The organism is Bordetella sp. BOR01, assembly GCF_019218885.1.
Taxonomy (GTDB): domain Bacteria; phylum Pseudomonadota; class Gammaproteobacteria; order Burkholderiales; family Burkholderiaceae_B; genus Bordetella_A.
The window spans coordinates 280064-390991 of the sequence record NZ_JAHUWT010000004.1 but is presented as its reverse complement, the minus strand read 5'-3'; the positions used below and the strand labels follow the sequence as shown (position 1 = coordinate 390991).

113 protein-coding genes (1 of these 113 running past the window's edge) are annotated in these 110928 nt (G+C 66.2%); 45 read left to right on the top strand and 68 right to left on the bottom strand.

Annotated elements, in window-relative coordinates:
- Positions 1 to 758, top strand: the 3' portion of a protein-coding gene (locus KW845_RS23610; protein ID WP_218371801.1) for a folate-binding protein YgfZ. Its footprint begins 253 nt before the window's first position; only the last 758 of its 1011 coding nucleotides appear in the window; the start codon falls outside the window, past its left edge; the stop codon is at positions 756 to 758.
- Between the two features lie 12 nt (positions 759 to 770).
- Here the strand turns inward: KW845_RS23610 and KW845_RS23605 are convergent, their stop codons facing one another.
- From KW845_RS23605 to KW845_RS23575, 7 genes are all read right to left on the bottom strand, one after another.
- Positions 771 to 1460, bottom strand: a complete 690-nt coding sequence (locus KW845_RS23605) for a VIT family protein (protein ID WP_218371800.1) — start codon at positions 1458 to 1460, stop codon at positions 771 to 773.
- 27 nt (positions 1461 to 1487) lie between these two features.
- Positions 1488 to 1934 (bottom strand): PaaI family thioesterase, encoded by a 447-nt coding sequence (locus KW845_RS23600; RefSeq protein WP_218371799.1) that lies wholly within the window; start codon positions 1932 to 1934, stop codon positions 1488 to 1490.
- Positions 1931 to 2821 (bottom strand): 3-hydroxyisobutyrate dehydrogenase, encoded by an 891-nt coding sequence (gene mmsB / locus KW845_RS23595; protein ID WP_218371798.1) that lies wholly within the window; start codon positions 2819 to 2821, stop codon positions 1931 to 1933. Before mmsB ends, KW845_RS23600 begins: the two co-directional genes overlap by 4 nt.
- A 52-nt stretch (positions 2822 to 2873) precedes the next feature.
- Entirely contained in the window at positions 2874 to 4049 is a 1176-nt protein-coding gene (locus KW845_RS23590) for an enoyl-CoA hydratase/isomerase family protein (RefSeq protein ID WP_218371797.1), read from the bottom strand.
- On the bottom strand, positions 4046 to 5200 hold the full coding sequence (locus tag KW845_RS23585) for an acyl-CoA dehydrogenase family protein (protein WP_218371796.1): 1155 nt from the start codon (positions 5198 to 5200) through the stop codon (positions 4046 to 4048). The genes KW845_RS23590 and KW845_RS23585 overlap by 4 nt, the downstream gene beginning before the upstream one ends.
- Positions 5201 to 5391: 191 nt before the next feature.
- Positions 5392 to 5733, bottom strand: coding sequence for an RnfH family protein (locus KW845_RS23580; protein WP_218371795.1), 342 nt, complete (start codon positions 5731 to 5733; stop codon positions 5392 to 5394).
- Positions 5723 to 6157 (bottom strand): type II toxin-antitoxin system RatA family toxin, encoded by a 435-nt coding sequence (locus tag KW845_RS23575; RefSeq protein ID WP_218371794.1) that lies wholly within the window; start codon positions 6155 to 6157, stop codon positions 5723 to 5725. Before KW845_RS23575 ends, KW845_RS23580 begins: the two co-directional genes overlap by 11 nt.
- 68 nt (positions 6158 to 6225) lie before the next feature.
- Between KW845_RS23575 and smpB the strand changes: the two genes are divergently transcribed.
- Positions 6226 to 6693 (top strand): SsrA-binding protein SmpB, encoded by a 468-nt coding sequence (smpB, locus tag KW845_RS23570; protein ID WP_218371793.1) that lies wholly within the window; start codon positions 6226 to 6228, stop codon positions 6691 to 6693.
- A gap of 98 nt (positions 6694 to 6791) precedes the next feature.
- Here the strand turns inward: smpB and KW845_RS23565 are convergent, their stop codons facing one another.
- Together KW845_RS23565 and KW845_RS23560 are read right to left on the bottom strand one after the other, a co-directional pair.
- The gene (locus KW845_RS23565) at positions 6792 to 7712 is read right to left on the bottom strand and encodes an SPFH domain-containing protein (RefSeq protein ID WP_218372151.1); all 921 of its coding nucleotides are present in this window, start codon (positions 7710 to 7712) and stop codon (positions 6792 to 6794) included.
- Between the two features lie 39 nt (positions 7713 to 7751).
- Positions 7752 to 8186 (bottom strand): NfeD family protein, encoded by a 435-nt coding sequence (locus KW845_RS23560; RefSeq protein ID WP_218372150.1) that lies wholly within the window; start codon positions 8184 to 8186, stop codon positions 7752 to 7754.
- Positions 8187 to 8282: 96 nt separating this feature from the next.
- On the opposite strand from KW845_RS23560, the gene KW845_RS23555 reads away from it, so the two are divergent.
- Complete coding sequence (locus tag KW845_RS23555) at positions 8283 to 9035, top strand: glutamine amidotransferase (protein WP_218371792.1); 753 nt, start codon at positions 8283 to 8285, stop codon at positions 9033 to 9035.
- Between the two features lie 162 nt (positions 9036 to 9197).
- Here the strand turns inward: KW845_RS23555 and ppsA are convergent, their stop codons facing one another.
- Positions 9198 to 11561, bottom strand: coding sequence for a phosphoenolpyruvate synthase (ppsA, locus tag KW845_RS23550; RefSeq protein ID WP_218371791.1), 2364 nt, complete (start codon positions 11559 to 11561; stop codon positions 9198 to 9200).
- Between the two features lie 160 nt (positions 11562 to 11721).
- Here ppsA and KW845_RS23545 point away from each other — a divergent pair, with 160 nt between their 5' ends.
- Positions 11722 to 12552: a pyruvate, water dikinase regulatory protein gene (locus tag KW845_RS23545; protein WP_218371790.1), complete on the top strand. Its 831-nt coding sequence runs from the start codon at positions 11722 to 11724 to the stop codon at positions 12550 to 12552.
- 67 nt (positions 12553 to 12619) lie between these two features.
- On the opposite strand, the gene KW845_RS23540 is transcribed toward KW845_RS23545, so the two are convergent.
- The 16 genes from KW845_RS23540 to rpsB form a co-directional block, all read right to left on the bottom strand.
- The gene (locus KW845_RS23540) at positions 12620 to 13402 is read right to left on the bottom strand and encodes an RNA methyltransferase (RefSeq protein ID WP_218371789.1); all 783 of its coding nucleotides are present in this window, start codon (positions 13400 to 13402) and stop codon (positions 12620 to 12622) included.
- On the bottom strand, positions 13399 to 14013 hold the full coding sequence (gene rnhB / locus KW845_RS23535; protein WP_218371788.1) for a ribonuclease HII: 615 nt from the start codon (positions 14011 to 14013) through the stop codon (positions 13399 to 13401). Before rnhB ends, KW845_RS23540 begins: the two co-directional genes overlap by 4 nt.
- The gene (gene lpxB / locus KW845_RS23530; protein WP_218371787.1) at positions 14000 to 15190 is read right to left on the bottom strand and encodes a lipid-A-disaccharide synthase; all 1191 of its coding nucleotides are present in this window, start codon (positions 15188 to 15190) and stop codon (positions 14000 to 14002) included. Before lpxB ends, rnhB begins: the two co-directional genes overlap by 14 nt.
- Positions 15187 to 15981: an acyl-ACP--UDP-N-acetylglucosamine O-acyltransferase gene (lpxA, locus tag KW845_RS23525; protein ID WP_218371786.1), complete on the bottom strand. Its 795-nt coding sequence runs from the start codon at positions 15979 to 15981 to the stop codon at positions 15187 to 15189. Before lpxA ends, lpxB begins: the two co-directional genes overlap by 4 nt.
- Positions 15982 to 16437, bottom strand: a complete 456-nt coding sequence (fabZ, locus tag KW845_RS23520) for a 3-hydroxyacyl-ACP dehydratase FabZ (RefSeq protein WP_218371785.1) — start codon at positions 16435 to 16437, stop codon at positions 15982 to 15984.
- Positions 16438 to 16497: 60 nt separating this feature from the next.
- The gene (gene lpxD, locus KW845_RS23515; protein ID WP_218371784.1) at positions 16498 to 17592 is read right to left on the bottom strand and encodes a UDP-3-O-(3-hydroxymyristoyl)glucosamine N-acyltransferase; all 1095 of its coding nucleotides are present in this window, start codon (positions 17590 to 17592) and stop codon (positions 16498 to 16500) included.
- A gap of 17 nt (positions 17593 to 17609) precedes the next feature.
- On the bottom strand, positions 17610 to 18170 hold the full coding sequence (locus KW845_RS23510; RefSeq protein WP_218371783.1) for an OmpH family outer membrane protein: 561 nt from the start codon (positions 18168 to 18170) through the stop codon (positions 17610 to 17612).
- A gap of 112 nt (positions 18171 to 18282) precedes the next feature.
- Positions 18283 to 20613, bottom strand: coding sequence for an outer membrane protein assembly factor BamA (gene bamA, locus KW845_RS23505; protein WP_218371782.1), 2331 nt, complete (start codon positions 20611 to 20613; stop codon positions 18283 to 18285).
- A gap of 54 nt (positions 20614 to 20667) precedes the next feature.
- Complete coding sequence (rseP, locus tag KW845_RS23500) at positions 20668 to 21999, bottom strand: RIP metalloprotease RseP (RefSeq protein ID WP_218371781.1); 1332 nt, start codon at positions 21997 to 21999, stop codon at positions 20668 to 20670.
- 27 nt (positions 22000 to 22026) lie between these two features.
- Entirely contained in the window at positions 22027 to 23226 is a 1200-nt protein-coding gene (locus KW845_RS23495) for a 1-deoxy-D-xylulose-5-phosphate reductoisomerase (protein ID WP_218371780.1), read from the bottom strand.
- Positions 23223 to 24080 (bottom strand): phosphatidate cytidylyltransferase, encoded by an 858-nt coding sequence (locus KW845_RS23490; protein WP_218371779.1) that lies wholly within the window; start codon positions 24078 to 24080, stop codon positions 23223 to 23225. Before KW845_RS23490 ends, KW845_RS23495 begins: the two co-directional genes overlap by 4 nt.
- 36 nt (positions 24081 to 24116) lie before the next feature.
- Positions 24117 to 24881, bottom strand: coding sequence for a polyprenyl diphosphate synthase (gene uppS / locus KW845_RS23485; RefSeq protein WP_218371778.1), 765 nt, complete (start codon positions 24879 to 24881; stop codon positions 24117 to 24119).
- A 136-nt stretch (positions 24882 to 25017) separates the two neighbouring features.
- Positions 25018 to 25578: a ribosome recycling factor gene (gene frr, locus KW845_RS23480; protein WP_218371777.1), complete on the bottom strand. Its 561-nt coding sequence runs from the start codon at positions 25576 to 25578 to the stop codon at positions 25018 to 25020.
- 15 nt (positions 25579 to 25593) lie between these two features.
- Positions 25594 to 26310, bottom strand: a complete 717-nt coding sequence (pyrH, locus tag KW845_RS23475) for a UMP kinase (RefSeq protein WP_218371776.1) — start codon at positions 26308 to 26310, stop codon at positions 25594 to 25596.
- A 94-nt stretch (positions 26311 to 26404) separates the two neighbouring features.
- Positions 26405 to 27283 carry a translation elongation factor Ts gene (gene tsf, locus KW845_RS23470; protein ID WP_218371775.1) on the bottom strand — a complete coding sequence of 293 codons (879 nt, stop codon included), beginning with the start codon at positions 27281 to 27283 and terminating at the stop codon, positions 26405 to 26407.
- A gap of 170 nt (positions 27284 to 27453) precedes the next feature.
- Positions 27454 to 28203: a 30S ribosomal protein S2 gene (gene rpsB / locus KW845_RS23465; RefSeq protein ID WP_218371774.1), complete on the bottom strand. Its 750-nt coding sequence runs from the start codon at positions 28201 to 28203 to the stop codon at positions 27454 to 27456.
- A gap of 412 nt (positions 28204 to 28615) precedes the next feature.
- On the opposite strand from rpsB, the gene map reads away from it, so the two are divergent.
- Complete coding sequence (gene map / locus KW845_RS23460) at positions 28616 to 29437, top strand: type I methionyl aminopeptidase (protein ID WP_218371773.1); 822 nt, start codon at positions 28616 to 28618, stop codon at positions 29435 to 29437.
- 12 nt (positions 29438 to 29449) lie between these two features.
- Complete coding sequence (locus KW845_RS23455; protein ID WP_218371772.1) at positions 29450 to 32062, top strand: [protein-PII] uridylyltransferase; 2613 nt, start codon at positions 29450 to 29452, stop codon at positions 32060 to 32062.
- A 22-nt stretch (positions 32063 to 32084) separates the two neighbouring features.
- On the opposite strand, the gene KW845_RS23450 is transcribed toward KW845_RS23455, so the two are convergent.
- The 3 genes from KW845_RS23450 to KW845_RS23440 form a co-directional block, all read right to left on the bottom strand.
- Positions 32085 to 33506, bottom strand: coding sequence for a dihydrolipoyl dehydrogenase (locus tag KW845_RS23450; RefSeq protein WP_218371771.1), 1422 nt, complete (start codon positions 33504 to 33506; stop codon positions 32085 to 32087).
- Between the two features lie 110 nt (positions 33507 to 33616).
- Positions 33617 to 34342, bottom strand: coding sequence for a glutathione peroxidase (locus KW845_RS23445; protein WP_218371770.1), 726 nt, complete (start codon positions 34340 to 34342; stop codon positions 33617 to 33619).
- Positions 34343 to 34481: 139 nt separating this feature from the next.
- A complete protein-coding gene (locus KW845_RS23440) occupies positions 34482 to 34685 on the bottom strand; it encodes a heavy-metal-associated domain-containing protein (RefSeq protein ID WP_218371769.1) in 204 nt (67 codons plus the stop codon).
- A gap of 151 nt (positions 34686 to 34836) precedes the next feature.
- On the opposite strand from KW845_RS23440, the gene KW845_RS23435 reads away from it, so the two are divergent.
- Positions 34837 to 37113, top strand: a complete 2277-nt coding sequence (locus KW845_RS23435) for a heavy metal translocating P-type ATPase (RefSeq protein ID WP_218371768.1) — start codon at positions 34837 to 34839, stop codon at positions 37111 to 37113.
- Entirely contained in the window at positions 37110 to 37505 is a 396-nt protein-coding gene (cueR, locus tag KW845_RS23430) for a Cu(I)-responsive transcriptional regulator (protein WP_218371767.1), read from the top strand. Before KW845_RS23435 ends, cueR begins: the two co-directional genes overlap by 4 nt.
- 19 nt (positions 37506 to 37524) lie before the next feature.
- Here cueR and KW845_RS23425 read toward each other — a convergent pair whose 3' ends face one another.
- Positions 37525 to 38187, bottom strand: coding sequence for a GntR family transcriptional regulator (locus KW845_RS23425; protein ID WP_218371766.1), 663 nt, complete (start codon positions 38185 to 38187; stop codon positions 37525 to 37527).
- Positions 38188 to 38290: 103 nt separating this feature from the next.
- Here KW845_RS23425 and KW845_RS23420 point away from each other — a divergent pair, with 103 nt between their 5' ends.
- The 9 genes from KW845_RS23420 to KW845_RS23380 all read left to right on the top strand — a co-directional run bounded on the left by KW845_RS23420 (position 38291) and on the right by KW845_RS23380 (position 46432).
- Positions 38291 to 38464, top strand: coding sequence for a hypothetical protein (locus tag KW845_RS23420; RefSeq protein ID WP_218371765.1), 174 nt, complete (start codon positions 38291 to 38293; stop codon positions 38462 to 38464).
- Positions 38461 to 39819, top strand: a complete 1359-nt coding sequence (locus KW845_RS23415) for an amidase (protein WP_218371764.1) — start codon at positions 38461 to 38463, stop codon at positions 39817 to 39819. Before KW845_RS23420 ends, KW845_RS23415 begins: the two co-directional genes overlap by 4 nt.
- Positions 39820 to 39827: 8 nt before the next feature.
- Positions 39828 to 41024, top strand: coding sequence for a CaiB/BaiF CoA-transferase family protein (locus tag KW845_RS23410; RefSeq protein ID WP_218371763.1), 1197 nt, complete (start codon positions 39828 to 39830; stop codon positions 41022 to 41024).
- Between the two features lie 23 nt (positions 41025 to 41047).
- A complete protein-coding gene (locus KW845_RS23405; RefSeq protein WP_218371762.1) occupies positions 41048 to 41851 on the top strand; it encodes an enoyl-CoA hydratase in 804 nt (267 codons plus the stop codon).
- A gap of 83 nt (positions 41852 to 41934) precedes the next feature.
- Positions 41935 to 42912: an ABC transporter substrate-binding protein gene (locus tag KW845_RS23400; RefSeq protein ID WP_218371761.1), complete on the top strand. Its 978-nt coding sequence runs from the start codon at positions 41935 to 41937 to the stop codon at positions 42910 to 42912.
- A gap of 61 nt (positions 42913 to 42973) precedes the next feature.
- On the top strand, positions 42974 to 43831 hold the full coding sequence (locus tag KW845_RS23395; RefSeq protein ID WP_370628281.1) for an ABC transporter permease: 858 nt from the start codon (positions 42974 to 42976) through the stop codon (positions 43829 to 43831).
- 7 nt (positions 43832 to 43838) lie between these two features.
- Complete coding sequence (locus KW845_RS23390; RefSeq protein ID WP_218371759.1) at positions 43839 to 44588, top strand: ABC transporter ATP-binding protein; 750 nt, start codon at positions 43839 to 43841, stop codon at positions 44586 to 44588.
- Between the two features lie 24 nt (positions 44589 to 44612).
- Positions 44613 to 45491, top strand: coding sequence for a polysaccharide deacetylase family protein (locus KW845_RS23385; protein WP_218371758.1), 879 nt, complete (start codon positions 44613 to 44615; stop codon positions 45489 to 45491).
- 62 nt (positions 45492 to 45553) lie between these two features.
- Positions 45554 to 46432 carry an alpha/beta fold hydrolase gene (locus KW845_RS23380; RefSeq protein WP_218371757.1) on the top strand — a complete coding sequence of 293 codons (879 nt, stop codon included), beginning with the start codon at positions 45554 to 45556 and terminating at the stop codon, positions 46430 to 46432.
- Between the two features lie 6 nt (positions 46433 to 46438).
- Here the strand turns inward: KW845_RS23380 and rlmD are convergent, their stop codons facing one another.
- From rlmD to surE, 7 genes are all read right to left on the bottom strand, one after another.
- Complete coding sequence (gene rlmD / locus KW845_RS23375; RefSeq protein WP_218371756.1) at positions 46439 to 47812, bottom strand: 23S rRNA (uracil(1939)-C(5))-methyltransferase RlmD; 1374 nt, start codon at positions 47810 to 47812, stop codon at positions 46439 to 46441.
- 88 nt (positions 47813 to 47900) lie between these two features.
- A complete protein-coding gene (locus KW845_RS23370; RefSeq protein WP_218371755.1) occupies positions 47901 to 48659 on the bottom strand; it encodes a TorF family putative porin in 759 nt (252 codons plus the stop codon).
- Positions 48660 to 48974: 315 nt separating this feature from the next.
- A complete protein-coding gene (locus tag KW845_RS23365) occupies positions 48975 to 49586 on the bottom strand; it encodes a hypothetical protein (RefSeq protein ID WP_218371754.1) in 612 nt (203 codons plus the stop codon).
- Between the two features lie 117 nt (positions 49587 to 49703).
- The gene (locus KW845_RS23360; protein ID WP_218371753.1) at positions 49704 to 50486 is read right to left on the bottom strand and encodes a 3'-5' exonuclease; all 783 of its coding nucleotides are present in this window, start codon (positions 50484 to 50486) and stop codon (positions 49704 to 49706) included.
- Positions 50483 to 51331 carry a peptidoglycan DD-metalloendopeptidase family protein gene (locus tag KW845_RS23355; protein WP_218372149.1) on the bottom strand — a complete coding sequence of 283 codons (849 nt, stop codon included), beginning with the start codon at positions 51329 to 51331 and terminating at the stop codon, positions 50483 to 50485. Before KW845_RS23355 ends, KW845_RS23360 begins: the two co-directional genes overlap by 4 nt.
- 17 nt (positions 51332 to 51348) lie before the next feature.
- The gene (locus tag KW845_RS23350; RefSeq protein ID WP_255592883.1) at positions 51349 to 52164 is read right to left on the bottom strand and encodes a protein-L-isoaspartate(D-aspartate) O-methyltransferase; all 816 of its coding nucleotides are present in this window, start codon (positions 52162 to 52164) and stop codon (positions 51349 to 51351) included.
- Positions 52149 to 52907: a 5'/3'-nucleotidase SurE gene (surE, locus tag KW845_RS23345; RefSeq protein WP_218371752.1), complete on the bottom strand. Its 759-nt coding sequence runs from the start codon at positions 52905 to 52907 to the stop codon at positions 52149 to 52151. The genes KW845_RS23350 and surE overlap by 16 nt, the downstream gene beginning before the upstream one ends.
- A 182-nt stretch (positions 52908 to 53089) precedes the next feature.
- Between surE and plsY the strand changes: the two genes are divergently transcribed.
- The gene (gene plsY, locus KW845_RS23340) at positions 53090 to 53728 is read left to right on the top strand and encodes a glycerol-3-phosphate 1-O-acyltransferase PlsY (protein WP_218371751.1); all 639 of its coding nucleotides are present in this window, start codon (positions 53090 to 53092) and stop codon (positions 53726 to 53728) included.
- A 79-nt stretch (positions 53729 to 53807) separates the two neighbouring features.
- On the opposite strand, the gene tsaD is transcribed toward plsY, so the two are convergent.
- A complete protein-coding gene (gene tsaD / locus KW845_RS23335) occupies positions 53808 to 54854 on the bottom strand; it encodes a tRNA (adenosine(37)-N6)-threonylcarbamoyltransferase complex transferase subunit TsaD (RefSeq protein WP_218371750.1) in 1047 nt (348 codons plus the stop codon).
- Positions 54855 to 54929: 75 nt separating this feature from the next.
- Here tsaD and KW845_RS23330 point away from each other — a divergent pair, with 75 nt between their 5' ends.
- The 3 genes from KW845_RS23330 to trxA all read left to right on the top strand — a co-directional run bounded on the left by KW845_RS23330 (position 54930) and on the right by trxA (position 57923).
- Positions 54930 to 56222: an NCS2 family permease gene (locus KW845_RS23330; protein ID WP_218371749.1), complete on the top strand. Its 1293-nt coding sequence runs from the start codon at positions 54930 to 54932 to the stop codon at positions 56220 to 56222.
- A 184-nt stretch (positions 56223 to 56406) separates the two neighbouring features.
- A complete protein-coding gene (locus tag KW845_RS23325; protein ID WP_218372147.1) occupies positions 56407 to 57429 on the top strand; it encodes an LLM class flavin-dependent oxidoreductase in 1023 nt (340 codons plus the stop codon).
- Positions 57430 to 57533: 104 nt separating this feature from the next.
- Complete coding sequence (gene trxA, locus KW845_RS23320; RefSeq protein ID WP_218371748.1) at positions 57534 to 57923, top strand: thioredoxin; 390 nt, start codon at positions 57534 to 57536, stop codon at positions 57921 to 57923.
- Between the two features lie 12 nt (positions 57924 to 57935).
- Here trxA and KW845_RS23315 read toward each other — a convergent pair whose 3' ends face one another.
- From KW845_RS23315 to KW845_RS23290, 6 genes are all read right to left on the bottom strand, one after another.
- Positions 57936 to 58535 carry a YigZ family protein gene (locus tag KW845_RS23315; RefSeq protein ID WP_218371747.1) on the bottom strand — a complete coding sequence of 200 codons (600 nt, stop codon included), beginning with the start codon at positions 58533 to 58535 and terminating at the stop codon, positions 57936 to 57938.
- Positions 58536 to 58577: 42 nt separating this feature from the next.
- Positions 58578 to 59450, bottom strand: coding sequence for a transporter substrate-binding domain-containing protein (locus KW845_RS23310; RefSeq protein WP_218371746.1), 873 nt, complete (start codon positions 59448 to 59450; stop codon positions 58578 to 58580).
- Between the two features lie 34 nt (positions 59451 to 59484).
- On the bottom strand, positions 59485 to 60258 hold the full coding sequence (locus tag KW845_RS23305; RefSeq protein WP_218371745.1) for an ABC transporter permease: 774 nt from the start codon (positions 60256 to 60258) through the stop codon (positions 59485 to 59487).
- Positions 60255 to 61253, bottom strand: coding sequence for an ABC transporter substrate-binding protein (locus tag KW845_RS23300; RefSeq protein WP_218371744.1), 999 nt, complete (start codon positions 61251 to 61253; stop codon positions 60255 to 60257). Before KW845_RS23300 ends, KW845_RS23305 begins: the two co-directional genes overlap by 4 nt.
- 88 nt (positions 61254 to 61341) lie before the next feature.
- Positions 61342 to 62100, bottom strand: a complete 759-nt coding sequence (locus tag KW845_RS23295; RefSeq protein WP_218371743.1) for an ABC transporter ATP-binding protein — start codon at positions 62098 to 62100, stop codon at positions 61342 to 61344.
- 150 nt (positions 62101 to 62250) lie between these two features.
- Complete coding sequence (locus KW845_RS23290) at positions 62251 to 63855, bottom strand: ABC-F family ATPase (protein ID WP_218371742.1); 1605 nt, start codon at positions 63853 to 63855, stop codon at positions 62251 to 62253.
- 387 nt (positions 63856 to 64242) lie between these two features.
- Here KW845_RS23290 and KW845_RS23285 point away from each other — a divergent pair, with 387 nt between their 5' ends.
- From KW845_RS23285 to KW845_RS23270, 4 genes are all read left to right on the top strand, one after another.
- Positions 64243 to 65367 carry a TRAP transporter substrate-binding protein gene (locus KW845_RS23285; RefSeq protein ID WP_218371741.1) on the top strand — a complete coding sequence of 375 codons (1125 nt, stop codon included), beginning with the start codon at positions 64243 to 64245 and terminating at the stop codon, positions 65365 to 65367.
- A 124-nt stretch (positions 65368 to 65491) separates the two neighbouring features.
- Entirely contained in the window at positions 65492 to 66115 is a 624-nt protein-coding gene (locus KW845_RS23280) for a TRAP transporter small permease subunit (RefSeq protein WP_218371740.1), read from the top strand.
- On the top strand, positions 66112 to 68028 hold the full coding sequence (locus KW845_RS23275) for a TRAP transporter large permease subunit (protein ID WP_218371739.1): 1917 nt from the start codon (positions 66112 to 66114) through the stop codon (positions 68026 to 68028). The genes KW845_RS23280 and KW845_RS23275 overlap by 4 nt, the downstream gene beginning before the upstream one ends.
- A gap of 30 nt (positions 68029 to 68058) precedes the next feature.
- The gene (locus KW845_RS23270; RefSeq protein WP_218371738.1) at positions 68059 to 68853 is read left to right on the top strand and encodes an enoyl-CoA hydratase/isomerase family protein; all 795 of its coding nucleotides are present in this window, start codon (positions 68059 to 68061) and stop codon (positions 68851 to 68853) included.
- Positions 68854 to 68911: 58 nt separating this feature from the next.
- Here the strand turns inward: KW845_RS23270 and KW845_RS23265 are convergent, their stop codons facing one another.
- From KW845_RS23265 to KW845_RS23205, 13 genes are all read right to left on the bottom strand, one after another.
- Entirely contained in the window at positions 68912 to 69889 is a 978-nt protein-coding gene (locus KW845_RS23265; RefSeq protein ID WP_218371737.1) for an LD-carboxypeptidase, read from the bottom strand.
- Positions 69886 to 70335 (bottom strand): tRNA adenosine(34) deaminase TadA, encoded by a 450-nt coding sequence (tadA, locus tag KW845_RS23260; RefSeq protein WP_218372146.1) that lies wholly within the window; start codon positions 70333 to 70335, stop codon positions 69886 to 69888. Before tadA ends, KW845_RS23265 begins: the two co-directional genes overlap by 4 nt.
- 52 nt (positions 70336 to 70387) lie before the next feature.
- Positions 70388 to 71236, bottom strand: coding sequence for an HAD family hydrolase (locus KW845_RS23255; protein ID WP_218371736.1), 849 nt, complete (start codon positions 71234 to 71236; stop codon positions 70388 to 70390).
- Positions 71237 to 71323: 87 nt separating this feature from the next.
- A complete protein-coding gene (locus tag KW845_RS23250) occupies positions 71324 to 71887 on the bottom strand; it encodes a hypothetical protein (RefSeq protein WP_218371735.1) in 564 nt (187 codons plus the stop codon).
- Between the two features lie 85 nt (positions 71888 to 71972).
- Positions 71973 to 72344 (bottom strand): monovalent cation/H(+) antiporter subunit G, encoded by a 372-nt coding sequence (mnhG, locus tag KW845_RS23245; RefSeq protein ID WP_218371734.1) that lies wholly within the window; start codon positions 72342 to 72344, stop codon positions 71973 to 71975.
- Entirely contained in the window at positions 72341 to 72622 is a 282-nt protein-coding gene (locus KW845_RS23240; protein WP_218371733.1) for a K+/H+ antiporter subunit F, read from the bottom strand. Before KW845_RS23240 ends, mnhG begins: the two co-directional genes overlap by 4 nt.
- A complete protein-coding gene (locus tag KW845_RS23235; protein WP_218371732.1) occupies positions 72619 to 73095 on the bottom strand; it encodes a Na+/H+ antiporter subunit E in 477 nt (158 codons plus the stop codon). Before KW845_RS23235 ends, KW845_RS23240 begins: the two co-directional genes overlap by 4 nt.
- Positions 73095 to 74720 (bottom strand): monovalent cation/H+ antiporter subunit D, encoded by a 1626-nt coding sequence (locus KW845_RS23230; RefSeq protein ID WP_218371731.1) that lies wholly within the window; start codon positions 74718 to 74720, stop codon positions 73095 to 73097. The genes KW845_RS23235 and KW845_RS23230 overlap by 1 nt, the downstream gene beginning before the upstream one ends.
- Complete coding sequence (locus KW845_RS23225) at positions 74717 to 75061, bottom strand: Na+/H+ antiporter subunit C (RefSeq protein ID WP_218371730.1); 345 nt, start codon at positions 75059 to 75061, stop codon at positions 74717 to 74719. Before KW845_RS23225 ends, KW845_RS23230 begins: the two co-directional genes overlap by 4 nt.
- Entirely contained in the window at positions 75061 to 77973 is a 2913-nt protein-coding gene (locus KW845_RS23220; RefSeq protein WP_218371729.1) for a monovalent cation/H+ antiporter subunit A, read from the bottom strand. The genes KW845_RS23225 and KW845_RS23220 overlap by 1 nt, the downstream gene beginning before the upstream one ends.
- 263 nt (positions 77974 to 78236) lie before the next feature.
- A complete protein-coding gene (locus KW845_RS23215) occupies positions 78237 to 80864 on the bottom strand; it encodes an AAA family ATPase (RefSeq protein WP_218371728.1) in 2628 nt (875 codons plus the stop codon).
- Positions 80861 to 81979: a metallophosphoesterase gene (locus KW845_RS23210; protein ID WP_218371727.1), complete on the bottom strand. Its 1119-nt coding sequence runs from the start codon at positions 81977 to 81979 to the stop codon at positions 80861 to 80863. The genes KW845_RS23215 and KW845_RS23210 overlap by 4 nt, the downstream gene beginning before the upstream one ends.
- Positions 81980 to 82094: 115 nt before the next feature.
- Complete coding sequence (locus KW845_RS23205; protein ID WP_218371726.1) at positions 82095 to 83399, bottom strand: D-amino acid dehydrogenase; 1305 nt, start codon at positions 83397 to 83399, stop codon at positions 82095 to 82097.
- A 139-nt stretch (positions 83400 to 83538) separates the two neighbouring features.
- On the opposite strand from KW845_RS23205, the gene KW845_RS23200 reads away from it, so the two are divergent.
- The 4 genes from KW845_RS23200 (at position 83539) to KW845_RS23185 (ending at position 86530) form a co-directional block, all read left to right on the top strand.
- The gene (locus tag KW845_RS23200) at positions 83539 to 84009 is read left to right on the top strand and encodes a winged helix-turn-helix transcriptional regulator (RefSeq protein ID WP_218371725.1); all 471 of its coding nucleotides are present in this window, start codon (positions 83539 to 83541) and stop codon (positions 84007 to 84009) included.
- A gap of 25 nt (positions 84010 to 84034) precedes the next feature.
- Positions 84035 to 84688 (top strand): DUF502 domain-containing protein, encoded by a 654-nt coding sequence (locus KW845_RS23195; protein WP_218371724.1) that lies wholly within the window; start codon positions 84035 to 84037, stop codon positions 84686 to 84688.
- 30 nt (positions 84689 to 84718) lie between these two features.
- Positions 84719 to 85312, top strand: a complete 594-nt coding sequence (locus tag KW845_RS23190; RefSeq protein ID WP_218371723.1) for a restriction endonuclease — start codon at positions 84719 to 84721, stop codon at positions 85310 to 85312.
- A gap of 69 nt (positions 85313 to 85381) precedes the next feature.
- Entirely contained in the window at positions 85382 to 86530 is a 1149-nt protein-coding gene (locus tag KW845_RS23185; RefSeq protein WP_255592880.1) for a hypothetical protein, read from the top strand.
- A gap of 153 nt (positions 86531 to 86683) precedes the next feature.
- Here KW845_RS23185 and KW845_RS23180 read toward each other — a convergent pair whose 3' ends face one another.
- The 6 genes from KW845_RS23180 to KW845_RS23155 form a co-directional block, all read right to left on the bottom strand.
- Positions 86684 to 88414, bottom strand: a complete 1731-nt coding sequence (locus KW845_RS23180) for an ABC transporter substrate-binding protein (protein WP_218371722.1) — start codon at positions 88412 to 88414, stop codon at positions 86684 to 86686.
- Between the two features lie 106 nt (positions 88415 to 88520).
- Positions 88521 to 88829 carry a DUF2160 domain-containing protein gene (locus KW845_RS23175; RefSeq protein WP_218371721.1) on the bottom strand — a complete coding sequence of 103 codons (309 nt, stop codon included), beginning with the start codon at positions 88827 to 88829 and terminating at the stop codon, positions 88521 to 88523.
- Between the two features lie 18 nt (positions 88830 to 88847).
- Entirely contained in the window at positions 88848 to 89660 is an 813-nt protein-coding gene (locus KW845_RS23170) for a carbohydrate ABC transporter permease (RefSeq protein ID WP_218371720.1), read from the bottom strand.
- Positions 89653 to 90534: a carbohydrate ABC transporter permease gene (locus KW845_RS23165; protein WP_218371719.1), complete on the bottom strand. Its 882-nt coding sequence runs from the start codon at positions 90532 to 90534 to the stop codon at positions 89653 to 89655. The genes KW845_RS23170 and KW845_RS23165 overlap by 8 nt, the downstream gene beginning before the upstream one ends.
- Positions 90531 to 91616 (bottom strand): ABC transporter ATP-binding protein, encoded by a 1086-nt coding sequence (locus tag KW845_RS23160; RefSeq protein ID WP_218371718.1) that lies wholly within the window; start codon positions 91614 to 91616, stop codon positions 90531 to 90533. Before KW845_RS23160 ends, KW845_RS23165 begins: the two co-directional genes overlap by 4 nt.
- Complete coding sequence (locus tag KW845_RS23155) at positions 91616 to 92689, bottom strand: ABC transporter ATP-binding protein (RefSeq protein ID WP_218371717.1); 1074 nt, start codon at positions 92687 to 92689, stop codon at positions 91616 to 91618. The genes KW845_RS23160 and KW845_RS23155 overlap by 1 nt, the downstream gene beginning before the upstream one ends.
- Positions 92690 to 92824: 135 nt before the next feature.
- On the opposite strand from KW845_RS23155, the gene KW845_RS23150 reads away from it, so the two are divergent.
- From KW845_RS23150 to KW845_RS23095, 12 genes are all read left to right on the top strand, one after another.
- Positions 92825 to 93643: a DeoR/GlpR family DNA-binding transcription regulator gene (locus tag KW845_RS23150; RefSeq protein ID WP_218371716.1), complete on the top strand. Its 819-nt coding sequence runs from the start codon at positions 92825 to 92827 to the stop codon at positions 93641 to 93643.
- 37 nt (positions 93644 to 93680) lie between these two features.
- Entirely contained in the window at positions 93681 to 95288 is a 1608-nt protein-coding gene (locus KW845_RS23145) for a glycerol-3-phosphate dehydrogenase/oxidase (protein ID WP_218371715.1), read from the top strand.
- Between the two features lie 131 nt (positions 95289 to 95419).
- Positions 95420 to 96193: an SDR family oxidoreductase gene (locus tag KW845_RS23140; RefSeq protein WP_218371714.1), complete on the top strand. Its 774-nt coding sequence runs from the start codon at positions 95420 to 95422 to the stop codon at positions 96191 to 96193.
- A 51-nt stretch (positions 96194 to 96244) separates the two neighbouring features.
- Positions 96245 to 97153 carry a LysR family transcriptional regulator gene (locus KW845_RS23135; protein ID WP_218371713.1) on the top strand — a complete coding sequence of 303 codons (909 nt, stop codon included), beginning with the start codon at positions 96245 to 96247 and terminating at the stop codon, positions 97151 to 97153.
- Positions 97154 to 97268: 115 nt separating this feature from the next.
- Entirely contained in the window at positions 97269 to 98006 is a 738-nt protein-coding gene (locus KW845_RS23130) for a TetR/AcrR family transcriptional regulator (RefSeq protein ID WP_218371712.1), read from the top strand.
- Positions 98007 to 98010: 4 nt separating this feature from the next.
- Entirely contained in the window at positions 98011 to 99003 is a 993-nt protein-coding gene (locus tag KW845_RS23125) for an HlyD family secretion protein (RefSeq protein WP_218371711.1), read from the top strand.
- Positions 99000 to 99947: an ABC transporter ATP-binding protein gene (locus KW845_RS23120; RefSeq protein WP_218371710.1), complete on the top strand. Its 948-nt coding sequence runs from the start codon at positions 99000 to 99002 to the stop codon at positions 99945 to 99947. Before KW845_RS23125 ends, KW845_RS23120 begins: the two co-directional genes overlap by 4 nt.
- The gene (locus tag KW845_RS23115) at positions 99944 to 101089 is read left to right on the top strand and encodes an ABC transporter permease (protein ID WP_218371709.1); all 1146 of its coding nucleotides are present in this window, start codon (positions 99944 to 99946) and stop codon (positions 101087 to 101089) included. The genes KW845_RS23120 and KW845_RS23115 overlap by 4 nt, the downstream gene beginning before the upstream one ends.
- Before the next feature lie 7 nt (positions 101090 to 101096).
- Positions 101097 to 102677 carry an efflux transporter outer membrane subunit gene (locus KW845_RS23110; protein ID WP_218372145.1) on the top strand — a complete coding sequence of 527 codons (1581 nt, stop codon included), beginning with the start codon at positions 101097 to 101099 and terminating at the stop codon, positions 102675 to 102677.
- Positions 102640 to 103122 carry a YbaK/prolyl-tRNA synthetase associated domain-containing protein gene (locus KW845_RS23105; protein WP_218371708.1) on the top strand — a complete coding sequence of 161 codons (483 nt, stop codon included), beginning with the start codon at positions 102640 to 102642 and terminating at the stop codon, positions 103120 to 103122. The genes KW845_RS23110 and KW845_RS23105 overlap by 38 nt, the downstream gene beginning before the upstream one ends.
- A 12-nt stretch (positions 103123 to 103134) precedes the next feature.
- Positions 103135 to 103905, top strand: a complete 771-nt coding sequence (locus KW845_RS23100; RefSeq protein WP_218371707.1) for an NRDE family protein — start codon at positions 103135 to 103137, stop codon at positions 103903 to 103905.
- 169 nt (positions 103906 to 104074) lie between these two features.
- The gene (locus KW845_RS23095; RefSeq protein WP_218371706.1) at positions 104075 to 104512 is read left to right on the top strand and encodes a carboxypeptidase-like regulatory domain-containing protein; all 438 of its coding nucleotides are present in this window, start codon (positions 104075 to 104077) and stop codon (positions 104510 to 104512) included.
- Positions 104513 to 104534: 22 nt separating this feature from the next.
- On the opposite strand, the gene KW845_RS23090 is transcribed toward KW845_RS23095, so the two are convergent.
- Complete coding sequence (locus KW845_RS23090; RefSeq protein ID WP_218371705.1) at positions 104535 to 104909, bottom strand: MAPEG family protein; 375 nt, start codon at positions 104907 to 104909, stop codon at positions 104535 to 104537.
- Between the two features lie 108 nt (positions 104910 to 105017).
- Here KW845_RS23090 and KW845_RS23085 point away from each other — a divergent pair, with 108 nt between their 5' ends.
- Positions 105018 to 105881 carry a CPBP family intramembrane glutamic endopeptidase gene (locus tag KW845_RS23085; RefSeq protein WP_218372144.1) on the top strand — a complete coding sequence of 288 codons (864 nt, stop codon included), beginning with the start codon at positions 105018 to 105020 and terminating at the stop codon, positions 105879 to 105881.
- Here KW845_RS23085 and KW845_RS23080 read toward each other — a convergent pair.
- Positions 105878 to 106564 (bottom strand): DUF2238 domain-containing protein, encoded by a 687-nt coding sequence (locus tag KW845_RS23080; protein ID WP_218371704.1) that lies wholly within the window; start codon positions 106562 to 106564, stop codon positions 105878 to 105880. The two genes, KW845_RS23085 and KW845_RS23080, sit on opposite strands and share 4 nt — an antisense overlap.
- Before the next feature lie 3 nt (positions 106565 to 106567).
- Entirely contained in the window at positions 106568 to 106984 is a 417-nt protein-coding gene (gene arfB / locus KW845_RS23075; RefSeq protein ID WP_218371703.1) for an alternative ribosome rescue aminoacyl-tRNA hydrolase ArfB, read from the bottom strand.
- Between the two features lie 99 nt (positions 106985 to 107083).
- Between arfB and queE the strand changes: the two genes are divergently transcribed.
- Entirely contained in the window at positions 107084 to 107716 is a 633-nt protein-coding gene (gene queE / locus KW845_RS23070) for a 7-carboxy-7-deazaguanine synthase (RefSeq protein ID WP_218371702.1), read from the top strand.
- A gap of 28 nt (positions 107717 to 107744) precedes the next feature.
- A complete protein-coding gene (gene queD / locus KW845_RS23065) occupies positions 107745 to 108188 on the top strand; it encodes a 6-carboxytetrahydropterin synthase QueD (RefSeq protein ID WP_218371701.1) in 444 nt (147 codons plus the stop codon).
- Positions 108189 to 108209: 21 nt separating this feature from the next.
- On the opposite strand, the gene KW845_RS23060 is transcribed toward queD, so the two are convergent.
- Positions 108210 to 109295, bottom strand: coding sequence for a TRAP transporter substrate-binding protein (locus KW845_RS23060; protein ID WP_218371700.1), 1086 nt, complete (start codon positions 109293 to 109295; stop codon positions 108210 to 108212).
- Between the two features lie 11 nt (positions 109296 to 109306).
- A complete protein-coding gene (locus KW845_RS23055) occupies positions 109307 to 110095 on the bottom strand; it encodes an aldolase (RefSeq protein WP_218371699.1) in 789 nt (262 codons plus the stop codon).
- Positions 110096 to 110277: 182 nt separating this feature from the next.
- Here KW845_RS23055 and KW845_RS23050 point away from each other — a divergent pair, with 182 nt between their 5' ends.
- On the top strand, positions 110278 to 110868 hold the full coding sequence (locus tag KW845_RS23050; protein ID WP_255592874.1) for a helix-turn-helix domain-containing protein: 591 nt from the start codon (positions 110278 to 110280) through the stop codon (positions 110866 to 110868).
- The last annotated feature ends 60 nt before the right edge of the window (positions 110869 to 110928 follow it).

The following is a 110928-nucleotide window of genomic DNA, read 5'->3' as shown; positions in this document are numbered from 1 at the left end:
CAGATGCCCCGCAACTGTATGCGCTGGCGCGGCGCGACCTGACCGACACGCTGGTAAAGCGCCTGTCGATGTTCGTGCTGCGCGCCAAGGCCAAGCTGGCGACCGCCCCCCTGCACGTGGCCGGGGTCTGGTGCGAACCCGAAGCCCTGGCCGCATTGCAGGACGCCGTGGGCGGTACCCTGCCGGCCACGCCGTGGCAACGCGCCGAACTGGCCTGCGGCACCTGGATCGGAGCCCCTGCGGCCGGTACCGCACTGCGTTGGTGGTGGATCGCCAGCGACGCCCAACTACAGCAGGCCGGCTCGCTGGCGACGCGCCTGGTCCGCGGCAGCCCCGACCTATGGCGCAGCGCCGACCTGGCGGCCGGACTGCCGTGGGTGGGCGCGACCACGCAAGACCTGTTCATTCCGCAGACCTTGAATCTGGACCTCCTGGGCGGCGTCAGTTTCACCAAGGGTTGCTATCCGGGCCAAGAGGTCGTGGCGCGCAGCCATTACCGCGGAACCGTCAAGCGTCGAACGGCGTATGGGCGCCTGGACGGCACTACCGAACCGCCAGCGCCCGGCACCGACATCTACGATGCCACCCAGCCGCAAGAGCCCTGTGGCCGCGTCATAGAGGCCTCGCGCGACAGCGTATTGTTCGAAATCGCCCTGGCCGCGCTGGCGGCGGGTGAGCTGCGTGTCGGCGCGCCCGATGGCCAGCACATTGCGGTGGCGCCGTTGCCCTACGCGCTGGCCGAAGGCGCCGTCACCTGACTGTGGGCGGCGCTATACCGCCACGCCGAACAGCGCACCCACGCCCGCCGTCAACAGCATGGCCAGGCCACCCAGCACCGTGACTCGCAAGGCGGCCGGCAAGACCGGGGCCCCGCCGGCTTGCGCCGCAATGGCGCCCAGCACGGCCAGCCACACCATCGATGACGCCGTGACCATCGCGACGATGCTGTCAACCGGGATCAACGCCGCCGTCAGCAGGGGCAAGGCGGCCCCCGTGGCGAAAGACACGGCCGAGGCGATCGCCGCCTGTACCGGACGCGCCCGGTTATGAACCGAAATACCAAGTTCGTCGCGGGCATGGGCGTCCAGCGCATCGTGGCGGGTCAGTTGCTGGGCCACCTGGCTGGCCAGTTCAGGTGCCACGCCACGTCCCACGTAGATCTCGGTAAGTTCTTGCAGTTCCTGCGCCGAATTGCCTGTCAAGGCGCGTTGTTCCAGCCGCAGGTCGGCCGCTTCGGTATCGGCCTGCGAACGCACGGAAACATATTCGCCTGCGGCCATCGACAGCGAACCGGCCACCAGCCCCGCCAGCCCGGACGTCAGCACGGCTTCGTGCGAGGCACTGGCCGCGGCTACGCCCGCAATGAGACTGGCCGTCGAAACGATACCGTCATTGGCGCCCAATACGGCAGCTCGCAGCCAGCCGGCGCGGAAAATGCGATGGTGTTCTTTGGCGGGCATGCTTCGTGGTGATTTGAGCGGTAGGGCCTAGCGCGGCGTTACCCGCACGGCGGTCATCAGGCCCACCAGGCACAAGGTGGATTGTGCGCCCCGGCAGGCCTGGACCTCGACCTGGCATATCGACAGGCGCCGGCCTGGCTTGATGACCCGTCCGGTGGCGACAAAGCGTTCGCCGTCGGCCGGTGCCAGGAAATTCATCTTGAACTCGGATGTCAGCACATCGTCGCCCGGATCGAACAATGAGAACGCGGCATAGCCGCCCGCGCTGTCCGCAATGGCCGCGGAAATGCCGGCATGCAAATAGCCGTTCTGCTGGCATAGGTCGGCCCGGAACGGCAGTTCGATATCGACCTGCCCCGGCTCGACCCGCGCCAGCCTTGCGCCGAATGCAGCCATGACGGTTTGCCGGGCAAAGCTGTCGTGAACCCGCTGCCGCGACAACTGCGCGGCATGCGGGTCGGTGCTGGCGTTCATGCTGATTTATGCGTGTAGAGGTTGACGATGCTGGAGAAATCGAGCTTGCCGCTGCCCCCGCTGCTATGCAGCGAATACAGATTGCGCGCCAGTTCGCCCAGCGGGATCGACGAGCGAGAGGCCAGCGCCGATTCGGCGGCCAGGCCCAGGTCCTTGAGCATCAGGTCGACCCCGAAGCCGCCCGTGTAGCCTTTCGAGGCGGGGGCGTGATCCATGACGCCCGGCCAGGGGTTGTAGAGTTCGGTGGCCCAGTTGCGGCCCGAGCTCTTGGCAATGATGTCGGACAGCACGTTCGGGTCGAGGCCGTTGGCCACGCCCAGCGCCAAGGCCTCGGACGTGCCCGCCATCAGGATGCCGAGCAGCATGTTGTTGCAGATCTTGGCCACCTGGCCAGCGCCGGCGGTGCCGGCGTGGAATATGTTCTTGCCCATGTTCTGTAGCACCGGCATGGCCCGCTGCAGCGCGGCCGGTTCGCCCCCCACGATGAAGGTCAGCGTGCCGGCCGCGGCCCCGCCAGTACCGCCCGAGACCGGTGCGTCGATCATGGCCAGGCCGAGCGCTTGCGCGGCGGCGGCAACCTTGCGGGCCGAATCGGGCGCGATGGTGCTGCATTCGATCACCAGTGCGCTGGGATCGATGGCGCCCAGCAGGTCGTCGCCCAGATACAGCGCTTCAACGTGCTTGCTGGCGGGAAGCATGGACACCACGATCTCGGCGCCACGCACCGCGTCGGCAGCCGAGCTGGCCGCCTGGGCGCCGACGTCGGTCAGGCCTTTTACCGCCGCGGGCACCAGGTCGAATACGGTCAGTTGATGGCCCGCCTTGACCAGGTTGTGCGCCATGGGCGCGCCCATGTTGCCCAGGCCGATAAACGCAATACTGCTCATGATGGGAGTCTCCTGTTGGTGTTGTACGCAGGCACCTTGCGGGCAAGGCGGTTCAGTTTTCGGCGGGGCCCAGGTCGGCCAGCGGATGCGGTTGGCCTTCGGGCCAGGGGGCTTTGAAGTAGCGCCGCACCCAGGCATCGGAGGCCTGCTCCAGCGTAGCCGGGTTCCATTTGGGCTGCTTGTCCTTGTCGATGAGCAGCGCCCGTATGCCCTCGGCAAAATCGCCTTGCACCGTGCAGGCCAGCGCGGCCACGTATTCGGTGCGAAAGACATCGGCCAGCGAGCGCAGCCGCGTATGCTGCTGCAGGGCAAATGCCAGCCGCGCCGATCCCGGCGCCCCGGCCAGCATGGTGGCGGCCGCACGTGCCAGCCAGGGGTCGGCGTGGTCTTTCAAGGCGGCGACACCTTGGTAGATTTCGGCCAGGTCGTTGCCGCTGCACAGGTTGTTGATCTGGAAAGCGTGCTGGCGCAACGGCCCGGGCAGCAGCGGCGTATCGGGCTCGTGGGCCAGCAGCGCGCGGCGCAACAGGCCGTCGTTGATGGCGCGCGGTGGCGGCGCACCGTCGCCCGGGCCCCCCGCGTGCCCGACCCAGGGGGTATCGAGCAAGGCTTCGGCAAAGCGCGGCCAGTCGGCCGAATCGACGCGGAAATCGGCAATGCCGGTATAGAAGGCATCGGATGCGTTGACTTGCGCGCCAGTCAGGGCCAGGAACAACCCGGTGCGCCCCGGCATGCGGTTCAGCAGCCAGCTTCCGCCGACGTCGGGAAACAGGCCGATGGAGATCTCGGGCATGGCGATGCGGGTGGTTTCGCTGACCACGCGATGGCTGGCGCCCATCATCAGGCCCACGCCGCCGCCCATGACGATGCCGTGCCCCCAGCACAGCACAGGCTTGGGGTACGTATGGATAAGGTAATCCAGCCGGTATTCGCGCTCGAAGAACGCACGCGCATGCGTATTCGCCCAGGCGCCCTGGCCCTGGTGCTGCTGCATGCTGTGATACAGGCCATGCAGGTCGCCGCCGGCACTGAAGGCCTTGCCGCCGGCGCCTTGCAGCACCACCAGCGCCAGGCCGGCATCGTGCGCCCAGGCATGCAGGCGTTCGGCCAGCAGGTCGACCATTTCCAGGGACAGCCCATTTAGCGTCTGGGGCGCGTTGAGCGTGGCAAAGCCCAGCCGCATGCCATTGGCAGCGGTTTTTTCTTCGAACAGCACCGGGGAATTCATCGGATATCGGCTCCTTTGTCGAGCAGTTGGCGGGCCACGATCACGCGCATGATCTCATTGGTGCCTTCCAGTATCTGGTGAACGCGAGTATCGCGCACCAGGCGCTCCAGCGGATAGTCGCGCAAGTACCCATAACCACCGTGAATCTGCTGCGCATCAAGGCAGACCTGGAATCCCATGTCGGTGGCAAAACGCTTGGCCATGGCGCAATAGGTGCCCGCGTCGGGCGAGCCCGAATCGAGCTTGCAGGCGGCCAACCGCACCATCTGGCGCGCCGCCACCAGGTGCGTGGCCATGTCGGCCAGCTTGAACTGCAACGCCTGGAACTCGGCCAGGCGGCGCCCGAACTGGCGCCGCTCGTCCATGTAGCGCCGCGCCGCGTCCAGCGCGCCCTGTCCGGCACCCACCGAGCAGGTGCCGATATTGATGCGCCCGCCATCCAGGCCCTTCATGGCGATCCTGAAACCCTCGCCCTCGTTGCCCAGCATGTTGCCCGCCGGCACCCGCACGTTCTCGAACGTGATCGGACGGGTGGACTGGCTGTTCCAGCCCATTTTCTCTTCTTTGCGGCCATAGGTGATGCCAGCGCCGTCGGCCGGCACCGCGAAAGCGCTGATGCCGCCCGGGCCTTCGCTGCCGGTGCGCGCCATCACCACCAGCAGGTCTGTGTCGCCGCCGCCGGAAATGAACGCCTTGGCGCCGTTCAGGATGTAATCGTCGCCTTCGCGCTGGGCGCGCGTCGCCAGCGCGCCCGCATCGGAGCCGGCGCCGGGTTCGGTCAGGCAGTAGGACGCCAGCTTCTGGCCGCTGGCCAGCAATGGCCCCCAGGCCTCGCGCAGGGCCGGCTGGCCCCATTGGCCCACCATCCAGGTGGCCATGTTGTGTATGGTAAGAAATGCCGTGGTAGACGGGTCGACCGCCGCCATTTCCTCGAACACCAGCGTGGCGTCCAGCCGCGGCAGCCCCAGGCCGCCGATGTCTTCGGCTGCATAGATGGCGCAGAAGCCAAGTTCGCCTGCGCGCGCGAACGTTTCGCGCGGAAAGATGCCTTCGGCATCCCAGCGCGCGGCGTGCGGGGCCAGCTCACCCTGGGCAAAATCGCGCGCAGCCTGGGCGAAGGCGCGCTGCTCGTCGGTCAGTTCCAGATCCACGGCTTGTCTCCTGTTGGTCGGTCTGGGGGCGCGGCGGTCTTGCGGATGCGCGCCTCACCAGCGCCGATTTTGCATGACGTTAACGTAAACGTAAACCTATGCCCACCATCTTACGACGGAATCATGGCCCGATTTTGTCCGGCCCGCGACAATGCGGCGCCCAGTAGCGCCCTGACCCGCCGGATGCCCCCCTACAGCAGCCCTGCCGGCCGCTCGCGGCCCATGCGGGCAGCCTTGGCCCGGCGGTGCTCGGCGCGGCGCCGGCGCGATACTTTGGGGTCGAACGCCAGCGGCCGGTAGATTTCCACGCGGTCGCCATCGGCCAGGGGGGTGTCGGCCTGGCAGCTTTTGCCAAACACCCCTACCCCCAGTGCCCAGGCGTCGCGGCCGGGAAATTGCGCCTCGAAGCCACTGGCGCGCACGGCATCGCCCACCGTGGCTCGCGGCGGCAAGGCCAGCGTGCACTGCCATACCGCCGCAGCGGATTCGGCGTGACATACGCATACCCGCAGCAGGCCAGGTTCATTCGCCATACACCGCCTGCGCCCGCTTGGTGAACGAATCGATGAAACTGCTGGCGATGCGGTTGAATACCGGCCCCACCACCATCTCGAGCGCCCGGTTGGAAAAGGCGTATTCCAGGGTGAACAATACCTTGCAGGCATCGTCGGCCAGCGCCTGGAATTGCCAGTGTCCCACCAGCATCGAAAACGGCCCGTCGACCAATTCCAGCTCGATACGGTCGGGGTAGTCGTGCGTGTTGCGGGTGGTAAAACGCTGCTTCATGCCGGCGAAACTGATCAGTATCGAGGCCTGCATGCCGTTTTCGGTGCGCGACTGCACCTCGGTGCCGCCACACCAGGGCATGAATTCGGGATACTTCTCTACGTCGGCCACCAGGTCGAACATCTGCGCGGCGCTGTAGGGAACCAGGACGGATCGCTGTACTTTGTGCATCGGCTATCGCAAATGGCTAGAATGGTCAGATTTTACCGGTAGCGCCGCTACCCCGGATTTCCAGCCTCATGAGCATCATCGACAACCGCAAGGCCACGCACGACTATTTCATCGAAGACCGCTATGAAGCCGGCCTGGTTCTGCAAGGCTGGGAGGTCAAGGCGATCCGCGACAACCGCGTGCAGTTAAAGGAAAGCTACGTCATCGTGCGCGATGGCGAACTGTTCCTGCTGGGCATGCACGTCAGCCCGCTGCCCACGGCATCCACCCACATCCACCCCGATGCCATGCGCACCCGCAAGCTGCTGCTCAAGGCCGAGGAAATCAGCAAGCTGATCGGCAAGGTCGAGCAACGCGGCTACACCCTGGTGCCCCTGAACCTGCACTACAAGAACGGCCGCATCAAGCTCGATTTCGCGCTGGGCCGAGGCAAGAAGCTGTACGACAAGCGCGATACGGCGCGCGACAAAGACTGGCAGCGTGAAAAAGAACGCATGATGAAGCACGACACGCGCACCTCACGCAAAGACGACTGAAGACACGCCGCGACGCGCATCGCAAGAAACAGATGCGGCCCAATCGGGGACGCCGCGGAGCCGGCTCTGCCGGTCCGCCAGCGCTTCGGGGGCGGGTCTCACTTGCTGGTCTTTACTATGGCCATTGCCGAGGCAATCAGGCCGCCCACGTCCGACAGGTTCGACGGCAGGATCAGCGTATTGCCTTCCTTGGCCACGTTGCCGAAAGCCTCTACGTAGCGTTCTGCCACTTTCAGGTTCACCGCTTCCATGCCGCCCGGCTGGCGCACGGCCTCGCCGACTTGGGCAATGGCCTTGGCCGTGGCCTCGGCGATGGCCAGCACTGCCGCGGCCTCGCCCTGCGCCTGGTTGATCTGCGCCTGCTTCTCGCCTTCCGAGCGGGCAATGGCGGCTTCCCGTTCGCCGGTGGCGATATTGATCTGTTCCTGGCGGCGGCCTTCCGACGCGGCAATCAAGGCCCGCTTTTCGCGTTCGGCGGTAATCTGCGCCTGCATGGAGCGCAGGATCTCGTTGGGCGGCGTCAGGTCTTTGATTTCATAGCGCAGCACCTTCACGCCCCAGTTCAGCGCGGCCTCGTCCAACGAAGCCACGACGGTGCTGTTGATGATTTCGCGCTCTTCGAAGGTGCGGTCGAGTTCCATCTTGCCGATCACCGAGCGCAGAGTGGTCTGCGACAACTGCGTGATGGCCGAGATGTAGTTCGACGAGCCGTACGAGGCCCGCATCGCGTCAGTGACTTGGAAATACAGCACCCCGTCGACCTGCAACTGCGTGTTGTCGCGCGTGATGCAAACCTGGCTGGGTACGTCCAGGGGAATTTCCTTCAGCGAATGCTTGTACGAAATCCGCTCGATGAACGGTATGACGAATCCCGCGCCCGGCGACAGCACGCGATCGAATTTGCCCAGCCGCTCGACAACCCAGGCATGCTGCTGGGGCACGATGGCAATGGCCCTGATAATGATCAGCAACGCCAGGACGACCAGTACGATCAGGGCGATGGTGGAGGTATCGAGCATCATGGAAGATATCCTGCGTGGAAGAGAGAGTGAACCGGCTCAGGGACGGCCGGCGGTTTGCCTGGGGGCCAGCACCAGGCGCGTGCCGCGGACTTCGGCAATGACGTGCAAGCCCGGCGCGCTGGGCTGTCCGGCGGCCAGTTCGGCCTGCCAATGGGCGCCCCGGTACCAGACTCGTGCCAGCCCGGCCTCGGACCAGGCCTCGACTTCGACCGTCTGGCCGATGTCCATGTTGACATCGGCATTGCGGCCAGCGTCGATTTCACGTTTTTTCAGTACGCCCGTGCGGCGCAGCACCAGCAGCCCGGCCAGCGCCACGACGGCGCAAACCACCAACTGCCACTCGAAGCCGGCGGCCAGCCAGGCGGCAATGCCGCCAGCCACCAGGCCCAGCGCCACCAGCAGCAAATAGAACGTGCCGCTGGCGACTTCGCCGATCAGTGCGGCCGCGGCCAACCCGAACCAGATCCACATCATCATTGCCTCGTTCAAGTTGAATACCGCGTCGATTGTACGGATTTCCGCCCTGTCCCGGTGCGAAATCGTGCCATGGCGACTATCATCACACTCATGAACGCTCCTGCCGCCTCTACACTGCCGGTCCTTATCCTGCACACCGGCGACCCCGACGACGCCCTGCGACTATGCCATGGCGACTACGCGCAAATGCTGCGTCACGCCGCCGGCCTGGAACCCGAGGCGGCACACATCGTACGCGTCCACGCGGGCGAGCAGCCCCTGGCACCGTCGGCCTACCGGGCGGCGCTGATCACCGGTTCGCCCGCCATGGTCACCGACCACGAACCCTGGAGCGAACAAGCCGCGGCCTGGCTGCAGCAAGCCGCGCTGGCAGGCACGCCCATATTCGGCGTGTGCTACGGCCACCAGTTGCTGGCCCATGCCCTGGGCGGCGCCGTCGATTACAACCCACAGGGACGCGAGCTGGGCACGCAGGCCATCGAATGCCTGCCGGCAGCCGCAGGCGACCCCCTGATGTCCGGCCTGCCGGTCACCTTCCCGGCGCAGTTGCTGCACGCCCAGACCGTCACGCGGCTACCCGCCGGAGCCGTCGCCCTGGCGCGTTCCGCGCTCGATGCGCACCAATTGGTTCGGTGGTCGCCGCGCGTCTATTCGGCTCAATTTCATCCTGAATTCGGCCCGGAGTTCATGCACGATCACTTGCAGCGCTACCAGGCCGACTATGCACGCGAAGGACTCGATGCGGCCCGCTTGGCCAGCACCTTGCGCCCTACTCCCACCGCGGCCGGCCTGCTGCGCCGATTCCTGGGGCTGCGCCAATCGGCCACTGCAGCACGCCCCTAGCATTGCCAGCCTGGCCCGGGTTCAGAACTCCGCCGATACGGACAGCGACGCGGTGATCGGCGTCCCCACGGTCAATGCCCGCTTGCCGGGGCGGTGGCGGCCGCAGGCCAAAAAAAAACCCTGCGCCGCAGCGCAGGGTTCGAAGCTTGGGGGGCCGCCCGCTTATTTGGCCAGCCGCTGCCAGGTATCGACCACCGTATCCGGATTCAGCGACATGGACAGGATGCCCTCGTCCTTGAGCCACTGGGCGAAATCGGGATGGTCGCTGGGGCCCTGGCCGCAGATGCCCACGTACTTGTTGGCCGCCAGGCACGCCTTGATCGCGCGGCGCAGCATGAACTTGACCGCCTCGTCGCGCTCGTCGAAGTCGGCCGCCAGCAGTTCCATGCCCGAATCGCGATCCAGGCCCAGCGTAAGCTGGGTCATGTCGTTCGAGCCTATCGAGAACCCGTCGAAGTACTGCAGGAACTCATCGGCCAGAATCGCGTTGGACGGCACTTCGCACATCATGATCAGCTTCAAGCCGTTCTCGCCGCGCGCCAGGCCCCGTGCGGCCAGCAGCTCGACCACGCGCTCGGCCTGGCTCAAGGTGCGCACGAACGGCACCATGATCTCGACGTTGGTCAGGCCCATTTCGTCGCGCACTTTCTTCAGGGCCTCGCATTCCATGCGGAAGCACTCGGCGAAGTCCGCGGCGATATAGCGCGATGCGCCACGGAAACCCAGCATGGGATTCTCTTCCTCGGGCTCATAGCGCGAACCGCCCACCAACTTGCGGTATTCATTCGACTTGAAATCCGACATGCGCACGATGACCGACTTGGGCCAGAATGCGGCCGCGATGGTGGCAATGCCCTCAGCCAGTTTCTCGACAAAGAAGGCGCGTGGGCTGGCATAGCCGCGCGCGGCCGATTCGACGGCCTTCTTCAGTTCGCCGTCGACGTTGGGGTAGTCGAGCACCGCCTTCGGGTGGATGCCGATGTTGTTGTTGATGATGAATTCCAGCCGGGCCAGGCCCACGCCCGAATTGGGAATCTGCGCGAAATCGAACGCCAGTTGCGGGTTGCCCACGTTCATCATGATCTTGATGTCGATGGGCGGCATTTCGCCGCGGCGCACTTCCTCGACCTCGGTCTCGATCAGGCCATCGTAGATGCGGCCCTCGTCGCCCTCGGCGCACGATACGGTGACGGCCTGCCCTTCTTTCAGCACGTCGGTGGCTTCGCCGCAACCCACCACGGCGGGGATGCCCAGTTCGCGCGCAATGATGGCTGCGTGGCAGGTACGGCCGCCACGGTTGGTCACGATGGCCGAGGCACGCTTCATGACCGGTTCCCAGTTGGGATCGGTCATGTCGGTGACCAGGACATCGCCAGGCTGGACCTTGTCCATTTCGGAAATGTCGCCCACCACCCGCACCGGGCCCGCCCCGATCTTCTGGCCGATGGCGCGGCCCGTGATCAGCACCTGGCCGGTGGCCTTCAGGCGGTAGCGCTGCTGCACGTCATTGCCGCCTTGCTGCGACTTCACGGTTTCGGGACGCGCCTGCAGGATGTAGATCTTGCCGTCGATGCCGTCGCGGCCCCATTCGATATCCATGGGGCGGCCATAGTGCTTCTCGATGATGACGGCGTAGCGCGCCAGTTCGGACACTTCGTCGTCGGTAAGCGAATAGCGATTGCGTTCGGAGACCGGAACGTCCACGGTGCGCACGGCACGGCCCTCGGGACGTTCGGGGTCGAACTCCATCTTGATCAGCTTGGAACCGATGCGGCGGCTGACAATGGGATAGTGGCCCTGCTCGAGCGTGGGCTTGAAGACGTAGAATTCGTCGGGATTGACTGCCCCTTGCACCACGGTTTCACCCAGGCCGTACGACGAGGTGATGAACACCACTTCCTGGAAGCCGGACTCGGTATCGATGGTGAACATCACGCCGGCGCTGCCCTTGTCGGAGCGCACCATGCGCTGCACGCCCGCCGACAGCGCCACTTCGGCATGCGCGTAGCCTTTGTGCACGCGGTAGGAAATGGCGCGGTCGTTGTACAGCGAGGCGAATACGTGGCGAATCTTGTCCAGCACATCGTCGATGCCCACCACGTTCAGGAAGGTTTCCTGCTGGCCGGCAAACGAGGCATCGGGCAAGTCTTCGGCGGTAGCCGACGAGCGCACGGCAAACGAACCCTTGCCGTCGGCATCGAGCCCGGCAAAGGCGGTGCGGATCTGTTGTTCGAACTCGGGCGAGAACGGAGCCTCGATGATCCATTGCCGGATCTCGGCGCCGGCCGTGGCCAGTTCGCGAACGTCTTCGGGGTTGAGGGTACTGAGGCGGGTGGCGATGCGCTGATCGAGGCCCGATGCCTTGAGGAAATCGCGGAATGCTTCGGCGGTCGTAGCGAAGCCGCCCGGCACGCGAACCCCCGCGCCGGACAGCTGGCTGATCATTTCACCTAGCGATGCGTTTTTGCCTCCTACCGAGTCCACATCCGTCATCCGGAGCTGCTCGAACGAAACGACATACGACATTGAAGTCACCTTTTACAATGGAGAGAAAGCGAGTTTGGTCAATGCATCAGGATGCGCTGACCAAACTGGCCTTGGACCGCTCTTGGGGTGACTTATATCGGGGTCAGATTGTACCCGGTCGGGCACCATGGCTTTCCTCTTTGGTTGGAATATTTTACATATGGCTTCGACCCCTATCGAACGGACTGTCTACATCGTTTCAGACAGTACCGGCATCACCGCCGAGACCTTTAGCCACTCGGTGCTTTCGCAGTTTGAACAGGTCCGTTTCAGGCCGATTCGCCTGCCCTTCATCGACACGCTGGATAAGGCCCGGGAAGTGGCCGCCCGCATCGACCGCAATGCCCTCGAAACAGGGGTGCCGCCGATTGTGTTCAGCACCCTGGTCGACCCGCTCAGCATGGAATGCGTGCGCGGCGCCGATGGCATCTTCCTGGACCTGTTCGGCACTTTCGTGGGCCATATCGAGCAAGCCCTGGGCCTGAAATCCAGCCACTCGATCGGCCGTTCCCACATGGCGGCGAATTCCGAGCAATACCGCAACCGAATCGACGCCATCAATTTCAGCCTGGCCCACGATGACGGGCAGTTCATTACCCAGCTGGACCAGGCCGACGTCATCCTGGTGGGCGTATCGCGCTGCGGCAAGACACCCACCAGCCTGTACCTGGCCATGCAGTACGCCATCAAGGCGGCCAATTTCCCCCTGACCCCCGACGATTTCGAGCGCGGCACCCTGCCCTCGACGGTGGTGCCGCACCGGGCCAAGCTGTTCGGTCTGTCGATCCAGCCCGAACGCCTGGCCGAAGTCCGCAACGAACGCCGTCCCAACAGCAAATACGCCAAGCTGGAACAATGCCGCTACGAAGTGGCCGAGGCCGAACGCATGATGCGGCGGGAAGGCATTTCGTGGCTGTCCAGCACCACCAAGTCGATCGAGGAGATCGCCACCACCGTCATGCAGGAAGTCGGGCTGGGGCGCTCGAATTGAAAGGCCCCTTCCGAAGCGCTGCGCGCATCCCGCCTCGCGGCGTCCCCGGTCTGGCCGCACCTGTTGATCATGCGCGGGGTGCGTGGATCTGCCGGCGTTGCTCGAAGAGGCATAGCGCGACTGCCACCGCCACGTTCAGCGACTCGATGGCCGGCGCGTGATCGATACGCACGCGTAGCGCGGCGGCCTGCTGCAGGGCGGGCTCCACGCCCTGCCCTTCGTGGCCGAACACCCAGGCGCAGGCCGGCGGCAGGCGGGTCGCGTACAGGTCCTGGGCGCCCTCCAGGGTCGTGGCGGCCAGCGGCACTTCCAGCCGTGCGGTACAGGCCTGCAGATCGGCGCGTTCGTGCAGGGCCAGCACGAAATGGGCGCCCTGGCCGCCGCGCAGCACCTTGGGCGACCAGGCCGCTGCGCAGCCCGCTGACAGCAGTACCCGCTGGATGCCCGCCGCCGCGCATACGCGCAAAATAGTGCCGACATTGCCGGGGTCTTGCACCCGGTCGAGCCACACCATGGGTTCATCCAGCCGGGCTGGCAATTCGGGGGCCGGCGGGTCTACCAGGAACAGTACGCCCTGGCCGGTTTCGACGGTCTCGAGCTGGCGCAACAGCCGGGGTTCGAGCAACAGCACCTGGCGCGGCGGTACCGCAGCCAGCAACTCGGCCAGTTCGGGCCGCTGCACCCGTTCGGCGTCGAACACGGCCAGCGCCGGCGCGCCGCTCTGGGCCAGCCAGGCCTGGCACAGATGCACACCTTCCAGGATGGCCTGCTCGCCGCGGCGCCCGGCATGCTGTGCCAGGCGCTGCAATTGCTTGAATCCGGGATTATCGCGCGACGCGATCTGCTTCATGGCACGATGACCAGGCGCTCGCGCACCGGCGCGAAGCTGCGCCGATGCTCGGGGCACGGGCCATGTTCGCGCAGCCGTTCCATGTGCTGCGGCGTGCCGTAGCCCTTGTGCTGATCGAAGCCGTACTGCGGATACAAGGCATGCAGGCGCAGCAAGTCGGCGTCGCGGGCGGTCTTGGCCAGGATCGAGGCTGCCGATATGGCCGGCACCAAGGCATCGCCCTTGATCACGGTTTGTACTGTGCAGCGCAGCCGGGGGGCCTGATTGCCGTCGACCATGGCCACCTGGGGCACATGGCCCAGGCCTTCGACTGCACGCTGCATGGCCAGCAAGGTCGCGCGCAGGATATTCAGCGTATCGATCTCGAGTACCGTGGCGCTGGCGACGCACCAGGCCATGGCGTGTTCCTGGATTTGTGCGGCGAGCTCTACGCGCCGCTCGGCGGCCAGTACCTTGGAATCGGCCAGGCCGTCGATGGGCCGGCCCGGATCGAGGATCACGGCGGCGGCATAAACCCCGCCGGCCAGGGGCCCGCGCCCGGCCTCGTCCACGCCTGCCATCAGTATGCCGGCGAAATCGGGGGCCTCGGCGAACAGGCTATGCTGGGCCATGGGCCACCTCGAGGATGGCGCGCGCGGCCAGGCTGGCCGTATCGCGCGTCAGGTCGCGATGCATTGCGGTAAAGCGCGTTTCGACCCGTGCGGCCTGCGCATCGTCGGTCAGGGCGGTCCAGGTGGCTTCGGCCAGCTTGTCGGGCGTGGCATCGTCCTGCAACAGCTCGGGCACCACGAAATCGCGCAGCAGCACATTGGGCAGCCCCACCCATGGCAGGTACGGCCGCTGCTGGCCCGACTTCCAGGACATGATGCGGCGCATCCAGGGCGACAGGTAATACGAGATGACCATGGGCCGCTTGAACAGCGCGGTCTCGAGCGTGGCCGTGCCACTGGCCACCAGCACGGCGTCGCTGGCTTCCAGGGCCGTCCAGGCCACCGGCCAACCATCCTTGCCGGAGGGCTGGTCATCGGCGGTCAGGCAGCGCAACCCGCGCACCGGATATTGCGCCAGCACGGTATCGAATTCGCGGCGCCGCTGCGCATTGACCATGGGCACGATGCATATCAGGCCAGGATCGCGCCGCTGCAATCGTTGCGCCGCCTGCAGGAAACGCGGCGCCAGGATGCGGATTTCCGAAGAGCGGCTGCCCGGCAAAATGGCCAGCACGCGGGCGTTTTCATCCAGGCCCAGCCGCCGGCGGGCCGCCTGGCGGTCCGGCTGCACCGGGATGGCGTCGGCCAGCGGGTGTCCCACGTAGGTGACCGGTATGCCTTCCTTGCGGTACAGGTCCTCCTCGAACGGAAACAGCACCAGCATATGCGACACGGCTTCGCGGATCTTGTGGATGCGTTCGTAGCGCCAGGCCCAGATCGAAGGCCCGACGAAATGCACCGTGGGGGTGCCGGCCTGGCGCAACTGATGCTCGAGCTTCAGGTTGAAATCGGGCGCGTCCACACCCACGAACACCGATGGCGGCTGGTTCAGCCAGCGCCGCTTGACGTCGCCATAGGTACGCAACAGGCCGGGCAGGCGCTTGATCGCATCCACGTAGCCGAAGACGGTCAGCGCGTGCATGGGATGCCAGGCCTCGAAGCCGGCGGCATCCATGGCGGGGCCGCCTATACCCTGGCATCGCAGGCCGGCATCGCGCTGGCGCAAGCCCGCGATGACGCGGCTGGCCAGCAGGTCGCCCGAGGGCTCGCCGGCGACCATGCCAATGGAGAGGCTCATGGCCGGATGAGGCCCCGGTTCGAGGCATCGACAAAGTCCAGCAGCACCTGCAGCGCCTGGTCGGCATCGGGATGCGACTGCTGCCGGGCGCGCAGCTCGGCACGCGCTTCATCGAGCGACAGGCCGCGCCGGAACATGATCTTGTAGGCTTCGCGCAGGCTGGCGATGACCGATGCGCTGAAGCCGCGCCGGCGCAGGCCCTCGACGTTGACACCCACGGGCCGGCATGGGTTGCCGGCGCCCAGTACATAGGGAGGCATGTCTTGCATCAGCGAACTGTTGCCGCCGGTCATGCTATGGGCACCGACCTTGCTGAACTGGTGCACGCCGGTCAATCCGCCCACGATGGCCCAGTCGCCCACGTGAACGTGCCCGCCCAGTTGCACCGAGTTGGCCAGAATCGTATTGCTGCCGATATGGCAATCGTGCGCAATGTGCACGTACGCCATGATCCAGTTGTCGTCGCCCAGGGTGGTGGCGCCGCCGTCTTGCACGGTACCGGTGTTGAACGTGGTGAACTCGCGCACGGTATTGCGGTCACCGATCACCAGCCGGGTGGGTTCACCGGCGTATTTCTTGTCTTGCGGCATGCCGCCGATCGAGCAGAACCGGTAGAAGCGGTTATCGCGGCCGATCGTGGTGATGCCATCCAGCACGCAGTGCGGGCCGATCTCCGTCCCGGCACCGATCGTGACGCCGGGGCCCACGACGCAATACGGCCCGATACGCACGCTGCCGTCGATTTGCGCGGCCGGGTCGATCAGGGCGGTGGGATGGATGCTTCCGGACATTTAGGCTTCCAGGCTGCGGATCGCGCACATCAGCTTGGCTTCGGCCACGACCTGGCCATCGACCAGGGCCCGGCCCTGGTACTTGCAAATGGCACGGCTCAGGCGTTCTGCATGCACTTCCAGGCGCAATTGATCACCCGGCACGACAGGGCGGCGGAACCGGGCCTCGTCGATACCGACCAGGTAGTAAGCCGTCTTGGCGCTGTCGCATTTCAGCCCGCCGTCATCGTCGGTGAACGAGAACAGCGCAGCCGCCTGGGCCATGGCTTCGGTGATCAGCACGCCGGGCATGACGGGATGGTGCGGGAAATGGCCTTCGAAGAACGGCTCGTTGATCGTTACGTTCTTGATGGCGACAATGGATTTGCCGGGCACGATATCCAGCACGCGATCGATGAGCAACATCGGATACCGATGCGGCAAGCGCTCCATGATCGCCTTGATGTCGAGTTCCATTTCGTAAAATTTCCTACCGTTTTGAATTATGTTGACGCACCGCCGCTTGCCGGCGGCGGGTCAGGCCTTTTCCAGCGTCCGCAGGCGGCGGCGCAGGTGCGACAGTTGTTGTATCACGGCGGCGTTGCGCTGCCATTGCCCGTGCTCGGCGTAAGGATACACGCCCGTATAGCGCCCCGGCTGCGAAATGCTGGAGGTTACGGCGGTACCGCCCGAGATATGGACATCGTCGGCCAGGGTCAGGTGGCCCGACAGCATGGCCGCCCCGCCTATCGTGCAGCGGGCGCCGATGACCGTGGAACCCGCCACGCCCACGCACGCCGCCATGGCGGTGTGCGCGCCGATGCGCACGTTGTGGCCCAGCATGATCTGGTTGTCGAGCTTGACGCCGTCGCCGATATCGGTGTCTTCGAGGGCGCCGCGGTCGATGGTGGTATTGGCACCGACCTCGACATCGTCGCCGATGCGTACACCGCCAAGCTGGGCGATCTTGCCCCAGGCGCCCTGCCCCAGCGTCGGGTCGGGTGCGAAGCCGAAGCCATCGGCACCCAGCACCACGCCGCTATGCAAGATGGCGCGCGCACCGATGCGCACATTGCCATACAAGGTGACGCGGGCATGCAGCAGGCAGTCGGGGCCCAGGCTGGAGCCGGGGCCGATAACGCATCCCGGGCCCAGCGTGCTGCCACGACCGACGCGCGCACCGGACTCCACCACGCAATGCGGGCCGATGCGGACGTCTTCTTCGATCATGGCGTCGGGCGCCACGACAGCCAGCGGATGGACGCTGGCCGGCAGCCTGGGCTGGCGCGCGGCGTCGAACCATTGCGCAAGCCGCGCATACAGCAGATAAGGATGGGGGCAGACCACCCGCGCGCAGGCGGGGGCCTTGGGGTCGTCGGCCAGCGCCTGGGCGGCGTCGGGCGTGACGATGACGGCAGCCGCCCGCGTACCCGCCAATTGGCTCTGGTAGCGCGGGTTGGTCAGGAAGCTGATTTCTTCGGCCCCGGCCGATGCCAGGGTGCCTATGCCGCGGATCCGGGGCAGCACGGCGCCCGGAACCGCTTCGATACGCCAGTCCAGGCCCTGCGTATTGGCGGCAGCCAGCAAGTCATCCAGGGCCGGCGCGCGGGCGAGATCCAGCAGGATCGGCATGCGTACGGCGCCTGCGCTTACTTACCGAGAGCCTGGATCACCTTGTCGGTGATGTCGACGCGCGGATTGACGGTAACCGCATCCTGGACGATCAGGTCGTAGTTTTCCTGCTCGGCAATGCGCTTGATGGCCTGGTTGGCCTTGGTCACGATGGAAGAAAACTCTTCGTTGCGACGGCGATTGAAGTCTTCCTGGAACTCGCGGCGCTTGCGCTGCAGTTCGGTGTCCATGCGCGACAGATCGCGTTGGCGATTGACGCGGTCGGATTCCGACAGCACCGGCGCGTCTTTGTCGAACTTCTCAGCCTGGGCACGCAGGCCGTTGCTCAGGCGCTGGAGCTCGTCGTCGCGCTTCTTGAATTCGGATTCGATCTTGCTTTGCGCAGCCTTGGCCGGCCCCGATTCACGCAGGATGCGCTCGGTGTTCACGAAGCCGATCTTGGTGCCTTGTGCGTGCGCCGGCAGCGCTACGACGGAACCCAGGAGCAGCGCACCCGCCAAGGCCAGCGTACCGCGCAGTTTGCCGACGCGTTTGACGCGCGTAGGACTCGAGGTGTTGAGTGCGAAATCAGACATCATGAAAATCTCACCTTCCAATGAGGTAAAGCAAAACCGATATTGTGCCACTAAACGGGCAAAATCCCGGCGCGCGGCGCCTTGCCCGTGTGATCAGGCGTAACCGTCACGGCGGCTAGAAGCCCGTGCCGATCTGGAACTGGAAACTCTGGCGGTCGTCGCCCGACTTGGCATTGAGCGGCCGCGCGTACGACAGCTGCAGCGGACCCAGGGGCGACTGCCACGACAGGCCGATACCGGCCGAGTAGCGCCAGCCGCAGGGGTCTTCGACCTCGTTGCCCGGCTCGCCGGCGGTACATTTCATGCCGCTGCCGGCAGCCACCTGGCCAGCGTCGGCGAACACGAACCAGCGCAGGGTACGGTCTTTCGAAGCCCCCGGGAACGGCAGGTAGAGCTGCGCGTTGGCCACGATACGCCGCGAGCCGCCCAGGTAGTCGCCGGTAAGCGAATCGCGCGGACCCAGCGAGGCGCCGTCGTAACCGCGCACCGTACCGATGCCGCCGGCATACACGTTCTTGATGACCGGGTAGTCCAGGCTGCCATAGCTGCGGCCGTAATCGATCATGCCGTTGAGCGCCAGCGTATAGCTGCGGCCCAGCGGGATGTAGTACTGCTGCTGGGCGGTCAGCAGATAGTACTTCAGGTCCATGGTCGAGAAATCGCCCTTCAGGCGGGTGTACGAACCCTTGGTGGGCGCCAGGCCGCTGTCGCGCGTGTCTTTCGACCAACCGGCGTTAAAGATGAACGCATTGGTGCTGTCGCCGTACTGGTCGACGAATTCGCGATAGGCCAGCGGCGAGTTGTTGTACAGGTCGATCTGGTTGCGCTCGAACGTGCCGCCCAGGAAGATGCGGTCGTACTCGGAAATCGGTACGCCGAAGTTCATGCCCAGGCCCATGGCCTTGACGCGGTAGTCGCCGTCGTTGTTGTCCCAGGGCTCGGTAACGCGGTAGTACGCCGACGTCGTGCGGCTGATGCCGTCTTTGGTGAAGTACGGGTCGGTGTGGGACAGCACGGCCGCGCGGTTGGTCTTGCTGGTGTTGAACTGCAGCGTCAGGTTGGTGCCGCTGCCGAACACGTTGTCTTCGCTGATACCGGCCGACAGGATGGCCTTCTCGGACGAGCCGTAGCCCACGCCCAGGTTGATCATGCCGGTGGGTTTTTCTTTCACGTCGACGTTGACGTCGACCTGGTCGGGCGAGCCCGGCACCGGGTCGGTGGCGACGTTGACTTCACTGAAGTACCCCAGGCGGTCGATACGGTCGCGCGAGACTTTCAGGTCGCCCGAGTCGTACCACGCGGACTCTTCCTGGCGCATTTCACGGCGCACGACTTCATCGCGGGTGCGCGTGTTGCCGCCGATCTGGATGCGGCGCACGTAGACACGGCGGCTGGGATCGACGTAGAACGTGACGTCGGCCTCGTGCTTGGCGCGGTCGAGCGTGGGGTTCGGGTTGACGTTGGCAAACGCGTAGCCCAGTTCGCCCAGATAGTCGGTAATGGCCTTGGCGGAATCGTTGGCCTGCGCGGCCGAGAACGTTTCGCCTTCCTTGACCTGCACCCGGTTGTTGATTTCCTTGTCCAGGCCCAGCAGGTTGCCGGCCAGCTTGACGCTGCGTACCTTGTAGGGCTCGCCCTCGTGCAGCGTGACCGTGATGTAGATGTCTTTGCGATCGGGCGAGATGGTGACTTGCGGAGGCTCGACCGAGAATTCCAGGTAGCCTTGGTCCAGGTAGAACGAACGCAGGCGCTCCATGTCGCCCTCGAGCTTTTCGCGCGAGTACTTGTCGGTGTTGGTATACCAGGTCAGCCAGCCGGGCGTGGTCAGGTCGAACAAGTCGAGCAGTTCGCTTTCCGAGAACGCCTTGTTGCCCACGACGCTGATCTGGCGAATTTTGGCGACCTCGCCTTCGAACACGTCGAAGCTCACGCCGACGCGATTGCGCGGCAGCGGCGTGACGGTGGAGGTGACCTCGACGCCGTACTTGCCCTTGCCCAGATACTGCTCTTTGAGTTCGAACTCGGCCCGTTCGAGCATGGACTGATCGAAGATGCGCCCTTCGCCAAAGCCCACCTGCATCAGCGACTTGGTGATGGCCTTGGAATCGAACTCGCGCATGCCGCTGAACGTGACGGACGCGATGGTCGGGCGTTCTTGCACCACCACCACCACGACGTCGTTGTCGGTTTCGATCCTGACGTCGCTGAAGAAGCCCGTGCCGTACAGCCGGCGCACGGCCTCGGTAGCCTCGGCATCGGTGAATTGCTCGCCGACCTTGACCGGGATGTACCCGAAGACGGTGCCGGCGTCAGTGCGCTGAATGCCTTCTACGCGGATATCCCGCACGACAAAAGGGTCGAACGCATGAGCCAGGGCCGGCAAGAGCAGCGCGGCGAGCAGGCTCGGCATGACGCCCTTTTTGTGATGAAACATCCGAAAAGACATGTCCTTGGCTATCCTAGGTCGAGCAAATGGCGGAGGATTTTATTCGATCGCCGGTCAAGTGAACAGACGGGCGAAATCGTTGAACAGCGCCAGTCCCATCAGCCCCGCAAGCAAGCCGATGCCGGCACGCTGCCCGATATCGATCCATCGGTCGGGCGGCGGACTGCCGCGCACAATTTCGACGAGATAGTACAGCAGATGCCCACCGTCCAGCATGGGAATCGGCAACAGGTTCAGAACGCCCAGGCTGATGCTGATCAGGGCCAGATAGGCCACGTAGGCCGCAATGCCTATGCGTGCGGTTTGGCCTGCATAGTCGGCGATAGTGACGGGACCGCTGATGTTGCGCCAGGAAACCTCGCCGGTCACCATGCGCCCCATCATGCGCAGCGACAGCCAGGCGGTGTCCCAGGTGCGCACCGTTGCGCGCCCAATACTCTCGAACAGACCGTAACGGACCGTCACCATGGGCAGGTCGCCGCCCAGTTGCACGCCAATGCGGCCGATGGTCTGCCCCTGCACGGTTTCCGCCCGCGGCACCACCGTCAGCGACACGGGGGTGCCGTCGCGCAGCAGCGTCAGTGCCAGCGGCTGGCCGGCATGCTGCTGGATGATATTTACCAGTTGGCCGGTGTCCGGCTCGGGGGTATCGCCCACGCGGACGATGCGGTCGCCCTGGAGCAGACCGGCGTGTTCGCCCTCGCCGCCGGCCACTACCTCGCGTACGACGGGCTTGGGCTGGGCCAGGCGCAGCCCGGTATCGGCCAGCGGGTCGCCCTGTGCGGGGTCCATGCGGTTGCCAGGCACCTGCAGCGAGCGCTGCTGCGTTGCGCCATCGGCGGCGCGCACGTCGACCTGCGCCTGGCCGCCGGTGGACAGTACGTCCAGCAAGCGCCAGCGTGCGTCGTTCCAGGAGGCTACCTGGCGGCCATCGATGGCCAGGATGCGGTCGCCGCCCTGGAAGCCGGCCTGCTCGGCCGGCGTGCCGGCCGCCGGCGGGCTGAGCACCGCGGCGGGTTCCTGGGTACCGGCCAGGTTCAGGCCGGCATACAGCATGATGGCCAGCGCCAAGTTGAATAGCGGCCCCGCCGCCACGATGGCGATGCGCCGCCCCACCGGCTGGGTATTGAACGACTGCGCGGCCTCGGCACGCGAGGCGCCGGCTGGCGGGTCGTCTTGCATCTTGACGTAGCCGCCCAGGGGAATGGCCGAAACCGCCCACTCGGTGCCATGGCGATCGATGCGGCGCAGCAGCACCTTGCCGAATCCTACGGAAAAACGCAGGACGCGCACGCCGCACAGGCGGGCCACCCAGTAATGGCCCAACTCATGGAACGTAATGAGTATGCCCAGGGCGACGATAAAGGCAAGCAGGGTGAAAAGCATGGATCGATGTCAGAGGGCGTGGCCGGTTCAGGCCAGGCCGAGATTGCCCGCATAGGCGCGCGCTGCGGCATCCAGTGCCAGAACGTCGGCCAGGTTGTCGAGCGTAACAGAAGACTGACGCTGCTGCCATTCGAGCGCGGCCGTGATTACCCGCGGGATCCAGGTGTAACGCAGCCGGCCGGACAGGAACGCTTCAACCGCCACCTCGTTGGCGGCGTTCAGCGTCACGCAGGCGGCCTGCCCCGCCCGCAGGGCGTCGAACGCCAGCTGCAGGCACGGGAAACGCTGCATATCGGGGGTTTCGAATTCCAGCTTGCCCCAGCGGGCCAGGTCCAGCGGCCCTACCCCGCTGTCCAGGCGTTCGGGAAACCCGAGGCCGTACGAGATGGGGGTACGCATGTCGGGCTGGCCCAGTTGCGCCAGCACCGAACCGTCTTCGTACTCGACCATCGAATGCACCACGCTCTGAGGATGGATCAGTACCTCGATGCGGTCGGCCGGCATGGCAAACAGCCAATGCGCCTCGATGACCTCGAGCCCCTTGTTCAGCATGGTGGCCGAGTCGACCGAGATCTTGCGCCCCATGCTCCAGTTGGGATGGGCACAGGCCTGGTCGGGCGTGACATCGTGCAGGTCTTGCGGCGCCTGGCGCCGGAACGGGCCGCCCGAGGCCGTCAACAGCAGGCGGCGCACGCCGCGCGCCGGTTCGCGGGGCGCGGCGGCGCGCTCGCCGTGCGGCATGCACTGGAAAATGGCATTGTGCTCGCTGTCGATAGGCAGCAATTCGGCACCGTGCTCACGCACGGCACGCATGAACAAGCCGCCGGCGGCCACCAGGGCTTCTTTGTTGGCCAGCAGCACACGCTTGCCGGATTGCGCCGCGGCCAAGGCAGCCGGCAGGCCGGCAGCCCCCACGATGGCGGCCATGACCGTGTCGCAACCGGTGTCGGCGGCCGTGTCGGCCAACGCCTGGGCCCCGACGCGTACTTCGGGCAGCGTACGCCCTGCGGGCCAGGCAGCCAAAAAGCGGCCGCGCGCGGCCTGGTCAGGCACGACCACCACCGCGGCCGCGCTGGCGGCAGCCTGTTCGGCCAGCCGTTCCATCCGGCTGTGGGCGGACAAGGCAAACACCGCCAGGCGCTCGGGGTGGCGGGCGATGACGTCCAAGGTGCTTTCCCCGATGGAACCGGTGGAGCCCAGGACAGCAACGCGTTGGAAACGACTCAAGACAAGACTCCAGACAGCAGCAAGGCAAACGGCGCGACAGGCAGGATGGCGTCGATGCGGTCGTAGACCCCGCCATGGCCCGGCAGGAGCGCGCTGGAATCCTTGCGGCCGGCCCGGCGCTTGAGCAAGGACTCGAACAGATCGCCCACGATGGATATGGCGCCCAGGAGCGCCGCCGCCGGCAGCGCCAGCCAAAGGGAACCGCGCTCGACCAGGGCATGGCCGAAGCTGCCCGTCCACAGGCTGGACAGCCAGACCCAGGCCACCGCGGCCAGAATGCCGGCCACGGCGCCGGCGATGGTCTTGCCCGGGCTGACCCTGGGGGCCAGTTTACGCTTGCCGAACGCCCGGCCCGCAAAATAGGCCGAGATATCGGCTACCCACACCAACGCCAGCAGCGACACCACGAACCAGCCGCCCCGTGCCATGAACATCAGCGCCAGTACCGACCAGGCTGCCAGGACGGCCGGCACGCTGAACAGCGACCAGGCCAGGCTGGCCGGCGCGGCATCGGCACGACCCCGGACGACGGCGGTCGGGACGGCCAGCAGCCATACCAGCGCCACCGCCGGCACCAGCCAGCGCACCACGGCAGCCTGCAAGGCGGCCGCGGCGGGGTGGGACGACAACCAGGCCCAGGTCAGCCAGAGCATGACAGCCAGCAGCACGGCAGCAAGGCCTACGCATAGCGCGCGCGATGGCGGCTGAGGCACGGTAAGGCGCAGCCATTCCCAGCAGGCGCAAGCCGCGCCCGCGGCCAGCAAGGCCACGAACCACCAGGGATTGCTCGATGCCAGGGCGGCTGCCAACACGGCCAGCAAGACGACAGCGGTAAGGACGCGTTGGCCGAGCATGGGGAGTCTCCGGTGATTCAGGGCCTGTGGAAGGGCCTAGCGTGCGGTATCGCCGCGCAGTTGTGCGCTGGTGCGCCCGAAGCGACGCTCGCGGGTGCGATACCACTCGAATGCGGCATCGAGTTCGGCCGCGCCAAAGTCGGGCCAGTAATGGTCGGTGAAATACAGCTCGGCGTAGGCCAACTGCCAGATCAGGAAATTGGAAATGCGCTGTTCACCCCCGGTGCGGATGAACAGGTCGGGCTCGGGCGCCCAGGCCATCGACAGATGTTCTGCCAGGTGCGCCTCGTTGATGCCCTGGGGATCGCGCGCGAGTTCCGGGTGTTGGTTGAGCATGGCGCGCGCGGCCTGCAGGATGTCCCAGCGCCCGCCGTAGTTGGCCGCCACCGACAAGTGCAGGCGGTCGTTGTGCGCGGTACGCGCCTGGGCGTCGGCGATCAGTGCCTGCAGGCGCGGCTCGAAGCGCGACATATCGCCCACCACGTGCAGCCGCACACCTTGTTCGTTGAGCTTGTCGACCTCGCGCTCGAGCGCCTGCACGAACAGGCGCATCAGCAACGAGACTTCTTCGGGGGGGCGGCGCCAATTCTCGGAGCTGAACGCGAACAGCGTCAGGTAGCGCACGCCGCGCCGCCCGCAGGCCTCGACCACGCGCCGTACGGCCTGCACACCCTTGGCGTGGCCCGCTGTGCGCGGCAAGTGCCGGCGCGTTGCCCAGCGGCCGTTGCCGTCCATGATGATGGCGACGTGCTGGGGAACGGCCTGGGTGGCGGGGATCGCCTGGGTAGAACTGATAGCCATGAGCAAGAAGCGTCGTGCCGGGAAAGCCCGTGCGGGCCGGGGGACCCAAAGAACTGCGCCGCCTTGCCGCCACCGCGCTGGTCAGGCTAGCAGCGGTACGGCACGGGCGGCGCGCGGAATCGGTACCTGGCCCCGATTATACGGTCATGATTTCCGCTTCTTTCTGGGTAATGAGCTTGTCGATCTCGGTCACGTTGCGGTCGGTGAGCTTCTGGATGTCGTCTTGCGCGCGGCGCTCGTCGTCTTCCGAGATGTCTTTGTCCTTGACCAGCTTCTTGAGCGATTCGTTGGCTTCGCGGCGCAAGTTGCGTACCGCGATCTTGGCGTCTTCGCCCTCGCCCTTGACCACTTTGGTCAGGTCGCGGCGGCGCTCTTCGGTCAAGGCAGGCATCGGCACGCGGATCGTTTCGCCCATGTTCATGGGGTTCAGGCCCAGGTCGGATTCGCGTATGGCTTTCTCGATGGCCGCGGCCATGGGCTTTTCGTAGGGCTGGACGCTGATGGTGCGCGCGTCGACCAGGTTCACGTTGGCAACCTGGCTCACGGGCACCGGCGAACCGTAGTATTCGACCTGGACGTGGTCCAGGATGCCCGTGTGGGCGCGGCCGGTACGGATCTTGGACAAGTTGAGCTTCAACGTGTCAAGCGACTTGGCCATCCTGGTTTCGGCGGATTTACGGATTTCTGCGACGCTCATGAGGATTTCCTTTGCTTAAACGTGTACCAGAGTGCCTTCGTCTTCGCCGCTGACTGCGCGCTTGAGCGCGCCGGACTTGTTGATCGAAAACACCTTGATGGGCAATTTCTGGTCGCGGCACAACGCAAACGCGGTGGCGTCCATGACTTCGAGCCGGCGCACGATGGCTTCATCGAAGCTGATGCGCGCATAGCGCGTGGCCGTGGGGTCTTTGTTGGGGTCGGCGCTGTAGATGCCATCGACCTTGGTGGCCTTGAGCACGATCTCGGCACCGATCTCGGCCCCGCGCAGCGCGGCCGCCGTATCGGTGGTGAAGAACGGGTTGCCCGTGCCCGCCGCGAAAATGACGACCTTGCCTTCTTCCAGGTAGCGCAGCGCCTTGGGGCGGATGTAAGGCTCGACCACCTGGTCGATATTCAGCGCGGACTGCACGCGGGTATCGACACCTTTGTGTTTCAGGGCATCTTGCAAGGCCAGGGCGTTCATGATGGTAGCCATCATACCCATGTAGTCGGCCGTGGCGCGGTCCATGCCCTGCGCGCCGGGAGCGACGCCGCGGAAGATATTGCCGCCACCGATGACGATGGCCAGTTGCACGCCCAGCGCGACCACTTCGGCAATTTCATCGGTCATGCGCACGATGGTGCTGCGATTGATGCCAAAGGCATCTTCACCCATCAGCGCCTCGCCGGAAAGTTTGAGAAGAACCCGTTTGTATGATCTGCTGCTCATAGGTGATGCCCCAGGGAACGATCCGACGAAAGTGTAAGACAAGAAATAGGGCCGGACTAGTGTTTATCTAGCCGGCCCCGGGTACCACGACCGCTCAGGCGCGACCGGCGGCAGCAGCGGCGACTTCGGCGGCGAAGTCGCTGGTTTTCTTCTCGATGCCCTCGCCCACGACGAACAGCACGAATTTGCTGATCGACGCGTTCTTTTCCTTGAGCATCTGTTCGACCGTTTGCTTGTCGTTCTTGACGAAGGGCTGCGACAGCAGCGTGACTTCCTTCAGGAACTTCTGCACCGAACCTTCGACCATCTTGGCGACGATCTCGGCGGGCTTGCCCGATTCGGCGGCCTTTTGCTCGGCGACCGAGCGTTCGGCGGCGATATCGGCGGCCGGCACGCCGTCGGCATTCAACGCCTTGGGCTTGGTGGCCGCGATGTGCATGGCCAGGTCCTTGCCGATTTCTTCGGCGCCAGCGTATTCGACCAGCACGCCGATCTTGCCGCCGTGCACGTAGCTGGCCAGGGCGTTGGCGGTTTCGATGCGCTCGAAGCGGCGTACCGAGATGTTCTCGCCGATCTTGCCGACCAGCGCGGTACGGGTGGTTTCTACCGTGCCCTCGCCCAGCGGCAGCGCCGACAGCGCAGCCACGTCGGCGGGCTTCTGCGTGGCGACCAGTTCGGCCAGCTTGTTGATGAAGGCGACGAAATCGTCGTTCTTGGCCACGAAGTCGGTTTCGCAGTTGACCTCGATCACGGCGCCTTGCTTGGCGTCGGGCGAGATATACAGGCCGATCAGGCCTTCGGCGGTGACGCGCGCGGCAGCCTTGCTGGCCTTGTTGCCCAGCTTGACGCGCAGGATTTCCTCGGCGCGGGCCAGGTCGCCTTCGGCTTCGGTCAGGGCTTTCTTGCACTCCATCATGGGCGCGTCGGTCTTTTCGCGCAGTTCCTTGACGAGGGCGGCGGTAATTTCAGCCATGATTGCTCCAGTTTCGCTAAGACATGCCCCGGCAGCAGCCGGGACACATGGATTGATTCGACAAGACGCCCGCACGGGCGGGCCATGAGACGGGAGCCCGTCTCGAGACTTCCGGCCGGCATGGCCGCGGGGCGCTATCGCCCGCCGCGGCCTGCCTGCCGGATCGGGCTTCAGCCCTGGTTGTCCTGCACTTCGACGAACTCTTCCGAACCTTCGGCGACCTCTTCGACCGGGCCGTTCCGGTTTTGCTCGCGGCCTTCCAGCACGGCGTCGGCGATACCCTTGACGTACAGGGCGATGGCCTTGGCCGAGTCGTCGTTACCGGGGATGACGTAGTCGATGCCGTCGGGCGAGTGGTTGGTATCGACCACGGCCACGACCGGGATGCCCAGCGTGCGGGCTTCGGCGATGGCGATCTTGTGGTAGCCGACGTCGATCACGAACAGCGCGTCGGGCAGGCCGTTCATGTCTTTGATGCCGCCGATGGACTTGTTCAGCTTGTCGAGTTCGCGCTCGAACAGCAGGCCTTCTTTCTTGATCATGCGTTCGGCACCGCCTTCGGCGACGACCGCTTCCATGTCTTTGAGGCGCTTGACCGAGGTCTTGACCGTCTTGAAGTTGGTCAGCATGCCGCCGAGCCAGCGGGCGTCGACAAAGGGCATGCCGCAACGGGCGGCTTCGATGGCAACCAGTTCACGGGCGGCGCGCTTGGTGCCGACGAACAGGATGTTGCCGCCGCGGGCGGTCAGCTGCTTCACGAACTTGGTGGCTTCCTGGTACTTGGCCACCGTCTGTTCGAGGTTGATGATGTGGATCTTGTTGCGATGGCCGAAAATATACGGGGCCATCTTGGGATTCCAGTAGCGGGTCTGGTGACCGAAGTGGACGCCAGCTTCCAGCATTTCGCGCATAAGGGACATGAAGTTCTCCGAGGGTTGGTTCTTGCGCTACACCTGTACCGGCCCATGCATGGCATGGCCGACACCCTGGGTGGCGTAGCACGCGATTTCCTGATATCAGGATGAAACAAGCCCGAAACCCGGTCGGCCGATCGCAAAGCAGTGGCGAACCCCTGCGGCGAACAAACCCAGACGGCCGTGGCGGCCGAGGCTCTACAATGCAATGACGCCAGTAGTAGCCCCGTGCCGCGGGCGTAAGCCTGAAAACACATCTCTTGCACCAGCAATTTCACCAGATCATTCGCCAAATATTCAGCATATTCAACGATATTCGGATGAAACCGCCCGCAAGGAATGCACTTGGGCTTTGCCCCCGGTTTTTAGGCAAGCCTATAATTCTACTATTTTTCCACCCAGTTACTCAAGCCAATACATGGGCATAGTCACCAACCCCGCCGATCTCGACAAGATGCGCGCCGCCTGCCAGGACGCCGCGAAGATCCTTGATTTCATTACTCCCTACGTCAAGCCTGGCGTCACCACCGGTGAACTCGACCGCTTGTGCCTGGAATACCTGACCGACGAACTCAAGGTGAAATCGGCCACGGTGGGCTATGCGCCGCCGGGCTACCCCCCCTTTCCCGGCGCCATCTGTACCTCGGTGAATCACCAGGTCTGCCACGGCATTCCGGGCGACAAGGTGCTGAAAAACGGGGACGCGCTCAATATCGACGTCACCATCATCAAGGATGGCTGGTTCGGCGATACCAGCCGCATGTACCACGCGGGCGAACCGTCGATCCAGTCGCGCCGCCTGGCCGAGATCACATTCGAATGCATGTGGAAAGGCATCCAGCAGGTGCGTAATGGCGCCACCCTGGGCGATGTGGGCAATGCCATCCAGAAGCATGCCGAATCCAGTGGCTATTCGGTGGTGCGCGAGTTCTGTGGCCATGGCATCGGCCAGCGCTTTCACGAAGACCCCCAGGTCCTGCACTATGGCAAGCCAGGCAGCGGCGTGCCCCTGACCACGGGCATGATTTTCACCATCGAGCCCATGATCAACGCCGGCCGCCGCGAAATCCGCCAACTGGCCGACGGCTGGACGGTAGTCACGCGCGACCATAGCCTGTCGGCGCAATGGGAACACACCATCTGCGTGACCGATACCGGCTATGAAGTATTGACCTTGTCGCCGGGCGTGCGCCAGCCGCCGGCATTCGTGACCGAGCCCCTGGTCCTGCCCGCGGCCTGAACCGCCCAGCTTATGAGCCCCGCCGCCCCGCCCTCGCTGCCCGACCTGCGCCGGCGGCTGCAGCTTGCCCGCGGCGAGGCCATCGCCCAGTTCCGCCAGCATCGGCGCCCCGACACCCTGCTGTCGGAATTGCGGCGGATTGTCGACCAGGCCTTGCGCGACCTGCTCAAGCTGCATCCCCTGCCCGCTGGTGCCACCCTGGCCGCAGTGGGCGGATACGGGCGCGGCGAGCTCTACCCGCATTCCGACGTCGATCTGCTGATCTTGCTGCCGCACGCGCCGGTATCCCGGGATGCCGAGGCCATCGAGACGCTGGTGGCCGCCTTGTGGGACCTGGGCCTGGAGCCCGGCCATAGTGTGCGCACACTGGCCGATTGCGAACAAGAAGCCCAGGCCGATATCACCGTCGAAACCGCCCTGCTGGAATCGCGCTGGCTGGCGGGCAGCCGCCCCCTGATGAAGCAGTTCGAGGCCGTCATCCAGGCCCAACTGGATGTCCCGGCCTTCTTCCAGGCCAAGCGCGTCGAAATGCAGCAGCGCCACGCCCGCTACCAGGACACGCCCTACGCGCTGGAGCCCAATTGCAAAGAATCGCCCGGCGGGCTGCGCGACCTGCAGGTCATCCTGTGGATGGCGCGCGCCGCCGGCTTCGGCTGCAACTGGCGCGAAGTGGCCCAGGCCGGCCTGCTGACGCCGTCCGAGGCGCGCGACCTGCGCCGCGCCGAACAGGCATTCAAGCGGCTGCGCATCGAGCTGCACTTGCTGACGGGCCGCCGCGAAGACCGCGTCCTGTTCGACCTGCAGCCGGGCCTTGCCGAGGTCTACGGCATCCAGGCCACGGCCACCCGGCGCAGCAGCGAATTGCTGATGCAGCGCTATTACTGGGCGGCGCGCCTGGTGACGCAATTGAACGCCATATTGGTGCCGAGCATCGAAGAACGGCTGTACCCGCGGCCCGACACCGACGCGCGCGACATCGACGACGAACTACGCAACCTGCGCGGGCGGCTGGATATCGTGCGCGACGATGCCTTCGAACGCAATCCCACCCTGCTGCTGCGTGCCTTCCTGGTGATGCAGCAGCATGCCGAACTGACCGGCATGTCGCCGCGCACCTTGCGCGCCATCTGGCACTCGCGCCATCGCATCGACGCGCAGTTCCGGCGCAATCCGGTCAATCGCCGACTGTTCCTGCAGATCCTGCAGCAGCCGCGCGGCATCGTGCACGAGCTGCGCCGCATGACCATGCTGAACATCCTGCCCCGCTACCTGCCGGTGTTTCGCCGCATTGTCGGGCAGATGCAGCACGACCTGTTCCATGTGTACACGGTCGACCAGCACACGCTGGCCGTGGTGCGCAATATCAGGCGCTTCACCATGCCCGAGCATGCGCAGGAATATCCGCTGGCCAGCCAACTGGTCGCCAACCTGGAGCGTCACTGGCTGCTGTACGTGGCGGCGTTGTTCCACGACATTGCCAAGGGGCGCGGTGGCGACCATTCCGAACTGGGCGCGCGTGAAGTCCGCCGCTTCGCCCACGAGCACGGCCTGGACCCCGAAGACGCTGAGCTGGTCGAATTCCTGGTGCGCCAGCACTTGCTGATGTCGGCCGTCGCGCAAAAGCGCGACTTGTCCGACCCGGGCGTCATCAAGGAATTCGCGGCCACGGTGCGCGACGAGCGTCGCCTGACGGCGCTGTACCTGCTGACCGTGGCCGATATCCGTGGCACCAGCCCCAAGGTCTGGAACGCCTGGAAAGGCAAGCTGCTGGAAGACCTGTACCGCCTGACGCTGGCCGCGCTGGGCGGCTCGCCCGCCGATACGCATACGGTGCTGACCGAGCGCAAGGAAGAAGCCGCGCGCCTGACCCGCCTGGTGGGCCTGCGCGACGACGCGCGCGCAGCCTTCTGGAACGAGCTGGACGTTGCCTATTTCCTGCGCCACGATGCGTCGGATATTGCCTGGCATACCCGCCACCTGTATTACCAGGTGGCCCCGGACGGCCCGGTGGTGCGTGCACGCCCCACCGAACAAGGCGAAGGCCTGCAGATCATGGTGTACACGCGCGATGTACCCGAACTGGTGGTGGCCATCTGCGCCTATTTCGATGCCAAGTCGCTGGGCATCCAGGATGCCCGCGTCCACACTACGCGGCACGGCTGGGCACTGGACAGTTTCATCGTGCTGCTGCCCGAAGGCAGCACCGACCTGCGGGCCCAGGCCACCCTGGTCGAACACGAGCTGGCGCAACGCCTGCGCGACCCCCAGGGCACGGCCACGGCCCGTGGGACGTACGGCGCCCCCGCGCGGCGGCGACAGTCGCGCATCTCCAGGGCCTTTCCGGTCATGCCGCAAGCCGAACTGCAGCCCGACGAACGCAGCCAATCATGGCGGCTGTCGGTGACCGCCACCGACCGCCCCGGCTTGCTGCATGCCTTGACCCGTGTCTTTGCCGAGCATGGCGTCAGTGTCAGCATGGCCAAGATCATGACACTGGGCGATCGGGTCGAAGACGTGTTCATCCTGACCGGATCGGCGCTGGAACGGCCACGCAGCCAGATGCAGTTCGAACGCGCCGTGCTCGGCGCGCTGGCCGGCGACGAATCGCGGCAACAGGCGGCCTGATCCGGGCCGCGCGGCGCCTGGGCTACGCCGCGGCCCGAAGCCGCGGACTGCCGGCCTGCTGCAGGCGGGCGGCCGCATCGCGCAGCGCGGTGCGCAGGCCCTCTTCCACGACCGGATGGTAGAACGGCATGTCGAGCATCTGCGCGATCGTCAGCTCTTGCTGCACGGCCCAGGCCAGCAGGTGGCCGATGTGCTCGGCCGACGGGCCGACCATTTCCGCGCCCAGGAACCGGCCCGTTGCGATATCGGCATACACATGCAGCATGCCCTTATTCTTCAACATCACGCGCGAGCGGCCCTGATCGCCGAAATCGACTTCCCCGATCACGACGCCATCTTGCGGCAGCCGCGCATAAGGCGTGCCCACCAGCGCAATCTGCGGATCGGAAAACACGACCGCCAGCGCCGCGCGCCGCAATCCAGCCCGCACATCCGGGAAACGCGCGGCATTCATGCCGGCAATACGGCCTTCGTCGGCAGCCTCGTGCAAGAGCGGTGCATCGGCGTTGGCATCGCCGGCGACGAAAATCGGCGCATCGCCGGCCTGCAGGGTGCTGCGGTCGAACTCAGGCACGCCGCGGGCATCGCGTGCCAGGCTGGTGTGGTGCAGGTCCAGCCGGTCGACGTTGGGGCGCCGCCCGGTGGCCACCAGCGCGTAATCGAAACGTTCGGTGCGCTCGGTATTGTCCAGCGCCACGTAGCGCACCTCGACCTGGTCGCCGATGCGGGCGGTGGACAGTACGCGCGCATCCGGATCCAGGTAGAACTCGTCCTGGAAGCTGCGGCGCGCGCGCTGGCGCACTGCCGGATCGCTCAGGCCGCCCAGGCTGCCGCTGACCCCGAATACCCGCACCCGTACGCCCAGCCGCGCCAGCGCCTGGCCCAGTTCAAGGCCGATGACGCCCGGGCCGAACACGGCCACGCTGCGCGGCAGGTCTTGCCAATTGAATACATCGTCGTTGACCACCAGGCGATCGCCCAGCGCCTCGAACGACGGCGGCACCGACGGCCGCGAACCGGTGGCAATGACGACGCTGCCGGCACGCACCTCGATGCGGTCGTCCACGCGCAGCACCGTATCCGATACGAAGCGCGCGTAGCCGGCCAGCTTGTCTGCGGCGGGAATGTTCTCGACGCCCTCGAGCACAAATCCCACGAATCGGTCACGCTCGCTGCGCACGCGCGCCATGACTTCGCGGCCGTCCACGCGTATGGCGCCCTCGACGTGCACGCCGAACGGGGCCGCGTGCGCAACGCCATGCGCGGCCTCGGCGGCAGCGATCAGCAACTTGGAAGGCATGCAGCCCACGCGGGCGCAAGTGGTGCCGTACGGGCCGCCCTCGATCAGCAAGGCACGCTTGCCGGCGGCGCGCGCCGCACGATAGGCCGCCAGGCCGGCCGTGCCGGCGCCGATAATGGCAATGTCGGTGTGCAGAATATCCATGACTGTCCCATGCAATGCTGGCGCCGCGCATCATGCGGCCGCGTGACTCGATCGGGGACGCCGCGGAACCGGCTTTGCCGGTCCGCCACGCCGCGCTTCGGGGGTGGGCCTCACAAGTAGGATTTCAGGTCTTCCAGGCCGCCGATCAGGGCGCCGTTGATGAACACCTGCGGGGCCGTGCCCTTGCCCGAGACCGCGCCGATGACTCGGCCACGCACCTTGTGTTCCAGCGGGATCTCGATCGGGTCGTAGCCCTTGTCGGCCAGCAAGGCCTTGGCTTCGACGCAGAACGGGCAGCCGGGCTTGGAGAACACCACCACCTGGTCGGGCTTTTTGGCCTGCGGGGCGATGTGGGCCAGCATGGTGTCGGCATCCGACACTTCGAACGGGTCGCCTTCCTTTTGCGGCTCGATGAACATCTTCTGGATCACGCCGTCTTTCACCAGCATCGAATAGCGCCAGCTGCGCTTGCCAAAGCCGAGATCGCGCTTGTCGACCAGCATGCCCATGCCTTCGGTGAACTCGCCATTGCCATCGGGCAACAACGTGATGTTGGCCGATTCCTGGTCTTTCGCCCACTCGTTCATGACGAACGTGTCATTGACCGACACGCACACGATGGCATCCACGCCCTCGGCACGGAATGCCTGCGCCAGTTCGTTGTAGCGCGGCAGGTGGGTGGACGAGCAGGTGGGCGTGAAAGCACCGGGCAGCGAGAAAACCACCACAGTCTTGTTCTTGAACAGGTCATCGGTAGTGACCTGTTTCCAGTCATTGTCCTGGCGGACGGGGAAGGTCACGTTGGGGACCCGTTGGCCTTCGCGATTCTGCAGCATTCGATCATCTCCTGAAGTGGTTGCCTGGCCTTGCGACCATGTAGAGATGATAAATAATTACTATCAATATATCAAATATAATTATTTAAATTAATTGATAGCCTGGGTCAATCAGGAACGCGCCGCCTCGCGCCAGCGATCAGGCCACCGGTTGTGCATCGTAGCCCGCCTGGACGATGGCGGCACGCACGACATCGGCCTCGGAAGCGTTCTCGACCGTGACGCGGCGGGCGGACAGGTCGGCCGTGACGCGGGCGCCTGGCACTGCCTGCTGCACGGCCTGGGTGATCGTGCTGACGCAATGGCCGCAAGACATATCGGGAACGCTGAACTGAATGGACATGAGGACTCCTGAAGGTAAATGACTGCGCGGATTGCACATTGGAATTTAGCTTAAACCTTCCCATGATGGGAAAGTCAAGCCTACAATAGGCCTTGACCTTCCCATCATGTCAAGGATGAAACTCGCCATATATTCCTTGCCGGAGCGCAGCATGAACGCCGCCTTTCCTACCCAGACCGAACTTGCCATTGAAGGCATGACTTGCGCCTCGTGCGTCAAGCGCGTCGAAAAAGCCCTGGCCGCCGTACCGGGCGTCAGCACGGCCAGTGTCAACCTGGCCACCGAAAGCGCCCGGGTAGACCACGACGGCGGCACCGACGCGCAGGCACTGGCGGCCGCCGTGGCGCGTATCGGGTATGCGGCCCATCCCATCGCCGCCCAGGACGGCCACGAAGCGCGCCAGGAACAGGCGCGCGCCGACGAAGCCCGCGGCCTGCGCCGCGCGTTCGTCATCGCCCTGGTATTGACCCTGCCCGTGTTTGCGCTGGAAATGGGCGCGCACGCTTTTCCTGCCGTGCACCACTGGGTGGACTCCCGGCTGGGCCTGCGCAATAGCTGGCTGCTGCAATGCGTGCTGACCACCGCTGTGCTGGCCTGGCCCGGCCGGGCGTTTTTCCGCAAGGGCCTGGTGGCGCTGTGGCGGCGCGCGCCCGAGATGAATTCGCTGGTCGCGGTAGGGGCCGGCGCGGCCTGGGCGTACTCGGTGGCTGCCACGTTCGCCCCGCAATGGCTGCCCGAGAATGCGCGGCACGTCTATTACGAAGCGGCCGCGGTCATTGTGACGCTGATCTTGCTGGGCCGCATGCTGGAAGCCCGCGCCAAGGGGCGCACCAGCGCCGCCATCAAGCGGCTGATCGGCCTGCAGCCCCGCACCGCACGCGTGATGCGCGACGGCCATGCCCAGGACGTGCCCATCGAAGCAGTGCGGCTGGGCGAACACGTGATGGTGCGCCCCGGCGAAAAGATACCCGTCGACGGCGACATCATCGAAGGCAGTTCGTATGTCGACGAATCGATGCTGACAGGCGAACCCATGCCCGTGGACAAACGCGTCGGCATGCGCGCCACCGGCGGCACGCTGAATACCTCGGGCAGCTTCACCCTGCGTGTCACGCATACCGGCGCCGACACCATGCTGGCCCGCATCATCCGGATGGTGCAGGCGGCCCAGGGCGCCAAGCTGCCCATCCAGGCACTGGTGGACCAGGTCACGGCATGGTTCGTACCTGCCGTCATGGCCATCGCGCTGCTGACGTTCGCCGCCTGGCTGGCCTGGGGGCCCGCGCCCGCCCTGCCCCACGCGCTCGTCAATGCCGTGGCCGTGCTCATCATCGCGTGCCCGTGCGCCATGGGCCTGGCCACGCCGACCTCGATCATGGTGGGCACCGGGCGCGCCGCCGACCTGGGCGTCCTGTTTCGCCAGGGGGATGCGCTGCAAGCGCTGCGCCATGTCGATATCGTGGCATTCGACAAGACCGGTACGCTGACCCTGGGCAAGCCCGCGCTGACCGACCTGGAGGCCGCACCCGGCTTCGAAGGCGACCAGGTGCTGGGCTGGTTGGCCGCGGTGCAGCAAAGGTCCGAGCACCCCATCGCCCATGCCATCGTGGCGGCGGCACGAGAACGGAACTTGCCCATACCGCCCGCCGAAGCCTTCCAGGCCATCACCGGCGCAGGCGTGCAAGCCGTGGTGGCGGGCCACCGCATCATGGCCGGAGCAGCCCGCCTGATGGCCCGCCATGGCGTCGACCTGACGGGCTTCGGCGATCGCGCCGCGGCCTGGGGCACAGCCGGCAAGACCCCGGTATACGTCGCCGTGGACGGCCGTGCCGCCGCCATGGTGGCGGTCAGCGATCCGCTCAAGCCTTCGGCCGCCGGCGCCATCGAGGCCCTGCATGGGCTCGGCATCAAGACAGCCATGATCACGGGCGACAACGAACACACGGCACGCGGCGTGGCGCGGCAACTGGGCATCGACGAAGTGCGCGCCGAAGTGCTGCCCGACGGCAAAGTGGCGGCCATCGACGCATTGCGCAGCGGCGGACGCCGGCTGGCCTTCGTGGGCGACGGCATCAACGACGCGCCCGCGCTGGCGGCGGCCGATGTGGGCATCGCCATCGGCACTGGCACCGACGTGGCCATCGAGACAGCGTCGGTCGTACTGATGGCCGACGACTTGTCCGGCGTGCCCAATGCCATCGGCGTAAGCCGCGCCACCTTGGCCAATATCCGCCAGAACCTGTTCTGGGCATTCGCCTACAACGTTGCCCTGATCCCGGTAGCCGCCGGCGCGCTGTATCCGGCCTTCGGCGTGCTGCTGTCGCCGATGTTCGCGGCGGCGGCCATGGCGCTGTCCAGCGTGTTCGTGCTGGGCAACGCGCTGCGGCTGCGCACGTACCGCCCCGCTGGCAAGGAGGCCTGGCGATGAACATTGGACAAGCTGCCCGGACGTCGGGCATATCGGCCAAGATGATCCGCTATTACGAAAGCATAGGCCTGATCGGGCCGGCCACGCGCACCGAGGCCGGCTACCGCGTGTACAGCGAAAGCGACCTGCACACCTTGCGCTTCGTGCGCCGCGCGCGCGACCTGGGGTTCTCGGTGGAACAGATGCACGAGTTGCTGGCGCTGTGGCGCGACCGCGGCCGCGCCAGCGCCGACGTCAAGCGCATTGCGCTCGGCCATGTGGAAGGCCTGGAGCGCAAGGCCGCCGAGCTGCAGCAGATGGCCGACAGCCTGAGGCACCTGGCGCGCCATTGCCACGGCGATAACCGCCCCGATTGCCCCATTATCGAAGAGCTGGGCGGCGGCACGGGCTGAACGCACCGGTGCCGGCCGTTCAGGACTTGACCATCGACTTCGGCAGATTGATCAGGAAATCGGCCAGGCCCCGGGCCCCTTGCGCCAGGCTGATATGCCGCATCATCATTTGATGCGCACGTTCGGGGTCATTGGCCAGGATGGCCTCGACCAATTCACCATGCTGCTCATATGAGGCACGCACCCGGCCCACTGCAATGAAGGCATGGCGCAGATAGGCCCCCGTGCGTGCGCGCAGGGCCAGCAACTGCTCGCGCAAGTACGGGTTGCGGCAGCCGTGATAAAGCACTTCGTGAAAGGCGTGGTTGGCTTCCCGCCAGGCCTGCGCGTCATCGGCCCTGGCAATGGACGCCGCTTCGCGATGCACACGAGCCAGCTCTTGCCGTTCTTCGGTGGTCATGCGCTGGCAGGCCATGCGCGTGCATACGCCCTCCATCTCGGCCATCAGTTCCCAGATGGCCAGCAGCTCTTGCACATCCATGCGCGCCACCACCATGCCATTGCGCGGCTGGCTGTCCAGCATGCCCTGCACCTTGAGCTGCAGCAGCGCCTCGCGCACGGGAGTGCGCGACACCTGGTAGCGTGCCGCCAACTCCTGCTCGTCGATCGCGTCTCCTGGCAGCAGCACCCCGTTGCGGATGTCGTGCTCCAGCGTAAGGCGTATCCGTTCGCTGACCTTCATGCGTCCCACACAAGAAAATAAAAAAGGGTTTGCATAAAATTATCCGTTCTTTTATAAATATATTTATAGCAGCACAAAATAATACACCAAGGGGTATTTGAGTATGCAAAAGCCGCCGTCTGGCCAGACAGGCCGCAGCAGCATGGAAGCGTCGCCCGACACCGCGGCCATCCAGGCGCTGTTGCAGCGCGCCGGTATCGCCGCCACCGAAGCCGAGGTCCGGACGGTGGCGAAGATGCTGGCACGACTGGCCCCGCCCGCCGAGACCCGGGCATGACGCCGGCCGGGCTGCCTGACACGATCGATGGCCTGCGGCGCCTGCTTGCGGGCGCCGAATTGAGCGTGGACGAGGCGATCGACCGGCAGCAGCGCGCCTTTGCCGCCGACACCAGCCATTGCACCGTCAGCCTGCTGGGCGGCGCGCCCGCCGCGGACCGGTCGCTGCCGCTGGCTGGCGTGGGCCTGGCGCACAAAGACATCTACACCCTGCCCGGGCGCGTGCCGGAGTGCGGCGCCGGCCGCCCATGGCCGGATTCGCCGCCGGTGGCCGCGACGGTGATCAGGCGACTGCAAACCGCCGGCAGCACCCCGCTGGCCGCGCTGGCCATGGCCGAGCATGCCTGCGGGGCTACCGGCGAGAATCCCCGCTACCCGCTGCCGATCAACCCGATCGATCCGGCAGCCGCAGTCGGCGGCTCGTCCAGCGGCTCGGCAGTTGCCGTGGCCCGCGGGCTTTGCTACGGCTCGCTGGGCACCGATACGGCAGGCTCGGTGCGCATCCCGGCGGCGACTTGCGGTGTGCTGGGCCTGAAGCCCACGCGGGACCTGCTGCCCCGCGACGGGGTCGCTCCCCTGGCGCCGTCGCTGGATACCGTAGGCATCATGGCCCGCACCGCCACCGACGCGCTGGCGCTGCTGCGGGCGGTAAACCCCGCCGCCGGCCCCATCGGTTCAGCGCCGGCGCCGCGAAGCTGGCGCATCGCCACCTGCTGGAACCACCCCGACCCCGCGGTGCAGGCCGACACCGCCATCCTGGATGCACTGGACGGTTACGCGGGCGAATGCACCGCGCGCGGGCAGCGCCGCGAGCACCGCCTGGGCCGGCTGCCCGAATGGACGCGGCTGGCGCAAACCTTGCTGTATGCCGAAGCGGCCACCAGCCACGCAGCGGCGCTGCGCGGCAAGGCGGCTGCGCTATCGCCTTTGCCGCGCACGCTGGCACTGGCCGGCGCCGCCCTGCCCGCGGCCTGGCACGCCCAGGCCATGCGCCTGCGCGCGGGTCATACGGACGCTTTCCTGGCCGATGTACTGGAAGACTGCGACGTGCTGCTGACTCCGGCGCTACCGCGCGGCCTACCCGATTGGACCGAGGTCATCACAACGTCACCGCACTTTGCGCCGCGCCGCCTGCTCGACCTGTTCTGCTGGCTGTCGTTTGTGAATTACCTGGGCCTGCCGGCCATTGTGTTCCCGGTTGCCCAGGGGGCCGACGGGCGTCCAGTCAGCGTACAGGCCATTGCGCGCCCCGGCGCGGAAGACTTGCTGCTGGCGCTGGCCCGCCAGGCTGAACACAGCCGTTTCGGCGCATCGGGCTACACCGGAATGCGTCCTGCTTTTCCATCAGGAGGTTGAACCGCATCATGCCATCGCTCTCTGCCTCGCCCGCGCTGCGCCGTTTCCGTGTGCTGGACTTGTCCCGCGTGCGCGCGGGCCCCACCTGCGTGCGCATGCTGGCCGATTTCGGCGCGGACGTCATCCGCATCGAGCCGCCCCCCGGCATCGACCCGAACGAAGCCATGTTCGCGGCAGACCGCTGGAGCGGCGACTTCCAGAACCTGAACCGCAACAAGCGGTCGCTGACGCTGAACCTGAAAAAGCCCGAAGGCCTGGCGGTGCTCAAGCGCCTGGTTGCCGGCGCCGATGTGGTGGTCGAGAACTGGCGGCCCGATGTCAAGGCCCGGCTGGGCGTCGACTACGAGGCGCTGCGCGCCTTGAACCCGCGCATCATCCTGGCCAGCATCTCGGGGTTCGGCCAGTCGGGCCCCTACGCCAGCCGTCCGGGTTTCGACCAGATCGTGCAGGGCATGGGCGGGCTGATGTCGGTAACCGGCCTGCCAGGCCAGGGGCCGGTGCGGGCCGGCCTGGCCGTGGCGGATTCGAGCACCGGACTGTATGCCGCGATCGGCATCCTGACCGCCCTGCTCGAGCGCGAAGTATCCGGCCAGGGCCAGTGGGTGCACGCATCGCTGTTGCATGCCCAGGTGGCCATGATGGATTTCCAGGCCGCACGCTACTTGAACGACGGCGATATCCCCAGGCAGGAAGGCAACGATCATCCCACCAGCAGCCCGATGGGATTGTTCCAGGCCAGCGACGGCCCATTCAACCTGGGCGCATCCGGCGAGGGCAACTGGAAGCGATTCTGCGAGGCGCTGGGCCGGCCCGGCTGGCTGGCCGATCCGGACTATGCCACCGAGAAGCTGCGTGTCAGCCACCGCCAGCGACTGAACCAGGAGATCCAGGATGTCTTCATGACTGCAACGGTGGCGCATTGGGTCGAACTGCTCAATGCGGCCGGCGTGCCGGCCGGGCCGGTGTACACGGTGCCGCAAATGTTCGAAGACGCCCAGATACGCCACCTGGGCGCCGCGCGACGCTGCGATGCCTGGCAAGGAGGCGAGCGCACCATGGTCACGCAGCCCGTCACACTCGAGCGCACCCCGGCCGACATTGCCCGCACGGCGCCCGGATGGGGCGAACACACCGACGAGGTATTGCGCGAAGCGGGCTATGGCGAGAACGACATACGCCGCCTGCGCGACGCGGGCGCGATCTGAACAACGACCACGAGCACTGACCCATGCCTACCGATACCGTTTCCCCTGGCCGCCTGTTCATCGAAACCGATGCCGGCCTGCTGCGCATCCGCATCGTCAACCCGGCACGCTACAACGCCATGTCGCTCGGCATGTGGGAAGCACTGGGCGCAGCCGTTGCCGATGCACAGACGCGCCCGGACGTGCGTGCCATCGTGCTTGAAGGCGACGGCGAACGCGCCTTTGTGTCGGGCGCCGATATTTCAGAATTCGGCGCGCAGCGCCGCGACCCCGCTCAAGTGGCGCGCTACGATCGGGCCGTGGCCGGCGCGCAGCAGGCGTTGACGGCCAGCGCGGTACCGACGATTGCACTAATACGCGGCATCTGCATGGGTGGCGGAATGGGCCTGGCGCTGGCCTGCGACCTGCGTTACTGCAACCAGGGCGCGCGCTTCCGGATGCCGGCCGCCCGCCTTGGACTGGGCTATGCCCTGAGCGGCGTCAAGCGCATGCGCGATGTGCTGGGCAGCGCCCGCGCGGCAGACCTTTTCCTGACGGCCCGCACCTTCGACGGCCTGGAAGCCGCCCGTATCGGCCTGGTGCAGGAAGTGTTTGCCGATGCGGACTTCAACGCCCTGGCCGCCGAGCGCTTGGCAACCGTGGCCGCCAACGCCCCGCTGACGCTGCGCGCCGCGCGGTTGGCATTACATCATCTGCAGGGCGGCAGCCAGGCGCCTGCGTCCGAGGCGGTGGACCAGGCCGTGCAAGCCTGCTTCTGCAGCGAAGACTACCAGGAAGGACAGGCCGCTTTCCGCGACAAGCGAGCACCGGTTTTCAAGGGCCGCTGACGTGCCTTGCGCACGCCGGCGGCCGTCATCGATCGGCCACGCAGTTTCATCGGCCACAGTGTAGCCAGCACAAGGGGAAACGTATGAAAACGCTCTACCGGACAGCCACGGCCGTCCTGATTTCCGGATATATGGCAAGCGCCGCCGCGGTCGGGCCGCAGCCTGCCGCCGCGCCGCAAAAGCAAGTCCTGACCATCGGCTATGTGAAGGTCGGCCACCTGTCGCCCATGATCTTCATTTCCGAGCCGCTCAAGGCCTGCAACGTCGAAGTGCGCCCGGTCGAGTTTGTGCGTTATGCCGACGCGCGGACGGCCCTGTTGTCGGGGTCGATCGACGTGTCGGGTATCGGACCGGCCGACCTGGCGATCGCCCTGGCCCAGGGCAGCGACAAGCTGGTGGGCCTGACGGGCGTGGCCTCGTCGCCCAAGTACCTGGTCACGCGCAAGGGCGTGAAAATGGACGACTGGAAAGACCTGGCCGGCAAGCGCGTGGGCATCGCCCCTGGTTCAGCCGTATGGTTCCAGTGGGCGGCCACGCTGGCCGAAAAAGGCATCCCGTACAACACGTTCACGGCCGTGAACATCCAGGGCGGCGGCACCGCCTTCGTCCAGGCCCTGCAGCGCGGCGATGTGGACGCGGTCGCCCTGTGGGAACCGTTCGAATCCCAGTTGGTTGCCGATGGCACGGCATTCTTTGCCAAGAACCTGGAATACAGCGGTTCGAAAGCCGTGGGCGCCGAACTGGGCCTGCTGGCCGCCACCCGCGATGCGCTGCAGAACAAGCGCGAAGCGGTCAAGTGCTTCTTGTGGGCCTACAAGCAGGCCGAAGAGCGCCTGGAGAAAGACCCCGAGGCATTTGCCGAAGCCTACGCAAAGTACACCAACCTGCCCCTGCCGGTGACACGGGAATCGGTCAAGCTGATCAAGCTGGGCGGCGTTCTGGACCTGGACCAGTTGCGCCGGCAAGCCAAGACCTTCAACGAGCTGGGCGTCATTCCGAAGGACGTCAGCGGCGAGATCGACAAGGTATGGGACCCGACCCTGGTGCAGGAAGTCATGTAAGACGGCCGCGCGAGGCAGCGCCATTCCGGGGGAAGCGCGCTGTCCGCCCAAGGAGATGCAGGTGAATTCATCCACATTGAAGCAGCCGGCCACGATGCGCGGACGCCAACCTGGCCCGGCGCGGGGCACGCGGGCATTGCGGCGGGCCGGCCTGGGACTGGTCGTGCCCGCATTGATCCTGATCGTGTGGCAACTGGTCGGGCAGTCCGATGCCATGGCGGGCGTGGTGCCCACGCCCATGCAAGTCGCCCGCGCCTGGTATGCCTGGATATTCGGCAACCCGGGCATGGGCCTCAATCCCTACCAGGGCACCTGGCTGGCCAATGTGCAATATTCGTCGCTGCGCGTGGCACAGGGATTTGCCCTGGCGATGGCGCTGGGCATTCCCCTGGGGCTGGCCATCGGCTGGAGCCGGCTGACCTCGCAACTGATGGATCCGCTTATCCAGGGGCTGCGCCCGATTCCCATCACCGCCTGGCTGCCCTTTTCGATCGCCTTGTTCGGGATCCGCGACATGGGTTCGATTTTCCTGATCTTTCTTGGCGGTTTCTACGCCATCGTGGTCAACACCACGCAAGGTGCGCGCGACGTAGACCGCAACCTGGTGCGCGCAGCCAGCATGATGGGCGCCTCGTCGCCACAGCTGCTGCGCCGCGTCGTGCTGCCTGCGGCGATGCCATCGATATTCACCGGCCTGCGCATCGGGCTGGGCATTTCCTGGACAGCGGTGATCGTGTCCGAGATGGTTGCCGTGAAATCCGGCCTGGGATACGTACTGTGGGATGCCTACTACGTGGGCCGCATGGATATCGTGCTGGCCGACATGGTGTCCATCGGCCTGATGGGTTTCCTGAGCGACCGCCTGATCGTCGCCATCGAATATCGCGTCCTGGCATGGCGCATCCTGCAGAATCATTGAGGTCGGCATGTCGCACATTTCTATTTCGCAACTCAGCAAGACCTATCCAGGCGCCGCGCCTGTCCATGCGCTGGATGGCATCGACCTGCAGGTCGCCCAGGGAGAGTTCATCGCCTTGCTCGGACCTTCGGGCTGCGGCAAATCGACGCTGCTGAACCTGGTTGCGGGCTTCGAGGCGCCCTCTGCCGGCCAACTGCAGGTCGGTGGCAGCGACATCGAGCGGCCGGGCCCTGAACGCGGGGTGGTCTTCCAGGAAGCCGCGCTGTTTCCCTGGCTGAATGTCTGGGAAAACGTGGTGTTCGGGCCCAAGATCGCCGGCCAGTCGAAAAGCGAATACAGCGCGCGCGCCGACGAAATGCTGGAAATCACCGGCCTGTCGGCATTCAAGCAGCACTTGCCGGTGCAGCTTTCCGGCGGCATGCGCCAGCGCGTGGGCATCGCACGGGTGCTGACGCTGGGTTCGAAGGTGCTGCTGATGGACGAGCCTTTCGGCGCGCTGGATGCGCAGACGCGCCTGACCATGCAGGAACTGCTGCTGTCGGTATGGCAGAACCTGCGCACGACCGTCATATTCGTTACGCACGACATCGACGAGGCCATCCTGCTCGCCGATACCATCTACGTGATGTCGGCGCGCCCGGGGCGCATCGCCACCCGCATCCCGGTACCGATAGAACGGCCTCGCTCGCTGGACCTGATCACCGGCGAAGTATTCAACACGCTCAAACGCGACATTCTCAAACAGATGCGGCACTGACCCGCCCCCACTCCGGAGCCAGCCATGTCCAACCCCCGCATTCCGCATGCGTTTCCCGACGATCGCGGCCCGTGTGCTGCGCCCGACGGCGGCCGCATCATGGTGCACCTGGTGGTAAATGTCGAGAACTGGCGATTCGACCAGCCCATGCCACGCGCCATCATCACGCCGCCGCACGGCAAGGAAACCGTGCCCGACGTGCCCAACTTCAGCTGGGCCGACTACGGCATGCGCGCCGGGCTGGCGCGCATGCTGCAGGCCATCTCGGCGCGCGGGCTGCCCGCCTCGACCAGCTGCAACGCCAGCGTCATCGATGCCTACCCTCGCGCCGCCGAAGCCATGCTCAAGGCAAGCTGGGAATTCATCGGGCATGGCATGCACCAGCAATCGCTGGACGCGGGATCGGGCGAACGCGAGCTGATCATGCAGTGCCTGGAAAAACTGCGTGCCTTCACCGGCACCTTGCCACGCGGGTGGCTCAGCCCCGGCCTGCGCGAAACCGCCGATACGCCGGACCTGCTGGCTGCCGCCGGCGTCGAATACGTGTGCGACTGGGTAGTCGACGACCTGCCCAACTGGATGCGCGTCAAGCAGGGCAGCTTGATCCAGATGCCGTACAACCTGGAGCTGAACGATTCGGTGATCTATGCCGTGGAGAAGCACTCGTCGGCGGAATTCCTGCTGCGCCTGCAGCGCACCCTGGAACTGTTCGAGCGCGAAGCGCGCCGCTGGCCGCGGGTGCTGGCACTGGGCCTGCACCCGCACCTGATGGGCGTGCCCCATCGTTTCGGCTACTTCGAGCAGATGCTGGACCTTCTGGCCGGGCATCCCGACGTCGTGTTCATGACTGGCGGCCAGATCGCCGACTGGTTCAAGTCCCAGTATCCCGCGCCCTCCCCCTGAACCTGCCCGGCCCTGCCCGGTCCCGTCCGGCACGAGGCCGGGCCATGCAAGGAGAAACTGCCATGCCTTTCGCGTCCACCGACGACGGCGTCAAGCTGCATTATGAAAGCGTGGGCGCCGGTATTCCGGTGGTGTTCGTCCACGAATTTGCCGGCGACCACCGCAGTTGGGAACCGCAACTGCGCGCCTGCGCGCGGCGCCACCGCTGCGTTGCCTTCGCGGCGCGCGGCTATCCTCCATCGGACGTGCCGGCCGACCCTGCCGCGTATTCCCAAGATCGGGCCGTACGCGACCTGGCCACGGTCATGGATGCCGCGGGCATCGACAGCGCGCATATCGTGGGCTTGTCGATGGGGGGCTTCAATGCCCTGCACTTCGGGCTGGCGTACCCTGCCCGCGCGCGCTCATTGACGATAGCCGGAGCCGGCTACGGCGCAATGGCCGCCGACCGCCCCGCATTCCAGCAAGTGTCGCGGGACGCCGCCGACCAGTTCGAGCAACTGGGCAGTGCCGCCTACGGCCCGGTCTACGCTGAAAGCGCCGCCCGTGTGCAGTACCAGAACAAGGATCCGCGCGGCTGGCACGAATTCGCCACCGCCCTGGCGGCGCACGATGCCCTGGGCTCGGCGCTGACCCTGCGCGGCGTACAGGCACGGCGGCCAGCCCTGGACACCATGGCCGACACCCTGCGCACCCTGCAGGTGCCCGCCCTGATCGTCGCGGGAGACGAAGACGACCATAGCCTGATGGCCTCGCTGTTCCTGAAGCGCGCATTGCCGGCCAGCGGCCTGCTGGTGTTGCCCAAGACTGGGCATACCATCAACCTGGAAGAGCCCGGCGCATTCAATCGCGCGGTGCTGGATTTCATCGCCCAGGTCGAGGCCGGCCGATGGCCAGCCCGGGATGCCCGCGCAACAGGCGAGGCATTGAAGGTCAGGTAGCCGCCGTTACGCAGCCACCTCTTCCGCCTGCCGGGCTTGCTCCTGGGCGACCAGGACTTCCTCGGCGGGCAGGGACTCGAACACCGCGATCGACTCCACGTGGCCAGTATGCGGGAACATGTTGATCACCCCCGCGCTCTTGAGGACGTAGCCCCCCTCGTGCGCCATGATGGCGGCATCGCGCGCCAGCGTGGCGGGGTTACAGGACACGTAGACGATGCGTCGCGGCCGCTCATGCGGGGCCAGCAGGGCCAGCGCCCGCGCGACCGCATGCGCGCCCTCGCGCGGCGGGTCGATCAGCATGCGGTCGAAATGGCCCAGGCCGCGCAGCCAGTCGACATCGATGTCGAACAGGTTCAGCGTGGCGAAACTGGTGCGCGCGGCCAGGCCGTGGCGCTCGGCCGCGACCAGGGCACGATCGGTCAGCGCCTTGCTGCCCTCGACGCCGACCGCCTCGCGCCCGCGCGTGGCCAACGGCAAGGTGAAGTTCCCAAGTCCGCAGAACAGATCGGCCACGCGATCTTCGGGCTGCACGTCCAGCAGCATCAGCGCGCGCGACACCATGGCCCGGTTGATGGCATGGTTGACCTGGGTGAAGTCGGTGGGTCGGTAAGGCATGCGCAGGCCGAACTCGGGCATGGTGTAGGACAGCGTGTCCGCGTGCTCGGGCTCGAGCGGATGCACGGTATCGGGCCCTTTGGACTGCAGCCACCATTGCACGCCATGCTCGCTGGCGAACTGCCGCAGCAGCGCCAGGTCGCCATCGGCCAGGGGCTCGAGATGGCGCAGCACCAGCACGGTGGTGTTGTCGCCCAGCGCGACCTCGATCTGCGGCATGCGGCTGGGCGCCGACATCGACGCGATCAGGGCACGCAACGGCATCAGCATGCGGCTGACATGCGGGGGCAGCACGTGGCATTCGCGCATGTCGGCCACGTAGCTGCTCTTGCGTTCGTGAAAACCCACCAGCACCCCGCCCTTCTTGGGCACCACGCGCACCGACAGGCGCGCCCGGTAGCGATACCCCCACGTGGGGCCGTGCAACGGCGGCAGGATGCGCTGGGGCCGGATCTTGCCGACATGCCAGAACGTATCTTCGAGCGCCCGCTGCTTGATCGCCACCTGGGCGCTGGGTTCCAGGTGCTGCATGGCACAGCCGCCGCACACGCCGAAATGCGGGCAGCGCGGCGTCACCCGCAAGACCGACGGACGCAAGACTTCTTCGACGCGGGCGATTTCATACGAGGGCTTGCGCCGCACGGTATGCGCCGTGACGCGCTCGGTGGGCAGCGCGCCCTCGACGAACACGACCTTGCCGTCTCGGCGGGCGATTCCCCGGGCTTCGAGGTCCAGGGATTCGATATTGAGTACTTCGGCCATCTCTTGTGCAATCCAGGCTGATACAGGCAACCGGGCATTGTAAAAGAGGAAGCCGAAACATGCCGCGCCCTGGCCGGCGGCGGCCGGCCTAGAACGACCGGGCCACCGAGAATACAGCGCCCAGCCGGCCCGACGGATGGCCATTCTTGGTGGGCAACCAGTTGTCTTCGGTGGCGCCCACGGCAGCCAGGCCCAGTACCCAGCCGTTCAGGTCCTTGGTGACGCCCAATTTGTAATCCACGTAATGGCCGATGGAATCGCCGTCCATGTCGACCTGCTTCTTGAGCTTCTGATAGCCCAGGTGGGCCACCAGCCCCCAGCCGTCGCCCAGGTCGAAATTGGCGGTGCCGTCCAGGTACCAGGTGCCCTTGCTGTCCGGAGTGCTGAAGAAGTCGCTGGGCGTATACGAGTACTTCAACGAATAGTTCTCGTAGCTCAGGCCCACGTACAGATCGGTGTTGTTGTAATTGCCGCCCTTGGGCGAAGACGAGCCGGGATAGTAGTAGTACAGCGCGCCGACATCCAGGCCCAGGCCATGGCCCAGGTCGCCTTTCCAGCCGCCGTAGAAATCCATTTCCAGGTTGCCTTCGGGAAAGACGTAGTCCGATACGTTCGAATTCCAGTTGCCCAGGTAGAAGCCCGAACTGTGGGCCAGATCGAAACCCACTTGCACGGCGGGGCGAAAATTCGTCTGGGAATAGCCGCGGAACCGGTAGTCGCTGACTATGGCGGCGTTGCCGCTGAGCGAAAAACCTGCACCCAGGTCGGTGGGCTCGGCATGAGCGGGGGCTACGGCGGCGAAACCAGCGCAAAGCGCCAGAGGCAGGGCAAGCAGCGTGCTTTTCATGGTGCAGATCCTGTACGGAAAGAGCGGGTACCGGCGGGACTGCCGACCCGGGGGGCCGGTTTCTTTTCAAGAAAATGACACCGGCTCGCTACTCTTTAAGCACCTTTCGTGCCAACTCTGCTTGCGCGGGCCACGCCGTGGCATCGGGCCGCCGCGCGCACCACTGCGGTGCGTGCAAGTGCGCAGCGGCACAGTTTCGGCGCAGCGCACCAACGCCATGCGCCAAACTGGCGAAAAAAAACCGCGCGGCATGCGGCTGCGCGGCGTGGAGCGTGTGACGTACGGCACCTTTGCCGTACGTGGATTGGACCGGGATCAGTTGGCGGGTACCGCCTGCTTGGCCTCGGGGGCCGCTTTACCGGCACGGCGGTCCTGCCGCTTGGCGTGGCGCTCTTGCATCTTGGCCTGACGCGCCTTGACCAGTTCGGTCACTTGCTGGCGCTGGCCATCATTCAGGCTGTCCCATGCCGCCAGCCACTTGCCGCGCACTTGCTCGGATTGCTGGCGAAACTGATCGCGGCCTTCGTCCTGGCGGGCGGTCAGGGCGTGCGGATCGAGCTTGCCGTTGGTCAGTTGGCTGTTCAGCAGTTCATGCCGCTTGGCGCCAGCCTCGCGCATCGACTTGTGCAAGGCGCCCTGGGCCTGCTTGGCCTCGTCGAAGGCTGCCTGTTGCTTGGCATCGAGCTTCAAGGATTCGATCTGCTGCTTGGACAGCGGGCCGACCCCAGGAACCCAGAAGCCGTCGTGCATTTTCATGCGGGCGTGATGGCGGCCATGCTTGCCGTCATGATGCTTGCCCTGCACCTGCCGCACGGTATCGGTATCGGTATCGGTGTCGGGTGCCGCAATTGCGGTGCCAGACAGGCCGGCGGCGGCCACGATGAAACCCAGGGCAGCCAGGGAAGAACGGATTGCGTAACGGGACATGGTGGTCTCCTGAAAGAGTGGAACGCGAGACCATTGTGGGCTGGGGCCCGTTACAGGTGGGTTTCTTGCGCCCGCCCCATATTTCAGTCGGTTGCGGGTCTGGACCGGACGGGCAATTCAGCCTGCCGCATCCCAGGTAGCCAGGTATTCGCGCCAGTGCGCCGCCTCGCTGGCCGACAAGGTATCGCGCACCAGGTCGACCTCGGCCTGGTAGGCCGCGGCATCGAGCTCGCCGCGCAGAAAACGAAAGCGGCAATACACCAGCCAGGTATTGACCACGTCGGTTTCGCAATAAGCGCGGACTTCGTCAGCCTTGCCCTGCTGCCATGCGGGCCATACCTGGCTGCCGTCCATGCCCAGCTTGCCGGGAAAGCCGCAGAGCTTGGCCAGTTCGTCCAGCGGCGCATTGGCCCGGCCGTTGTACTTGGCCAGCAGGTCCATCAGGTCGATGTGGCGGGTGTGATAGCGGCCGATATAGTTATTGAACTTGAATTCGCGGTCGTCGTCGCCCGTGTCCCAGTAGCGCGGTGCCGGCACGCCATGTATCAGGCTGCGATAGTGCAATACGGGCAGGTCGAAACCGGAGCCGTTCCAGCTGACCAGGCGCGGCGTATAGCGCTCGATGGTCTTGAAGAAACCGCTGATCAGCACGCCCTCGGGGTCGTCGGGTTGGCCCAGCGTCTTGACCCGGAAGCCCTGGTCGTCGCGGAATACGCAACCGATCACGGCCACGCGCTGCAGGTGCAGGGGCAGGAAGTCGTGCCCCACCGCCTCGCGGCGCGCCTGGAAGGCGCGTTCGGCGACCTCGGCATCGGGCACGTCGGCCCCCCAGCCGTTGAGCTTGCGCAGCCCGTCTATGTCGGGCAGCGTTTCCAGGTCGAAAACCAGCGTCGGCGTCATCGCGACGGCAGATACTGCAGCGGGTCGACCGGCGTGCCCTGGCGGCGGATCTCGAAGTGCAGGCGCGGCGACGTGGTGTCGGTCTGGCCTACTTCGGCGATCTTGGTGCCGCGCTTGACCGTCTGGCCGGTCTTGACCAGCAAGGTCTGGTTGTGCGCGTAGGCGGTAATGAAGCCGTTCTGGTGGTTGATGATGATCAGGTTGCCCAGGCCGCGCACCCCGTTGCCGCTGTACATGACCTTGCCGTCGGCGGCGGCCGTGACCGGATCGCCCAGGGAGCCGCCGATGTCGATGCCCTTGGTGCTGCTGTTGAAGGTTTGCGTGACTGGCCCGCTGGACGGCCAGCCCCAATTGATCAGGCTGGCATCGGAGGCGCGTGGCGGCGTGGGAACTGGTGCGGGCGTCTCGGCAGGCGGCGTGGCGGCCGGCGTTTCGGGTTCGCCCAGCGGAATCGGCTTGGTCTCGGTGGCGGGCGCCGGCGCCGGCGTGGTGGGGGCCGTTGCGGTACTGGTGGCAGTGCCCGACAGCTTCAGCACCTGGCCTACGGCAAGCTGGTTGGGGTCACTGATATTGTTCAAGCGCTTCAGGTTGTCGATATCGACATTGTTGGCGCGGGCAATCTGGTATAGGGTGTCGCCGGGCTTGACCACATAGGTACCGCCCGGTTGCGCGGTTGCCGCAGGCTGGTTCGACAAGTCGACGACAGGGGCGCGGTTCTTCGTGACCGAGCACCCGGCCAGCAGTGCCAGGCTGAACATCCCTGCCAGCCAGACAGCGCGCGGCAGGCGCGCGGCACACGCCGCGGGGAAAGTAAGATCGGTCAGTGGCAACTGCCCGTTGAGCATGTGCTTCTCCTTGTTGCTCAAGATTGTATTCCTGCCCTTAGCGGTACAAAACGCACGGCTTCAAGCTCGGTGCGCTTCCACGTCGAAGTGCCGGTGCGTTCGATCAGCACCAGCCTCTGGTTGGAGGCACCTTCGGGGGCGATCAGGCGTCCGCCGGGAGCCAGCTGAGCCAGCAGCGCTTGCGGGATGGCCAGACCGGCCGCAGCCACAACAATAGCATCGAACGGCGCCACGCCGGGCAGGCCCAGCATGCCGTCGCCGTGGATCAGGCGCACGCGCGTGGCCAGGCGCAGCGCGCGCAGATGGCTGCGGGCCAATTCGAACAGACCGCGGATGCGTTCAATGGCGTGCACTTCGCGCACGAACTGGGCCAGCACCGCGGCCTGGTAGCCGCATCCGGCACCGACCTCGAGCACGCGCGTGGGCGTACGGTCTTCGCAGGCCGCCGCGATCATGCGCGCCACCACCCAGGGTTGCGAAATGGTTTGTGAATGACCGATGGGCAGCGCGGCGTCTTCATATGCCCGGCTGGCCAGCGCTTCGTCTACGAAGAGGTGGCGCGGTACGGCGGCCATGGCGTTGAGCACGCGTTCGTCGGTAATGCCCTGGGCGCGCAGCCGCTGCACCATGGCTTCGCGCAGGCGATCTGAATTCAGCCCCAGGTTGCCGCCCTGCCCGGCTGCGTCGCCCGCAGGCTGGGGCCGCGCCAGCGTGGGGGGCGAGATGCGCGTGTTGCTGTTGGTGGCCGTGACGCCCGGTGCCAGGCCTGTGGGTCCGTAGTTCGAGGTGCGCGTACGCGGGGCGCCGCCCGGGGGGGTCACTGGCTTGCGCATAGGGGCTCCGCCCAGTGCCGGACTTCGTCCAGCTGGCTGTGCTGTGTCAGGTCCAGGCGCAACGGCGTCACGGATACGGCGCCCTGGGCCACGGCGTGGAAGTCGGTGCCCGGCGCGGCATCGGCCGCCAGGCCCACCGGACCTATCCAGTAGACCGTGTCGCCGTAGGGCGTGGTGGTGCGCACAACGGGTTCGGAGGGGTGGCGCTTGCCCAGCCGGGTCACCTGGAAACCGTCCAGCGTATCGAACGGCCGGCTGGGAATATTGACGTTGAGCAGTACCGGCGCCGCCAATTGCCTGGCGATCTGGCGCTCGACCACCAGGCGCGCCACCCGCGCGGCCGACTCGATGTGCGCCCAGCCTTTTTCGGCCAACGAAAACGCGATCGCGGGGATACCGAACAGATAGCCTTCGGCGGCGGCTGCCACGGTGCCTGAATACAGGGTGTCGTCGCCCATGTTGGCGCCGTTATTGATGCCGGAGACCACCAGGTCGGGGCGCGTGTCCATCAGGCCGGTCAGGGCCACGTGCACGCAGTCGGACGGGGTGCCGTTGACGCACACGAACCCGTTGGCGGCGGTGCGCACAGTAAGCGGCCGGTTCAGGGTCAGTGAGTTCGAGGCGCCGCTGTGATTGGTTTCGGGTGCCACGACGGTAAGTTCGCCCAGGCCTTGCAAGGCCTGGACCAGCGCCTCCAGGCCGGGAGCGGTGTAGCCGTCATCGTTAGAAACCAGAATTCGCATTGTGCATCCAGAAGAAAACGCGCTCGATGAAACGCGACCGATTGTACCGCCGGAACGTTGCCGGCTTGTGCGACGGCGCGACGACCTTGTCCCGGGCTGCCCTATGGATAACCCGCAGACGCCGCCCCGGACTGCGCGGTAGAATCCCGCAGCCACGATCCTCTACGTTACGGACGCTACTCATGGTGCAGACCGCTCCCTCGTTCTTCTTCAGCGCCGCGCTCGTCGCGCTGTCCTATCTGATCGGATCGATTCCCTTCGCGGTCGTGGTCAGCAAGCTGATGGGCCTGCAAGACCCGCGCAGCTACGGATCGAAGAACCCCGGCGCCACCAATGTGCTGCGCACGGGCAACAAGGCCGCCGCGGCGCTGACGCTGCTGGGCGATGCCGCCAAGGGCTGGTTTGCCTTGTGGCTGGCCCAGGCACTGGCGCCCGGCCTGTCGTGGATGGTATTTGCCTTGGCGGCGCTGGCGGTCTTCCTGGGACACCTGTACCCGGTGTTCCTGCGTTTCAAGGGCGGCAAGGGAGTTGCCACGGCCCTGGGCATCCTGCTGGCGATCCATCCTGGCCTGGCGCTGGCCACGGTGGCCACCTGGATCATCATCGCCATATTTTCGCGTTACTCGTCGCTGGCCGCCCTGGTGGCCGCGTTCTTCGCGCCGGTGTATTACCTGTTCGGTTCGGGCGTGGCCTGGTACGCGCAGGCGCCGGTCGCCGCGGCGCTGGCCATCATTGCCGCGCTGCTGTTCTACCGCCATCGCGCCAATATCTCGCGCTTGCTGGCCGGCACGGAAAGCCGTATCGGCGCCAAGAAGAAATAATGCCGCGCCAGGGCCTGCGCGCCTGGCATGCCGCCCGATTCCCGGCCAGTGCGCGGCCCCTTCCAGCGGTAAACAGGCCCTAGGCAGGCGCACTGACGCAGATATCGGCCAGGTCCCAGCGGGGCTTGACCGTGAAGGCATGCTGGCCAGGCTGCAGCGACACCAGGCCTGCCTTGACCCGTTCGGCGGCCGCGAAGGCAATCATCGCCCCGTTGTCGGTGCACAATGCCAAGGGCGGGAAATACGCCCGGGCGCCCAACGGCCCCAAGGCCCGCCCCAGCAGTTCGCGCAGCGACTGGTTGGCCCCCACGCCACCCGCCACCACCAACCGTTTCAGGTCGGTTTGCTTGAGCGCACGCACGGCCTTGGCCACCAGCACCTCGACAATGGCCGCCTGGGTTGCCGCAGCCAGGTCGGCGCGGGCCGTGTCGTCCAGGCCGCCCGACCGCTCGGCTTCTTTCACGCGCGTCAGCACCGCTGTTTTCAGGCCGCTGAAGCTGAAATCGAGGTCGCCGCTGTGCAGCATGGGGCGCGGCAGCACGAATCGCTTCGCATCGCCGCTGACGGCCAGCCGCGACAGCGCCGGTCCGCCGGGGTAGCCCAGGCCCATCAGCTTGGCGGATTTATCAAAGGCCTCGCCGGCCGCATCGTCGAGGGTTTCGCCCAGCAAGGCATAGCGCCCCACCCCGTCGACCTGCATCAATTGCGTATGGCCGCCCGACACCAGCAACGCCACGAACGGAAACTCGGGTCGCGGATCGTCCAGCAGCGGGGACAGCAGGTGGCCTTCCAGGTGGTGGATGGGAATGGCGGGCAGCCCGCGCGACCAGGCAAACGCCTGCGCCACGCTGGCGCCCACCAGCAGGGCCCCGGCCAGGCCCGGGCCGGCCGTATAAGCCACCGCATCGACATCCTGCAAGCCCAGGCCCGCCTCTGCCAGCACCTGGCGGGCCAACGGCACGGCGCGGCGGATATGGTCGCGCGAAGCGAGCTCGGGCACCACGCCACCGTATTCCTGGTGCATGGCGATCTGGGTATGCAGGGCGTGCGACAGCAGTCCGCGTTCGGTGCTGACGGCGGCTACGCCGGTCTCGTCGCACGAACTTTCGAAGCCAAGGATGATCATGGCCGGAAGTTTACATCTGGTGCGAAAATGGCGGCTTCATAGCCAACCACCGATCAACCACCGGGGACCTGAAAAATGCTGGAGAAGCTATTCCAATTGCGCGAGCACGGTACGAATGCCCGTATCGAACTCGTGGCCGGCTTGACGACATTCCTGACGATGTCCTACATCATCTTCGTCAACCCGGACATCCTGTCGTCGACCGGCATGGATCGCGATGCGGTCTTCGTCGCCACTTGCCTGGCGGCCGCGCTGGGCTCGCTGATCATGGCGCTGGTGGCCAATTGGCCGATCGGTATGGCGCCCGGCATGGGGTTGAATGCCTTCTTCGCCTTCACGGTCGTCAAGACCATGGGCTACACCTGGGAACAAGCGCTGGGCGCGGTGTTCATTTCCGGGATCATTTTCCTGCTGCTGACCGTTACCGGCGCGCGGGCCTGGCTGATCAAGGGCATCCCGCATTCCCTGCGCAGCGCCATCGCGGCCGGTATCGGATTGTTCCTGGCCATTATTGCGCTGTCCAACGCGGGCATCGTGGTGCCGCACCCGGCCACCAAGGTCACGCTGGGCGACCTGCGCGGGCACGGGCCGCTATTTGCCATCCTGGGCTTTTTCATCATTGCCTCGCTCGACGCGCTGCGCGTGCGCGGCGCCATCCTGATCGGCATCCTGGTGGTGACGCTGCTGTCGATGGCCCTGGGCTACAACGAATTCCACGGCGTGTTCTCGGCCCCGCCGAGCCTGGCGCCCACCTTCATGAAGCTGGACATCCTGGGGGCCCTGCACACCGGCTTCGTGCACGTCATCCTGGTGTTCGTGCTGGTCGAGGTGTTCGATGCCACCGGTACGCTGATGGGCATCGCCAAGCGTGCGGGCCTGGTGCCCGAAAACCGCCCCAACCGCCTGGGCCGCGCGCTTTTCGCCGACAGCACCGCCATCGTGGCCGGCTCGATGCTGGGTACCAGCAGCACCACGGCCTACGTCGAAAGCGCCTCGGGCGTGCAGGCTGGCGGCCGCACCGGCCTGACGGCCCTGGTGGTCGGGCTGCTGTTCCTGGCCGCGCTGTTCATCTCGCCGCTGGCGGGCTCGGTGCCCGCCTACGCCACCGCGCCCGCCCTGCTGTACGTGGCCGGCCTGATGATGCGCGAACTGACCGAGATCGACTGGAACGATGTCTCCGAGGCGACGCCGGCGGCACTGACGGCGCTGGTCATGCCCTTCACGTACTCCATCGCCAACGGGCTGGCTTTCGGGTTCATCAGCTATGTCGTGCTGAAAACCTGCACGGGCCGCGCACGCGAAGTGCATGCCGCGACTTGGCTGGTGGCCGTGCTGTTCGTGATCCGCTACGCCTTCTTTCCCGAGTAGCGGACAGCCGCTAGCACCCGGCATGCCGCTTGCGTGGGTCGTCATTGACTCAGGCTATCGACCCGATCGACCGCAAGGTTGATCGGGCCCGGGATTGATTTCGCCGATACACTCTCCATGTAGAGAGCAGGCGCCCACCATGGTTCGGGCGCCTTTGCGCAATGATTTCCAGGAGACCACCACCATGACCGAACTGGCCCGCGTGCCGTTTTCCGTACTAGACCTTGCACCCATCGTGCAGGGCGGCGATGCCGCGGGTGCCTTCCGCAACACGGTCGACCTGGCCCGGCATGTCGAGCGCTGGGGCTACCAGCGGTTCTGGCTGGCCGAACATCACAACATCACGGGTGTGGCAAGCAGTGCCACCGCGGTCATCATCGGGCAGGTAGCGGCGCACACCCAGACCTTGCGCGTGGGCTCGGGCGGCATCATGCTGCCCAACCACGCGCCGCTGATCATCGCCGAACAGTTCGGCACGCTGGAAAGCCTGTTTCCCGGCCGCATCGACCTGGGCCTGGGCCGCGCGCCCGGTAGCGACGGCGCCACGCAGCAGGCCTTGCGGCGCGGCCCGCGCAGCGGCCTGGAGTTTCCCGCCCTGCTCGACGAGCTTCGTGCGCTGCTGGCACCGGCGCAGCCGGGCCAGGCCGTGCGCGCCATTCCCGGTGCCGGGCTGGACATTCCCATCTGGCTGCTGGGCTCCAGCGACTTCAGCGCCCGCCTGGCCGCCGAACTGGGCCTGCCCTTCTCGTTCGCCGGCCATTTCTCGCCCGAGGGCATGGCGGCCATGCGGCTGTACCGCCACCTGTTCAAGCCATCGCCCGGGCTGGCGCGCCCCTACGCCATGATAGGCGTACCGGTGATAGCCGCCGACACCGACGAGCAGGCGCAGTACCTGGCCACTACGCAGCAACAGAAATTCCTGTCGCTGATTCGTGGCAACCGCCTGGCGTTGCAACCACCTGTCGACAGCATGGACGGGCTGTGGAATGAATGGGAACGCCAGGCTGTGCAGCAGAAGCTGGCCGCATCCATCGTGGGCGGCCCCGATACGGTCAAGCAGGGCTTGCAGGACTTGGTTGCACGAACCGAGGCCGATGAAGTCATGATCGTTTCCGACTTCCATCACCACGCCGATCGCCTGCGTTCGTACGAAATAATTGCCGCGCTGAAAGATGGCGCCGGCACCGCCACCCAGGCCGCGGCATAGGCCTGTACGGCCCGCCCCAGGCGGGAACCCGCGTGGGCCAACGGCCCGCCCAATCGGCCGATCCGGCCATGGACACCGCCCATCCGGCGGTAAGGACGCCAAGCATGAGCAGTATCGTTGAACTGACCAAAGATTCCTTCCAGGAAGCCATCACGCCCGACAACACCCTGATCGTCGATTTCTGGGCCCCCTGGTGTGGCCCTTGCCGCGGCTTCGCCCCGGTGTTCGAGAAGGCCGCCGAGCAGAATCCCGACGTGACTTTCGCCAAGGTGAACACCGATGTCGAACAAGAATTGGCCGGCGCGCTGGGCATCCGTTCGATCCCCACGCTGATGGTGTTCCGCGAGCAAGTATTGCTGTTCTCGCAGCCGGGCGCCTTGTCGGGCGGCCAGCTCGACGAGCTGCTCGAGAAGATCAAGGCGGTGGACATGGAAAAAGTGCACCAGGAAATCGCCGCTGCACAAGACGGCAGCGACGCCGGCAACGACAAATAAACCCGGGGCGCATCATCCCGCTGGCGGACCCTGCACCTGCCAGCGGGCCCGCCCGCGCGTGATGTCGGCCACGGTGCGCGCCAGGCCGTCCAGCACGTGTCGCGGCACGACCAGCTCCAGCGCGACGCCGTCGCCATCGAACGATTCGTGCTGTACCACGGCGCCGGCCTGCGCGACGCGCGCTTTCAAGAGTGGCAATTCGGCATAGTCGCAGCGGCAGCTTACTGCCACGGTATCGACGATCGCCACGCGCGGCCCCAGGCGCAGGCATTGCGCCGCGCAACCGCCGTAGGCGCGCACCAACCCGCCGCCCCCCAGCTTGATGCCGCCAAACCAGCGCACCACCAGCACGGCCACCTGATCCAACCCCTGCCCGTCGATGGCTTGCAAGATGGGCCGCCCGGCGGTGCCCGCGGGTTCGCCGTCGTCGTTGAACCGGTAGGCTTGCCCGATACGATAGGCCCAGCAGTTGTGCGTGGCCGCCGGGTCGCTGTGCGCCGCAAAGAATGCCATGGCCTGGTCGACGCTGGCCACGGGGGCCGCATGGACCGCAAAGCGGCTTTTCTTGATGTCTTCGTGGTAGGCGCAGGATGCGCTCAGTGTGTCGCTCATACGCCGCGATTGTAGGCGCGCCAGGCTCGCCCCTGGGTCGATTCAGCCGCCGTGGCAGTCGGGGACTTCCTGGTCCAGGTAGACATCGAAGGCCACGTCGCGTGCCCATTTGCCTGTCATGGCACGCCAGGCGCCCTGGCCCTGCCATTCCCGCATGGCGGCGGCCAGCCACCGGCCCGCCGCCGTATCGTCGGCGCGCACCAGCCAGACACGCTCGGCCTCGGGCCCATCGAGCGGCAGCGTGGCCGAGAATTTCTTCCATTCGGGAAACTGCATCAGCGCGGCCCAGGTCGTGTCATCGACCAGGCCGATGTCGCAAGCACCCTCGCGTACGGCGACCAAGGCATCGGACGGCACCCGGTATGTGCGCACGATGGCGCCCCAGTGCGCCGCCAGGGCTTGCGCCTGGACCGCGGCGGTCGACATGCACACGCTGCGGCCTTTTACCTGCCGCCAATTGCGCAATGCGGTATCGCTGCGAATGACGGCCTTGGGGCGGGCCCGGTACCCGGCCGGCACCACGGCCACATCAGCCGCATCCAGGCCCGGTGCCGACTGCCCGGCCACGCGATCGGCCAGCAGCAGATCGACCGTGCCGTCGGCCAGGACCGACGCGCGCAGGGTCGGCTCGACCTGCACGAGCTCGACCGGCAGGCCCAGGTGTTCGCCCAGCTTGGTCGCCATGACGCCATCCAGGCGCTCGGGCGTGCGGATCTTGGCGCCTGCCACGGCCGGCGGCGCCAGGTAAGGCACCCCCACCACCAACACCCCGCGCTGGCGTGCCTGCGCAAAGGGTAGGCCGGCCGGCTCGGCAGCCGCCATCGCGGATGCGCACAACAGCCACGCCAGGCCGGCGGCGGCCAAGGCCGCCACCGGGCGGGATCGGCGAACGAAGAAGCGCAACCTGGGGATCATGGCATGCGGCGGGCTTGCGCCCGCCTTCCCTTTTCTACACGTACTGGTACCGCAGCAAGCGGTGCTTGAGGTTCTCGAGCACGAACTGGTCGATCAGCGCGGCCAGGATGGCAATGACCAGGATATTGGCCATGACGCCTGTCATGTCGGCGATCTCGCCCGAATAGGCCAGCGAACGGCCCAGGCCCTTGCCGAAGCCGATCAGCATCTCGGCCGAGATCAGGGCCCGCCACGCATTGCCGAACGCCAGCTGGGCGCCGGTGATCAGTTCGGGCATGACCGCGGGCAAATACACGCGCTTGATCAAGCCCCAGGGCGTGGCCCCCATGACGCGGGCCGCCGACACATGCACGCGCTGCACCGACTCGGTGGCGTTCATGACGCTGAGCGCGGCCGGGAAGAACGCCGCCAGCGCCACCACCACGATGATCGGCGTGTTGCCGAACCCCATCACGATCAGGAACAGCGGCACCCACGCGATCGACGGAATCGATTGCAGGATGACGATGGCGCTGCGCAGCACTTCGCGAAAGAAGTACAGCACGGCGGCCACCAGCCCGAAGCCGATGCCCGCCAATAGCGCCAGGCCATAGCCGGCGCCCAGGCGGCCCAGCGTACCCAGCAGGCTTTGGTGGAAAGCCGATTCGCCCAGGTCCTGCACCAGGCGCGCCACCACGGCAGGCACGCCCGGCATCAGGAAATCGGGCAAGGCCCAGGCGGCCGCCTGCCACAGCAAGAAAATGAAGGCCACGCCAAGCACCCCGGCCAGGTGCTTGCGCAGGCCGGTGACACGGGTCGAGGAGCTCAAAGCTTGCGCGCCTCTTGCCAGGACAGGTCGACGATGCCGGACACGTCGTACGGCTTGCCGTCACGCGTCTTCAGCGAACCCTGGTCTTGCAGGATGCCGGCGATTTCCTGCATGCGGGCGGTATCCTTGTCGGTCAGCTTGGCGGTAAAGACCTGCGTCTTGATCGCTTCGGCAATGACCGTCTCGCGCGGCAGCTCGCCACGCTCGCGCGTCTTCAGGGTCGGTTCGGCGATGAAATACGAGGCGATCAGCTTCGAGGCCTGGGCGGGATCCTGCTGCAGCAGGTCGATGGCGGCCTTCTGGGCGTCGAGCGCCTTCCAGACGTCATCCTTGCGCTTGGCCAGCACATCGCCCGAGGTGATCACGACCATGCACGGGAACGGCCACGCCTGGCCCACTTCGTAGATCTGCTTGACCGGCGCCACCAGTTGGGCGATGCGGTCGTAGGGCTCGAACAGGAACGCCGCGTCGACGCGCTGGCCCACCAGCGACTGCACGGCCACGGCGGGGCTGACGCCCATGATATTGACGTCCGACGGCTGCAGGTTGCCTTCTTTCAGTACCACGCCCTTGAGCACGACGTCGGCCGTGCTGCCCTCTTTCTGCGAGGCCAGGCTCTTGCCCTTGAGGTCGGCGATGCTGTTGATGCCGGAATCATCGCGCACCACCAGCGAGTGGTAGCCCTGCTGCGCGCCACCCACCACTTTCAGGTCGGCGCCCTTCGAGGCCCAGGCCACCGCATTGGTGAAACCCAGCACGCCGATATCGGCCTGGCCGCCCACGATGGCCTTGATCAGGTCGGTACCCGACTTGAATTCGATCAGCTCGGTATCCAGGCCGGCGTTCTTGTAGAAGTCGCCCTCTTGCGCCACGATGGCTTGCGCATCGTCCATGACGCGCAGGTAGCCGATGCGGAATTTCTCGGCGGCCATGGCCGGGGCTGCCGCCACCAATGCCGCAGCCAGCGGCAGTGACAGCCATTGCTTCAATTTCATAGTGTGCTCCAGTGCGTGGATATATAGGTATGGGTATGGATTCGGCCGCTACACCTGGGCCTGGCCCCGGCGCCTATGCCGCCAGCGATCAGGCGGCCAGCGCCACGTCGCCGTCGGCGACCTGGATGCCCAGCAGACTGAGAATTTCGCGTTTTTCGCCGGCTAGATCGGCCAGGTCATGGGTCTTGCGGCGATGCATGAGATTGAATTCGCGCAGCACGCGTGCCGGGCGCGGGCTGAAGACCACGATGCGGTCAGCCAGAAACAGGGCCTCGTCGACATCGTGGGTCACCAACAGCACCGACGGTTTTTCCTGCTGGATCAACTGGCGCAGCACGTCTTGCAGGCTAAGGCGGGTCAGTGCGTCCAGCGCGCCGAAGGGTTCGTCCATCAGCATGGTCTTGGGCTGGGCGATGAAGGCCCGGGCCAGCGCGGCGCGCTGGCGCATGCCGCCCGATACTTGCTGCGGGAAATAGTGCTCGAAGCCGACCAGGCCCACGCGGTCCAGCCACGCCATGGCTTTCTGGCGTGCTTCGGCCTTGGGCACGTTCTGGAATTCCAGTGCCAGCGACACGTTGTCGCGCAGCGTCAGCCATGGGTACAGGGCGTGTTCCTGGAATACCAGCGTGCGGCTGGGATGCGGTCCGGCCACCGGCGTGCCGTCGGCCAGCACCTGGCCCTGGCTGGGCGACTCCAGGCCTGCCGCCATGTGCAACAGCGTCGACTTGCCGCAGCCCGACGGGCCCACCAGGGCGACCAGCTCGCCGGTCTTGAATTCACTGGAGAACCCGTCCACGACCTGCAGCGCACCGAAGTTCTTGTGGACGTGATCGAAAGTAAGGTTCATAAGGCGGGCTCGCGCGCGGGTAGCGTGGAAATAGACAAGCCCTAATCTAACAACCTGTTATATGAACCCAAACGATATTTTTATAATTCATTAAGAAGTTTTGGTTATATAGAAATGCCGGCCAGGTGCGCCCCCTGGCCCTGCCCGCCGTCAGGCCTCGATACCCCGCGAGGCCAGGTAATCTTCGTAGCCGCCGCGGTAGTCGATGATTTGCCCGTCGGCCAGGATCTCGATCACGCGCGTTGCCAGGCCGGACACGAATTCGCGGTCGTGCGACACGAAGATCAGCGTGCCCTGGTACTTTTCCAGCGCGAACTGCAGCGATTCGATCGATTCCATGTCCAGGTGGTTGGTGGGCTCGTCGAGCAACATGACGTTGTGCCGGCCCAACATCAACCGCCCGAAGGTCATGCGGTTCTTTTCGCCGCCGGACAACACCTTGGGCGCCTTGGGCAGGTCGTCGGCCGAGAACAGCAGGCGGCCCAGCACCGAACGGATGGACTGGTCGTCATCGCCGGGCTGGCGGTATTCGCCCATCCAGTCGAACAAATTGATATCCGTATGCTGGAATTGTTCGGACACATCCTGGGCCATGTAGCCCAGATCGGCGTTGTCGGACCACCTGATCGCGCCGGAATCGGCCGCCAGGTCGCCCGCCAGCATCCGCAGCAGCGTGGTCTTGCCCACGCCGTTGGCGCCGATGATGGCGATTTTCTCGCCTGCGTCGATCATGGCCGAGAAATCGCGGATGACCGGCGCATCGTACGACTTGGACAGCCCTTCGATCGTGGCCGCCAGGCGGTGCATGACCTTGTTCTGTTCGAAGCGGATATACGGATTCTGCCGCGACGAGGGCTTGACCACCACCTGCTCGGCCTTGATGCGGTCGATCTGCTTCAGCCGCGAGGTGGCCTGGCGCGACTTGGACTTGTTGGCAGAGAAGCGGCGCACGAAGTCCTGCAGTTCGGCCACGCGTTCCTTGGCCTTGGCATTGTTGGACACCAGGCGTTCGCGCGCCTGGGTCGAGGCCAGCATGTAGTCGTCGTAGTTGCCGGGATAAATACGGATCTCGCCGTAGTCCAGGTCGGCCATGTGGGAGCAGACCTGGTTCAGGAAATGGCGATCGTGGCTGATGATGATCATGGTGCTCTGGTAGCCATTGAGCACCGTCTCGAGCCAGCGGATGGTATTGATGTCGAGGTTGTTGGTGGGTTCGTCCAGCAGCAGCACGTCGGGGTTCGAGAACAGCGCCTGGGCCAGCAGCACGCGCAGTTTCCAGCCCGGCGCGATTTCGCGCATGGGCAACTGGTGCTGGTCGACACCGAATTCCAGGCCCAGCAGCAGTTCGCCGGCGCGGGCTTCGGCGGTGTAGCCGTCGTATTCGGCGAACTTCGCCTCGAGCTCGGCCGCGCGCATGTAGTCGTCTTCGGTGGCCTCGGCGCTGGCGTAGATGGCATCGCGCTCGGTCATGGCGGCCCACATTTCGGTGTGGCCCATCATCACGACATCAAGCACGCGCAGGTCTTCGAAGGCGAACTGGTCCTGGCGCAGCTTGCCCAGCCGCACCCCGGGCTCGAGCGAGACATTGCCGGCGGACGATTCGAGGTCGCCGCCGATGATCTTCATGAAAGTCGACTTGCCCGAGCCGTTGGCCCCGATCAGACCATATCGGTTGCCCTCCCCGAACTTGACGCTGACGTTCTCGAAAAGGGGTTTGGGGCCGAACTGGATAGTGAGATTGGCGGTAGAAATCACGGATTTTGTATGAAAGGCAAGGCGCCCGCAGACGCGAGGGCTAAACCGGGTAGTGTAGCAAGGATGCGCTTCGGAGGTGGCGCGCCGGGCGAAGGCGGGCAATCGCGCCAATGGCCAAGCGTGGTGGCGTGGGGCCGGATGAGTACGCAAACAGCCTTGCAGCCTGCACACCAATAGGGGTTATTCCCGAGCGTCAGACAATTGTCAGGACCCGTTCAGCACGGTTTAATCCTGATGCGGCCTTTCATTTGGTATACCACGCCCTTTCAACGGGCCGGCCGCCTCGCTTCATGCATTGCGCTTTGTTCTTGCTGCACTCTCAAGCTGTCCATAACAAGCTGTTCAAAACAAGCTGGTTCATGCAGTCCACTCCGGAGACAACAAGCCATGCAACACGCTACATCCTCCCGTCGCCGCTTCATCGCCGGTGCCACTTCCGTCGCAGGCACCGCGGCGTTGGGGTTCCCCGCCATTACCCGTGCCCAGGGCTCGCCCATTTCCCTGCGTTTCCAGAGCACCTGGCCCGCCAACGATATCTTCCACGAGTTCGCGCAGGACTACGCCCGCAAGGTCAATGACATGGCCGAGGGCCAATTGAAGATCGAAGTGCTGCCCGCCGGCGCAGTGGTCAAGGCCTTCGACCTGCTCGACGCCGTTTCCGCCGGCACCCTGGACGGCGGCCATGGCGTGGTGGCGTACTGGTACGGCAAGAACACCGCCGTGGCCCTGTGGGGGTCGGGCCCCTCGTTCGGCATGGATGCCAACATGCTGCTGGCCTGGCACGAATATGGCGGCGGCAAGGATCTGCTGACCGAGATCCAGAAGGCAATGGGGGTCAACGTCGTATCGATGATGTATGGCCCCATGCCGACCCAGCCGTTCGGCTGGTTCAAGAAGCCGGTCACCAAGGCCGAAGACGTCAAGGGCCTGAAGTTCCGCACCGTGGGCCTGGCCATCGATATGTATTCGGCAATGGGCGCCGCAGTCAACGCCCTGCCCGGCGGTGAGATCGTGCCGGCCCTGGACCGCGGCCTGCTCGACGGCGCCGAATTCAACAACGCCTCGTCCGACCTGTCCCTGGGTTTCCAGGATGTATCGAAGATCTGCATGTTGCAGAGCTTTCACCAGAGCGCCGAGCAATTCGAGATCCTGTTCAACAAGAACAAGTACGAAGCCCTGCCCAAGCACTTGAAACACGTGCTGGCCTATGCCGCGCAGGCTGCCAGCGCCGACATGTCGTGGAAAGCGGCCGACCGCTATTCGGCCGACTACATCAAGCTGCAGAAGGATCACAACGTCAAGTTCTACAAGACGCCCGATGCCGTCTTGCAGCAGCAGCTCAAGATCTGGGACGAAATGATCGAGAAGCGCTCGGCCGAAAACCCGCTGTTCAAGAAGGTGCTGGACTCGCAACGTGCCTTCGCCCAGCGGGCAGGACGCTGGCATAACGACACGTCCGTCAACTTCCGGATGGCGTTCAACCACTACTTCGCGCGTAAGCCTGCGGCCTGACCGGCCGTCGGCTGATGTACTGCCGCGGCACCGCACCCGCCTGCCCGGCGCCGGATTCCACTCCCGGCGCCGCGGGCGGGTGTGTCTTTGCCGCCGCCCCGCTCCCTGACCTGGATCGCGCCCGATGCTCAAGCTGATACGCATGGTGGACCGCCTGTCCACCTTCGTGGGCCAGGCTTTCGCCTGGCTCATCGTAGTACTGACCGTGCACATATGTTGGGAAGTCACGGCCCGGTATTTGTTCAATACGCCCAGCGCCTGGGCCTTCGACCTGCAACTGATGTATTACGGCATTCTGTTCATGATGGCTGGCGCATACACGCTGGCCAAGAACGGCCACGTGCGCGGCGACATCCTGTACGGCTTCCTGCCGCCGCGGGTGCAGGCGGGACTGGACATCGTTCTGTACATTGCCTTCTTCATTCCCGGTGTCGTGGCCATGGTATGGGCCGGCTGGTATTACGCGGGCGAATCGATCGCCATCCGCGAGCATTCGTCGCTGATGGCCGACGGCCCCCCTATCTATCCATTCAAGTCCTTCATTCCCATCGCCGGCGCGTTCTTGCTGTTGCAGGGCCTGGCCGAGATCGCACGCTGCGCGCTATGCCTGCGCAACGGTGCCTGGCCCTCGCGCGCCGAGGACGTCGAGGAAGTCGACGTCGACAAGCTCAAGGAGATGGTGCACGTCAAAGACGAAGACATCGCCAAACTCGACCGTTATGTCATCGATGAGGAGAAGGCCAAATGAAGATCCACAAGGCACTGTGGTTTGGCCTGAGCTGCATCGGCATCGTAGTGGCGATGATAGGCTTCCTGACGCCCTGGCACGACATCACCACCGGCCACCTGGGGCTGCTGATGCTGGCGCTGATCGTGGTGGCCATCATGCTGGGCTTTCCCACCGCGTTCACGCTGATGGGCATGGGAGTGATATTCACTTTCCTGGCCTATTACCTGCAGGTACCCGACATACAGCATTCGGTCAGGCAGACACTGGACCTGATGGTGCAGCGTACCTACGCCACCATGACCAACGATGCGCTGATCTCCGTACCGCTGTTCGTATTCATGGGCTACCTGGTCGAGCGCGCCAACCTGATCGAGAAACTGTTCCGCTCGATGCACCTGGCGCTGGCGCGGTTGCCGGGCGCATTGGCCGTGGCCACGCTGGCGACTTGCGCCATCTTCGCCACGGCCACCGGTATCGTCGGCGCGGTGGTCACGCTGATGGGGTTGCTGGCCATGCCGGCCATGCTGAAGGCCGGCTACAGCGTGCGCCTGACGGCGGGCTCCATTACCGCGGGCGGCTGCCTGGGCATCTTGCTGCCGCCTTCGGTCATGCTGATCGTGTACGGCGCTACCACGGGCGTATCGGTGGTGCAGCTCTATGCCGGCGCATTCTTTCCCGGCCTGATGCTGGCGGGCCTGTACGTGCTGTATGTGATGCTGGTGGCCAAGCTGCGGCCGGACATGGCACCGCCACTGACGGCCGAGGAACGGCGCATCGCCCTGCCGGCCGGCGCCGACGCCCTGTCCAGACAGGGCTATACCCATGCCATGACCGGCATGCTGGCCGCCATGTTCAAGGGGCGCCGCAACAGTGCGATATCGATGAGTTTCCTGTCGCGCAATATGTTGCTGGCCTTGGCGCCGCTGATGGCCTTTGCGCTGCTGACCGGATCGGTCTACCACCTGGTGACCCAGCCGCCGGTGGTGTATGAAATTCCAGATGAACTGCGCCTGGGCGGCGGCAACGACTACAGCGGCGGGTTGGCCGAACCACCCATGGAAGACGGTCTGGCCGAGCCGCCGGCCGATGGCGGCCTGGCTGAGCCGCCTGGTGCACCGGCCGAGTCCGCCGCCGCACCGCCGGCCGCGCCTGCATCCGAACCGGGGCTCACGCACGTGCCCGCGCCCGCTGGCTACTGGATCTTCTTCGGCATCTGCCTGGCCATACTGGCGGTCTTCTACGCCATGCTGACCTGGGCCCGCCTGGAAATCTTCAAGATGCTGATGGGCTCGTTCTTTCCATTGGCGATGATGATCGCTGCCGTGCTGGGCTCGATCACGTTCGGGCTGGCCACGCCCAGCGAGGCGGCGGCCATGGGCGCCATGGGCGGCGCACTGCTGGCGCTGGCGTACCGGCGCCTGAACATGCCCGTGCTGAAAGAATCGGTCTTCCTCACGGCCAAGACCAGCGCCATGGTGTGCTGGCTGTTTGTCGGGTCGTCGATTTTCTCGGCTGCGTTCGCGCTGCTGGGCGGCCAGCGCATCATTGAAGAGTGGGTGCTGTCGATGGGGTTGACGCAGATCCAGTTCATGCTGCTGGCGCAGGCCATCATCTTCCTGCTGGGCTGGCCGCTGGAATGGACCGAGATCATCGTGATTTTCATGCCGATCTTCGTGCCGCTGCTGATCACCTTCGATATCGACCCCTTGTTCTTCGGCCTGCTGGTGGCCCTGAACCTGCAGACGGCCTTCCTGTCGCCACCGGTGGCCATGTCGGCCTTCTATCTAAAGGGAATTTCACCGCCGCACGTGACGCTGAACCAGATTTTCCTGGGCATGATGCCCTTCATGGGCATCCAGGTGCTGGCCATTTTCCTGCTGTACATGTTTCCGGGAATCGGCCTGTGGCTGCCCACCGCCTTGTACCGTTGACACTCATCCGCTATTGAAGGAAACCCGCATATGCTGCAAACGCTGGAAGTTGCGTACGGGCCCCAGACCGCCGTGGTCTGGCTGGCCAGGCCCGACGTGCGCAACGCACTGGATGCGCGCCTGATCGCCGAGCTGACCGAGACATTCATGACGCTGGGCGATGACAACGAGGTGCGCGCCATTGTGCTGGCCGGACGTGGCAAGGCCTTCTGCGCCGGTGCCGACCTCAACGCCATGCGCCGCAGCGCGACGGCCAGCGAGGCCGACAACCGCGCCGACGCCCTTGCCATGACCACGCTGCTGCACACTATCCATACCTGCCCCAAACCCACCATTGCGCGGGTGCATGGCCCCTGCATGGCGGGCGGCATGGGCCTGGTCACGGCCTGCGACATTGCAGTGGCTGCCCGCGAGGCGCGCTTTGCCTTGACGGAAACCCGGCTGGGGCTGATACCGGCGATGATCTCGCCCTACGTCTTGCGCGCCATCGGTGCACGCGCGGCCAGCCGCTGGTTCCTGAGCGCCGAAGTATTCGATGCGGCAGAGGCCTGGCGCATGGGGCTGGTGCACGAGCTGTGCGAAGCCGACGAGCTGGACACCCATATCAATGCGCTGCTGGGCAGTTTCATGCTGGCGTCGCCGCACGCGCTGGCCGAATCGAAGCGCCTGATCCGCGACCTGTCGGGCCGCCCGATCGATGCCGCGGTACTGGAAGACACCGCGGCACGGCTGGCGGCCCAACGGGCCACCGATGACGGCCAGGAAGGTGTCGCGGCCTTCCTGGAAAAGCGCGCGCCGCGCTGGGTGCCGCCAGCGCAGGAATAAGGCGGGTCGAGCCGCCGGCGGGGCCTGGCACCTTGTGTGGCAGGCCCCGCCGCATCGCTCAATGATGGTGTTCGTCGATGACCAGGTGCGCCATGCCCGGCTCGGTGGCCAGGCCGACTTTCTTCCCGATGGGCAGGGTAGCCTTGGTGTCGATGTGTCCGTACGGCAGCCCCGTGACCACGGGCACCTTGACGGTGCGCCGCAGCCACTTCAGGACTTCGGGCATGTCATAGCCCGCATCGTGCGGCGCCAGGCGGTAATTGGTGAAATAGCCCAGCACGATGGCTTTCTGGCGCTGCAGGATGCCGGCCTGCCACAACTGCGCCAGCATGCGTTCGACGCGATACGGGTGTTCGGCCACATCTTCCAGGAACAGGATGCCGCCGCGTATGCGCGGCATGTACGGCGTACCCAGCAGCGATACCAGCGTGGCCAGGTTGCCGCCCCACAAGATGCCGCGGCAGTCCACCGGATCGGCGTCCTGCGTTTCGAAACTCAGGATCTCGAGCTCGCCGCGCATCAGTTCGCCGAACAGCGCCGCGGTCAGGTCGTCGACCTGCTTGCCGCCGAAATCGGCCACCGCGGTTGCCCCCGAATAGCTGACCGCTCCGGTCTGCGCCAGCAGCGCCAGGTTGAACGCCGTGAAGTCGCTCATGCCCACGAAGCGCTTGCCACTGTCGGCCATGGCGCGCCAATCGATGCCGGGCAGCAGGCGACTGAGGCCATAACCGCCGCGCGTGACCATGACGATGGGATGCTTCTGGCCTGTGGCGCGCGCCAGGCCGGCAAGACGCTGCTTTTCAGTACCGGCGAAACGCTGATGCACGGCCAGCGCGGCGCGGTCTACGGCGGTCTTGAAACCCTGTTCGGCCAGGCGCTGGCAGGCACGCGCCACCGCGGCCGGATCGCGCACGGCCGAAGATGGCGAAATCAGGTAGATGCCGCTGGCGGCGGGCACGTGGTCGTGATCGTGGCCGCAATCTTCGGCGCAGACATGTCCATGCTGCCCATATGCCGGGCGATGGGGGGTGCTCATGAAAGGGATTCCTTGGTGCGGCGCTCGCGGAAGAACCGGCGCAGCAGGTCGCCGCACGGTTCGGCCAGCACGCCGCCGGTGATGGTGGTGTGATGATTCAGCCGCACGACCGCGCCCACGTCGAGCACGCTGCCGCACGCGCCGGTCTTGGGGTCGGAGGCACCGTAGACCACGCGCGCCAGCCGGGCGTGCAGCATGGCGCCTATGCACATGACGCAGGGTTCCAGCGTGACATACAGGCTGAGGCCCGGCAGCCGGTAATTGTGCAAATGCCGCGCGGCGGCGCGCAAGGCCACGATCTCGGCGTGTGCGGTGGGATCGTGGTCGGTAATGGTGCGGTTGTAGCCCGTGCCCAGCACCTGGCCTTGTGCGTCGACCACCACGGCCCCCACTGGCACTTCACCGGCCTGCCGGGCGGTTTCGGCTTGCTGCAGCGCCAATGCCATCCAGTTGATGTCGCCAGGCTGCGGGTCGGCTGGCAAGGGCGCCAGGCCGGCATCAGCCACGGTACACCCGCGATTTCAGGGTGATGCGGCCGGCCAGGCTGGTGACGGCCTCTTCCAGCCATTGATACAGCTCGGCGTGTTCGTCGTAGCGGGCCTGGTTCAGGTTGGACACGCGGCCTTCTTCGATAAACCCCCAGGCCCGGCTGCGCTTGTCGCGATGTTTGGGGTCCCATACGCCGAAAGCAAAGCCGCCGGCGCGGCGGATCAGCGAGAAGCACGGAATGTCGGTATAGCCGTCGCCCACGAAGACCATCTGGTCGAACGGCACGCGCAAGCGATCTTCGGGGATCTTGCGGTTGACCTCGAAAGGCTTGTTGCGGAACTCGCGCCCGATGATGCCTTTCTGGATATGGAACAGGTAGCGGGTCTTGTCGGTGAAGCTGACCAGCCGCCGCGGGAATTCGATGCCGCCATCCGGGCCGTAGACGAATTCGGACGCCCAGATTTCGGTGAATTCGTGCGCAATGGGCGTCGCGCGCACGACGTCGCCGATGCCGCTGGAGATCAGGTAGAACTCGAGCTGGACTTGCGGATGCTCGGCACGCACCGCCGCGCGCAGGCGCTGGAACAGCGTGGGCACGCCATCGTGCAGCGGCAGGCCGGCGCCCCATTGCGCCAGCCGTTGCTGCGTGATCAGTCCGTTAGTACCGCTGCGTGACAGCTCGATCATCTGGTACAGGTAGGCCGGCACCGGATCCCAGTCTTGGTCGGCCAGCAGCGGGCCCACCTTGTCTTTCCAGAACGCAGCCGTATCCACCCCCAGGCTCTCGAGGAAGCCGGACGTGCTGTCGGGGGCCAGCGTGTCGTCGAAATCGAATATCAGGGCGATGACGTCGGACATGAGTACGGCGGAAAGTCGGCAATAGGCGACATTTTGCCTGATTGCGGCCGCGGGCGGTGCCGCGGCCGCCGCCCTGCCCCTGCCGCCTTACCGCACGGGCACCGGCGTGGCGGGCGTACCCGGCATGGGGGTGCCCGGCACCGCCCCCGGCACGGGGGCAGGCGCGGCCGTGCCCGGTACCGCGGGAGGGACCGTCGTGCCCGGCGCGGCGCCTGGGGGCTGCGTCATCGTGCCCGGCGCGGCGCCGGGAGACTGGGCCGGCACCGGGATCACGGTTTCGCGCAGCACACCACCGCCTTCGACGCTGCCCTTCACACTGCTGGGGGCCGACATCTGGCGCATGCAATCCTGGCGCTGGGTCTGCGGCAGGTTGTTGCAACGCGCCGTGGCGTTGGTGCCGTAGTTGGCCGACTGACCATTATCCAGACGCTTGCGCGCGGCTTCTTCACGCGCCGCGCCGGCTTCCTGCAGGCAAGTGGCCCGGTCCTGGTTGGTCTGGCCGGTATTGCACCGCTGGACGTCGAGTTCGTACTGGGACTGGACGGAGCCGGACGTCGTCGTGCCGGCTGCCTGGGCAACCGTCGCACCGGTCACGCCCGCTGCGCCCAGGATCAGGGCGCAGTACAGTTTCTGCATACGTCGCATGTTCATATTCCGCTCCTAAAGCTTCTACCGCGCCAGGCGCGGCGGTCTTTTTACGTTACGGGAAAGCCGCCTGCGATTGGGAATGCAGATGTTACAAATCCGTCCGACCGTTACGGGTACGGGGTGACGTAGCGGTCGGATACGATTCACCGCGTTTGCGTCGGCCGCGATAGACCGCTGCGCGCATCAGCAGCATGGCCGTAACAGGCGAAGATATCAGCAGCAGCAGCGTGATCAGGATCTCGTGCACCACCGGCCGCTGCTGCAGCGCCGAAAATATCAAGATCGAAGCCAGCAGCACGCAGCCGGCTCCCATGGTGTTGCCCAATGTGGGGGCATGGATGCGGCAATGGAAATTGTTGAAGCGCAGCAGGCCCGCCGAGCCGATCAAGGCCAGCAAGCCCCCCATCACCAGCAGGATGCTGGCCGGGATGCTGGCCCACAGGGGGATGTCGACGTTCATGGTTCGATCACCTCGCCGCGCAGCAGGAACTTGGCCATGGCCGTAGCGCCCACGAATCCGAACAAGGCGATCAGCAGGGCCACGTCGAAGTACACCGGCGTGCCCGACCGCACACCGAAGGTCAGCACGGCCAGCATGCCATTGATATAGAGGGCATCGAGCGCCAGCACCCGATCTTGCGCGGTGGGCCCGCGCACCAGCCGCACAGTGGCGCAGGCCATGCCCAGCACGAAGCACAGCAAGGCGAACGATGCAGCCCAGTACAGGACGAGATTCATTCGAAGATCTCCTTCAGGGTGTGCTCGTAGCGCTGCTTGATCAGGTCGATCCAGGCCTGTTCGTTTTCCAGGTCGAGCACATGCAGCGTCAGTATGTCGTCGGACACATCCACCCACACCGTACCGGGCGTGTAGGTCAGGATGCAGCCCAGCAGCGCCCGTCCATGCGGATCACGCAGTTCGAGCGGAATGTGCACATAGCCGGGGGAAAACTCGCGCCGGGGGTCCAGGATCAGCTTGCCCACCGCGATGTTCGAACGCACCACATCGACCGTTACGCGCCAGGCCAGGCCAGGCACCAGCCACAGCTTGTGCGGCCGGCTGCGTAATGGCCGCAAGCGGCTCGATGCAAAGCCCAGCCACAGGGCCAGGGCGATGCCCAGCGCCACCTGGCCCGCCGAGAACGACTCGTTCAGCAACAGCCAAAGCAGCAGCAGCATGGCCGGCAGCAGGAGTTTGTACCAGCGCCGCATCACTGGCCCTCCAGGCTACGCACCGTGTCGGCCGACAGCACAGCGTCGATATACAGCGCCGGCTGGTCGAGCACGCGCGCCGCTTCGTCGAGGTAGGCCGATACGGGCCCCGCGCCGGCGGCCAGGCCCACGCACAACAGGATCAGCACGGCCACGGGGCCCGCTTCGCTGATGCGCAAACGCGGCGTGCTGCGTTCGTCGGCGCTCCAGAAGATGCGCATGCCGACCCGGCCGAATGCCACGATGCCCGCCAGGCCCGACACCAATACCGCCGCGACCAGGATCCAGGCGTCGGCCGGCTGCGAGGACGCATTGGCCGCGCTGACCGCGGCCGACAGCAGCGAGAACTTGGCCACGAAGCCCGACAGGGGCGGCAAGCCGGTAACCAGCAGTGCGCAGGACACGAAAGCCAGCCCCAGGAAAGCCATGGCGGCCGGAATGGCCACGCCCACCACGTCGTCGGAACGATTGGGGGTCTCGGGATCGTCGAGGTCGAACATATCCATCGTGACCGCCAGCACGTTGGCACCGAACGTGCGCGTGCGCTCGACCAGTTCGACCAGCAGGAAGAAAGCGCCGGTGGTCAGCACCGAGCTGAGCAGGTAGAACAGCGCCGGCCCGGTCAAGGTGACCCCGGGCATGCCCAGCGCGGTCAGCAGCGTGCCGGCCGAGATGATGACGCAGTACCCGACCATTTGCTCGAGCTGCTGGGTGGCCAGCAAGCCGATGGCGCCGAAGACCAGCGTCGCCAGCCCGGCGGCGAACATCCAGTCCAGGCTGAACGCCGCCGGCGCGCCCGTGGGCAGCAGCAGCGACCCGATGCGCAGCAAGGCATAGATGCCGACCTTGGTCATGATGGAGAACACGGCCGCCACAGGCGCGCTGGCCGAGCTGTAGCCGCGCACCAGCCAGAAGTTCAGCGGCCAGGCCCCGGCCTTGACCAGGAAGGCCAGGCCCAGCACTGCCGCCCCGGCCTCGAACAACAGCCGCTCGCTGCCGTGGAGCGTACCCGCACGCACCGCCAGGTCGGCCAGGTTCAGCGTACCGGTGACGCCGTAGATGAGCGCGATGCTGATCAGCAGCAGGAACGAAGCCACCAGGTTGACCACGATGTAGTGCAGGCCCGCGCTGACCCGCGCGACGCCCGACCCGTGCAGCATCAGCCCATAAGAGGCGGCCAGCAGCACTTCGAAGAACACGAACAGGTTGAACAGGTCGCCGGTCAGGAAGGCGCCGTTGAGGCCCATGAGCAGGAACTGGAACAGCGGGTGGAAATGCACGCCCAGGCGGTCCCAGCGCGCCAGGGCATAGATGAGCGCCGCCAGCCCCAGCACGGCGTTGAGCGCCAGCATGATGGCCGACAGCCGATCGACCACCAGCACGATACCGAACGGCGCCGGCCAGTCGCCCGGCAGGTAGACGCCGACGCCGGTGGGCCAATGGCCCCCTGCCCCGGCCGCCAGGGCCAGCAAGGCAATGGCGGCGGCCAGCTGGACCAGCCCCGAGGCCACCGCGATACCGGCGCGCAGGCCGCGGCTGGTATCGGCCAGCAGCAGCATCGCTGCGCCGGCGATCAACGGTACCGCGATGGGATAAATGGGAGCGTGTTGCAGCCAATCGATCAAGATTCCGACTCCCTGCCATCGACGTGGTCAGTACCCGTCAGCCCCCGCGAAGCCAGCAGCACCACCAGGAACAGCGCGGTGGTGGCGAAACCGATGACGATCGCCGTCAGCACCAGGGCCTGGGGCAGCGGGTCGGCCATCGCGGCCGGATCGGGGGCAACGGCGGGATCGATGACCGGCGGAAGGCCCACCGTCAGGCGGCCCATGCCGAAAATGAACAGGTTGACGGCATACGAGACCAGCGTCAGGCCCATGATGACCTGGAAGGTACGCGGGCGCATGATGAGCCATACGCCGGATCCCGCCAGCACGCCGATTGCCGCGGCGTATATCAATTCCATCAGGCAGCACTCCCGGATTGCGTGGCCGCCTGGACTTCGGCGGCCGCCTTGCGTTGCGCGCGCAGCGATTGGTGAGCCAGCGCGACCAATATCAGCAACGTACCCCCGACGACCAGCATATAGACACCTATGTCGAAAAACAGCACGCTGGAAAGATGGATGTGCCCGATCAGGGGCACCGGGATATCCCAGGCCAGCGCCGACAGGAACGGCCGCATGCCCAGCCAGGCCGAGGCGGCGGTAAGGCCGGCCAGCAGCAAGCCCAGCCCGATCCAGTGCTGAGGATTGAGCCGGCTGCGCGATTCAACCCAATAGACGCCGCCCACCATGTATTGCAGGATGACCGCCGTAGCCATCACCAGGCCGCCGACGAAGCCGCCACCTGGCAGGTTATGGCCGCGCAGCAACAGGTAGGCCGATACCATGGCCGCGATGGGCAGCACCAGGCGCACCAGCACGGCCGGCAGTGCCATGGCGTCGTCCGGCAGTAACGCCTGGATGTCCGGCGCCACGGTCGGCGCGCTGGCCTGGTCGCGCTGCTGGTGCGGCAGATCGGCGCTTTCGGGGGCCGGCCGAAAGCGCCGAAGCAAGGCGTACACCGTCAGCGCGACGATGCCGACCACGGTAATCTCGCCCAAGGTGTCGAAGCCGCGGAAGTCGACCAGGATCACATTGACGATGTTGGTGCCGCCGCCTTCGGGCAAAGCCTGGTCGACAAAGAAAGACGAGATGGTCTGCTGCGGCGAGCGCGTCAGCATGGCGTAGGCCAAGGCTGCCATCGAGGTGCCCGCGACAGCCGCAATGATGACGTCGCGCGTGCGGCGCAGGCGCGCGCGCGTCTCGTGCCGCTGGCCTTCGATGCTGCGTTCGATGCGGCGCGGCAGCCAGCGCAGGCCCGACAGCAACAGCACTACGGTGACCACCTCGACGGCCAACTGCGTCAGTGCAAGGTCGGGGGCAGAGAACCAGACGAACGTCAGGCAGGTGGCCAGGCCCGCCCCGCCGGCCATGATCAGCGCCGCCAGGCGGTGGTATTTGGCCTGGAAAGCCGTGCCTATTGCACAGATGCCGCCCACGATCCAGAGCACGGCAAAGGCCGGGTCCAGTGTCGTGATGCCAGCCGGGGCATCGTTCCAGCGGCCGTGGTGCAAGGGCAGCCAGGCCACCAGCAGCGCGCCGACCACGATCAGCACCATCTGCACCTGCAGGCGCGGCGAGGCGATGCGGCTTAGCAGCCAGCTGGCCGCCACGCTGGAATAGTCGAGCAGAAACTCGAACGAGCGCCGGCCGTCCATGCCATAGATGAACGGCACCCGGCCCGGCAGCGCGCGCTGGCGCGCCCGCAGCCCCAGGTACAGCAATATGCCCGCGATCATGGCCGCGAAGCTCATGACCAGCGGCAGGTTCAGCCCGTGCCATACCGACAGGCTGTAGGCGGGCATGGTGGGGCCCAGCACGCTATAGGCCGCGGTATGCAAGAACGGGCCGACGGTAATGCCGGGAATGACGCCCACCACCAGGCAGGTCAGTACCAGCAGCGCGCTGGGCACCAGCATCCAGCGCGGCGGCTCGTGCGGCGCGCGCGGCAGGTCCTGGGCGGGCGGGCCGAAGAAGACCTGCGCGATGAAGCGCAGCGAATACGCCACGCTGAATGCGCTGGCCAGTATGGCCATGGCCGGCAGCCCATACTGGATGACGGGATCGCCGCTGACGAAGGTGGTCTCGGCAAAGAACATTTCCTTCGAGATGAAGCCGTTGAGCAGCGGCACCCCGGCCATGGCCGCCGCCGCCACCGTGGCCAGCGTGGCAGTGATGGGCATGGCCCGCCGCAGCCCGCTGAGGCGACCCAGGTCGCGCGTACCGGTTTCGTGGTCGACGATGCCCGCCGCCATGAACAGCGACGCCTTGAAGGTGGCATGGTTGACCATGTGGAAGATGGCGGCCACCAGCCCCAACGGGCTGTTCATGCCCAGCAGCAGCGTGATCAGGCCCAGGTGGCTGATGGTGGAATACGCCAGCACGCCTTTCATGTCCTGCTGGAAGATTGCCGCGTACGCTCCCAGCACCAGCGAGCACAGCCCTGCCCCGCCAATGATCCAGAACCATTCTTCGGTACCCGCCAGTACCGGCCAGAAACGGGCCAGCAGGAACACGCCCGCCTTCACCATGGTGGCGGAATGCAGATAAGCCGACACCGGCGTGGGCGCCGCCATGGCATTGGGCAGCCAGAACTGGAAAGGGAATTGCGCGCTTTTGGTGAGCGCACCCAGCGCCACCAGGATCACTACCGCGGGGTACCAGGGGTCGGCCCGCACCAGGTCGCCGGACGCCAGCACGCGATCGAGGTCGTAGCTGCCGACAATATGGCCCAGGATGAGCACCCCGGCCAGCAGGCACAGGCCGCCCGCGCCGGTGACGGTAAGCGCCATGCGCGCGCCCCGCTTGGCGTCGAGCCGGTGATGCCAATAGGCAATCAGCATGAACGAGGCCAGGCTGGTCATTTCCCAGAACAGTACGAGCTGGATGAGATTGCCCGACAGCACCACGCCCAGCATGGCGGCCATGAATGCCTGGAAGAACGAGAAAAAGCGCGGCACCGGGTCTTCGGGAGACATGTAGTACCGCGCGTACAGCACCACCAGCGCCCCCATGCCGGAGACGATCAATGCGAACAGCCAGGCAAAGCCGTCCATGCGCAGGGTGAATTGCAGGCCCAATGCGGGCGCCCACGCCAGGTCGGCCCGAATGACACCACCATCGGCGACCTGCGGATACAGGCTGGCGACCAACAGGGTGCATGCCAGCGCGGTAAGGCCGGCCAGCCAGGCCTCGGCATTGCGGGCGTTGGACGGCAGCAGCGCGGCGCACAGGCTGCCGATAAACGGCAGAGCGAGGATAAGAATCAGCGACATGGCGTTCCGGGAGGGCCGGCAACTTGTCTCGTGGAATTGAGGCAAGCATAAAGCCGGGATGACGTTACTCGGAAGCCTGACTTGGCGCGCCGTTGCAGCGACGCCGCGACCGCGGCGCCAGGGCGTCGACAGAGCCGGCCAGGAATCCACCCCGAAAAATATCAGATTCTTGTAAGGTTCGCACGGCGCAATAGCGCGCCTTCATGCCGCCTCACTATGGCGACAGGCACTCAAGAGCCCCGATTTGACCAAAAAAACTTCCCTCAAGACCGCCCAGGCACGCCCCGTACCCCTACCCCCATGTCTTGCCAGGCGTCGGCATGGCAGGTGAACAGCAGCACCTGATGGCGCGACGCCGCGTCATACAGGGCGCGCTTCATCAACTCGCGCCGGCCCTCATCCGCGTGCACCAGCGTGTCATCGAGTACCAGCAAGGTCGGGCGGCCGGCCTGTTGCAGCAGGTCGGCATAGGCCAGCCGCGCCAGCACACCCAGTTGTTCGCGGGTGCCGAAACTGAGCGCCTCGATCGCGTCGTCGCCATTGCCGCGCGCCAGGGCCGCGGGCATCAGCGCATCGTCCAGGCGCCACTGTGCCCCCGGAAACAGCAGGCCCACATAATGCTGCAGGCGGCGCGCCAACGGGTCGAGCAGGCGTTGCGTCGCGGCGGTGCGGCGTTCGCCCAGCAACTGCCATAACAAGTCCAATGCCTGTGCCCGCGTGGCAAACTCGTCGCGCCGGCGGGCCAGCCGCTGCGCGTCGGCCTGTGCCTGCAGCAGCTGTTCGCCCACGCCCTGCGCCTGGGCTTGCTCGAGCTTACCCTGCAACTGCAGCAGTTCCGCATGCCGGCGCTGCTGCACCTCGCGCGCCAGCACGGCCGATTGTTCGAAGCGCTGCGCATCCTGCTCGATGAGTTCCGGCTGGTGAGCCTGCAAGGCCGCCTGCGCCACCTGGAAGCGCTGCGCCAGCGTATCGCGGCGGGCCCGCGCCTCGACCAGCTTGGCGCCACGCTGCTCGCGCTGTTCGGCGCGCCCGGCGGCCATGAACTCACCCTGCTGGGCCGTCCATTGTGCCTGCAGCATCTGCGCCCGCGCCTGCTGCGTATCCAGCGCCGTACGGGCGGCGATCACCCCCTGCGCAGCGTGCTCGGCTTCGGTGGCAGCCATGCGCAAGCCCTGCTGCGCCTGGGCCAGGTCGAGCGGGTCGAGCGCTTCGGGCAGGCTGGCGCGCAGCGCCTGAAGCTGCGTGCGCCGCGCTTGGGCCTGCGAATGCGTCGCCTGTAAAGCCTCGGCACCTTCCGGCGCCTGGATCCGCAAATGCTGGTGCGCCATCTCCAGGTCGCGGCGTGCCTGTTCGTGGGCGACGGCGCGCGTCTCGGCCTGGGCCAGGCTGGCCACGCCCAGACCAGCCAGCACCGCCTCGCGCTCGGTCCGCGCCGCCTGCAGTGCGGCCTGCACGGCGGGCAGGTCTTGCCCGCCCGGCTCGATACGCAAGGATCCGAGGCCCGGGATGTGCAGCTCGGCCGCTTCGGCCAGCAGCACATCGCCCTCGCCCACCAGCACTGCGCCATCCAGTTCCACTTGCTGGCCGGCCGCCAGGCGATGGTGCAGCCGCGTCGCGCCGGCACGCTGCTGCATCTGCAATTGCACGATGCGCTGTTCCAGATCCCGCAGGGCACGCAAGCTGCCTGCATCGATCGCCAGGCCGGCTGCCGTGTGCTGCAGTGCGTGGATCTGCTGGGCCAATCGCCCGGCCTGGGCGATGGCGTCTTCGGTACGCTGCAATTCGCGGTCCAGCCGCGCCAGTTGTTCGTCGCAATCGTGCCGCTGGGCCGCCTGCTGCGCGGCCGCGACCTGTGCCTGGCAGTGCGCCAGGCGCTCGGCACCCTGCTGCTGCAGTTGCAGTGCCCGTTGCAGCGCGGCGCGGGCCGGCGACAGGCCGCTGGCGGCGCTTTCTGCCTGGGCTTGCAGGTCGCGCAGTGCCTCGCTGTCGCGCTGATCGCGGTCGACCTGCTCGTGCAGCAGGCCCAGCGTATCGTCGGCTTGCGCCAGCTCGCGCTGCAAGCCCGCCAGCGCCTCGCGTTCACGGCCGATTTCGGACAGGCGTACCCGCGCCTGCGCCGCGCGCTGTTCCAGGTCGAGCCAGGGCTGTTCTTGCTGGGCTTTGTCGTAATCGCGGCGCAACGCGGCCAGGCGATCGACATCGGCATCCAGCGCCCGCTTGGCCGCGGCCAGCGTGTCAGCGGCCTGCGCGGCACGCTGGCTTGCATCTTCGGCCTCTTTGTAGGGGCCCTTGGGCCGGCCGCTGCGCGCATCGCGCAGCGCGGCACGCTCGGTCTCGACCCGCCCGTAGAGATAATCGCCGTCGGCCGACGCCAGTTCGCCGGTCAGGCGCGTCAACGCGTCGCGCAGATGCGCTTGTGCGTGGCCGGCGGGGTCGGCCAGGTTCTGCCCTTCGCCTTGCTGGGTCCAGAGCAGCCCGGGAATGCCGCCGTGTTCCGGTCGGCTGTGCCCCTTGGCGGGAAATTCGAAACCCAGCAGGCTGGCCAGCGCGTTCTCGGCTGCCTCGCCCTCGTGGCGCTCGGCGCCATCGTCGACCAGCAATTCGCAACGCGCGCGGCTGAGGAAGGTCTTGCGCAGCAAATAGCGATGCTGACCATGCTCGAAAGCGATCTCGACCGAGGGCCTGGCGCCCTGCATGCCCCACGGCGCCAGGCCGGCCACCTTGGTGGTCTTGTAGCGTTCCAGGAAGGCGGCACGGATGGCAGCCACGAAAGTGCTCTTGCCGGCCTCGTTCGGGCCGGCGATCACGTTCAGGCCGTCGGCCAGTTCGTCCAGCACGACTGGGGCGCGAAACTTGCGGAATTCTTCCAGCGCGATACGACGCAGCTTCATGGCGATTCCGTGCGTTCGCGCTGGAACTGCACCAGCAGGCGCAGGGCCTGCCGGGCGGCCCCGGCCTGGGCCGGGTCGTCTTGCAGCGCCTGCAATTGCGCGGCCACTTCACCCACGTAGCCGCTTGCGCCCAGGGCAGCCAGGTCGTGCGAATCGGGCGCCAGCGACAAGTCCGCGGTATCGAGCAGCAGCGCGCGCGTGCGTGCCGCGGCGCGGGCAATGGCCTCTTGCAGCGCGTCCCAGGCCTCGAGAGACAACTGCCCCGACAGCTCGAGCCGCAGCACATCGTCGGCGCCCACGGCCTGCAGGCGATGCGCCAGGGATTCGGCATCCGAAGGCAGCGTCAACGATTGAGCCCATTGCGCCCACCGATAACGCGCCACCGGCAAGGTCTCGACCACCGGTTCGGCGCCGTTACCCGGCAGCCGCACGTCCAGGATGCTGCCCGACGCATTGGCGCGGAAGCGATCGGGCTCGGGCGTGCCGGCATACCAGGTGCGGGCATCGATCTGCAGGCAGCCATGCCAGTCGCCCAGCGCCAGGTACTCGAGCCGGGCCCGCTGTACGCGATCGGCGGCAATGGGGTTGGCCGAATCGACGGTATCGGGCAGCCGGCCCGCCACGCTGCCATGGGCCAGGCCGACACGCACGCGGCCCGGTGCCGTGGCCAGCGTGTCGAAGACAGCCGTGGTGTCGTCGTAGGTGTGGCGCTGCGTCAGGGGCGCAGCCAGTACGGCCAGGTTCAGTCCAGGCAGGTCGACCACGCCGGGCCGCAGCGGCACGTGCACATTGGCGCCAATACAACCCAGCTGGTGCGCGCGCGACCACACGCTGTCGGCCAGTGCCGCGTCGTGGTTGCCGGCGATGAGCACCCAGGGGCCGGCATAGGCCGCCAGCGCATCGAACAGGCGCCGGATACTGCGGTCGGACACCGCTTGCGTATCGAACACATCGCCAGCCACCAGCACCGCATCGGCGCGGCGCTCGGCCGCCACGGCGGCGATGCGCGCCACGGCCTCGTAGCGGGCCTCGGCCAGCATGGCGGCGTCATCGGTATCGAACTGGCCGTACTGCCGTCCGATCTGCCAATCGGCGGTGTGGATGAGATGGATCACGAGCTACCCGGATAGTGCCTGCGCCGCAACGGCGGCCATGGCGCGATTGTGGCACAAGGCGCCCTGGCCGCCGTTGCGGCGCAGGCACTATCTATCGGGTGGCGGGCCGGCGCACTTATGCGGTCGAGCGCTCGCCCAGTGCCGGGCCGGTTCGGCGCGCGCGCGACGCCTGGTAGCGCGACAGGGCCAGGTCGTCGGCGCGGATGGCGGGCCGTTGGCCGATGACCAGGTCGGCCACGACCTTGGCCGACCCGCAGGCCATGGTCCAGCCCAGCGTGCCATGCCCCGTATTGAGAAACAGGTTGACGTAGCGCGTGGCGCCGACAATGGGGGTGCTGTCGGGCGTCATGGGCCGCAGCCCGGTCCAGAACTCGGCCCGCGCAAGATCGCCGCAACCAGGATAGAGGTCGTTGACCACGTGTTCAAGGGTGCGGCGACGCGCCGGATTCAGGCGCAAGTCGAAACCGGCCAGCTCAGCCATGCCCCCCACCCGTATGCGCTTGTCGAAGCGCGTGACGGCCACTTTGTAGGTTTCGTCCAGCACCGTCGACACCGGCGCGGCGTCAGCCTGGGCGAGCGGGATGGTCAGCGAATAACCCTTGACCGGATACACGGGCAGGTCCAGGCCCAGTGGTGCCAGGAAGCCGCGCGTGTAGCTGCCGAACGCCGCCACGTAGCGATCGGCGGTGAGAATGTCGCCGCCGACGCGCACGCCGCGGATCTCGCCGTCGCTGGCCTGCAGGCCAGCGACATCCTGGCCATAGCGGAATTGCACGCCCAGCCCGGCCGCCAGCGCGGCCAGGCGGCGCGTGAACAGGTGGCAATCGCCGGTTTCATCGTTGGGCAGGCGCAAGCCGCCTGCCAGTTTGTGCGCGGTCTGGGCCAGCGCCGGCTCGGCCGTCTGCAGGCGGGCGCTATCCAGCAGGTCGTATGGCACGCCGCAGGCATCGAGCACCTTGATATCGCGCTGCGCCGCGTCGTACTGGGCCGCGGTACGGAACAGTTGCAGGGTGCCGCGGGTGCGCGCCTCGTACTGGATGCCGGTATCGGCGCGCAGTTCGCGCAGGCAGTCGCGGCTGTATTCGGCCAGCCGCAACATGCGCTCTTTATTGACGGTGTAGCGGCCGGCCGAGCAATTGGCCAGCATGGCGGCCATCCAGCGCAACTGGTACAAGGTGCCGTCGGGCCGGATGGCCAGCGGCGCGTCTTTCTGGAACAGCCACTTCAGCGCCTTCAGGGGGATGCCGGGGGCCGCCCACGGGGTGGAATAGCCTGGCGAGACCTGCCCGGCATTGGCATAGCTGGTCTCGCGGGCCGCCTCGGGCTGGCGATCCAGCACCGTGACGCTGGCGCCCTGGCGGGCCAGGTAATAGGCGGTGGTGGTGCCGATGACGCCGCTGCCCAGGACGATGACGTGCATGAGAATTCCCCGTTTTAGACATGTCACACGAACAAAGGAATAGTCTAGAAGCGGTCTGGCAGTGAAAAGCACTAAAATCGCTCGTTCCAATCCATTTTTCGACTGGCGGGGTGGGCCCGGGCGGCCCTGCAAGAGTGAAATGCGCGAACTCGATCGTATCGACCTGAAAATCCTCGACATCCTGCAACGCGACGGGCGGATTTCCATCACCGACCTGGCCGAGCGCATCAGCCTGTCGGCCACCCCCTGCTCCGAGCGGGTCAAGCGCCTGGAGCGCGAAGGCGTCATCGCCGGGTATCATGCGCGCGTCAATCCCGCCGCCCTGGGCCGAAACTTGCTGGTGTTCCTGGAAATCAAGCTATCGGCCAAATCGGGCGACGTGTTCGACAAGGTCAAGCAGGAACTGCTCTACGTGCCCGAAGTCATGGAATGCCACCTGGTGTCGGGCGACTTCGACTACCTGGTCAAGGCCCGCCTGACCGAAATGAATGAATATCGCCGGCTGCTGGGCGAAATCCTGAAACGCCTGCCGGCGTCGGCGGAATCGCGCAGCTACGTGGTCATGGAAGAGATCAAGGAAACCCTGATCCTGCCGACCAACAGCCATTAATACGCCTTACCGGAGATCCGTACTCATGACGCGCCTGTATCGATACTTTTTCCGCGGGCTGATTACCGTACTGCCGATCGCGCTGACGCTCTATCTGCTGTATATATTCCTGGCCTGGACCGAACGCGTCTCGATGGCCCTGCTCAGCCCGTTCATCGGCAACTTCTACATACCCGGCATGGGCCTGGTGCTGGGCATCCTGGGAATCCTGCTGATCGGCTACCTGGTCTCGAAAGAACGCGTGCAGCGGATACTCCACCTGGTCGAGATGCCTTTCACCAACCTGCCGGTGGTCAAGAGCATCTATTCATCGCTGAAGAGTTTTGCCGACTACTTCTCGCCCAGCGCCAAGACCGACACGCAGCACGTGGTAGTGCTGCGCCTGCCCGGCCAGCCGCTTGAACTGGTGGGCCTGATCACCCGGCGCGGCACGGCGGGCCTGCCCGAGGGCTTCATGCAGGGCGAGCGCGTGGCGGTGTACTTGCCCATGGGCTACATGATCGGCGGCTACACGGTGTTCGTGCCGGTCGACTGGGTCAAGCCGATCGACATGTCGGTCGAGGAAGCCATGCGCGCCTCGCTGATCGCCTGGATGGCGCGCACGCCGGACGGCACGCCGGCGGTACGCCCCGTGCCTCCGCAACCGCCCGCGCCGCCGTCCGGCACGCCGGCCCCCTGAACTTCACGTCTTGCTGCCCAGGAACATTCCATGAAATTCATGGCCAAGAACTCGCTGTTCGCCATCTTGCTGCGTTCCCCCTGGTGGATCAGCATGCTGGTGGCGGCCGCGCTGATCGTCATCGGGCTGGCGGCGCTGCCGCCCGCCTATGCGCCCTTTCCGATCTTTGCGGCGATTCCTTTCCTGGCCATTGCCGGCATCGCCGCCTGGAAACAGCGCGGCAAGCCATCGTCGGCGCGTGTCGAACAAACCGCGACCGACCTGGCGGCCCTGCCCTGGGCCGCCTTTGCCGACGTACTGGAAGCGGCACTGCGCCGTGACGGCTGCGAGGTCAAGCGCCTGAACGGCGCGGCGGCCGACTTCGAAGTGACGCGGACGGGCGGTGGCCGTGCCTTGCTGACGGCGCGGCGCTGGAAAGCCGCCCACACGGGCGTCGAACCGCTGCAGCGCCTGGAGGCAGCCCGGGCCAGCGCAGGTGCCAGCGAAGGCATCTACGTGGCACTGGGCGCACCTTCGGCCCCCGCGCTCGACTACGCAACCCGCCACAACATCCGTTTCATGGACGCCGAAGCCCTGGCCCGCCTGTTGCCCAGGGGTGTACCGCAAGCCCCGCCGCAGCGGTAGAATCTGGCGCCTGACGGCGCGCGTCGCCTCCCGGCCAGCCGGGCGCGCACCGGTCCACGGAGCCGACGCATGCCCTCGCCCCAACCGCTATCCGAACCCACTGGCCGGCAAGGCATCCGCATCGCCGCGCCCAGTGCCGGCGTACTGCAGACCGAACGCCAGGCCGCCTGCGACATCCTGCAGACCTTGGGCTTGGCGCCCTACGTACAGGCCGTGCCCGACGGCCCCTGCGCGGTGCATTTCGAGCCCACTCCCGCCTTGCTGGCCCTGGCGCCGCAGCGCGACACCACCGTGCTGTGCGCCGCCCTGGGGCTGGACACCGAAGCCCGCGCCGACGACCTGGCGCGCGAGATCCTGCTGGCCATGCTGTTGGGGCCGGTGGCCTTTCCGTTTCCCAGTGCCGCCGAAATGCACAGCGCCGTGCGTATCCGCCAGCACATCGTGCAGGCCGCGCGCAAGACCGCCCTGGCCTTCGATACCGAACAGGCCGAACGGCCGGCCGGCTACTGGCGCTACGACGAGGCACGCGGCTTTACCATCGAGCCGGGCGTGTCCTTGATCGATGCCCTGCAAAAGGCCACGCAGCCAGATGCGTCGGGCAAGCTTTATTCGTTTTCGTGCTATCGCGCCACCGAGTATGTCACGCTGCTGGGCATCGCCCTGGAACTGCGCGACGCACATCCGGCGCTGTACGCCAGCCTGCAGCGGCAATGGGAAACACGGGCCGTCATGTCCGGACAGTTCCACGATGTCTTCCTGCGCGAGTACGGCTCGATGGACGCGCCGCTGCCGTCGCGCTACTACGTGCCCGGCGACCGCCTGTGGTTTCGCAACCCCGATGCCCATTCATCGAACGTGGAAGGCTACGAGGGTTCCTGGGTGTTCTACCTGGGCAGCGGACTATTCAACAATTTCTGGAAGCGCGACCAGCCCTACACCCTGACGGCGAAGTGCGTCGAGATCTTCCACTGGCGCAACGGCGCGAGGCGGGATGCGCAAGGCCGGCTGGTGCTGGACGAGGCCATCGTCGAAGCCCGGGTGGCGCGCACATTGGCCGACCCGGCCGCCGTGCAGGCGATCCTGGCACGCATGCTGCGGCGGCGCGATCCCCAGGGCGTCTATGCCGAAGGCGGCTGTATCGACGCCACGCGGGAATGCGCGCAATGGATATTGCCCGGCACGGCGCAGATCGTGCTGCCGGATGGCGCGGCGCCGTAGCGTGGGGCGTTGCGAAGCGGCCTTCTTGCCAGGTGTCAGGCTCCGCAGGTGCCTGACACCATTGTGTGGCAAGGCTGTCTCAATCATAGGGTGTCAGGCACCTGCGGAGCCTGACACCTGGCACAAGTGCGGCCACCCGGCGGCCTCATCTCATCAGCGCACCTTCCCCTCCTTCCAGGCCTGTAGCAACTGATCGTACGGAATCGTCTGGCCCTGCGGCTTTTCGTTGGCCAGCTTCTTCCATGGCGCGTGCTGGTCGGACAGCCATTTCGACGGATCGCTCTTCTTGTTGAGCTTGGGCGCGCATTGGGCCATGCCGGCGCGTTCCAGGCGGGCCATCACGCGGTCCATCTCTTCGGCCAGGTTGTCCATGGCCTTCTGCGGCGCCTGTTCACCCGTGACCGCCGTGGCCACGTTCTTCCACCACAACTGGGCCAGCTTGGGATAGTCGGGCACATTGTTGCCGGTGGGCGTCCAGGCCACCCGCGCCGGGCTGCGATAGAACTCGATCAGGCCGCCATAGCGGTTGGCGTTCTTGGTGAAATAATCGCTATGGATGTCGCTGTCGCGGATGAAGGTCAACCCGGTGATGGATTTCTTCAACGATACGGTCTTCGACGTGACGAACTGCGCGTACAGCCAGGCGCCGGCCATGCGGTCGGGGTCGGTGGACTTGAAGAACGTCCATGAGCCCACGTCCTGGTAGCCGTTCTGCATGCCGTCTTTCCAGTACGGTCCGTAGGGCGACGGAGCCATGCGCCATTTGGGCGTTCCGTCTTCGTTGACCACCGGCAGGCCTTTCTTGGTCATGTCCGCCGTGAAGGCGGTGTACCAGAAGATCTGCTGCGCGATGTGGCCCTGCGCCGGCACCGGCCCGGATTCCGAGAACGTCATGCCCATGGCTTGTGGCGGCGCGTACTTCTTCATCCAGTCGACATACTTGGTCAGCGCGTAGACCGCGGCCGGGCTATTGGTGGCCCCGCCCCGCTCGACCGAGGCCCCCACCGGCGTGCACTTGTCGTCGGCCACGCGGATGCCCCATTCGTCTACCGGCATGCCGTTGGGCAGGCCCTTGTCGGCCGCACCCGCCATCGACAGCCATGCGTCGGTAAAGCGCCAGCCCAGCGATGGGTCTTTCTTGCCGTAGTCCATGTGGCCGTAGATTTTCTTGCCGTCCAGCTCCTTCACGTCGTTGGTGAAGAAATCGGCGATGTCCTCGTAGGCCGACCAATTGGTGGGCACCCCCAGTTCGTAGCCATACTTGGCCTTGAACTTCTCGCGCAGGTCCGGGCGGGCGAACCAGTCGGCCCGGAACCAGTACACGTTGGCGAACTGCTGGTCGGGTAGCTGGTACAGCTTGCCGTCGGGCGCGGTGGTGAACTTGGTGCCGATGAAGTCCTTCAGGTCCAGGTCCGGGTTGGTCCAGTCTTTGCCCGCGCCCGAGATATAGTCCGACAGCGGCAAGATGGCGCCGTACCGATAGTGCGTGCCGATCAAGTCCGAATCGGATATCCAGCCGTCATAGATGGACTTGCCCGACTGCATCGACGTCTGCAGTTTCTCGACCACATCGCCTTCCTGGATCAGGTCATGGTTGACCTTGATGCCGGTGATCTCGGTGAAGGCACGCGCCAGGGTCTTGGACTCGTACTCGTGCGTGGTGATGGTTTCCGAGACCACATTGATCTCGTTGATGCCTTTGGCCTTGAGTTTGGCGGCCGCGTCGATGAACCACTGCATCTCGGCCATCTGCTTGTCCTTGGACAGCGACGACGGCTGGAATTCGGAGTCCACCCACTTCTCGGCCTCGGGCACTCCGGCCCAGGCGGCTGACCACCCGATCAGGGCGATGCCCGCCGCCACGGCTTGCCTGCGCAATTTCATGACCTTTCTCCTCGATGTACCTTCCCGTCTACGCTGCGGATCCGGGCCTGGGAAGATGCCGGCCTGGGTCGTTCGCTACAGCTCGTTCTTGGTTTATCTGCCTGGCCTATCCCTTGCGCATGATCCACACCAGCAGCAGCATCGATGCCGCGAAGCTGATCCACACCGTGGGGGGATCATCCAGCGTGAACCAGTCCATCATTTGCTCGCCCAACCCCACATACGCCAGGTTGACCCAGGCTGCCGCCATCAAGCCGATGAACAGCCGGTCGCCACGCGTGGTGGCAATCGGCAGGAACCCCTTGCGCAGGCGGGTGGGCGACTTCAGTTCCCACACTGTCATGCCCGTCAGCATCAATACGATGCAGATGAAGAACACCGCCACCGGCGTCGTCCATACCATCCACTGGAACATGGCCTGGCCTCCGTATTGCTATACCCGGCCCATCGCGAAGCCCTTCGCGATGTAGTGCCGCACGAACCAGATGACGATGCCGCCCGGCACGATGGTCAACACACCCGCCGCGGCCAGCACGCCCCAATCCATGCCCGATGCGGACACGGTGCGGGTCATGGTGGCCACGATGGGCTTGGCATTGACCGAGGTCAGCGTGCGCGCCAACAACAGTTCGACCCAACTGAACATGAAGCAGAAGAACGCCGCCACCCCCACCCCCGACTTGATCAGCGGCAAGAAGATGGTCAGGAAAAACCGCGGAAACGAATAGCCGTCGACGTACGCGGTCTCGTCGATTTCGCGCGGCACGCCCGACATGAAGCCTTCCAGTATCCACACGGCCAGCGGCACGTTGAAGACCAGGTGCGCCAGCGCCACCGCCAGGTGCGTGTCCATCAGCCCCAGCGAGCTGTACAACTGGAAGAACGGCAGCAAGAACACCGCGGGCGGTGTCATGCGGTTGGTCAGCAGCCAGAAGAACACATGCTTGTCGCCGATGAAGCGGTAGCGCGAGAACGCGTAGGCGGCCGGCAGCGCCACGGCCAGCGATACCACCGTGTTGATGGCCACGTAAATCAGCGAATTGATGTAGCCCGAATACCAGGCGGGGTCGGTGAATATGGTGCGATAGTGTTCAAGCGTGAAATCGCGCGGCCACAGCGTCAAGGTGCTGACGATCTCGGTATTGGTCTTGAACGACATGTTCAGCATCCAGTACAGCGGCAGGATGGCGAACACCAGGTATATCGCCAGGAAGGCCGTGCGCCAGGCCGCGCCCTGCTTATCCATGCGTGGTCTCCTCGGCAGCGGTGCCGGCCCGCTGCATCCAGTTGTACAGGATGAAGCACAGCAGCAGGATGATCAGGAAATACACGATCGAGAACGCGGCGGCCGGGCCCAGGTCGAACTGGCCCACGGCCTTCTGCGTCAGGTATTGCGACAGGAAGGTGGTGGCGTTGCCCGGTCCGCCGCCGGTCAGCACGAAGGGCTCGGTGTAGATCATGAAGCTGTCCATGAAGCGCAGCAGCACGGCGATCATCAGCACGCCGCGCAGCTTGGGCAGCTGGATATAGCGAAACACCGCCAGGCGCGAGGCCCCGTCGATGCGCGCGGCCTGGTAATAGGCCTCGGGAATCGCCCGCAGGCCCGCATAGCACAGCAGGGCCACCAGCGGCGTCCAGTGCCAGACGTCCATGGCCAGCACCGTTAGCCAGGCATGCAGCGAGTTTCCGGTGTAGTGGTAGTCGACGCCCAGCCAGGTCAGCGCCGCGCCCATCAGGCCGATGTCGGTTCGCCCGAACACCTGCCAGATGGTGCCCACCACGTTCCAGGGAATCAGCAGCGACAAGGCAATGATCACCAGCACTGCCGAGGCGCGCCAGCCCGAGGCTGGCATGCAGAGCGCCAGCAGGATGCCCAGCGGGATCTCGATGGCCAGCACCGCCAGCGAAAAGCCGATCTGGCGCAGCAATGCCCCATGCAGTTCTTCGTCCTGCAGCACCATGGCATACCACTCGGTGCCCACGAACACCCGGCGGTCGGGCGCGATGATATCTTGCACTGAATAATTCACGATGGTCATCAGCGGCAAGATGGCCGAGAACGCCACGCAGATCACCACCGGCAGCACCAGCAGCCAGGCGCGTTGGTTGATGGGCTTCATGGAAGGCGCTCCTCGTTGCGGTAAAAACAGGTGTGCGGGTTGAGCAGCGGCAGCCACACGGTTTCGCCAGCCTGGACGACGCTGCCGGCGCGTGCACGGGCCCGCAGCACGGTGCCTTCGAAATCGCCGGTCAACAGCAGGTACGTGCCCAGGTCCTGTACACGCGCGACGGGCACCGGCACGGCTCCTTGCGCGCCTGCCGTGCAGGGCTGCAGGTACTCGGGCCGCACGCCCAGGCGCACCTGGCCCGCCGCGGCCAAGGTATCGGCAAGTTGGCCGGATACGCCCGACAGCCGGCGCGAGCCCACCGTCAGCGCGCCATCGCACCACTGCGCCGGCAGAAAATTCATGCCGGGCGAGCCAATGAAATGGCCCACGAAAGTATGCGCCGGCCGCTCGAACAAATCGTCGGGCGTGCCGATCTGCACCGCCTTGCCACGCGACATCACCACCACCTGCTCGGCAAATGTCAGGGCTTCGGTCTGGTCGTGCGTCACGTAGATCAGCGTCAGCTTGAGTTCCTGGTGGATCTCTTTCAGCTTGCGCCGCAATTGCCATTTCAGGTGCGGGTCGATCACCGTCAGGGGCTCATCGAACAGCACGGCCGATACATCGCTGCGCACCAGACCGCGGCCCAGCGAGATCTTCTGCTTGGCGTCGGCACTCAGCCCGCTGGCACGCCGGTCCAGCTGCGTCGACATGTCCAGCATTTCGGCGATGCGGCCGACCCGTTCGCGGATATGCGCTGGCGGCATGCCACGGTTGCGCAATGGGAACGCCAGATTCTGCGCCACCGTCATGGTGTCGTACACCACCGGGAACTGGAACACCTGGGCGATATTGCGCTGCTGCGGCGTCAGGCCCGTGACATCGCGCCCGTCGAACAGGATGCGGCCTTGCGACGGGCGCAGCAGGCCCGATATGCAATTGAGCAAGGTGGTCTTGCCGCAGCCGGACGGCCCCAGCAAGGCGTACGCGCCGCCGTCCTGGAAGGTGAAGCTCAGCGGCAGCAAGGCGTAGTCGTCGTCCGATTGCGGATGGCTGACATACGAATGGGCCAGGTCGAGTTCGATCGCGGCCATCAGGCGGCTCCTGCGCTGCCTGCCGCCAGCAGGCGGCCGCCGGCATCGAAGGCGTACAGGCTGCCTGGATCGAAATACAGGGTCAACGGGTCCTCCAGCCGGTAGCGGTGCACGCCCGGCAACTGCGCCACCACGAGCCCCGCTATGGTCATCGCGTGTACATAGGTGTCCGACCCCGATATCTCGGCCAGCTTGGCCGTGCCCGGCAAGGCCAAGCGGCCCGCTGCCGGCGCCAGGTGGAACGCGCCAGCCCGCAAGCCCGCGGTGATGGCCGCCGCGCCATCGCCTTCGGGTAGCGTGCGCGCTGCCGCCACCCCGCCTGGCAGCACCAGGCCGCCCGGCTGGCGTTGCGCGGCAAACAGGTTCATGGGCGGGTCGCTGAACGCCTGCGCCACGCGCAGCGAGGCCGGCCGGTGGAAAACCTGCGCGGCCGGCCCGTACTGCAGCAGTTCGCCAGCATCCATGACCGCCGTGTGGCCGCCCAGCAGCAGCGCCTCGGCCGGCTCGGTGGTGGCATACACGACCGTCGCGCCGCCGTCGGCGAACAGCCCCGCCAGTTCATCGCGCAATTCCTCGCGCAGCTTGTAGTCCAGGTTGACCAGGGGCTCATCGAGCAGCACCAGCGGCGCCTCTTTGGCCAGCGCGCGCGCCAGCGCCACGCGCTGCTGCTGGCCGCCGGACAGTTCGGCCGGATAGCGCTTGAGCAGGTGTTCGATGTGCAGGCGGGCTGCCATGGCTTGCACCCGCACGGCGATATCGGCGGCGCCGCGCAGCTTCAGCGGCGAGGCGATGTTGTCGTACACCGACATCGACGGGTAATTGATGAACTGCTGATACACCATCGCCACGTTGCGGCGCCGTACCGGCACGCCCGTGACGTCGATGCCATCGGCCAGCACCCGGCCCTCGGTGGGGCGATCCAGGCCCGCCATGATGCGCATCAGCGAGGTCTTGCCAGCCTGCGTGGCGCCCAGCAACACCGTCATGGCGCCGGGCACGGGGGCCAGGCTCATGGGGTACAGGTGAGTCTGCGAACCCGCCTGCAGGGCGATCTGGTCCAGCGTCAACTGCATCGTTCTCCTCCGGATGGACGGATGCGCTTCGCTTTCGTTGTTTTTTTGCTTTTTTGCGTTTTACCCAACAAGCGAAAGAAAAACAATCTTGCAGTGCGTCATTATTTTTCGCTTTTGTTGTTTTATGATGCGAATATGACACTGAATCCTCGACAAAGCGCCCTGGTGGAAATGGTCCGATCCCAGGGATCGGCCACCATCGAAGCCCTGGCCCGCCACTTCGACGTCACCCTGCAAACCGTGCGGCGCGACGTGAACCTGCTGGCCGAAGCCGGGCTGCTGTCGCGCTTTCATGGCGGTGTGCGCATCGAGGCTTCGACCATCGAGAATATTGCCTACCGCAAGCGCCAGGGGCTGCATGCCGAAGCCAAGCAGCGCATTGCGCAAGCCGTGGCGCAGGCCGTGCCCGACGGCTGCTCGCTGATCCTGAATATCGGCACCACCACCGAAGCCATTGCGCGCGCGCTGCTGCGCCACCGCGGCCTGCGGGTCATCACCAACAACCTGCACGTGGCCGACATCCTGTCCGACAACCCCGACTGTGAAGTCATCGTGGCCGGCGGCGTAGTGCGCCCGCGCGATCGCGGCATCGTCGGCGAAGCCACGGTGGACTTCATCCGCCAGTTCAAGGTGGACATCGGCCTGATCGGCATTTCCGGCATCGAGGCCGATGGCACCCTGCGCGACTACGACTTCCGCGAAGTACGGGTGGCGCGCAGCATCATCGAGCAATCGCGCGAAGTCTGGCTGGCGGCCGACAGCAGCAAGTACCGCCGCCAGGCCATGGTAGAGCTGGCGCACATCTCGCAGGTCGACCGCTTCTTCACCGACGCTTATCCGCAGGAACCCCTGGCCCAGGTCTTGCAGGAATCGGGGGTGCGCTGCGAGATCGCGGCGGCCGGCGCCGAAGCCGCCCCCGCCACGCCCGCCGACGACCAACCCGTCCAGCCCTGATCCTTCCATTTCCTGCTCCGGCCCACGCCATTCCCACATGACCCCCGTTCCTGCTTCCCCGCCTGCGCCCAGCCGCGCCGCCCTGCTCGACACGCTGAACGACACAGCCACCTGGGACGTCATCGTGATCGGTGGCGGCGCCACCGGGCTGGGCACCGCGGTAGATGCCGCCGCGCGCGGCTACCGTACGCTGCTGGTCGAGGCCGACGACTTCGCCAAGGGCACTTCCAGCAAGGCCACCAAGCTGGTGCACGGCGGCGTGCGCTACCTGGCCCAGGGCAACATCGGACTGGTGCGCGAGGCCCTGCACGAGCGCGGGCTGCTCAACCGCAACGCACCGCACCTGGTGTGGCCGCTGGGGTTCGTGGTGCCCGCCTACGGGCTGTTCGACCAACCGTTCTACGGCATCGGCCTGAAGATGTACGACATGCTGGCAGGCAAACTGAACCTGTCGCCCAGCCGCTGGCTGTCGCGCAGCGAAACGCTGGCGCAGGCCGCCACCGTGGCCCCTTCGGTGGGCGGCCGCAGCCTGCGCGGCGGCGTGCTGTACTACGACGGCCAGTTCGACGATGCACGGCTGGCCATGGCGCTGATGCGCACGCTGTTCGACCTGGGCGGCACCGCGCTCAACTATGTGCGCGCCACCGGCCTGACCCGCAACGACAAGGGCGCCATCGACGGCGTGGTCGTGCAGGATGCCCTGGGCGATGCCCAGTACACGCTGCGCGCGCGCTGCGTCTTCAATGCGACGGGGGTGTGGGTGGACAGCGTGCGCCGCATGGATGACGCCCAGGCGCAAACCATGGTGGCCCCCAGCCAGGGCGTGCACCTGACCCTGCCGCGCGATTTCCTGCCCGGCGACAAAGCCATCCTCATTCCCAAGACCGATGATGGCCGCGTGCTGTTCGTGGTGCCCTGGAATGGGCACACCATCGTCGGCACCACCGACACGCCCCGCAACGACTTGCCGCTGGACCCGCCTGCCACGCGGGTCGAGGTCGATTTCATTTTGCAGACCGCCGCGCGGTATCTGAGCCGCAAGCCCACCCGGGCCGACGTCACCAGCGTCTGGGCCGGCTTGCGGCCGTTGGTCAAGGCCACTGGCGGCGAAGCCGCTACCAAGACCCTGTCGCGCGAACATACCATCGTGGTGTCGCGCGCCGGCCTGCTTACGGTCACCGGCGGCAAATGGACCACCTATCGCAAGATGGCCCAGGATGTCGTCGATACCGCCATCCAGCACCAGTTGCTGCCGCAAGCACACTGCCGCACCGCAGACCTGCCGCTGCACGGTGCCAGCCACGGCGGCGAGCCGGACGCCCCGCCCCGCGGCACGCCCGACAGTTACTACGGCACCGACCTGCCGGCCTTGCGTGCCCTGCCCGGCATCGAGCACATCCTGGTCAAGTCCAGCGGCCTGACCGAAGCCCACGTGCGATTCGCGGCCCGCCAGGAACTGGCGCGCAGCGCCGAAGACGTGCTGGCGCGCCGCAACCGCGCGCTGTTCCTCGACAGCCAGGCCGCCATGCTGGCCGCGCCCGAAGTGGCCCGCATCCTGGCCGAAGAACTGGGCCTGGATGCCGACTGGCAGCGCGCCACGGTGGAAGATTTCGGGCGCACGGCGGCGCATTACCGGCTGGATTGACCAGGTGGCGCGTGGCCAATGGCCACCAATTGGATCAGTTTCCTGGATTATCCATCCAGCCCCAGGCGGTTGATCCTTCAACCTTGCTTGCCTAAGCTGAGGCCTTCATCGACACGTGAAGGAGATTTCGCATGGCAGACCATTCCATCAAGGGCAAAGTCGTGCTGATTGCCGGCGGCGCCAAGAATCTCGGCGGCCTGATTGCGCGCGACCTTGCCCGGCATGGGGCCAAGGCGGTGGCCATCCACTACAACAGCGCGCAGAGCCAAGCCGATGCCGAGGCCACTGTCGCCGCGGTCAAGGCCGCCGGTGCCCAGGCGGTGGCGATCCAGGCCGATCTTACTACCGCGGGCGCGGTCGAGAAGCTGTTCGTCGATGCCACTGCTGCGGTGGGCCGGCTCGACATCGCCATCAATACGGTCGGCAAGGTCCTGAAGAAACCCTTCACAGAGATCAGCGAGGCCGAATACGACGAAATGACTGCCGTCAATTCCAAGGCGGCCTTCTTTTTCCTTAAGGAAGCGGGCAGTCATGTCAACGACAACGGCAAGATCTGCACGCTGGTCACGTCGCTCTTGGGCGCATTTACGCCATTTTATGCAGCCTACGCCGGCACCAAGGCGCCCGTCGAGCATTACACCCGCGCAGCATCCAAGGAGTTTGGTGCGCGTGGCATTTCGGTGACGGCGGTGGGTCCAGGCCCGATGGATACGCCGTTCTTCTACCCGGCCGAGGGCGCCGATGCCGTGGCATATCACAAGACGGCGGCGGCGCTTTCGCCATTCTCGAAGACCGGCCTGACCGACATCGAGGACGTCGTGCCGTTTATCCGCCATCTGGTCAGCGATGGCTGGTGGATCACCGGGCAGACCATCCTGATCAATGGCGGCTATACAACCAAATAGACGCGCCGGCCTTCTGTGCAAAGCCCAGTCCACCGTTTGGCAAACAGGAAGATGGATAGACTAGACCAGTACAAGGTATTCGTGCAGGTTGCAGAGCGAGGCAGCTTCATCAAGGCGGCGCATGCCCTGGAACTGCCGCGCGCCTCTGTCTCGGCCGCCATACAGCAACTGGAAGCCCAGGTCGGCACCCGCCTGCTGCACCGGACCACGCGCCAGGTGCGCCTGACGGTCGATGGCGCGCAGTTGCTTGAACGCGTGCGCCAGTTGCTGGGCGAGGTGGAAGAGATCGACCTGTTGTTCCAGGCCAGCCCGCGCCAGGTGTCGGGGCAGCTCCAGATCGACGTACCCAGTCGCATCGCCCGCCGCTTGATCGCTCCGGCCCTGCCCGCCCTGCTGCGACGGCATCCGCGGCTGCGCCTGTTCGTCGGGTCAAGCGACCGTGCCATCGATCTCGTGCATGAAGGCGTTGACTGTGCGGTGCGCGTCGGCACCCTGCAAGACAGCAGCCTGGTGGTGCGAACGCTGGGCACCATCGCGTTGGTCAACTGCGCCAGCCCCGCCTATCTGCGGGATCACGGCGCCCCCGAGCGGCCTGAAGACCTCGAGGCCGGACACTGGATGGTGGGCTACGCGTCGCCTACGACTGGCCGGGAACTGCCGTGGAAATACCAGTCCGAAGACGAAGCCGAGCATGGGGTGAATGTTCCCAGCCAGGTCGTGACAAACAACGCCGAAAGCTACATCGCCTGCTGCCGGGCCGGGCTGGGGGTGATCCAGATCCCACGCTTTGACGTGCAGCACCTGCTGGACGCAGGAGAACTCATGGAGATCATGCCGGCATACCGCGCGGCCTCTATGCCGGTGTCGCTGCTTTACCCGCACCGGCGCCAACGCTCGCGGCGGCTGGCGGTTTTCCTGGACTGGTTCGAAGAACTGATGCAGGGCCATCTGGAGGCATGACGTCCGGCCGGCCGCGCCGCCGTGCCGATCACAAGCAGGCCGGATGCGTCCTCAGGTTCCCATGGCTCGGAATCGGACACTTTTAATTAATTAAATAATTAATTAAACTGCCGGCATGATCAAGCCCACGCAGCCGCCGGCCCGCAGGCTCGGCCGTCCCGCCCGCCCCCAGCGCGCCGATAGCCGCGACGCCATGCTGGACGTCGCCACCGCGCTGTTCGCGTCCCAGGGGGTGGCAGCCACCACCATCGCCCACATCGCGCGGCGCACCGAAGTCACGCCGGCGATGGTGCACTACTACTTCAAGAACCGCGAGCAGCTCATCGATGTGGTGGTGACCGAACGCCTTGCGCCTGTCATCGCCTTTGTATGGGCGCCCGCCGCCTTGCCGCGGGCCGATGCGTCCAGCGCAACACCGCCCGACCCGCGCACCGTGGTGGCACAGGTCGTGACGCGCATCGTGCAATGTGCCGCCGAACGTCCCTGGCTGGCACCGCTGTGGATGCGCGAAGTCGTCAACGAAGGTGGCCAGTTGCGCGAGAAAGTCTTCCGCTACCTGCCGGTGGACCACTTGCACGCATTCGCTGCAATGATCGCCACAGGCCAGCGCAGCGGCACCGTCAACCCCGGCATCGAGCCACGGCTGGTGTTCCTGTCCATTCTGGGCATGACGCTGCTGCCCATGGCCACTTCGGCCCTGTGGCGGCGCATCTGGGCCGAGGGTGCCACGGCACTGGATACCGATGCGATCGCCGCGCATGCGGTCGCCATGCTTAGCGGCGGGCTGTTCCCGCCTGCCTCGAGTCGCCGGCGCCCCGCCGCGCGCCGCACCCCCCAACGGCCAGGACCCTGACGCCATGCCCGTCCGCTCTCGCTTGCCCGCCCCTTCCGTCTTTCCCGCCTTGCGCCGCCTTGCGGCAGTGGCCTGCCTGCCGCTGTGGCTGGCCGCCTGCGGCAACGATGCCACGCCTTTCTACCAAGGCTACGTCGAAGGCGAATTCGTCTACATGGCGGCCTCGCAGCCCGGGCGCCTGCAAGCCTTGCATGTGGCGCGCGGGCAGCAGGTGCAAGCCGGCACCCCCTTGTTCGCCCTGGAAGCCGAACCCGAGGCCGATGCGCAGCGCGAGGCCCATGCCCAGCTGTTGGCGGCGCAGGCGCAGCGCCAAGACCTGGATACCGGCCAGCGGCCGCCCGAAATCAGCGTGGTGCGCGCGCAATTGGTGCAGGCCGAAGCCGAGGCCGGCCGCGCCGCCGCGCAACTGGCGCGCGACCGCGTGCAGTTCCAGGCCGGCGGCATCGCTCGCGCCCAGCTCGACGATAGCCGCGCGCAGGCACAATCCAGCTCGGCCCGGGTACGCGAGTTGCGCGCCCAGCTGGAAGTGGCCGCCCTGCCCGGCCGCGACCAGCAACTGCGCGCCCAGGACGCGCAGGTCGAGGCCGCGCGCGCCGCGCTGGCACAGGCCGACTGGGCCCTGGCGCAGAAGCAGGTGGCGTCGGTCCAGGCGGCGCGGGTCTTCGACACCCTGTTCCGTCCGGGCGAATGGGTACCGGCGGGCAGCCCGGTCGTGCGCATGCTGCCGCCCGGCAACATCAAGCTGCGCTTTTTCGTGCCCGAGACCACGCTGGGGGCGCTGCATGTGGGCGACCGCATCCTGGTGCGCTGCGACGCCTGCGGCGAGCCGCTGCCAGCCTCGGTCAGCTACCTGTCCACCGAAGCCGAATACACGCCACCCGTGATCTACAGCCGCGACAGCCGCGGCAAGCTGGTCTACATGGTCGAGGCCCACCCCGCCGCGCAAGATGCGGTGCGCCTGCATCCCGGCCAGCCCGTCGAGGTCACGCTGCCATGAACCCGCCCGCATCCAACGACTGGGCGATCGACGTGCGCGGCCTGAACAAGCATTTCGGCGACAAGCACGTGGTCAACGATGTATCGCTGCAAGTGCGGCGCGGCGAAATCTACGGTTTTCTGGGCCCCAACGGCAGCGGCAAGACCACCTGCATACGGCTGATGTGCGGCCTGCTGACGCCCGACTCGGGCAGCGGCACCTGCCTGGGCTACGACATCCTGACGCAAAGCGCCGACATCAAGCGCCACGTCGGCTACATGACGCAGAAATTCTCGTACTGGGAAGACCTGACCATCCGCGAGAACCTCGATTTCGTCGCGCGCATGTATGAAATGCCCGACCGCCGCCAGGCCGTGGAACAGGCACTGGAAGGCCTGGGCCTGCAAAGCCGCGCCGACCAGCTTACCGGCGCGCTGTCAGGCGGCTGGAAACAGCGCCTGGCCCTGGCCGCCTGCCTGCTGCACGAACCACAGTTGCTGCTGCTGGACGAGCCCACCGCCGGGGTCGACCCCACTGCGCGACGCGACTTCTGGGAAGAACTGCATGCCCTGGCGGCGCGCGGCATTTCGGTGCTGGTCAGCACCCACTACATGGACGAGGCCGAGCGCTGCCACAAACTGGCCTACCTGGCCTATGGCCGGTTGCTGACGCAAGGCACCGCCGAAAGCGTCACGGCCGAACAGGGCCTGGCCACCTGGGCCATTCATGGCCGCGATCTGGTGCCGCTGGGGCAGCGCCTGCGCGGCAGTCCCGGGGTGGACCAGACGGTGGCCTTCGGATCCTCGCTGCATGTCAGCGGCAAAGACCACGCGCTGCTCGAGCGCACGCTGCGCCAGGCGGTGCAAGGCAACGACCTGCGCATCGAACCGGTCGACACCAGCCTGGAAGACGTCTTCATCTATTTGATGAACCGTTCTGCCGACAACTACGGGAGCCGGGCATGAACGCCGCCGAACGCCGGTTCTCATGGACACGCTGGTGGAGCATGGTGCGCAAGGAATTCCTGCAATTGCGGCGCGACCGCATCACCTTCGGCATGATCGTCGGCATCCCCATCATGCAGCTGGCCCTGTTCGGCTACGCGATCAATACCGACCCCAAGCAGATGCCGACCGCGGTCATCGCGTCGGACCACAGCGAATTCACACGTACTTTCATGGCCGCCATGAAAGCATCGGACTACTTCAACATCGTCGAGGAACTGCCCAGCGAAGAGGCCGGGCGCGCAGCGCTGGCGCAAGGCCGCGTGCTGTTCGTGCTGACCATTCCCCCCGATTTCACCCGCCGCCTGCTGCGCGGCGAACGTCCCGCGCTGTTGATCGAGGCCGATGCCACCGACCCCATGGCCACCGGCATGGCGATCGGTGCGGCCACGCAGCTCAGCCAGGCTGTCGCGCGCCGCGACCTGACCGGCCCGCTGGCCCAGCTGGCGGGCGGGCAGCCGCCTTTCGAGGTGCGCGTGCATCGGCTGTACAACGAAGAGCAGATCGCCCAGTACAACACCGTGCCGGGGCTGATGGGCGTGATCTTGAGCATGACGCTGGTCATGATGACGGGGCTGGCGATGACGCGCGAACGCGAGCGCGGCACCATGGAGAACCTGCTGGCCACGCCCGTGCGCCCGCTGGAAGTCATGACCGGCAAGATCGTGCCGTACATCGCCATTGGCCTGCTGCAGGCCACCATCATCCTGCTGGCGGCGCGCTATGTGTTCCATGTGCCCTTCATGGGCAGCCTGCTGGCCGTGTACCTGGCGGCGCTGCTGTTCGTCGCGGCCAATCTCACGGTGGGCATCACGCTGTCGTCCTTGGCCCAGAACCAATTGCAGGCCATGCAGCTCACCATGTTCTATTTCCTGCCCAATATCCTGTTGTCGGGCTTCATGTTCCCCTTCAAGGGCATGCCGATATGGGCGCAGTACCTGGGCAACCTTCTGCCGCTGACCTACTTCAACCGGCTCATCCGCGGCATTCTGCTCAAGGGCAACGGCTGGGCCGACCTGTGGCCCAACGTATGGCCGCTGCTGCTGTTCACTGTCCTGATCATGGGACTGGCCGTGAAGTTCTATCGCCGCACGCTGGATTGAAGCCATGATGCCAACCGCTGTTTCCCTGCCACGTTTTTCCGCCGCGCAGGCCGCGCTGCCGGCACTGGCCCTGCTGCCGGCACTGGCCCTGCTGCTGGCCGTGGGCGGCTGCGCCGTGGGCCCCGATTTCGAACGCCCCGCCGCGCCCGGCACCGACCGCTATACCGCCACGGCCGCGCCGCCCGCCACCACTGGCAATGCGCAGGTGCCCGCGCAGCGCCTGCATGCAGGCATGGACATTCCCGCTCAGTGGTGGACGCTGTTCCGCTCGCCCGAGCTCGACCAACTGGTGCGCGAGGCCCTGGCGCACAGCCCCACACTGGAACAGGCCCGGGCGCGCCTGCGCCAGGCGCAGGAAGAACTCAGCGCCGAAACCGGCACGCGCACCCTGCCCTCGGTCGACGCCAACCTGTCGGCGGCGCGCCAGAAAGTGGATCCGTCGGCGTACGGCGTACCTGTCACCGAACTGCCGCCGCCCTTCACGCTGTACAACGCATCGATAGACGTGTCGTACACGCTGGACCTCTTTGGCGCCGAACAGCGCGCGCTGGAAGGCCTGCGGGCCCAGGTCGACCACCAGCAGCATGAACTGCAGGCCGCCCGCATGATGCTGGCAGCCAATGTGGTCACGGCCGCCATCCGGCAGGCCGGGCTGCAGGCCCGCCTGGATGCCACGCAGGCGCAACTGGATGCGCAGGCCCGTCAATTGGCCATCATGCGCCAGCGCCATCGGGCCGGCGGCGTGGCGGCGCTGGACCTGCACAAGCAGGAATCGCTGCTGGCGCAGACACGCGCCGGGCTGCCCGCGCTGCAACAGGACATCGATCGCACCCGGCACCAGCTGGCGGCCTACCTGGGCCGCCTGCCCGCCCAGGCCGACTTGCCGGCGCCGGCGCTGGACACGCTGGAACTGCCCCTGGACGTGCCGCTTGGCGTACCGTCGCAATTGACGCGCCAGCGGCCTGATATCCTGGCCGCCGAAGCACTGTGGCACCGCGCCGCGGCCGACGTCGGCGTGGCTACCGCCAACCTTTACCCGCGCTTCACGCTGACCGGCAGCTTCGGTTCGCAGCGTACCCGGGCCGGCGACGTGGCCGATGGGGTCAATGTCTGGAACCTGGCCCTGGGCTTGACCCAGCCGTTGTTTCACGGCGGCGAACTGCGTGCGCGCCAACGCGCCGCCGAGGCAGCCTACCAAGGCGCTGCCGCGGCCTATCGCGATACGGTGCTGCAAGGCTTCCAGCAGGTCGCCGACGCGCTGCGCGCCGTGCAAGCCGATGCCGACGCCCTGCAGGCCAGGGCCGAGGCCGAACAACAGGCCCTGGCCGCCTATGACATCACGGCCCGGCAATACCAGGCCGGCGGCGTCAGCCAACTGGCGCTGCTCGATGCGCAGCGCGAGCAACTGCGTACCCGCGCGGACCGCATCCAGGCCCAGGCGGACCGCTACGCCGACACGGCCGCCTTGCTGCAGGCGCTGGGCGGCGGCTGGTGGAATGAGCCGGAAAGCGTATCATCCCTGCATTCGCCGCCCAGCCTACCCGCCTGCCATGGATGTCTTCCTGCAACTGCAAGCCCTGCTGACTGAACATCAAGTGCCCTACCGCCTGCTGCGGCACGAGCCCGCCGGCAAATCCGAGACAGTCGCCGCCATTCGCGGCACCGCCGTCAGCCAGGGCGCGAAGGCGCTGGTGTGCCGGGTAAAGATCACGTCCAACCAGCGCCTGCATGTGCTGGCCGTGTTCCCGGCCGACAAGCAGGCCAACCTGGCCGCCATCGCATTGGCCGCCGGCGGCAAGAAAGCCTCGCTGGCCTCGCACGAGCAGGCGCGCGAACTGACCGGTTGCGAAATCGGCGCCATTCCCCCGTTTTCGTTCAACCAGGACCTGGCGCTGCTGGTCGACCCCAGCTTGCGCGACCGGCACGACGAAATCGTCTTCAACGCAGGCCGGCTCGATGCCTCGATCGTGATGCGCACCGACGACTACTTCCGCCTGGCCCAACCCCGGCAAGCTTCTTTCGTAAACGCCTGAACGGACCCTGCCATGTGTCTTGCCGTGCTGGCCTTGCATAGCGTTGCCGATCTTCCGGTATTGATCGCCGCCAACCGCGACGAATTCCATGCGCGCCCCACCCAGCCTGCCACGGCCTGGCCCGGCCGGCCCGCCATCTACGCCGGCCGCGACCTGCGCGCCGGCGGCACCTGGATGGGCGTGGACGAACGAGGCCGCTACGCGGTCGTCACGAACTTCCGCGACCCCCTGCACATCCTGGCCGACGCGCCCTCGCGCGGCGCGCTGGTCGAGGACTACCTGCGCGGCAATGCCTCGCCCGCCGATTATGCGGCGGCGGTGTATCAGCGCGGTGCGTGCTACAACGGCTTCAACCTGATCGTGGGCGATACGGCCACGGCCTGGTACGCCGGCAACCGCGACGGTGGCCCGCGCGCACTGCCGCCGGGCATCTATGCCGTGTCCAATCATTTGCTCGACACGCCCTGGCCCAAGCTGGCGCGCACCAAGGCGGCCTTCCGGCAAGTCTTGCGCAGCGCGCCGCAGCCCGACCTGCCAGCGCTGTACGCCACCCTGTTCGACCGCACGCCGGCCGACGACGCCAGCCTGCCCGACACCGGCATCGGGCTGGCACGCGAACGGCTGCTCAGCAGCCCGTTCATCGTCAGCCCCGACTACGGTACGCGCGGCTCGACCATACTGGCCCTGCACGCCGACGGGCGCGGCGAGCTGCACGAGCGCCGCTACGGCCCGAACGGCGTCCCCACCGGCGATAGCGACCTGGCGTTTCAATGGCGCGCCTGACTTAGGGTTGGCCTGTTCAGGCCGGTGTGAGTTTCCCTTCCAATATTTACCCTGTGAAACACCCTTCGAACTTCACTCAAGCACAATGATCTGAAGTATTTGCCCCGGGGCTGCCCGGGCACCGCCGGGCCCGACCGCGGCCAAGCGCCGGGCTTGCAGGAGAACATCCATGAACAAACGCAATGAACGATCACGCATGGCCGCCATGCTGGTGGCCGGTTGCCTGGCCCTGGCTGCGGGCACGGTCGCCGCGCAACCGGCCGCCGCCTTGCCTGCGGTGCAGCAACAAGGCCAGGTGCAATATCTGATGGGCGGTTTCGGCCATGACGAATCCGAAGCCATCAAGGCCGCCAGCAGTAGCTACCCGCTGGCATTGACCTTCGCCGCCACGCAAGGCGGCGCCTATCTGGCCGACGTGCAGGTCGCCATCACCGACGCACAAGGCAAGGCGGTGCTCAGCACCACGGCCGACGGCCCTTATCTGCTGGTGAAGCTGCCGCCGGGCAATTACAAGATATCGGCTCGCTTCAAAGACAAGGAACAAACCCGCCAGGTGACAGTATCCGGGCAAGGCACCGTGCGCCAGACCTTCAACTGGGACGCCTGAGCGCCGCGTTGCGCCCCCCGGCTCAGGCGCTGGCGAACAGCATGGCGATATTCACCGCTACCGCCGCCGCCCACACCAGGGAACGCAGCGTCCCCAGGCCGGCCAGGTACAGGCCGACATAGGCCACGCGCAGCACCAGCCACGCGCCGGCCAGGCCGACCAGGTATGACGTGTCGGCACCGTTGTGCAGCGCCAGCAGCAGCGCGGCAAAGAAAAACGGCAAGGCCTCGAACGTATTGGCCTGTGCCGCGTTGGCACGCGCGCGCCATCCCTGCTGGCCGGCCAGCCAGACGCGCGGCTCGTTGTTGTCGAATGCGCGGCCGCCGGCCTTGGCGATCAAGGCAGTCAGGGCAGGCAGCAGCGCCGCCACCAGCATCAGGCAAGTCAGGGTCGTCATGGTCGCCTCGGGTTCCAGGGGGCTATTGCATCCGACTGTAAACCAGCCGGTCGCGGCGTGGTCGGTTTGGCGGTACGCTTGCCGGTCCGCCGTCGTATTGCCGCCACCATGCCGCTGCCCTTGCCCGCCCTGTTTCCATGGATTTCCCTATGTGTTGCCGCGGCCATGGTGTGGCCGGCCGCCACCCGGACTTACGCCCTGCTGCCGCTGGCCGTGGGCTATGCCTGGGCCCTGGGCCAGGGCGCGCTGGAACCCGTGGCGCTACTGTGGCTGGCGCTGCTGTGGGCGGCCGGGCTGGCCGTGCGCGCATCGGGGCCTGCGTGGCGTATGGGGGCGGGCCATGCCCTGTTCATCGTGCTGGCTGCCGGCCTGAGCCTGCACCTGCTGCCCGGCTTTCATAACGTGCAGGCGATCGCGGGCGCGCGCTACACGGCCGACGCCGTGCCCTTCAATATGTACCTGAACCTGGACAAGCCGCTGGTGGCGTTCTGGGTCTTGCTGGCGCTGGCGCCGCCCATGGCCGCCGCCGATGCCGCCACCACGTTGCGCAGCGCGCTGCTTGCCTGCGCGGCCGCCGCCGCCGTCTGCCTGGGGGTGGCGCTGGCAGCCGGCCTGGTGGGCTGGGCCCCCAAGTGGCCGGCCCAGGGCTGGCTATGGCTGGCCAACAATGCCTTGCTGGTCACCCTGGCCGAAGAAGCGCTATTCCGTGGCTATATCCAGCAGCAATTGGCGGCGCGCTGGGGCCATCGGCACGGCGGCGCGGCCCTGGCCATCGCGGTAGCCGCCGCACTGTTCGGGCTGGCCCACCTCGGCGCCGGGCCGCAATGGGTGGTACTGGCGGGCCTGGCCGGCGTGGCCTATGGGGTGGCCTACCGGTATGGGGGCCTGGCGGCTGCGGTGCTGGCCCACCTGGGCCTGAATACGCTGCATTTCGCCGCATTCACCTATCCGCTGCGTGCCCTGCCGGGCTAGGGGCCTGCACCGGCCCCAGGCTTGAGGCTGTCGGCCCATTCGCGCGCCAGGTCGCGCCGCGTGCCCCGGTTGGCCAGCGCCGTGACCAGCATGGCGATGCAGGCGCCGGTGGCGGCCAGCGCCATGTCTTTCTGCGCATCCCAGATATCGCCCTGCATGCCCAGGTAGGCGGCCCCCAGCTCGCCGCCGAACCAGGCCGCGGCGCCCCATTCGATCAGTTCGTACAGGGCCGAGGTGGACAAGGCCACGTCCAGCGGCAACAGATAGCCCCAGAAACCGCGCACTTCGACCACGCGCAGGAAGATCTCGCGGATCGGATAGGCAAACAACAGTCCGTACGAAAAATGCACCAGCCGGTCGAAGTGGTTGCGATCCCAGCCCATGGCCTGGTTCAGGCTATGGCCGGTCAGGGCGCGCCACCAATCGTCATAGGGTACGTTCGAATAGGTGTAGTGGGCGCCCACGGCATGCAGGCACAAGAACAGGAATATCAGCGTGTATGACACCCGCGAAAACACGAACCAGCGCCGCGTCACCACCAGCACCGCGCCGAACATCAGCACCAGTGCATTCTCGAGCAGCCAGTCGGAACGGTCGGCGGGCCGGATCGCCAATGCCACCCACAAGACCGCATAGATAGCGGCCAGCACTCCCAGGTAAGCATGGCGGGCAGAACGGATCATGGATCAGTCGTCGGTGATCCTGCCGCGCAGGCGCTTGACTTCGCCATGCAGCACTTTGCGCTGCACACGGCGGCGCTGCGAAGCCCGGGTCGGGCGCGTGGGCCGGCGCGGCTTGGGCGGCTGCGCCACGGCCCGCACCATCTCGGCCAGGCGCTCGAGCGCCTCGCTGCGATTCTTGTCCTGGCTGCGAAACGCCTGCGACTTGATGACAATGACGCCATCCTTGGACACGCGGCGGTCGGGCAGCGCGCACAGCGCATCCTTGATGTGCGCGGGCAGGCTGGAAGCGCGCACATCGAAGCGCAGGTGGACGGCGCTGGATACCTTGTTGACGTTCTGCCCCCCCGCGCCCTGGGCGCGGATCATGCCGAAGTCGATATCGCGCTCGTCCAGATACAGGTCATCCTGGACGTGATACATAGGCGGCAAGTCTACGCCAGTCGGCCCGCGGCCGCGACCACCGCGCCATGCCGGTAAAATGGCAGTTTGGACAGGGCCGGCACAAGCCGTAGCCATTGCATGACTTATTCCGCCAAAGAAATTTTCAAGACGCTGCAGGGCGAAGGCGCCCAGGCCGGCCGCGCGGCCGTGTTCTGCCGGTTTGCCGGCTGCAACCTGTGGTCCGGCCGCGAAGCCGACCGCGCGGGCGCGGCCTGCACGTTCTGCGATACCGACTTCATCGGCACCGACGGCCCGGGGGGCGGAAAGTTCGCCACCGCGGCGCGGCTGGCCGACGCCATTGCCGCGGCCTGGGGGCCCGGCACGCAAGACCGCTACGTCGTCTTCACCGGCGGCGAGCCGCTGCTGCAGCTCGATGCCGCGCTGCTGCAGGCCGTGCATGCCCACGGCTTTACCGTTGCCATCGAAACCAACGGTACGCTGCCCCCGCCACCCGGCATCGACTGGATCTGCGTCAGCCCCAAGGGCAGCGCCCGCGTGGTCGTCGAGCGCGGCCACGAACTCAAGCTGGTCTACCCGCAGGTCGAAGCACGGCCCGAGGCCTACGCCCACCTGGACTTCCAGCATTTCTTCCTGCAGCCCATGGATGGCCCGGCGCGCGCCGCCAATACCGAACGGGCCGTGCAATACTGCCTGCAGCACCCGCAATGGCGGCTTAGCCTGCAAACCCACAAATACATAGGCATTCCATGAGTCACCCCCGCATCTTGCGGAGCCCCGCATGATCTCGGTTACCCGCAAGCTGGAATTCGATGCCGGCCATCGCATTCCCGATCACCGCAGCCAATGCCGCAACCTGCACGGCCATCGCTATGTCCTTGAAGTGACACTGGCGGGCGACATCGTCGATGCGCCCGGCCAGTCCGATAACGGCATGCTGATGGACTTCTCGGAAATCAAGGCGATCGCCAAGCGCCATATCGTCGACCCCTGGGACCACGCCTTCCTGGTCTATCGCGACGATACTGCGGTGCGGGGCTTCCTGGATACCTTGCCCGGCCACAAGACCGTGGTGCTCGACTGCATTCCCACGGCCGAGAACCTGGCCCGCGCCATCTTCGCCACCCTGGCGCCGCACTACCATGGCCACTACGGCGCCCAGTTGCGGTTGGCGCGCGTGCGCCTGTACGAAACCCCCAATTGCTGGGCCGACTGCAACGGCTAGCCTCGGCGCTGCGCCGGGGGCCTACAGGCCTTTTTCGCGGGTGGCCATCAAGTAGTTTTCGGCCGCGCCATCGTTGACGCTGGCCCACAGCAACTGGTCGTTGCGAAATGCCTTCCACGACACGAGCACCTTGGCAAAGGACGGATTCTTGGCGGCATAGTCGTCCAGCACTTCGCGGGTGGCGCGCTGCATGGCGTGCATCACTTCGGGCGGCCAGGCTTTCAGCTTGACGCCCTGCCCCACCAGGCGCTTGAGCGCCGGGATGTTGTTGGCGTCGTACTTGGCGAGCAGGTCGTCCGCCGCGGTGGCGCTGGCGGCACGCAGGGCCTCTTGGTAGCGCGGCGGCAGCTTGGCCCAACTGTCGCGGTTGATCGCCAGGCACAGGCTGGCGCCCAGTTCCAGTACGCCCGGCCCGTAGTAATAGCTGGCCACCTTGGCGAACCCCAGTTTCTCGTCGTCGTAGGGGCCCACGAATTCCACCGCGTCCAGCGAGCCTTTTTCCAGGGCTGGATAAATATCGCTGCCCGCTATCTGCTGCGGAATGGCGCCCAGCTTTTCGTACACCATGCTGAGCAGGCCGGGCGTGCGGATGCGCAGGCCTTTCAGATCGTCGGGCGTATTGATTTCCTTGCGGAACCAGCCGCCCATCTGCGCGCCGGTGTTGCCGCAAGGAATTGCCAGCGCATTGAAGCCGGCATACAGCTCATCGATCAGCGCCGCCCCGCCGCCGTGCAGCAGCCAGGCCGTATGCTGGCGCGGGGTCAGCCCGAACGGCACGCCGGTATCGAAGACCAGCGCCGGTTCTTTACCCAGGTAGTAGAAGCCGGCAGTGTGGCCGCATTCGGTGGTGCCGTTCTGTACCGCATCCAGCACCTGCAGGGGCGGCACCAGTTCGCCGGCCGAAAACGGCCGGATATTGAATTTGCCATCTGTCAGCGCGGCCACGCGCGCGCACAGGAATTCGGCCGCGCCCCAGACTGTGTCCAGCGAACGCGGAAAACTGCTGGGCATGCGCCAGCTGATGGCGGGAGCCTCTTGCGCCACGGCGGGCGCGGCCAGCGCGGCGCCGCCGGCGCCGGCCAGGGTCAGGAATCGACGACGTTGCATGGCACGGCTCCTTAATCGATGCAATCGGGCGCTTCGCGCAAAGCGCGACGGGCAAAATAGGCAAAGGTCAGCGCCAGTATCTTCGGCTTGACCAGGAAGTCGTGCGATTCGCGCGCCAGTTCGGCCGGCACCGGCTTGACCGGCCCGATGGCGCGGGCGCGCAGTTGCAGGGCCGCCACTTGCTCCAGCCAGATCGCCATGACCGTGGCTTCTTCGATGGATTTGCCGGCGGTCAGCATGCCGTGATTGGCCAGCAGGATGGCGCGCTTGTCGCCCAGCGCAGCCGAGATGATCTCGCCTTCGTCGTCGCCGATGGGCAGGCCCGGCCATTCGGGCAGGTAGGCGCAATCGTCGAAAAATGGCGTGGCGTCCATGTGCGCCACCACCAGCGGCTCACCCACCATCGACAGCGCCGACACCGCCGGCGGATGCGTGTGCACGATGCATTGCACCTCGGGCCGGTGCCGGTATACCCAGGCATGGAAACGGTTGGCCGGATTGGGCAGCGACCTGCCGTCCAGCGGATTGATATCTTCGTCGATCAGGATCAGTTCGCTGGCGCGGGCCTCGTCGGCACCCATGCCGAACGGCAGGGTCAGGATCGTGCCGGGCGCCTCGCCTCGCGCGGTGATCTGGCCGGCCAGGCCGCCATGCCAATGGCCTTGCGCGGCCAGCATGCGGCAGGCCAGCGCCATTTTCTGTGCGGGGGACCAGGCCGCCTGCGGGGCCGCGCGCTCTTCGATCTCGCGATCGACGCGGCGACGCAAGGCGTCCTTGTCCTGGGAAGCGTAATTCGACATTTGATCATCCTGGTAATGGCAGCAGCAGTGCTGTCTTATAGGTTGTCTTATAGACAACTTGTTGCCCAACATACAAATAATTGCCCGATGATTCAACGGGGGGAAACCCGCAGCCAGGCGCTGCCGGGGTCGACCAAAAGTGGCATCATGCAGCCTTCGCCCGCCTCGATTGACGCCTGTCCATGCCGCCCAAACACTTGCCGCCGCCCGCCGCCGCCCCCGATGCCCAGCAGGTGGGCCTGCGGATGCGGGCCACGCGGCGGCGCCGCAAACTGACGCTGGCCCAGCTATCGGCCCAGACCGGGCTGGACAAAGGCTTCCTGTCGCGCCTGGAACGAGGCGAGAAATTTGCTTCGGTGGGCTCGCTGCATACCGTGGCGGTCGCCCTGGGCACGTCGCTGTCGGCGCTGCTGGGCGAAACCGATCCGCAAGACGAGATCCACATCGTGCGTGCCGGCGAACGCCACCGCATCGCTTCGTCGGCCACCGATCCGGGCGAACATGCCTACGAGGCCATCACCATGGGCGGCACCAATGGCGGCCTGTCGGTGATGGTGGTCCAGGTGGGCACCCATGGCGAACGCACGGTGGCCCATCATGGCGGCGACGAACTGATCTTCGTGCTGGAAGGCCGGGTGCGCGTGCATTTCGGCGAACACACCGTCCTGCTCGAGCGTGACGACAGCGTGCGCTTTCCCGGTTATCTGCCGCACAGCCTGTGCGCCGAAGGCCGCAAGACCGCCCGCGCGCTCATCATCATCGCTAATGGGTAGCCCCCCGAACGCGGCGCGCATCCGCCTCGCGGCTGGCAGGCCGCTCGGATTCGCAGGTGG

What these genes read in the sequence shown, in the direction of transcription:
- KW845_RS23605 (WP_218371800.1), bottom strand. Translation starts at nt 1,460, where the DNA reads ATGCCCGCCAAAGAACACCATCGCATTTTCCGCGCCGGCTGGCTGCGA.
- KW845_RS23600 (WP_218371799.1), bottom strand. Translation starts at nt 1,934, where the DNA reads ATGAACGCCAGCACCGACCCGCATGCCGCGCAGTTGTCGCGGCAGCGG.
- mmsB (WP_218371798.1), bottom strand. Translation starts at nt 2,821, where the DNA reads ATGAGCAGTATTGCGTTTATCGGCCTGGGCAACATGGGCGCGCCCATG.
- KW845_RS23590 (WP_218371797.1), bottom strand. Translation starts at nt 4,049, where the DNA reads ATGAATTCCCCGGTGCTGTTCGAAGAAAAAACCGCTGCCAATGGCATG.
- KW845_RS23580 (WP_218371795.1), bottom strand. Translation starts at nt 5,733, where the DNA reads ATGGCGAATGAACCTGGCCTGCTGCGGGTATGCGTATGTCACGCCGAA.
- KW845_RS23575 (WP_218371794.1), bottom strand. Translation starts at nt 6,157, where the DNA reads ATGCACAAAGTACAGCGATCCGTCCTGGTTCCCTACAGCGCCGCGCAG.
- smpB (WP_218371793.1), top strand. Translation starts at nt 6,226, where the DNA reads ATGAGCATCATCGACAACCGCAAGGCCACGCACGACTATTTCATCGAA.
- KW845_RS23565 (WP_218372151.1), bottom strand. Translation starts at nt 7,712, where the DNA reads ATGCTCGATACCTCCACCATCGCCCTGATCGTACTGGTCGTCCTGGCG.
- KW845_RS23560 (WP_218372150.1), bottom strand. Translation starts at nt 8,186, where the DNA reads ATGTGGATCTGGTTCGGGTTGGCCGCGGCCGCACTGATCGGCGAAGTC.
- KW845_RS23555 (WP_218371792.1), top strand. Translation starts at nt 8,283, where the DNA reads ATGAACGCTCCTGCCGCCTCTACACTGCCGGTCCTTATCCTGCACACC.
- ppsA (WP_218371791.1), bottom strand. Translation starts at nt 11,561, where the DNA reads ATGTCGTATGTCGTTTCGTTCGAGCAGCTCCGGATGACGGATGTGGAC.
- KW845_RS23545 (WP_218371790.1), top strand. Translation starts at nt 11,722, where the DNA reads ATGGCTTCGACCCCTATCGAACGGACTGTCTACATCGTTTCAGACAGT.
- KW845_RS23540 (WP_218371789.1), bottom strand. Translation starts at nt 13,402, where the DNA reads ATGAAGCAGATCGCGTCGCGCGATAATCCCGGATTCAAGCAATTGCAG.
- rnhB (WP_218371788.1), bottom strand. Translation starts at nt 14,013, where the DNA reads ATGGCCCAGCATAGCCTGTTCGCCGAGGCCCCCGATTTCGCCGGCATA.
- lpxB (WP_218371787.1), bottom strand. Translation starts at nt 15,190, where the DNA reads ATGAGCCTCTCCATTGGCATGGTCGCCGGCGAGCCCTCGGGCGACCTG.
- lpxA (WP_218371786.1), bottom strand. Translation starts at nt 15,981, where the DNA reads ATGTCCGGAAGCATCCATCCCACCGCCCTGATCGACCCGGCCGCGCAA.
- fabZ (WP_218371785.1), bottom strand. Translation starts at nt 16,437, where the DNA reads ATGGAACTCGACATCAAGGCGATCATGGAGCGCTTGCCGCATCGGTAT.
- lpxD (WP_218371784.1), bottom strand. Translation starts at nt 17,592, where the DNA reads ATGCCGATCCTGCTGGATCTCGCCCGCGCGCCGGCCCTGGATGACTTG.
- KW845_RS23510 (WP_218371783.1), bottom strand. Translation starts at nt 18,170, where the DNA reads ATGATGTCTGATTTCGCACTCAACACCTCGAGTCCTACGCGCGTCAAA.
- bamA (WP_218371782.1), bottom strand. Translation starts at nt 20,613, where the DNA reads ATGTCTTTTCGGATGTTTCATCACAAAAAGGGCGTCATGCCGAGCCTG.
- rseP (WP_218371781.1), bottom strand. Translation starts at nt 21,999, where the DNA reads ATGCTTTTCACCCTGCTTGCCTTTATCGTCGCCCTGGGCATACTCATT.
- KW845_RS23490 (WP_218371779.1), bottom strand. Translation starts at nt 24,080, where the DNA reads ATGCTCGGCCAACGCGTCCTTACCGCTGTCGTCTTGCTGGCCGTGTTG.
- uppS (WP_218371778.1), bottom strand. Translation starts at nt 24,881, where the DNA reads ATGGCTATCAGTTCTACCCAGGCGATCCCCGCCACCCAGGCCGTTCCC.
- frr (WP_218371777.1), bottom strand. Translation starts at nt 25,578, where the DNA reads ATGAGCGTCGCAGAAATCCGTAAATCCGCCGAAACCAGGATGGCCAAG.
- pyrH (WP_218371776.1), bottom strand. Translation starts at nt 26,310, where the DNA reads ATGAGCAGCAGATCATACAAACGGGTTCTTCTCAAACTTTCCGGCGAG.
- tsf (WP_218371775.1), bottom strand. Translation starts at nt 27,283, where the DNA reads ATGGCTGAAATTACCGCCGCCCTCGTCAAGGAACTGCGCGAAAAGACC.
- rpsB (WP_218371774.1), bottom strand. Translation starts at nt 28,203, where the DNA reads ATGTCCCTTATGCGCGAAATGCTGGAAGCTGGCGTCCACTTCGGTCAC.
- map (WP_218371773.1), top strand. Translation starts at nt 28,616, where the DNA reads ATGGGCATAGTCACCAACCCCGCCGATCTCGACAAGATGCGCGCCGCC.
- KW845_RS23455 (WP_218371772.1), top strand. Translation starts at nt 29,450, where the DNA reads ATGAGCCCCGCCGCCCCGCCCTCGCTGCCCGACCTGCGCCGGCGGCTG.
- KW845_RS23450 (WP_218371771.1), bottom strand. Translation starts at nt 33,506, where the DNA reads ATGGATATTCTGCACACCGACATTGCCATTATCGGCGCCGGCACGGCC.
- KW845_RS23445 (WP_218371770.1), bottom strand. Translation starts at nt 34,342, where the DNA reads ATGCTGCAGAATCGCGAAGGCCAACGGGTCCCCAACGTGACCTTCCCC.
- KW845_RS23440 (WP_218371769.1), bottom strand. Translation starts at nt 34,685, where the DNA reads ATGTCCATTCAGTTCAGCGTTCCCGATATGTCTTGCGGCCATTGCGTC.
- KW845_RS23435 (WP_218371768.1), top strand. Translation starts at nt 34,837, where the DNA reads ATGAACGCCGCCTTTCCTACCCAGACCGAACTTGCCATTGAAGGCATG.
- cueR (WP_218371767.1), top strand. Translation starts at nt 37,110, where the DNA reads ATGAACATTGGACAAGCTGCCCGGACGTCGGGCATATCGGCCAAGATG.
- KW845_RS23425 (WP_218371766.1), bottom strand. Translation starts at nt 38,187, where the DNA reads ATGAAGGTCAGCGAACGGATACGCCTTACGCTGGAGCACGACATCCGC.
- KW845_RS23420 (WP_218371765.1), top strand. Translation starts at nt 38,291, where the DNA reads ATGCAAAAGCCGCCGTCTGGCCAGACAGGCCGCAGCAGCATGGAAGCG.
- KW845_RS23415 (WP_218371764.1), top strand. Translation starts at nt 38,461, where the DNA reads ATGACGCCGGCCGGGCTGCCTGACACGATCGATGGCCTGCGGCGCCTG.
- KW845_RS23410 (WP_218371763.1), top strand. Translation starts at nt 39,828, where the DNA reads ATGCCATCGCTCTCTGCCTCGCCCGCGCTGCGCCGTTTCCGTGTGCTG.
- KW845_RS23405 (WP_218371762.1), top strand. Translation starts at nt 41,048, where the DNA reads ATGCCTACCGATACCGTTTCCCCTGGCCGCCTGTTCATCGAAACCGAT.
- KW845_RS23400 (WP_218371761.1), top strand. Translation starts at nt 41,935, where the DNA reads ATGAAAACGCTCTACCGGACAGCCACGGCCGTCCTGATTTCCGGATAT.
- KW845_RS23390 (WP_218371759.1), top strand. Translation starts at nt 43,839, where the DNA reads ATGTCGCACATTTCTATTTCGCAACTCAGCAAGACCTATCCAGGCGCC.
- KW845_RS23385 (WP_218371758.1), top strand. Translation starts at nt 44,613, where the DNA reads ATGTCCAACCCCCGCATTCCGCATGCGTTTCCCGACGATCGCGGCCCG.
- KW845_RS23380 (WP_218371757.1), top strand. Translation starts at nt 45,554, where the DNA reads ATGCCTTTCGCGTCCACCGACGACGGCGTCAAGCTGCATTATGAAAGC.
- rlmD (WP_218371756.1), bottom strand. Translation starts at nt 47,812, where the DNA reads ATGGCCGAAGTACTCAATATCGAATCCCTGGACCTCGAAGCCCGGGGA.
- KW845_RS23370 (WP_218371755.1), bottom strand. Translation starts at nt 48,659, where the DNA reads ATGAAAAGCACGCTGCTTGCCCTGCCTCTGGCGCTTTGCGCTGGTTTC.
- KW845_RS23365 (WP_218371754.1), bottom strand. Translation starts at nt 49,586, where the DNA reads ATGTCCCGTTACGCAATCCGTTCTTCCCTGGCTGCCCTGGGTTTCATC.
- KW845_RS23360 (WP_218371753.1), bottom strand. Translation starts at nt 50,486, where the DNA reads ATGACGCCGACGCTGGTTTTCGACCTGGAAACGCTGCCCGACATAGAC.
- KW845_RS23355 (WP_218372149.1), bottom strand. Translation starts at nt 51,331, where the DNA reads ATGCTCAACGGGCAGTTGCCACTGACCGATCTTACTTTCCCCGCGGCG.
- KW845_RS23350 (WP_255592883.1), bottom strand. Translation starts at nt 52,164, where the DNA reads ATGCGCAAGCCAGTGACCCCCCCGGGCGGCGCCCCGCGTACGCGCACC.
- surE (WP_218371752.1), bottom strand. Translation starts at nt 52,907, where the DNA reads ATGCGAATTCTGGTTTCTAACGATGACGGCTACACCGCTCCCGGCCTG.
- plsY (WP_218371751.1), top strand. Translation starts at nt 53,090, where the DNA reads ATGGTGCAGACCGCTCCCTCGTTCTTCTTCAGCGCCGCGCTCGTCGCG.
- tsaD (WP_218371750.1), bottom strand. Translation starts at nt 54,854, where the DNA reads ATGATCATCCTTGGCTTCGAAAGTTCGTGCGACGAGACCGGCGTAGCC.
- KW845_RS23330 (WP_218371749.1), top strand. Translation starts at nt 54,930, where the DNA reads ATGCTGGAGAAGCTATTCCAATTGCGCGAGCACGGTACGAATGCCCGT.
- KW845_RS23325 (WP_218372147.1), top strand. Translation starts at nt 56,407, where the DNA reads ATGACCGAACTGGCCCGCGTGCCGTTTTCCGTACTAGACCTTGCACCC.
- trxA (WP_218371748.1), top strand. Translation starts at nt 57,534, where the DNA reads ATGAGCAGTATCGTTGAACTGACCAAAGATTCCTTCCAGGAAGCCATC.
- KW845_RS23315 (WP_218371747.1), bottom strand. Translation starts at nt 58,535, where the DNA reads ATGAGCGACACACTGAGCGCATCCTGCGCCTACCACGAAGACATCAAG.
- KW845_RS23310 (WP_218371746.1), bottom strand. Translation starts at nt 59,450, where the DNA reads ATGATCCCCAGGTTGCGCTTCTTCGTTCGCCGATCCCGCCCGGTGGCG.
- KW845_RS23300 (WP_218371744.1), bottom strand. Translation starts at nt 61,253, where the DNA reads ATGAAATTGAAGCAATGGCTGTCACTGCCGCTGGCTGCGGCATTGGTG.
- KW845_RS23295 (WP_218371743.1), bottom strand. Translation starts at nt 62,100, where the DNA reads ATGAACCTTACTTTCGATCACGTCCACAAGAACTTCGGTGCGCTGCAG.
- KW845_RS23285 (WP_218371741.1), top strand. Translation starts at nt 64,243, where the DNA reads ATGCAACACGCTACATCCTCCCGTCGCCGCTTCATCGCCGGTGCCACT.
- KW845_RS23280 (WP_218371740.1), top strand. Translation starts at nt 65,492, where the DNA reads ATGCTCAAGCTGATACGCATGGTGGACCGCCTGTCCACCTTCGTGGGC.
- KW845_RS23275 (WP_218371739.1), top strand. Translation starts at nt 66,112, where the DNA reads ATGAAGATCCACAAGGCACTGTGGTTTGGCCTGAGCTGCATCGGCATC.
- KW845_RS23270 (WP_218371738.1), top strand. Translation starts at nt 68,059, where the DNA reads ATGCTGCAAACGCTGGAAGTTGCGTACGGGCCCCAGACCGCCGTGGTC.
- KW845_RS23265 (WP_218371737.1), bottom strand. Translation starts at nt 69,889, where the DNA reads ATGAGCACCCCCCATCGCCCGGCATATGGGCAGCATGGACATGTCTGC.
- tadA (WP_218372146.1), bottom strand. Translation starts at nt 70,335, where the DNA reads ATGGCATTGGCGCTGCAGCAAGCCGAAACCGCCCGGCAGGCCGGTGAA.
- KW845_RS23255 (WP_218371736.1), bottom strand. Translation starts at nt 71,236, where the DNA reads ATGTCCGACGTCATCGCCCTGATATTCGATTTCGACGACACGCTGGCC.
- KW845_RS23250 (WP_218371735.1), bottom strand. Translation starts at nt 71,887, where the DNA reads ATGAACATGCGACGTATGCAGAAACTGTACTGCGCCCTGATCCTGGGC.
- mnhG (WP_218371734.1), bottom strand. Translation starts at nt 72,344, where the DNA reads ATGAACGTCGACATCCCCCTGTGGGCCAGCATCCCGGCCAGCATCCTG.
- KW845_RS23240 (WP_218371733.1), bottom strand. Translation starts at nt 72,622, where the DNA reads ATGAATCTCGTCCTGTACTGGGCTGCATCGTTCGCCTTGCTGTGCTTC.
- KW845_RS23235 (WP_218371732.1), bottom strand. Translation starts at nt 73,095, where the DNA reads ATGCGGCGCTGGTACAAACTCCTGCTGCCGGCCATGCTGCTGCTGCTT.
- KW845_RS23225 (WP_218371730.1), bottom strand. Translation starts at nt 75,061, where the DNA reads ATGGAATTGATATACGCCGCGGCAATCGGCGTGCTGGCGGGATCCGGC.
- KW845_RS23220 (WP_218371729.1), bottom strand. Translation starts at nt 77,973, where the DNA reads ATGTCGCTGATTCTTATCCTCGCTCTGCCGTTTATCGGCAGCCTGTGC.
- KW845_RS23215 (WP_218371728.1), bottom strand. Translation starts at nt 80,864, where the DNA reads ATGAAGCTGCGTCGTATCGCGCTGGAAGAATTCCGCAAGTTTCGCGCC.
- KW845_RS23205 (WP_218371726.1), bottom strand. Translation starts at nt 83,399, where the DNA reads ATGCACGTCATCGTCCTGGGCAGCGGCGTCATCGGCACCACCACCGCC.
- KW845_RS23200 (WP_218371725.1), top strand. Translation starts at nt 83,539, where the DNA reads ATGCGCGAACTCGATCGTATCGACCTGAAAATCCTCGACATCCTGCAA.
- KW845_RS23195 (WP_218371724.1), top strand. Translation starts at nt 84,035, where the DNA reads ATGACGCGCCTGTATCGATACTTTTTCCGCGGGCTGATTACCGTACTG.
- KW845_RS23190 (WP_218371723.1), top strand. Translation starts at nt 84,719, where the DNA reads ATGAAATTCATGGCCAAGAACTCGCTGTTCGCCATCTTGCTGCGTTCC.
- KW845_RS23185 (WP_255592880.1), top strand. Translation starts at nt 85,382, where the DNA reads ATGCCCTCGCCCCAACCGCTATCCGAACCCACTGGCCGGCAAGGCATC.
- KW845_RS23180 (WP_218371722.1), bottom strand. Translation starts at nt 88,414, where the DNA reads ATGAAATTGCGCAGGCAAGCCGTGGCGGCGGGCATCGCCCTGATCGGG.
- KW845_RS23175 (WP_218371721.1), bottom strand. Translation starts at nt 88,829, where the DNA reads ATGTTCCAGTGGATGGTATGGACGACGCCGGTGGCGGTGTTCTTCATC.
- KW845_RS23170 (WP_218371720.1), bottom strand. Translation starts at nt 89,660, where the DNA reads ATGGATAAGCAGGGCGCGGCCTGGCGCACGGCCTTCCTGGCGATATAC.
- KW845_RS23165 (WP_218371719.1), bottom strand. Translation starts at nt 90,534, where the DNA reads ATGAAGCCCATCAACCAACGCGCCTGGCTGCTGGTGCTGCCGGTGGTG.
- KW845_RS23160 (WP_218371718.1), bottom strand. Translation starts at nt 91,616, where the DNA reads ATGGCCGCGATCGAACTCGACCTGGCCCATTCGTATGTCAGCCATCCG.
- KW845_RS23155 (WP_218371717.1), bottom strand. Translation starts at nt 92,689, where the DNA reads ATGCAGTTGACGCTGGACCAGATCGCCCTGCAGGCGGGTTCGCAGACT.
- KW845_RS23150 (WP_218371716.1), top strand. Translation starts at nt 92,825, where the DNA reads ATGACACTGAATCCTCGACAAAGCGCCCTGGTGGAAATGGTCCGATCC.
- KW845_RS23145 (WP_218371715.1), top strand. Translation starts at nt 93,681, where the DNA reads ATGACCCCCGTTCCTGCTTCCCCGCCTGCGCCCAGCCGCGCCGCCCTG.
- KW845_RS23140 (WP_218371714.1), top strand. Translation starts at nt 95,420, where the DNA reads ATGGCAGACCATTCCATCAAGGGCAAAGTCGTGCTGATTGCCGGCGGC.
- KW845_RS23135 (WP_218371713.1), top strand. Translation starts at nt 96,245, where the DNA reads ATGGATAGACTAGACCAGTACAAGGTATTCGTGCAGGTTGCAGAGCGA.
- KW845_RS23130 (WP_218371712.1), top strand. Translation starts at nt 97,269, where the DNA reads ATGATCAAGCCCACGCAGCCGCCGGCCCGCAGGCTCGGCCGTCCCGCC.
- KW845_RS23125 (WP_218371711.1), top strand. Translation starts at nt 98,011, where the DNA reads ATGCCCGTCCGCTCTCGCTTGCCCGCCCCTTCCGTCTTTCCCGCCTTG.
- KW845_RS23120 (WP_218371710.1), top strand. Translation starts at nt 99,000, where the DNA reads ATGAACCCGCCCGCATCCAACGACTGGGCGATCGACGTGCGCGGCCTG.
- KW845_RS23115 (WP_218371709.1), top strand. Translation starts at nt 99,944, where the DNA reads ATGAACGCCGCCGAACGCCGGTTCTCATGGACACGCTGGTGGAGCATG.
- KW845_RS23110 (WP_218372145.1), top strand. Translation starts at nt 101,097, where the DNA reads ATGCCAACCGCTGTTTCCCTGCCACGTTTTTCCGCCGCGCAGGCCGCG.
- KW845_RS23105 (WP_218371708.1), top strand. Translation starts at nt 102,640, where the DNA reads ATGGATGTCTTCCTGCAACTGCAAGCCCTGCTGACTGAACATCAAGTG.
- KW845_RS23100 (WP_218371707.1), top strand. Translation starts at nt 103,135, where the DNA reads ATGTGTCTTGCCGTGCTGGCCTTGCATAGCGTTGCCGATCTTCCGGTA.
- KW845_RS23095 (WP_218371706.1), top strand. Translation starts at nt 104,075, where the DNA reads ATGAACAAACGCAATGAACGATCACGCATGGCCGCCATGCTGGTGGCC.
- KW845_RS23090 (WP_218371705.1), bottom strand. Translation starts at nt 104,909, where the DNA reads ATGACGACCCTGACTTGCCTGATGCTGGTGGCGGCGCTGCTGCCTGCC.
- KW845_RS23085 (WP_218372144.1), top strand. Translation starts at nt 105,018, where the DNA reads ATGCCGCTGCCCTTGCCCGCCCTGTTTCCATGGATTTCCCTATGTGTT.
- KW845_RS23080 (WP_218371704.1), bottom strand. Translation starts at nt 106,564, where the DNA reads ATGATCCGTTCTGCCCGCCATGCTTACCTGGGAGTGCTGGCCGCTATC.
- arfB (WP_218371703.1), bottom strand. Translation starts at nt 106,984, where the DNA reads ATGTATCACGTCCAGGATGACCTGTATCTGGACGAGCGCGATATCGAC.
- queE (WP_218371702.1), top strand. Translation starts at nt 107,084, where the DNA reads ATGACTTATTCCGCCAAAGAAATTTTCAAGACGCTGCAGGGCGAAGGC.
- queD (WP_218371701.1), top strand. Translation starts at nt 107,745, where the DNA reads ATGATCTCGGTTACCCGCAAGCTGGAATTCGATGCCGGCCATCGCATT.
- KW845_RS23060 (WP_218371700.1), bottom strand. Translation starts at nt 109,295, where the DNA reads ATGCAACGTCGTCGATTCCTGACCCTGGCCGGCGCCGGCGGCGCCGCG.
- KW845_RS23055 (WP_218371699.1), bottom strand. Translation starts at nt 110,095, where the DNA reads ATGTCGAATTACGCTTCCCAGGACAAGGACGCCTTGCGTCGCCGCGTC.
- KW845_RS23050 (WP_255592874.1), top strand. Translation starts at nt 110,278, where the DNA reads ATGCCGCCCAAACACTTGCCGCCGCCCGCCGCCGCCCCCGATGCCCAG.